This is a genomic window from Burkholderia sp. TSV86, assembly GCF_001522865.1.
In the GTDB taxonomy this organism is placed as follows: Bacteria; Pseudomonadota; Gammaproteobacteria; order Burkholderiales; family Burkholderiaceae; genus Burkholderia.
The window spans coordinates 1-115,343 of sequence record NZ_LOWB01000133.1; the positions used below are offsets into that span (position 1 = coordinate 1).

A 115,343-nucleotide genomic window follows, 5' to 3' on the forward strand; every position below is an offset into this window, starting at 1 on the left:
CGCACCAGGCGCACCGCGCGCTCTCGGACTTCCGGGGAAAACTTGCTTGGCTTCTTGTTCATGGCTCCATTCTCTCAAGAGTTGGAGCCTCCACAAAACTCGGGGCGGTTCACAACCGCCAATTACAGGGCGGCAATGTGCAGCGGTCCGTGACGTTCGCTTGCCTGCGCTCGCGCATCAACGTAGCACGACACTTTGCACACGCCGACAGTAATTCTGCTGACGGCGAACTCGAACAGGCGCCCAGGAAATTCGCTCGTTCCTTCCCGGAGGCAATGCTTTAATCGAGATCAGCCAACCGAATCGCGCGCAACGAATCCGGCACGCACTTGTCTCGCTCTTTTCTCACCGCCAGATAAATCGCGGAAAAACAGTTGACAGAGCACCCAATCACGCTATAATTAATGTCTTTCGCGATGCAACAAGCGAAACGTGCCCAGGTGGCGGAATTGGTAGACGCACTAGGTTCAGGTCCTAGCGGTGGCAACACCGTGGAGGTTCGAGTCCTCTCCTGGGCACCATCAGATGTTCCGGCATAAGCCGCAGTAGTTCGAAGAACCCCGTAAGACCTTGGTCTGACGGGGTTTTTTGTTTGCGCGGACGACCACTCTATTCCACTGGCGTCGACGATTTTTGCGTACCGCACGTGCGGCCCACCGGCCCCCAAACCGATGGACGACTGGCGGATTATGAATCCCGCACTGACGATGTGGCCACCGCTTCAACGTAGGCCGAGGCCCGGTCCGCGGCTCGCCGTCGTCCACAAGACAGCGGCGATCTACGTTGACAGAAACACCGATAGGTCCGGAGCCTCTCGCCTGTATCTTCGAGGACTTGAGGTACTCGGCTGCTGAAGTTCGCCCTCATCAAAGCTCGAACCGAACCGATAGCGTTTTGCCATCGAATCGCAAGCCGCGCGCCCAATGTTTATTTGAGGTTGCACTGCGCCTGCATATAAAGTCAGCATAACGGCACCCAGCATCCGAGGCCCGGCGGCACTGCCGGAAAGCCCCCATCCCGAACGCCTCGCACATGGCAAGCGCATTCCGGCTGGAGTTCCCGTGGCTAATCAACTCAAGAAAATCGACCACATCGTCTATCTGATGCTGGAGAATCGATCGTTCGATCACATACTCGGCTTCCTGTACACCGACCGCGGGAACCAATCGCCCACGGCCAGCCTTTCGACGGCCTGACGGGCAACGAATCGAGTCCCGATGATCTCGGCCATCCAGTCGCGCAATCGCGAAACTGTCGAGCAAGCCCGCCTGCTCGTCTGGTCGACGCGCTGCCCGCCGCCCCGCCGTGGCCGCACGGCTGCGCTGCCTGCCGAGCGTCAGTTCTTTCGCTTTCCTGACGATCGATCCGGCCACGGCCGATCCACTGCGTGAGCCGCCGCACTGCGGCCGCACGAACGCCGCACGCCGGTCAAGCAGACGCGTCGCGCTTGGCCGCCAGCAGTTGCAGGCTCTCGTCGACGCTTAGCTCCGACAGCGCATCCGCGCGCAATACCGTATCCGCCGCGCGCCGCAATACCCGCAGCACGTTCGGCTTCAGGCGCACACACACGAGCCGCCAGCCACGCGCCTCGCATTCGGCGGCAAAAGTCTTCAGCGCCTCGATCGTCGTGCCGTCGACATCAGGCGACTCCTCCAGGCTCAGCATCACGGTCTGCATGCCCGGCTGCGCGCCGCGCGCGAGCTGCCGCACCATGTTCAGCACACGCTCGGCGTTCGCGAAGAAGAGTTGCGCCTCCGGCCGCACGATCAGCACGCCGGGCACCAGTTTCGCATCCGGATGAATCGACGCGTCGACGAAATCGTGGCTGTCGCGCAGCCGTCCGAGCACGCTCACTTTCGGTTCGGACAATTGCTTGAGCGTCAGCAGCAAGCTCACGCCGATCGCGGCAAGCAGCCCGTGCAGCACGCCGAGCACGATCACGGCGCCGAGCGTGGCGATCACGACGAGCCGGTCGCGGCGCCAGATCCAATACGGCCGGAACACGTCCGGATGCAGCGAATGACTGACCGCGAAGATCACGATCGCGGCAAGCACCGGCTCCGGAATTCGCGCGAGCTGCGGCAGCAGCAGCCAGACGATCAGCGCGATCACGGCCGCCGCGATCAGGCTCGCCATTTTCGATTGCGCCCCCGCTGCCTCGTTCGCCGACGTCGCCGAATAGCCTGCACCAACAGGCATCCCGTGCAGTAGCCCCGAGACGAGGTTCGCGCAGCCGAGCGCGACGAGATCGCGGTTCGGCGACACCGCATCGCCATGCTTCAGCGCGAAGTTGCGAATCGCGCCATACGATTCCGCGTACAGAATCAACATCAGCGCGACACCCAGCTCGGCCGTCTGCATCCACGCAGTGCGGCTCAACGGCGGCAGCCCGAATGCGAAGTTCTGCAGATCGATCGTCCCGACCACCGCGATCCCGTAGCGGTGCCAGTCGATCCAGTAGCCGGCCGCGATGCCGAGCACGATCACCACCAGCGTCGCCGGCACGCGCGAGCGCCGCCCGAGCACGAACAGAATCGCGAGCGCCGCCGCGCCGAGCGCCGCGCTATAAGAGTTGCAATGCGGCAGCCCAGAGAGCAAATCGATCGCGACGCGTGGCGTATCGCTATGCGCGACGTGCAACCCGAGAATCTTCGGCAATTGCTTGATGACGATCGTGAGCGCAAGGCCGAACGTAAAGCCGCGCAGCACCGGCCGTGCGATGAAATCCGACATCCCGCCCAGGCGGGCCGTACCCGCGGCGATGAAGATCACGCCCGTAGTCGCAACGAGCGCGGCCGCCATCAGCAGCGGCGTGGCGTGCGGCCCCGCGTCGGAAACCACGGTTGCCGCAAGCACGACGGCCGACGACGACGTCGCCGACACGATCGCGAAGCGACTGCTGCCGACGAGCGCATACACGACGAGCCCGACGAGCAGCGCGATCAGCCCCGCCTGCGGCGGCAGGCTCGCGAGCCCTGCATACGCGACCGCTTCGGGAATCAGCAGGCCCGCGATCGACAGCCCGGCGAGCACGTCACGCGCAGCGCGCTCGCCGCGCGGCGCGGGCGGCGTGTCGAGCGCGGCGAAATGCGCGGCTTGTTGCGGTGCTGCGTCGGGGCCGCTCGAATGGCTATCCATGCTGTTGTCTTGCCTATCGAAAACGCCATGCGTCAACGCGCCGCCGCAACCACGCCGGACCAGCCGGGCAAATAACGCGCTTCCTGCGTGTGCGCGTAGCCGAGCGCCGCTTCGAGCGCCTTTGCGAAATCCCTGCGGATCTGCGCAGCCGGAATCTTCAGGCGCAGAAAGTCGGCCCACAGGAATTCGCTGAACGGCGTCGCGTCCTTCGCGTAACCGCCCGCCGTGCGCAACTCGCCCGCAAGGCTTCGGAAAGGATCGTCCTTCAGGCCGACGAGCGATTTGGGCAGCTTCGAATAGTCATGACGCGCACCGTTCGCGCCGAACGGATGTACCCATTGGTTGTGCTCCATCATCCGCCAGAAGATCGTCTCGTCGAGCCACGACAAATCCTTTAACAGCATCGCCTTGACCTCGGTCACGCCTTCCTCGATGAGCGCGAGGCCGAGGTGATGGTGATCGACGATGAAGTATTCACCGCCCGGCCCGAGCACGGCCGGAAACCAGTGCGAATCGATCGCGGCCTTGCGCACCTTCTTGCCGAGTGACTTCCAATGCTTGCGCTTGGCCTTGACCTCGCGATAGCCGACCGTAAGCTGCGTGGGCCGCAGCGCGTCGAGCTTCACCGGAATCAAAGGGGTGTCCTTGCCGATCGTCATGACGTTCGCTCCCGAAAACGATTTCGGCAACGATACATGGGATCGGCGCGTGCGTTAATACGGCATTGCACGGGATCTGCGAATCTGCGCATCGATCACCGAGCGCGCGCCGAATTCGCCCATGCGTGCGGCCGGCCGGTGTACCGCGGCGGCGTGATCGAACGCGATGCGCGGGCCTTCGGGCCGAGCGGCAAAAGCCACGTTAGCGGCCATCCATGGCGAGATCGGCGCGCTCGAGCCGATGGCGAACATACGACACTTCGCGCGGCGCGCCAGCGCTCGTCGCACCAAGCCCAGGCGCCGCGCGGCCTGCATATGCCGGCTCGCGCACGATGCTCACGCGCCGCATTCCGAGCTTGCGCGCCACACTCAGCGACGCGTGGTTTTCGGCGGCGATGTCCGCGACGATCCTCGGCAGCCGCACCGTCCCGAATGCATGCGCGACGACGCGCCGCGCGGCCTCGCTGGCGATCCCGCGCCCCCAAGCGGCGCGCACGAGCCGCCAGCCGATCTCGACGTCGCGCCCGAGCGCCGCATCATCCGGAATCAGCAGCACCCAGCCGACGAACTGCGCGGGCCGCGCTTTCTCGAAGATCGACCAATAGCCGAGCCCCGGCGGATACGCACGCATGATCCGATGTTCGACGAAGCGGCGATGCTCGACAGGATCGCTCCAAGGCCCGGCGATATAGCGGGTGACGTCCGGATCGCGATCCATCGCGATACATGCATCGAGATCGGCCAGCGCACGCGGGCGCAGCCACAGGCGTCCGGTTTCAAGCGTCGGCAGCAGCAAACGAGGTTCCATGGATAGCAGGGCTGTTTGTCAATGTAAGCACTTGGAAGCATTGCGACGCAAACACGTTAGCACCGCCGCCTTGCGCCGTCACGGGCCTCCAAGGCTGCGTCGATTGCGTTCGCCACGGCTTGCTGCCTAGGGATTAATCCGGATCGGCGTCATGCCAGCAGTCAAGCGCGCGATGAGCGGCGTACACTCCGGTTGACCGTTCGCGCGCGGCGCCAGCCGGGCGGTGCAAACGAGCCAAGGCGCTTCCATCTCGCGAGGAGACTGTCGCCATGAGCTGGACCCGGGAGCAACGCAACGTCACGATCGCCGCCTATCTCGGCTGGACCCTCGACGCATTCGACTTCTTTCTGATGGTCTTCGTGTTGAAGGATATCGCCGCCGAATTCAACACGAAAATTCCCGCCGTCGCATTCGCCGTCACGCTGACGCTGGCCGCGCGCCCGGTCGGCGCGCTGATCTTCGGCCGGCTCGCGGACCGCTTCGGCCGCCGCCCGACGCTGATGATCAACATCGCGTGCTACTCGCTGCTCGAGTTGGCCTCCGGCTTCGCGCCGAGCCTGGCCGCGCTGCTCGTGATGCGCGCGCTGTTCGGCGTCGCGATGGGCGGCGAATGGGGCGTCGGCTCGGCGCTGACGATGGAAACAGTCCCGACGCACGCGCGCGGCTTCGTCTCGGGCCTGCTGCAAGCCGGCTATCCAAGCGGCTATCTGCTCGCGTCGGTCGTCTTCGGCCTTTTCTACCAGTACATCGGCTGGCGCGGGATGTTCATGGTCGGCGTGCTGCCCGCGTTCCTGGTGCTCTACGTTCGCGCGAAAGTGCCCGAATCGCCAGCTTGGCGGCAGATGGAAAAGCGCCCCCGCCCAGGGCTCGTCGCCACGCTCAAGCAGAACTGGAAGCTGTCGATCTACGCGATCGTGCTGATGACCGCGTTCAACTTCTTCTCGCACGGCACTCAGGATCTGTATCCGACGTTCCTGCGCGAGCAGCATCATTTCGATCCGCACACTGTTTCGTGGATTCTGATCGTGCTGAATGTGGGTGCGATCGTCGGCGGGCTGACATTTGGATCGTTATCCGAAAAAATCGGCCGCCGCCGCACGATCTGCATCGCCGCGTTGATCGCGCTGCCGGTGTTGCCGTTATGGGCGTTTTCCAGTGGCCCGCTGCTGCTCGCAGCCGGCGCGTTCCTGATGCAAATCTCGGTGCAGGGCGCGTGGGGCGTGATCCCGGTCCATCTGAACGAGATTTCCCCAGACGAAATTCGCGCGACGTTCCCCGGCTTCGTCTATCAGTTCGGCAATCTGCTCGCATCCGGCAACGCGACAATGCAGGCGCAGTTCGCCGTCGATCACGGCAACAACTACGGCCTCGCGCTCGCTACCGTGGCCGGTACGGTTGCCGTGGTGATCGCCGTGCTGATCCTGTTCAGCCGGGAACGGCGCGGCATCGACATGACGCAGGCCGCCACCGCGGCGCCGGCGGCCAGATAGCCGTTCGTGCGGCGGCGCATCATCGCGCAAACGCCATCCGCGCGGCGCGCCGCGAATGATCCGTGCGGCAGCACACCGGACGCTAGAGGACTTTATCGACAAAGAGTGCTTGCCGCCTCCCCGCCCTGCTTCTTATCTTATCGGCAAACGGCCGTTTCAATTACAGATTTGAATCGCTTGTTCGCGTACCGGGAAACCGGCAAGGGAGGCGGAACATGGCAGTTCGACAAACCAGCCGGCAATCCGGCGGGACGAAGGCGCGCATCCTCGATGCAGCCGAAGATCTTTTCATCAAGCATGGCTACGAAGCGATGTCGATGCGGCAAATCACGTCGCGTGCGGCGGTGAATCTAGCTGCGGTCAACTATCACTTCGGCAGCAAGGAAGCACTGATCCACGCGATGCTGTCGCGGCGGCTGGATCAACTCAACGACGAGCGGCTGCTCATTCTCGATCGCTTCGATGAGCAACTCGGCGCGAATGTCACCTGCGAGCACATACTGGGCGCGATGTTCATTCCGGCGCTGCATGCATCGCGCGATCCGCAACGCGGCGGCCGCGCGCTGTTGAGGCTCATCGGCCGCGCGTACACCGATTCGTCGGCGTTCGTTCGCAATTTTCTGACCGCTCACTACGCGCCCGTCGCCGGCCGCTTCTTCGATGCGTTCCAGCGCACGCTGCCGAATCTGCCACGCGCCGAGCTTGGCTGGCGGCTGCACTACGCGATCGGCGCACTCGCCGGCGCGCTCGCGGGAACGGAAACCGAAAGCCTGATCGACGAATTCACGCAAGGCCGCACGCTGAACGACGTGCAAATGATCGCGCGGCTGGCGTCGTTGATTGTCGCGGTGCTGAAAGCGCCGATGCCGGGCAAAGAAGAGTTCGCGGTTTTCGAATTGGTGCTCTCGAGTCTCTCGTCCGACAGCCGGCTCAGCGCCGCGCAAGCGGCCACCGAGCCGCCGGCTGCAAGCAGCGAGCCGATGATCGCCGCGCCGTTGCCCGAAACGCCGCCGGCATCGCCGGCAATGGCACCGGCATCGGCGCCCGCACATGCATGCGCTGACGAACCGGCTTCGTCCACCGCGTCCACGCCGTTCGCCGACCCGGTTGTCCACGACGCCGACGCGCACGAGATTCAGGCAAGCTGACGCCGCGGCCAATCGCGGCACGCAGGGCGCGGGCGGCGGCGCCGGACACGGCCGCCCCCCGCCCGTGCATCGCCGCCGGTTCCGCGACGATGATTAGAAAACCCCAGGAGACAAGCGATGACCGCCTCTGTTGCGTCCACGTCGACCCATGCGCCCAATACGGACGGCCGCTGGTATGCGTCGTACCTCGCCGGCGTGCCGCATGAAATCGACATCACGCAATACGATTCCCTTGTTCAGTACTTCGACGAATGCACGACGCGCTACGCGCAGCGCATCGCATACATCAGCGCCGGCGCGCGGCTGAGCTATGCCGCGCTCGCGCGCAAGGCCGACGCATTCGCGTCGTATCTGCAGAGCATCGGCGTGAAGCCGGGCGAGCGCGTCGCGATCATGCTGCCGAACTCGTTTCAGTATCCCGTCACGCTGTTCGGCGCGTTGAAGGCGGGCGCGATCGTCGTCAACGTCAACCCGCTTTACACGGCGCGCGAGCTTGCGCATCAGCTCAAGGACAGCGGCGCGCGAACCATCGTCGTCTTCGAGAATTTCGCGAAGACGCTGCAGGAGGCGATGCCGGGAACCCAAATCGAGCGCATCGTGATAACCGCGCTCGGCGATCTGCTCGCCGACGGCCTCAATCCGAAAGGACGGCTGATCAATTTCGTGCTCAAGCACGTCAAAAAGCTGGTGCCTGCCTATCAATTGCCGAATGCCGTGCGCCTGCGCGCGGCGCTTGCGGCGGGCGCGCGCCGTCCGGCCACGCCAGTGGCGATCAAACGCGACGACCTCGCGTTTCTGCAATACACAGGCGGCACGACGGGCGTCGCGAAAGGCGCGATGCTCACGCACTCGAACCTGATCGCGAACCTGCTCCAAGCCAAGGCATGGGTCGAGGGCCAACTGCTGGGCGACGTCGAGACGGTGCTCACGCCGCTGCCGCTTTATCACATCTATTCGCTGACGGTCAACGCGCTGATCTTCCTCGGCCTGGGCGGGCGCAACATCCTGGTCGCCAACCCGCGCGACACGAAGACGATGATGAAGATCCTGCGTCACGAGACATTTACCGGCATCACCGGCATCAACACGCTGTACAACGCGTTTCTCGACGACGAGGAATTCCGCCGGCGCGACTTCTCGAAACTCAAGCTCGCGATGGCGGGCGGAATGGCCATGCAGCGCGCCGTCGCCGAGCGCTTCGAAGCGGTGACCGGCTGCCCGATCGTCGAAGGCTACGGGCTCACCGAGTGCTCGCCGATCGTCACGATGAACCTGTACGACGCCAAACAAAAACGCGCGTTCAGCGGTACGATCGGACTGCCCGCGCCGTCGACGCTCGTGCGCTTTCGGAAAGATGACGGCACGTGGGCAAACGTCGGCGAACCGGGCGAGCTATGCGTGCAAGGGCCGCAGGTCATGCGCGGCTACTGGCAGCGTCCGGACGAAACCGCGAAGGTGCTCGACGCCGACGGCTGGCTCGCCACAGGCGACATCGGCGTGATGGACGAACAGGGCTTCATCCGCCTGATCGATCGCAAGAAAGACATGATTCTCGTATCGGGCTTCAACGTCTATCCGAACGAGATCGAGGAAGTACTCGCCGCGCACCCCGGCATCCGCGAGGCGGCGGCGATCGGCATTCCCGACCCGTCGCGCGGCGAACTCATCAAGGTATTCGTCGTGCCGCGCGACGCGTCGCTGAGCGCCGACGACGTGCTCGCGTATTGCCGCAAAAACCTGACGGGCTACAAGATGCCGAAGCTCGTCGAATTCCGCAACGAACTGCCGCAATCCAACGTCGGTAAAACGTTGCACCGCGTGCTGCGCGACGAGGAACTGGCCAAGCGCGCGTCCAGCGGCCCAGCCGATCGCGGATGAGGCCGCCCGGCAAGCGGAAACGGCGCGCGCCCACTCGAGCTTTGGCTGCGGCGTCCTCGCCCCGCAATGTGCCGTTCGAAGCCCGAAGGCCGGCCCTCGGGCTTGGAGCGGCTTGGCTCAAAAAAGCTAACGGATATCCATGAAGAAACTCAATGATTACCGCATCGGCTGCGCGCCAACGCATCGGCCGCGATCGCCGTGGCCGCGGGTTGCACGAACTGCGCAAATTGCGCGGCTCGGCGCGAGCGTCGCGGCGTTCGGCACGCTGTGGCTGGGCTCGCCGGGCGACGGCCTTCGGCCCGCGCAAGCCCAGCCACACGAAACACGCGAAACGGCCGCGGCACCGGCCGCCGCCGAAGCCGGCGCGGCCGCGGCCCTGCCTCCCGAGTTGGCGAAGTTGGCAACGCTGCCCGCCAGCCAGCAGGCGCGCGGGTTGCGCACCGCCGCACGCCAAGGCAGGCTCGAGAAACTCGACGACGCGACGCTCACCGCGCTGTTCCAGTCGCTCGATCCGCAAGCCGTGCCGGACTACGTCACGGCGGGGCCGATCGGCTATCCGTCATACGAATTTACGATGCTGCGGCAGGAACGCATCAGCGGCAAATGGTCGGACAAGCCCGATCACATGCTTGTCAAGGTGACGCGCGAGCCGTTGCGCGTCTATGCGAAATGGTTGCCGGACGGCGCGCACGGCGGCCAGGAAGTGATCTATGATTCGACCAAGCGCGCCGACGAGATGTATGGGCATCTCGGCGGGCTGCTCGGCAAGCTGCCGATGTGGACGGCGCTCGACGGCTCGCTCGCCCGCGCGCAATCGAATCATCAGGTGCGCGATCTCGGCACCGAATTCATCGCGAATCTTTATCTGAGCGAAGCGCGAAAATATCGTGACGCGGGCGTGCAAAAGCCCACGCGCATCGAGACAAAAACGATCGGCGGCGTGCGCGTCACCACCTTCACCTACGAAACACCGGGCCGCCCGCAGTTTTATGCAAAACGGGCGACGCTCGGCCTCGATCTGCGGCAGCCGTATTTCCGTACCGTCGAATCGTATGACAACGACGGGCAAATATTCGAGCGCGTGATATTCGAGAAAATCACCCCGAAATCACTCGACGATTCCGCATTTGATCCCAAAAATCCGGACTATAAATTTTGAACAGCGCATTGCGTTGCCCACCCTGCCATCGATCAATGATAAAAGCGTGCGTGTGGGGCGCGCTGCAAACGGTGCGGGCCCGAGGTACGCTTTTGCCGGCCGATACCGCGCACCGGCGGCTCAACACGGCATGTCGGCCGGCGGCGAACGCCGTGGCCGGCCCCGCCTGCGGCTCAATCGTCGTCGTGATGATGCCGCTTGCGCCAGTGCTTGTGGTAATGCTCCCAGCGCCCGTGATCGTCGTCGTCATCGCCGCGCCAGTAGCCGCCGTATGCCGGATACGCGACGACAGCGGGCTGCGGCGCGACGTAGACCGGCGCAGCCGGCAGGCCGAGCCCGATCGACAGATCCACGCCACCCGCCGACGCGCCCGCCGACGCACCCAGCGCGACGCTCGCCAGCAGCGTCATGGTCAGCTTTTTTTTCATGTTGTCACCTCGGTTCGCCGGCGTCGGCCGGCTCGATGCCAGTACTCTAGCGAGCCCGGACGTCAACAGGTGCAACGGATGTACGAGCGCTGTAACGCAACGTAACGAAATTGTGTCCGAGGCCGCCGAAACGCGCGTTAGCCGATCGGCTGCGTCGCACAAGCGGGCCGAACCGTCTATAGTGGGTAACGGTTGGACACAAACGCTCGCGCGCGCATCGCCTTCGAACAGGGTAAAATCCCGCCATACACTGTGAAAACTCGCATGCAGCGAAACGCATAACTCTTATTTAACGCCGGCATCTGCCGCTTTTGAATGGCCAATCCTGCAGAATCCCATCCGCAAAACGATTTCATCAATGCCGCGCGCAAGGAACGCAAGCGCGTCGAAATTTATCTTGTCAACGGCATTCGCCTGACGGGGTGCATTGAATCGTTCGATCAGTACTTGGTGATGCTGCGCACGCCCGTCGGCCTGCAAGGCATCTATAAACGCGCGATCTCGACGATCCAGCTCGATACGGGCGGCTCCCGCCCAGGCGGGCCGCGCGGCCCGCGCACGGGCGGCGGCCATGGCGGCGGAGGCGGCCACGGCGGCGGCCGGCCTGGCGGGCGCGAAGGCGGCGGCCATGGCCCTTACGGTTCGCACGGCGGCCATCGCGAGCAGCGCGGCGACAGTTTCTACTCCCGCGAACCACGCGAGCCCCGCGAACCACGCGAACCACGCGATTACGGCATGCCGCGCGAGCCGCAAGAAGGTGTGACGACTCCGTCCACATCGGAGCGCAATACGAGCGGCCCCGTGATCGTCACGCGCCGCCGGCGTTCGCTCGGCCCGACCGACGGGCAATAAGCGCTGATCGAGCCCCGTCGCGCTGAAAAAAAGCAAGCCGGCAACGGCTTGCTTTTTTGTCGCGTCTCGCGTGCCCGCCCCAAGCGCGGCGCATGACCGCCCTCACGTCGACAACCGGCCTTCACGGCTAGCTGCACCGCATTTGCGCCGCCATTCCAGCAATTTCGCGATTGCCGGCGCGCGCTCACACGCCGGCGCGAGCGCCCGGTCATTCACTTTCGCGGGCTTCGGGTTCCTCGTCAAAAATCTGATATTTGCGCATCTTCTCCCACAGCACCTTGCGGCTGATTCCGAGGCGCTGCGCGGTATCCTGCCGGCGCCACCCGTTCGCATCGAGCGCGGCGATCACGCGGCTGCGCTCGGCCATATCCCACTTGCTGCGATCGACGAACACGTCCGCCGCGCTCTCGGCCGGCACCGGCTGCGCCCGTCGCGCATGCGCGACGAGCCGTTGCAGCCGCGCGGTGTCCCAACCGCCCGTCTGCCTGACCGTCACGCCGACGCGCTCCGCGAGGTTGCGCAATTCCCGCACATTGCCGGGAAAATATGAATCGGCGACGGACTCGACAAGCCAGTAAGGCAACTCCGGAAGTTCGGCAAGCCTCGTGTCGCCGACCACCGACGCGACGAACGTCTTGAAGAGCGCGATCTTGTCGACGGCGCCCCGCTCCTCGAGCGACGGAATGTTCAACTCGATCACCGCGAGCCGGTAATAGAGATCCGCGCGAAACAGGCCGTCCTTCACGAGCTGCGGCAGCTTTTTATTGCTCGCCGCGACGAGCCGGAAATCGACCTTGACAGGCGCCGTCGCGCCGATTCTCAGCACCGCGCCGTCCTCGAGCACGCGCAGCAGCTTAACCTGCTGATAAAGCGGCAGGTCCGCGACTTCGTCGAGAAACAGCGTGCCGCCCGCCGCCTGCTCGAAATAGCCCTTGTGCGTGCCGACCGCGCCCGTAAACGACCCTTTCGCATGCCCGAAGAACAGCGACTCGAACAAGCCATCGGGAATCGCGCCACAGTTGACGGGAACGAACTCGCCGTGCGAATAGCGCGAATGCTTTTCGTGCAGAAGCTGCGCGATCCGCTCCTTGCCGACGCCCGTCTCGCCGTGCAGCAGCACGTTCGTGTCGCAATCGGCGAACGTGTCGACTTCCTGCAGCAGCGCCTGCATGCATTCCGAATGCGCGATGAGCGTCGTCGGCGCAAGGGTCTGTGCCGCATGTGCGCGAAGCTGCACCGCGAGCTTCGAAATCATCCCGCGCAACTCCGCGCCCGTGAAATCGAGCGGCAGGATATGCGAATACTCGGGCGGATACAGCGACGCATCGTGATCGCGCGCCGAGCCCACCCAAATCACCGGCATGCCCATGTCCGCCTGCCATGAGCGCAGGAACGCCGAGCCGTTTTCGATCATCGTGACGCTGATGATCGCGAGCGACGGACGCAGCGCCGTGCGCTCAGGCGAAAGCGTCGCATTGTCCGCGCGGATCACCTCGACGTCGAAGCTCGACATGCAGCGCGCGACCCGTTCGACGATGTCGGCCTTGCCCTCCCACACGTAGAGGTCGAGTCCTTCGATTGCGTTCGCGTTTCTCATCGTTATGTGTGAATCAATTCAATAAACCGTTTGCGCGGCGCCGCAGGTCAGTGCCTCGTTATGGACCGTCGCAACGCCGACCTGCACGCCGAGCAGATTCAGCAGCGGGACGACCACCTGGTCGAGCGCGCCGAGGATTGGCGAGAGGACGCCGGTCAGTAGATTTAAGAGCGGATTGAGTATGAATTCGAGAGGAAGCGAGGCATCGAGGATCGATATGCCAAGACCTTTCGGTTGCGACCATGACGAGGCAAGCTGCGACAATGCGTTCGCGAGCTGCGAACCAGCGGCGTTTGAATTGGCGGACTGGTAATCGTCTGTGTCGCCCGTGATGCCATTAAACGTGAGCTTTACCGCATCGGATTGCGGCGTTTCGATGGGCAGTTGAGTACCCTTCGTCGTGAGCTCGATGAGCTTGCGACCATGCAACACGCCCAGCGACAAAATCGTCGTGGGTTGGCTACAGATGGAGTTCAGCGATGCATAAGGATCGCTGGAGGACAACTGCCCAATGCAGAGGTTCGCGAGTCCAGGCTGCACGCCAACAATTGCCGTGCTTGCCGAAGCAGTGGATTCGCAATTCGTCTGCTCCAACCACGCCTTGCCCGTCGAAACCTCCAAGGCTATCGGCAAATGCACTGATATCTGCAGCAAATTACCTATAAGAAGCTGCAGCAAGCTCAAGACCGGGGCCAACAATCCCGCTGGTATTTGATTGTGCTCAGTATCGAGAGCAATATCCAAATAAAGCCGAACCGTCGCATTACTCGTCTGCGTAAGCCAATCGCCCGTCGCCGGATCGATTCCCGCCTCGCCGAGCGCGATCGACGGCGGTGTGTTGATCTGCAGATTCAGCGTTGCGTGAAGTATGCCCAGATTCAAACCAACCGGCACGTTGATCGCCGGCTGCCCCGCCTGCCCAACCTCGGCCGCAACCATCAGCATGTCGAACAGGTTGACCTTCGCGTCGAGCGCCGCCTGCTTGTCGGAGAGGCCGAGCGAAATCACACCGGGCGCGCCCGGCCGGCTGCCGAGGTTGATCAGATTGCCGCCGCCGATGCCCGCCGAAAGCATCGACTGCATCGCGTCGAGACTGAGCTGCCGGCTCACATTGACGACCTGCGTCCTCGTCAGCGCGTCGATCATCAGTTGCACGAACTGAGCGGCCGTGATCTGCGTCTTCAGCAGCGCATCGACGGTCGTGACGTTCGCTGCCACCATCAGATCGCCGATCTTGATCTGCGTGGCCGCGAGCGCCTGATACGATCCCACCGTCAGACTCAGATTCGTATGCAGCAACGCGCCGAGCAAGCTATTGACGAGACCTCCCTGCAGGCTCGCGAGCGTCGTGCCGACCGTGAACTGATCGGTGTTGGTGGCTTTCGCGACCGACGTCGCGGACAGCGTGCGCTTAGGGCCGACGAAGAAGAACGGCACCTCCCGCTCCACCGTCACCTGCACCGCGTTCAATGGTTCGGCCTGCTCGACGAAATAGCCCCGCGCGCCCGTGTGCGGCCGCTGCGGATCCCAGCGGCCGCACACGGGCGCAACCAGCGTGTTGCCAGACGCTGCCGGATCGAAACCGTTGGCCGCCGCATTACTGGCCGCCGCCTTGGCCGGCTCGGTACACGCGCCGTTGACGATGCGTTGCGCGGCTGCAATCGCCGCCATATCCGCGACCTTCTGCAAGTCGCGGCGCACGAAAAACACATGGCCGACGTCGATCACGCCGAGCGTGGCGATCGCAACCAGCAGCCATGCCACTGCGGCGACGGCAAACGAGCCGCGCTGGCGCGCCAGCGTTGCGTGCGCGGACAGACGGACGCGCGGCGAGCGCTCGAACGGACGATGGGCTAACGGCATGCGTTTCCTCGCTGCGTCACGGCATTCCTGTGTCACTGCGACCCCGATGTCGGCGTCAACAGATAATTCGCGCCGCCGCCCCCGCTGCTCCCATGCCCCATCCCGGCGGCCGGGCCATAAAACGGCGGAATCTTCGTCTTGAACGAATCGATGTAACGCCGGTAGGCATACGATGCCGCATCGCCCAGCAGCGGTTGCGACGCGGCGGCCTCGCGGTTGCTGCGCTGAAGCTCGGCCCACGCCTGCGTCGCGTGGCCGACCTCCGATGCATCGGACGCGGCGGCTTGCGGCACTTGCGCGTGCGCGGCTGTCGCGCCGGCCAGGCACGCGAGCGCGCCGGCCAATGCGAACGCGAACGCCGCGCGGACCGGCCGCCCGCTTGACGAACCGGCGGCCGGAATCTGGATGAGGTCATGCGTCGTCATATCGACTCCGTAAAACGTCTGTCATTGCAAGTGCTGGCGCACGAGCGGCACCGCCGGCTCCAGGCCCGCGGCCACCGCCACGGGCGCAGCATTGGCCGCTGCGGCAGATCCGCTCGCGGCCGGCGCGCTCGACGCATTCGCGGATCCCGTCGCACTTGCCGCCTGCGCGCTGCCCGGCCGCGTCAAATTGCGCTGCCGCACTCGCGCGGCGGCAGCGATCTTCGCCGCATCGTTGCGAATTTCGGTGCGCACGGCGCTCGGCAACTTCTGTTGATCCATCAGCCCAAGCGCTTCGCGCGTTTGTCCCGTCGCAAGCAGAAAAAGCGCGAGATTGCTCAGGATCTTCGAATTGTTCTGATCGAGTTCCGCCGCCTTCATCAACGGCACGCGCGCCCCCGTCACGTCGCCGCTGCGCATGCGCGCATAGGCGAGATCGGACAGCGTCGGCGCATCGGTGGGCGCGAGCGCCACCGCCTGCGCAAGCTCTTGCGACGCGCGCTCGAAATCGCCCGACGCGCCGGCGAGCAGCCCCAGCCCGCGATGGCCGCGCGACGCGAGCGGCGTGTCGAGCAACTGCCGGTATGCAACGGCGCTCGCGGCCGGCTGTTCGGTCGCGCGCAACGCATCCGCGCGCAGCAGGATCGTGTCGGCCGATGCGCCATACTGCTTCTCGTAAGCGTCGATATGCGCGAGCGACGCATAATAGAGCCCCTGCGCCTGCATCCGGCCAATCAGGCCGAGATACATGCCGGGCGTATCGGGAGGCGCGCTCTTGTCGGCCGCGGCCTGCATCAGCGCGGCGCGCTCGGCCTGCGCGCCGATCCCGTATCCCGATTCCTTGAACGCGCATGCGCCAAGCAGCAGCGTGCAGGCCGCCAGCGCCGCCGTTGCCGTCGAAAAACCCGTTCGTTCCATGTGATTCCTTCCTTCGTTGCCCGCTAGCGATGCATGCCCGCGAGCGCATGCATCACGGCAAGCATCCCCGGCCCGGCCGTCACGATGAACAGCGCGGGCAGCAGCGTGACGATCATCACGCCCGTCATCTTCACGGTGAGGCGGCCGATGCGCTCGCGCAGCATCGCGCGGCGCACCTCGCGCAGGCGGTCGCCGAATTGCTTGAGCGGCTCCTGCACCGCGCCGCCGTGCTTGTCGACCTGGATCAGCAAACGCACGATCGCACGCAGATCCTCGTTGTCGAAGCCGCTCGCAAGCCGCTGCAGCGACTGCTCGCGCGTGCGGCCCGCGACGAATTGCCGCTGCGCGATCCCAAGCTCCGACGACAGAACGGGCAGCATGCCCTTGAAATCGTGGGTGACGACCTGGATGCTTTGATCGAGCGACAGCCCAACGCCCTGCAGCAGCCTGAGCATGTCGACGAGCAGCGGCATCTCGTCGACAACGGACTGGCGCCGCGCCGCCGCACGGCGCTGCACGTAGAGCTTCGGCAGCATGAAGCCGACGATCGCCGACAGCGCGATCGACGCCACCAGATATTTGTGGACTCGAGCGCCACCGATCAGCATCGCGATGATCGGCACGCCCAACGCGCAGCCGATCCGCGCGCTCAGGAAAATGCCGCGCGTGCGCGCGTCGACGTATCCGCATTGCTCGAGCAGCAATCGATCCTCGTCGGCGACGATCTGCTTGCCGAGCGGCGTGTCGAGCAGACGCATTCCGAACCGGCCGACCCGCTCGAGCAGCGCCGAGACACGCGAATGCCCGCCGTCCGGCACCTGCTGCACATCGGACGCGCGCGGCCCTGCCGCGCCCGGCGCCGCCGTGCGCGCCGCCATCGCATCAAGTGCGGCGGCGCGCTGTTCGAGCGCATCGGCAAGCGTGCGGCTGCTTTTTTGCGCAAGCAGCACGCGCAGCACCGCGAGCACGGCCAGCATCAGCACGCCGAGTGCGCCCAGCGTAAGCGCAATTGCACCAAGGCGGACGGGCTCCATCGTCGTCACCTCAGCCGGGCGAGCCGGTACAGCCAATAGCCGCCGGCGAGTTGCAGAAAAAACGCGAGATAAACCAACTCGCGCCCCGTCGGGTCGAACCACATCGCGCCAAAGTAGCCGGGGTTGGTCGCGATCACGAAGCCGCCCAGCGCAACCGGCAGCAGGCTCAGCACCCACGCGGACAGCCGCGTTTCCGCCGACATCGCGACAAGCTCCCGCTCGGCCTGCTCGAGATCGCGCATGAAGACGGCCATCCGGTCGAGCATCACGTCCGCCCGGCCGCCATACTTCACCGACAGTTTCAGCACCGAGCCGACAAGCTCGAACTCGTCGATCTGGTAAAGCCGCGCGACATGGAACATCGCCCGGTCGATCTCGACGCCCGAACGCAGCAGCCGCGACACGTGGTCCAGACAATCGCGCAGCGGCTGCTCGGTCGTCTGCAGCGTCGCCTGGAACGCGGCCGGCACGCTGTTGCCGAGCGTGACGAGCCGCACGATGCCGTCGAGAAACGACGGAAGCTGGCGCACGACGCGCAACCGCCGCCGGTTGATTCGCGCGACGAGCCAGAACGCGACGCCCGCCGCGCCGGCCATCCAGGCCGCGGCCATCGCGAGCAGGCCGCCCCGCATGCCCGCCCACAATCCCGCGATGGCGATGGCGGCGACGAACGCCGTCAGCGGCTTGCGGATCTCGGGTACACCCGCGCGGCTCGACACGTTGAGCCATTGGTCGGCCACGCGCTCACGCCACCGCGCGAACCCTTCGACAGGCTTCGCCCCCGCCGCCCCCGCCGCGCCCGGCGCCCGCCTCGGTTCAGCCGGCGGCGGCGGCGCGCCGGGCCGCGACGCCGGCTGAAGCCGGCTGTCGACAAAGCGCGCCGCATGCGCGCGCTCCCGATGCGTCTGGTCGCGCCGCCACAGCGCGAGCGCCGCCGCCGCGCACAGCAGCGCGACAGCGAGCGCCCAGAGCGCCGCGCTAGACATTGAAGCCTCCGCCGCGGCCGAACGGCTCGCCGCCGAAGCCGCCGCTCGCGAGCGTCTGCCTGAAGCGCGCGAGCTTAGGCGAGTGCGGATGAATGCCGAGCGATTCCCAGTGATCGCTCTCGTCGCCGTCGGCGTTCACGCGCGGCTCGTACCGGTAAAGCTCCTGCGTCGCGATGATGTTGTCGGACAGCCCGGTGACCTCTGTCACCGATAGAATCCGCCGCCGCCCGTTCGACAGCCGTCCGATCTGCACGATGAAATCGATCGCGTTCGCGATCTGCCGGCGCAGGCTCGATTCGGTGCCCTGAAAGCCCGCGAAGCCGGCGAGCATCTCCAGGCGGTACAGGCACTCGCGCGGTGAACTGGCGTGAACCGTGCCCATCGAGCCGTCGTGGCCGGTGTTCATCGCCTGCATCATCTCGAGCACTTCGCCGCCGCGCACTTCGCCGACGATGATGCGGTCCGGCCGCATGCGCAGCGTGTTGCGCAGCAAATCGCGGATCGTCACCACGCCGCTGCCGTCGAAGCCTCCCGGCCTGCTCTCGAGCCGAACCACATGCGGATGATTGAGCGACAGCTCGGCCGTGTCCTCGATCGTCACGACGCGCTCGGCCCCGGGAATATGGAACGCAAGCGCATTGAGCAGCGAGGTCTTGCCCGAACTCGTGCCGCCCGACACGAGGATGTTGCAGCGCGCATCGACCGCGGCTTCCAGCAGCGCGCCGATTTCCGCGTTGAACGTACCGTTCGCGAGCAGGTCCGCGGGCTTGAGCGGGTCCTTGCGGAACTTGCGGATCGACACGACCGGGCCGTCGATCGACAGCGGCTCGATCACCACGTTCACGCGCCCGCCGTCCGGCAGCCGCGCATCGACCATCGGATTCGATTCGTCCAGACGCCGTCCGATCGGCGCGAGAATCCGCCGCACGATCCGCAGCAAATGCGCGTTGTCGGCGAAGCGCACCGGCAGTTTCGTCAGCATGCCGTGCCGCGACACGTACACGTCGTTGTAGCCGTTGATCAGGATGTCCTCGACATGCGGATCGGCAAGCAGATCCTCGATCGGCCCGAAGCCCGCCAGCTCCTTGGTCAGCGCCTCGGCGATCGTGCGCACCTCGTTTTCGTTGAGCGGTATGCGGCGCAGCCGCACGAAGCTGTCGATTTCGAGATCGACGAACTGGTTGATTGCCTGCCGGGACCAGCGGCCGAATTCCGCGCCCAGCTCCTCGATGCGCGTGAGCAGATGCTCGTGCGCGGCGTTCTTGACGTCATGGAACTGCTGCGTCTGCGAGAACGGCGTCGCACCATCGGCGAATTGAATGTCGTGTCCCATCGGTTACGAACGCTTGGAGGTGGGTTGAATGAGGCGGCGCAGCGCGGCAAAGCCGCCCGCGGAGCGTGGCGCGGCCGCGCCGGCGTGGCCCGCGAGCCGCTCGACGAGCGGCGCGAGCGCGCGCACGTATGGATCGCGTTCGGCGTCGTCAACGATCAGCCGGCCGCGGTTGGCCGCATGGCCGATCGGCACACGCCGCGACGGCAGCGTCGCCGTGAGCGCGATGCCCAGCCGTTCGGCGATCTGCGCCGGCGACAGGCCAAGCGCCGCATCGTACTGATTGACGACGAGATGCAGCGCATCGGTGGACACGCCCGCATCGCGCAGCGTTTCGAGCAGCTCCACCGCCGAGACCACCGACGCGACGCCCTGGTCGCACACGAGCCATGTCTCGTCGGCGGCGCCTGCGGCCTGCGCGACGAAATCGCGGTTCGAGAATCCGCCGAGATCGATAATCTGATGATCGAAAAACGCGCGCAGCCGGTTCAGGAGGCCGACGCACGACGCATACGACACGTCGCGCAGCCCGGCGAGGCTGGGCGGCAGCGTCGTCAGCGCGACACCGCTCGCATGACGCGCGAGCGCGGTGTTGACGAACGTGCGGTCGAAGCGGCGCAGGTTGCGCACCGCCTCGACGAAATCGAACTCGCAGCGCGTATTCAGGAACAGCGCGCCATCGCCCGCCGGCAGCCCGAGATCGACGAGCGCCGTTTGCCGGCCGTGCGCGGCCGTGCGCTTTTGCAGCAGCACCGCCAAATTCGCCGCGAGCGTGCTCGTGCCCATCCCGGCGCGCGCGCCGAGCAGCGCGACGAGCTTGCCGTGACGGCTCGGCTGCTCGCCCACGTGATCGAGCAGCCCGCGCGTGATGCGCAGCGCGTCGTCGGCGCTCGCGGAAATGTCGATGAAATCGCGCACGCCGGCGCGCAGCGCGGCAAGCGCGCTTTCCGGCTCGGCGAGCGAGCCGAGCGCGACGATCGGCAGCATCGGCTGCGCGACGCGCACCGCGGCTGCCGCAGCGCTCGCCGCCTGCGCGTGCCCGCCCGAGAAATCGACGAAGACGATGGCCGGATTCACCCCGGCGATGCGCTGCGCGAGCGCGGCAGGCTCGAGCGATGCTGCCTCGACCGCGCCCGCGGCCACGAGGGTCTGCGCGAGCCACCGCAAGTGCTCCCGGTCGGGCGACGCACAGACGAAATAATCGGTCACGGCAGGTTCAGCCAAGGATTGCGTTCTCGCGTTCATGTTCAAGCTTCCCTGTTGCGCGCCGCATCGCGGCTTGCGCGCGCCCGCTCGGTTGCGCGCTCATTTCGAGAACCCCGGCCCCGCGTCCGGCGACAGCATGCCGCCCAGATACGAGCGCCACACCGGCCCGTCGCGCTGCTCGGACAGCTCGCCCGGCGTAGCAGGCAGCGGCGCGTTCTTCGCGATCGGCGCAACCAGGTGCGGCGTCACGATGATCACCAGTTCCTTGTCGTTCTGCTGATAGCTGAGCTGCTTGAAGAACGTGCCGATCACGGGCAGATCGCCGAGAAACGGCACCTTGTTGACGTTCGACGTCGTCTCGCGATCGATCAGCCCGCCGATCATGAAACTCTCGCCGTCACCCAGCTCGACGGTCGTGTCCGCACGGCGCGTCGTGAGCGCCGGCACCGTCACGCTATTGATCGTGATCGAATGCACGAAATCGAGCTGACTCGATTCCGGCGCGACTTTCAGCGCGATCCGGCGCGGGCTCAGCACGGTCGGCGTGAGCGTGAGGCCGACGCCGTAGGGCTTCCAGTCGATCGACGTGGTGCCGAGCCCCTGCGGCACCGGCACAGGAATCTCGCCGCCCGCGAGAAAGCTCGCGCTCTGCCCGGACAAGGCCACCAGTGTCGGCTGCGCGAGCACGCGCGCGAGATTATTCGCCTCCAGGATCGACAGGTCCGCGAAAATGCCACGCGACATCGAGCCGACCACCAGGTTGAACGCGGACGCGATCGGCGCCACGCTCGACAGCGCCTGCGTGGAGGTGGCCGCCGCCGTGTTCGCCAGCGTCGAGGTCGTGACCGACGAACTCACGCCGGCCGACGTGAGCCCGCTCGGCGAAAACGCGCCGAACGTGAAGCCGTTGTTCTGCTTGAAGATATTGAGGCCCGCTTGCTTAAGCACCGAGCGGCTGAACTCGACGACCCGCACGTCCACTTGCACGACATTCTTGCCGCTGATCGACGAAGTGTCGATCAGCCCGCCGTCCTTGCCCATCATCCCCCTGCCGAGCGCCAGCGCGCGCTCGTGCGCGTCGAGCGTGGCGGCCTCGCCCGACACGACGGTCGTGCCGCTGTATGTCTTCACGCTCGGCGCGCCGCCGCCCAGCACCGCGCGCGCCGCGCCGCTCGTGACGTTGACCGTATAGACGGACGGCTCGTCGCGCCCGCGCTCCCACACCATCAGGCTGGTCGAGCCCGGCGCCTTCGCGACCAGCAGCACGCCGCCGCGGCCGCCCTTGACGACGAGCACGTCGGCCACATTCGGATCGCCGATCGCAACCCGCTGCAAATTGCGCCCGGCCGCGATCTGCCGCTGCCCGCCTGTCGCCAGCTCGATCGTGCCGGGCTGCTGGGCGTGCGCAGCAAACGACAGCCACGCGACGAGCATCGTAATGCCCCATCCAATCAATCTATTTTTCATCGTGTCGGAAACCGGTGCGAGCCGGCCTTCTCCCTGCCGTCACTGTGCGAATGCGCTTATTTCAATAGGCGAGCGTTTCGACCCGCCCGCCTCGTATCACTTCGATGCCGCCGCCCGCATGCTGCTGCGCTGCCGGCGCGCGCGCGACCTCGACCGGGCGGGCGGCAACGGCCGCGCCGTTGCTGCGCGACAGCTCGGCGAGCGACAGCCCGCTCGCCGCGAGATCCGACGGGCCCGCGCCGTTCGCCGTGCGCGCCGCCACCGTCTGCGCAGCCACTTCGCCGTCGCGCGGGCTGCGCAACGCGAGCACGAGGCGGCCGCTCGCCTCGGCGAGCGTCAATGCGTCGACCTGCGCGGTCGGCACTGCGAGCACCGCGGTGCGCGCGCTGACGCCGGCCGGCCCCGGCGCGCCGTCGCGATCCGGCGTCGCATCGCCGAACGCCAGCACGCGCACACGCGACAACAGAAGCCGCGCCTGCGATCTGGCGATTTCCGCGCCGGTCGCGCCGAAGCCGCCGTCGCGCTTCAGGTTGACGAACACGTCGACAAAATTGCCGGGACGCAGGCGGCTGCCGACCGCGTTGGTCTCGTCGACCTTGATCGCGACCGCCCGCTCACCGGGCGCGATCTGATCCGCGAGGCCGGACATCAGCCCGCCTTCGAGCACGGGCGACTGCGCCGCGATATCGGCCGCCGGCACGCGGCCCGCGACCAGCGCCGGATTCGAAAACACGCCCGCGAGCGGCGTTTGCACTTGCTGCACCTTCAACGCGTCGGCCGGAATCGGCTGCCCGGCCGGCAACGTGCGCGCCGCGACGACCACGGGCGCGGTCCGGATCGCGACCGCGCTCGCGGCGCTCGGCGCGACGCTCGCCGGCTGCCGCGCGAGCAGCCACGCGTAAATGCCGAGCAGGATCGCGAGCCCGATCAGCAATCCCGCGATGATCTTGGTCAGATGAGTGGCCATGTTTGTTGTCGCCGAAACGGCAGCGAAAGAACCGGGTTGAAAAAAACCGCGCCAGCGCCGAGGCACGGCCATGTCGGACTTATCTCGCGAAGGTCATAGAAGATTGGCAGGGTTGAGCTGCACCGTCGCCTGGCTCGACAGCGTCGACGGAACGAGCGCCGCGCCGAACAACGGAATCGTCGGAAGCAGCGGATTGGTGGCGTAGGGATACGTGACCGTCACCTGGATGCACTCCATCGACGGCGCATACGCGCAACTCATCGAGACGCATGCCGATTCGCTGCCCTTCGCCGCCAGCCATCCCGTCAGATTTTTCGCGGCCGTGCACGCGGCGTCCGCTCTGGCGGCCAGCGCGGCGGCCGGCGTGCTGGCCGCCTGATAGCCGAGCGCGGCGCGGGCGCCTTCCGTCGCGGCGAGCGTGAGCGTCTGCTGCGCGGCGAAGATCATCCCGTATGTAACGAGTCCGTAAAGAATCATGAAAAACAGCGGGAACAGGATCGCGAATTCGACGGCGGTCGCGCCGCGCTGCCGCCGCGTTGCGAACGTTTGCGCGGCCGGCATGCGCTTGACGCTCACCGCACGCCTCCGATATGGACGAGATACGCGAGCCATGCGGCGGCGGGCGCGACGAGGAACGCGGCATAAGGCGTTGCTCGCCGTGCGCCGAGCGCGAGCGCAGGCGCGCCGCACAGCAGGCGGCTCGACAGAACGACGCCGAGCGCATGCACGCCCGCCGCGATGCTCGCGGCAATCCACAGCCATGGCAGCACCGGCAAGCCGCACCATACGCCGAGCACCGCGAAGATTTTCACGTCCGCGGCACCCATCACGCGCAATATAAAAAACGGGAAAAGAGAAGCAAAACCAGCCAACCCGCCGATCAACGAGCCGGATAATGTCGTACCAAATGGATTATGTCGGCTTATTGTAAAAACGATACCGGCCACTAGCCCAACGAGCACCCATTGGTTAGGGATACGGCGATCACGGCAATCAGCAATCGCAACGCCCGCAGACCAAGCGAAAAAAAATCCGACACTGAATAATTGAATCATTTCAGCCCCAACCGCATGAAAACGTCGTGTGGATTGTCCTCGACAATCCACACGGCTGTAGTAATGCGAAAGGAAACGGAATCAGTTCATTTTGGCGGCGCGTTGGTTTGTACTTGCTTGGCGATACCGGCAAACGCTTCCTTCAGACTGCCGGTCAGCCCAGTATCTCCTCCAACGGCCGCTACGATAGCCACCGCCAGCAGCCCCGCAATCAGCCCGTATTCGATCGCGGTCACCCCTGCCTCGTCCTTCAGGAAGCGCTTGATCAGTGCTTTCATAATCGATCCTCGTGCCTTGAGTTCTCGTTGGCCTTCACTTGACGCTATCGGCCCGCCTTGCCCGCCGGCCGATTTTAGCCGGCCGGACCAGACAGTTTTGTTATAACTCTTTTTTCATGAGTCGTTAACAATTTGATACAAGTTGACGATCCGGCGGCTTAGTCGCTTCGCGCTCCCCGATGTACAAATCTTTCAATCTACGCACGAGCGCAACATCATATATCCGAACCTTTTTTTCTTCCACTTTTTTATTCAACTTTAGCTGGTTATATATATAGCCGTCTGATGTGTATTTTTACGGCCAGCCGGTAGTCCTTACCTATCAGGATTTACGATAGGTTAGATATACATACCTAATCATCAGTAAAACAGACGATTCACTAGTCCACGCCTTTATCGTCTGTTACGCCGTGTGCGTAACGCCGAACGCGCGACGTTACGTTACGAGACGCCGCGAAACGCGAGCACGGCATGCCATCCGACCCCCTATCGGAAACCCTTACCGCCTCGCCCGCCCTCCTCATCCAGTAAGGCTTTCCGGTAAACCCTCGCACCGGTTCGTTGCATCGTCCGACGCAATGGTACGACTGTTGCAAAGATGCGACCGCAGCAGCAACGCCAATCAACAGACAAACCCCATGCGAGGACACGATGAATACCCAAACGATTGCTCATGGCACGCTCCGGACGACTCTGATCGCGGCCACCGTGGCAGCCATGCTCTCCCTCACCGCGTGCGGGGGCTCCGGCTCGATTAGCAAAGGCCTCAGCGACTCGGGCGCCGGCAGCGGCGGCGGCGCGATCTCCACGACGGGCGGCGGCGCGGGCGCGGACGGCGCGGGCAGCGGTTCCGGCGCGAGCGGCAGTTCAGGCTCGACGACCACCGCGGGCGGCGGCTCGACCTCGGGCGGCACCTCGGCTTCGAGCGCCAACGCAATCGGCACGGTGGCCGGCAACGCGGGCGGCGTCATCGGCAATGCGGGCTCGACCGTCTCCGGCGTCGGCTCGGTCATCGGCAGCACGCCGCTGCCTGGCGCGAATCCGCAATCGACGCAATCGCTCGGCGGTGTCGTCCAAAGCGCGGGCGGCGCGCTCAGCGCGCTGGGCAACGGCGTATCGAGCGGCCTCGGCCAGCTCGGTTCGCCGAACGCCAATCCGATCGGCACAACGGTCGCGAGCACCGGTAACGTCGTCAGCCAGCTGGGCGGCGCGCTCACGCAGACCGGCAATCTCGTCACCAGCCTGGGCAATGGTCCGCTGTCGCCGCTTGCGCCGATCGCATCGCCAGTCGGCGGCCTTGTGACGACTGCCGGCAACGCGGTCACCAACGGCGGCGCGACGCTCGGCAACGCACTGTCGACCGGCCCCGTGCAGCAAGTCACGCAAGCGCTCAGCTCGGCGATCACGCCGATCACCACGGCCGTCGCGAGCACCACGCAGACGGTCGGCAACGCGACGGGCCTCGGCGCGCCCGCCAATACGCTGCTTGGCGTGATCGGCGGCGGAGTGAACCAGGCCGGCGCGCTGATCACCCAAACCGGCGGCGGGAATCCGGTCGCGACGGGCCTCGGCTCGACGGTGTCGTCGACGGGCGCCACGATCAGCTCGCTGGGCGGCTTGGTAACGGGCGGCTCCGCGCCGGCGAATCCCCTCGCGCCGGTCGCAACGGCAGTGGGCGGCCTGACCAACACGCTTGGCAACGCGACGGCAGGCACGCCGCTCGCACCGGTCGGCGGCATCGTATCGACTGCCACGGGCGCGCTGACGAATGCCGCCGGCGGCGCGGCAGGCGGCAATCCGCTCGCCCCCGTCACCGGCGCGTTGACCGGTGCGACCGCCGGCAATCCGCTGGCACCTGTCACAGGGATCGTGTCGAGCGTCACCGGCACGCTCGGCGGCGCGGCAGGCGGCTCCGGCGCAAGCAACCCGCTCGCGCCCGTCACCGGCGCGCTGTCCAGCGCAACCGGCGCGGCATCGACGAATCCGGCGGCCGGCCTCACTGCGCCGCTGACCGGCTCAAGCGGCGGCGCGGCGAGCACGGCCGGTGCGGCCGGCAACCCGCTCGCCCCCGTCACGTCGCTCATCGGCGGGCTGCTCGGCGGCGGCCACCGCAATTGAAGAACCAGCCCCCATCCGGCATCGAGGCATCGAAGAAGACAGCGAGGAGCAGCATCATGAATCAGCAACGTTTGGCCCCGTCATTCGCGCTCCGGGCCTGGCGCGCTCCGCTCACCGCGTTGGCCGCCGCGTGCGCGCTCGCGGCGTGCGGCGGCAGCGGCGTGAGCACGCCACCGTCGGCCAGCAACGGCGACACGTCATCGACAACGACATCCGGCTCGGGCTCCGGCTCGACGCAGACCGCAACCGGCACCTCGGGCGCCGTGAGCACGCTTGGCAAGACGACGACGGATCTCGGCAACACGATCGGCTCGACCAGCGTGCCGGGCCTCGGCGGCGGCGTCTCGCAAGGTGTCGGCGCAACGGTCGGCAGCACCGGCGGCATCCTGACGGCCACGGCCGATGCCGTAAGCAACGGCCTGGGGCAGACCGGCTCGATGCCGAATCCGGTCGGCACAACGGTAGCCGGGCTCGGCGGCGTCGTGAGCGCGACGGGCGGTACGCCTGCAAGGCGCGAGCCAGACGGTGCAAGCGCTCGGCACGGGCCCGCTCGCGCCGCTCGCGCCCGTCACGACGCCGATCGCGGGCGCGCTGTCGACGGCAGCCAGCGCTGTGACCGCAGGCGGCACAACCCTCGGCAACGCCCTGTCGACCGGCCCCGTCCAGCAAGCCACACAGCCGCTCAGCGCGGCCATCACGCCGCTGTTGATCACGACCGGCCAGGCCACCCAGACGATCGGCACGACGACGGGCACGGGCCAACCGGTATCGGGCCTGTTGCAGCAAGTCGGCAGCGCGATCAGTTCGGCAGGCCAGCAGGTTTCCGGCTCGTCGTCGCAACCGCTCGCCGGCGACGCCGGCCAGCTCGTATCGGCGCTCGGCAACACCGTGACGAACACAGGCGGCCTCGTCAATCCGGCTGCGCCGAACGGCGCGGCGCCGATCCCCGGTCTCATCACGAGCATCGTCGGCGGCACTACGGCGACGGTCGCGAGCGGCACCGGCTCGAACGCCAGCGCGCCACTCAGTAATCCGCTGAACGGCGCGCTGTCCACGCTCGGCGGCGCGGCGCCCGGCGGCCCGGGCAACCCGCTCGCGCCCGTCACGGGCGCCATTGGCGGCGCAAGCGGCGGCGGCAATCCGCTTGCGCCCGTCACCAGCCTACTCAATACCGTCACGGGCACGCTGACGGGCGCGGCGGCATCGCCAGGCAGTTCGACCGGCCTGCTCGCGCCCGTCACGGGCCAGCTCGGCTCGCTCGGAAGTATCGGCGGCATCGGCAATAAGTAATCCGAAATACCGCGCGCGGATACGAACGCGCGCGCGGTATCGTTCCGGCGCCACCGGGACGACGGCATGCCGCGATACGCGGCGCACGGGGCATGGCGCACCACGTATCGACACTAGAAGATCAGAAGCAGGACGGCCTACGAGGAGTCACCATGAAATCCAGACAAGAATCTTGGATGCTCGCGCTCGCGCTCGCCGCGACGGCCGGCATCGCGCAGGCGCAAACGCGCTCGGGCGGCAATCCGCTTGAAGCCTTGCCGCAGATCAACACCCCGCAGCGGCCCAGCGTCACCGTGCAAGTCACGCCGCAGGAGCAACAGGTACAAACGCTGCTCGCCCGCCATTTGACGCCGACTTCGTTCCAGGTCGAAGGCGTGAAGTCGATTCCGTTCGCCGAAATCTCGCAACGCTTCACACCGCTCGTGGGCCGCGACATCACGATCGGCCAATTGATCGAAACGGCGAACGGCGTGACGAAGCTGTATCAGGACCGCGGCTATGCGCTGTCGTTCGCGTTCATTCCCGCACAGACGTTCGAAGGCGGCGTGGTGCGCGTGACAGTGGTCGAAGGCTACGTGTCGAATGTGAAAATCACCGGCAGGCCGGGCGCAATGGAGCCGAAGATTCGTGCGATCGCCGCGCACATCACCGACGACCGGCCGTTGCACCACGCGACGTTCGAGCGTTACGTCAACACGTTCGGGCTGCTGCCGGGCCTAAACGTGAAGGCGAACGTCGCGCCGCCGCAGAACACCGACGGCGCGACGACACTCGAGTTGAACGTCGATCGCAAGCCGTTCAACGTGAGCGCCGGGCTCAACACGAGCAATCCCGGCCTGCAAGGGCTTTTCACGGTGACCGAGAACGGACTCACATCGCTCGGCGAACAGTTGAGTCTCTCCGCCCTGTTCCCGAAAGGCCCGAACGATCAAACCTACGTGGCATTCAGCGGCGCCGTGCCGATCGGCAGCAACGGGCTCGTTACACGCGTGGACGCGAGCCACTATCATGGCAACCCGTCGGTCGATCAAACGGCGCTGCCGGGCGTGCAGCGCACCGTCATCAACGACAAGCTCGGTCTATCGGCGTCCTATCCGCTGATGCTCAGCAATCAGCGCAGCCTGCTGGGCACGCTGTCGGGCTATGCATCGCACAACGAAGACCGTTACCAGAACCAACAGTCTGGCCGCTACATCGGCACGCGCTCGCAAGTGCGCGTGCTGCAAATGCAGCTCGATTACGCCAACGTGCAGCCCAAGCAGGTCCAACGCATCAGCTTCAATGTCGCCAAGGCGTTCGATATCCTGGGCGCGTCGAAATCGGGCATCACGAACGTGTCGGACATCTCGGCGCTGAATCCGGTCTCGACGACGTTCTGGCGCACCGGCGCGAGCTTCGTGCAAACGAACGAATGGCCGCTCAAGATCGGCACCACCGTGCAGTTGACGGGCCAGTACAGCCCCGATTCGCTGCCGACGAGCGAGCAGATCTCGTTCGGCGCGCAGCGCTTCGCGCTCGGCTACGAGCCGGGCGAAACGTCGGGCGATTCAGGCTGGGGCGCGTCGTTCGAAATCAATCGCGCGTTCTCGCCGGGCTTCGCGTATCTGAAGAACATCACACCGTATGTGTCGTGCGACATCGCGCGCGTGTACCTGCATTCGGGCACGCCGGTGCCGCGCAAGCTGTCGTCGGTCGGGCTCAGCGTGCGGCTGACCGACAGCCACTTCTACAACCTCGATCTGTCTGTCGCGAAGCCCGTCGGCGATGCGCCGATCGAAAGCGCGTCGCGTGGCCCGCGTGTGAACGCATCGTTCTCGTACCAACTTTATTGAGGTGAAAAACGGCGCACGCGCGTGCCGACAAACCACGGCCCGCTTCGATTAGAAGCACTTGTATCAAACGAGCCCCCTGGTTTCACGTATTCTCACCAGGGCTCAAGCGCATCGCCATGCAACACGGCGTGCCTGCCGCAAACCGGCAATCGACGACAACGACATTGTGTAACCCAAGGAGGAAGACATGTTCCAACTGACCCGCTCTCTGCGCTCGATCACGATCGCCGGCGCGCTTGCCCTCTGCGCGGGCGGCGCGCTCGCTCAGGCGAGCAATCCCGTCGGCGTCTGGCAGACGATCGACGATCACAGCGGCAAACCGAAAGCGCTCGTGCAGATCAGCGAGGACGCGAGCGGCGAACTGTCCGGCAAGGTCATCAAGGGACTCGGCGAGAACGATACGCCGGATCGCCGCTGCACTGCCTGCACCGACGAGCGCAAGGATCAGCTGATCAAGGGCATGACGATCATCAAGGCGATGAAGAAGGAAGGCGATCACTGGGACGGCGGCAACATCCTCGACCCGGAAAACGGCAAGGTCTACAAGTGCAAGATGTCGCTCGAAGACGGCGGCCAGAAGCTTGTCGTGCGCGGCTATATCGGCGTGTCGCTGCTCGGCCGCTCGCAGACCTGGATCCGCCAGCAGTAAGCGCGAACCCGCGTGCCGCACGCGGCCAAAAGAAAGCCGGCCTGCGCCGCCGCGAGGCCGGCTTTCCCATCGATGCGGCGAGGCGCTTCGCGCCGCCCAATCAAGCTCGGGCCGCTTCGCGCCGCCGCTGCGAGCCGCCAAGCATGGCGCAGCGCGCCCGGCGCCACGATGCCGAGCGCTTCAACGCCCTTCGCGCTCGGACGCATGCCGCATGCGCAGGGCCATCTGCTCGCACCAGTCCTTGCTGTCGACGCCGAACAGTTCGTTCAGCACGCGCTTGAGCGCGCCGGACTCGTACCACGCCTTGAAGCGGCGATGGCAGGTCTGATAGGCAGGAAAACGGCTCGGCATCGCCGACCAGTTTGCGCCGCTGTAGATTACCCAAAGCACACCGTTGAGCACCGCGCGCGTATCGGCGGGCGGCCGGCCGCGCAATTCGCTGCGCGAGCGTGACTCGGTCAACAAAGCGGCGACGCGCTGCCACTGTTCATCGGAGATGTCGTGATACGGCGCCATGGCTGTCTCCGTTCGGGACGAATATGACGCAACGATATCGAGGTCCAATCGTCGAAAATTTGACGATCCTCAACGCAATGAAGGAAAAAATGACCCTCGGGATGGCGACAGCAGCGTCGCCCCGCAAAACGGCGAGGTCTAAAGGCCGCCAAGATGCCGCTTGAAGACAGGGGCATAAACGCGTCGCGCGTCGCCGTATCGGCATGTCGCGACACGGCATGCTCGCGATTTGGGCCCGCCAGCAGTAAGCTCGGGCTGCGCGTCGCGCCACGCGCGCGGTGGGGAAAAGCCAGAAAAGCCGCTTCGCGCGCCTGCGCGCGAGACGAGCGCTGTTATCTATCCGATTGGACCCCGTCGTCGGCGGCAGCGAAGCCACCTGAACGAAACCGCCGAAATCGAGGCCGGTTTTTATGCAGCCTGTTCGAGCGCAGGTACGGGTTCGTGGCGCGGCACGCTGGGCGACGACGGCGCGGCATTATCCGCATCGGCCGCTTTCGTGCGCAAATGCGTGCGCATACGCTGCGCCATTTGCTCGCACAAATCCTCGCTTTCGGTGCCGAACAGTTCGGCCAGCACGCGTTTAAGCGCCCCCGACTCGTGCCATGCCTTGAAACGGCGGTGGCAAGTCTGATAAGCAGGGAAACGGCGTGGCATCGCGGACCAATTCGCGCCGCTGTAAATTACCCACAGCACACCGTTAAGCACCGCGCGCGTATCGGCGAGCGGCCGTCCACGCAACTCCTTGCGCGGACGCAGCTCGGGCAATAGAGCGGCAACGCGTTGCCACTCCTCATCGGTGATGTCGTGATACGGCGTCATGAGTCTCTCCGTTCTGGAAGAACATGACACAACGATATCGAGTCGAGTTGGCGTTGAATATAAGGCGACCGAAGATTTAAGAATAGTTAATACCGAATTAACCGTAATTAACTGTTTCGCATCCTTGTCCGAACGGCCTCACAGGCACTTATGTTAGCCAGATTACATAAACTCAATTTAATCGGGCTCAATCATTTTATTGTAAATGCCGCATCGCACCATAACTAATCGCACCGCACCAATCAAATCAGGTTAGTGAAGTATTAACCAAACGGCGTGGCGTTTCGAGATATTCCTTCGATTGCATCTCGACTATGCGTGAAATCGTCCGGCTGAATTCGTTGGCCATCGGCCCTTCGACATATAACGCCTGTGGAGGCACCGCCGCCGATATCAGCAGCTTGACTTTGTGGTCGTACAGCACGTCGACGAGCCACGTGAAGCGGCGTGCCTCCGATGCCATCCGCGGCGACATCTGCGGCACGTCGGACAACACGATCGCATGAAAACGGCTCGCCAGCTCCAGATAGTCGTTCTGCGAGCGCGGGCCGCCGCAAAGCGTCGCGAAATCGAACCAGACCACGCCATCGGCACGGCGCAGCGCCTTCAGCTCGCGCTTCTCGATATGCAGGATCGGGCTCTCGTCGGGCACGGCCGCGAGCTTCGCGTATGCATGCCGCAGCGCGCGATCCGCCTCGGCACCGAGCGGGGTGTGATACACCTGCACCTGCGCGAGCGTGCGCCGTCGGTAATCGACGCCCGCATCGACGTTCAACACGTCGAGCTTGTCCTTGAGCAGCGCGATCGCGGGCAGCATCCGGTCGCGATGCAACCCGTCCGGATACAGATCGTCGGGCTGGTAATTGGACGTCATCACGAACTGCACGCCATTGATGAACAGCTTGTCGAGCAGACGATACAGAATCATCGCGTCGGCAATGTCCGATACATGAAACTCGTCGAAGCAAATCAGACGATAGCGCTTCGCGATCCGGCGCGCGAGTTCGTCAAGCGGATCGGCCTGCCCTTTCAGTTCCTCAAGCTCGCGATGCACTTCGCGCATGAACTCGTGGAAATGCAGCCGCGTCTTGCGCTGCACCGGCACGACCGCATAGAAGCTGTCCATCAGAAAACTCTTACCGCGCCCGACGCCGCCCCACATGTACACGCCGCGCGGCAGATCGGGGCGAATGATGAGCTTCTTGAATGCATTCGAGCGCCGCGCCTTATATGCGACCCATTCGTCATAGCATTGTTGCAGCCGTTCGACCGCCGCGCGCTGCGCGGCGTCAGACTGGTAACCGCGCGTTCCCAGCTCGTGCTCGTAGTATTCGGTGACGTTCATCATGCAAACCGGCAAGGCAAAAACAAAGGCGAGCGGGAAAACCCGCCCGCCTTCGTCGAAACAAGGTCGCCGCGCAGGCGCGAGCGCCCACGCGCGGCATCGCGCTTAACTGTTCAGCGAGCGCTTGTCGACGGCGAGCGCCGCCTCGCGCATCACTTCGGACAGCGACGGATGCGGATGGCAGATCCGCGCGATGTCTTCGGAAGCCGCCTTGAATTCCATCGCGACCACCGCCTCGGCAATCAGATCCGACGCATTCGCCGAAATCACGTGCACGCCGAGCAACTCGTCCGTCTTCGCATCGGCAATCATCTTCACGAAGCCGTCCGGCTCGTTCATGCCAAGCGCGCGGCCGTTGATCGAGAACGGGAACTTACCCGTCTTGATCTCGCGGCCTTCGGCCTTCAATTGCTGCTCGGTCTTGCCGACCCACGCGATTTCCGGCTGCGTGTAGATCACCCACGGAATGCAGTTGTAGTCGATATGCGGCTTCTGGCCGTCGATCACCTCCGCCACCAGCACGCCCTCGTCTTCCGCCTTGTGCGCGAGCATCGGGCCGCGCACCACGTCGCCGATCGCGTAGACGTTCGGCACCGCGGTACGGCAGTGATCGTCGACGTCGATGAAGCCGCGCTCGTTCGCCTTCAGGCCGATCGCCTCGAGGCCGAGCCCGTCGGTGTTCGGCACGCGGCCGACCGACACGATCAGGCGGTCCGCATCGAGCGTCTGCGCGTTGCCGTCCTTATCGGTGTACGCGATCGACACGCCGTCCGCGCTCGTCTTCACGTCGCCGATTTTCACGCCGAGATGAATGTCGAGGCCCTGCTTCTTGAAGAGCTTCGCCGCTTCCTTCGCAAGCGCCTCGTCGGCCGCACCGAGAAATGCCGGCAGCGCTTCGAGCACCGTCACCTCGGCCCCCAGACGCCGCCACACCGAGCCGAGTTCGAGTCCGATCACGCCCGCGCCGATCACCGCGAGCTTCTTCGGCACGGATTCGAACGACAGCGCGCCCTCGTTGTCCGAGACGATCCGGTTGTCGACCGGGATGCCCGGCAAATGGCGCGCCTTCGAACCCGTCGCGATGATCACATGCTTCGCAGTGACGGCTTCGGTGTCGCCCTCGCCGCTCACCTCGATCGTGACGCCCGCGTCGGTCTTGCCCGTGAACTTACCGTGGCCCTTGAGCCACGTGATCTTGTTCTTCTTGAACAGGAACTCGATCCCGCCCGTCATCTTCTCGACGATCGCATCCTTGCGCGCGAGCATCTTCGCGACATCGATCTTCACGTCGCCGACGGTAATGCCGTGATCGGCAAGGTGATGCGACGTTTTCTCGAACTCTTCCGACGACGCGAGCAGCGCCTTCGACGGAATGCAGCCGACGTTCAGGCAGGTGCCGCCCAACTTCAGCGCGCCCGCCGGGTTCTTCCATTTTTCGATACAGGCAACCGTTTTGCCCAATTGAGCGGCGCGGATCGCGGCGATATAGCCGCCAGGGCCGGCGCCGATCACGACGACGTCAAATTCCTTCGACATGACAATCCTTTGTTCTGGCCGCGGCGCGCCGAACGGCGCTCCCGTTGTTTGGAGCCCGTGGGCGGCCGCGGCGGTTCGATGCGAAAAAGCGCGTTACAGGTCGAGCAGCAGGCGCGCCGGGTCCTCGAGCGCATCCTTCATCGCGACCAGCGACAGCACCGCTTCGCGGCCGTCGATGATCCGGTGGTCATACGACAGCGCGAGGTAGTTGATCGGACGGATCACGATCTGGCCGTTCTCAACGACCGGACGCTCCTTCGTCGCATGCACGCCGAGGATTGCCGACTGCGGCGGGTTGATGATCGGCGTCGACAGCATCGAACCGAACACGCCGCCGTTCGAGATCGAGAACGTGCCGCCCGTCATTTCCTCGATCGACAGCTTGCCGTCCTTCGCCTTCTGGCCGAACTCGGCGATCTTCTTCTCGATCTCCGCGAGGCTCAGTTGATCCGCGTTGCGCAGGATCGGCACGACGAGGCCGCGCGGCGAGCCGACGGCGATGCCGATGTCGAAGTAGCCGTGATAGACGATATCGTTGCCGTCGATCGACGCGTTCACGAGCGGGAACTTCTTCAGCGCGTGCACGGCCGCCTTCACGAAGAACGACATGAAGCCGAGCTTCACGCCGTGTTCCTTCTCGAACTTGTCCTTGTACTTCGCGCGCAGATCCATCACCGGCTGCATGTTGACTTCGTTGAACGTCGTCAGGATCGCGTTGGTCTGCTGCGATTCGAGCAGACGCTCGGCGATCCGCGCGCGCAGGCGCGACATCGGCACGCGTTGCTCCGGACGGTCGTTGAGCCACGTCGTCGCCGACGCCGGCACCTTCACGTCCGGCAGCGCCGGCTTGCGTGCGGCGGCCGGGGCAGCGGGCGCGGCGGCGGCAGGCGCGGCCTTCGCCGGCGCGGCGCCGGCGGCGAGCGCGTCGCCCTTCGTGACGCGGCCGTCGCGGCCCGAGCCCGCGACCTGGGCCGCGTCGAGCCCCTTCTCCGCGAGCAGTTTCGCAGCGGCGGGCGATGCGGCGCCCGAGCTCGACGCGACGGCAGCCGGCTGCGCGGCCGCGGCGGCCGGCGCCGCGGCGGGCTGAACGTCGGCGGCGCCGGCCGCGGCGGCCGCGATGCCGGCCTTCGCTTCGGTATCGATCGTCGCGATCACCTGGTCGGCGACGACCGTGTCACCGTCGTTCTGCAGCACTTGCGACAACACGCCCGCCGCGGGTGCGGGCACCTCGAGCACGACCTTGTCGGTTTCGAGTTCGATCAGGATTTCGTCTTGCGCGACGGCTTCGCCGGGCTTCTTCTTCCACTGCAGCATGGTGGCTTCCGAAACCGACTCCGAAAGCTGGGGAACTTTGACTTCTACGATAGCCATGTGATTTTCCTGGATGCTTAATCTGGGTAACGACGAGACGCTTGCGAACGCTGCCCGGCGGCGCCGCGCTCGAACGCGTTCGTTTGTTCGAGCGCGCGCGCGGCCGGCCGCGCACGCAGGGTGCGCGACGCGCCCTGCGTGCCGCAACGTCTGTTATTTCACGATCGATGCGCTCTTCAAGCGGCCGAATGCACCCTCGACGAGGGCCTTCTGCTGCTCGTAGTGCTTCGCGTAATAACCGACAGCCGGGGAGGCGGAAGCCGGGCGGCCGCTGTACGCGAGCTTCTGCCCTTCCTTCAAGCCTTCCTTCAGGTGGTGTTCGATGTAGAACCACGGGCCCTGATTTTGCGGCTCGTCCTGCACCCAGACCACTTCCGTCACGTTCTCGTACTTCTTCAGTTCGGCTTCGAACTGCTTGTGCGCGAACGGATAAAGCTGCTCGATCCGCACGATCGCGACGTCGTTCGCCTTCGCTTCGCGACGATGCGCGACGAGGTCGTAATACACGCGGCCCGAGCAGACGATCACGCGCTTGACCTTCTTCGCGTCGATACTGTCGTCGACTTCGCCCAGCACCGGCTGGAACGAACCCTTCGCGAGCTCCGACAGATCCGACACCGCCTCCTTATGACGCAACAGCGACTTCGGCGTGAACACGATGAGCGGCTTGCGGAACAGGCGGATCATCTGGCGGCGCAGCAGGTGGAAGATCTGCGCGGGCGTCGTCGGCTGAACGACTTGCATGTTGTGCTCCGCGCAAAGCTGCAGATAACGCTCGATGCGCGCCGACGAGTGCTCCGGCCCCTGGCCTTCATAGCCGTGCGGCAGCAGCATCGTGAGCCCCGACACGCGGCCCCACTTCACTTCGCCCGACGAGATGAACTGGTCGATCACGACCTGCGCGCCGTTCGCGAAATCGCCGAACTGCGCCTCCCACGCGACGAGCGTATTCGGCTCCGCGGTCGAGTAGCCGTATTCGAAGCCGAGCACGGCCTCCTCGGACAGCACCGAGTCGATCACCGTGAACTTCGCCTGGCCTTCGGCGATGTTCTGCAGCGGCACATATGTCCCGTCGTTCCAGCGTTCGCGGTTTTGGTCGTGCAGCACCGCATGACGGTGCGTGAACGTGCCGCGGCCGGAATCCTGGCCGGTCAGACGCACCGCATAGCCCGATGCGACCAGCGACGCATACGCGAGATGCTCGCCCATGCCCCAGTCGAGCGGCTGCTCGCCGCGCGCCATGTTGCGGCGGTCGTTGATCACGCGCTCGACGAGCGGATGAACCTTGAAATTCTCCGGCACCGTCGTAATGCGCTCGCCCAGGCGCTTGAGTTCAGCGAGCGGCACCGCGGTGTCCGCCGCATCCGTCCACTTGCGGTTCAGGAACGGCATCCAGTCGACCGCGTACTTGCTCTTGTAGTTCGACAGCACCGGGTCGACCGTGTGATGGCCATCGTCCATCGCCTTGCGGTACGCCTTCACATAGCCATCCGCTTCTTCCGCGGTGATCACGCCCTGCTGGACCAGCTTCTCTGCGTACAGCGCGCGCGTGCCCGGATGCTGCGCGATCTTCTTGTACATCAGCGGCTGCGTGACGGCCGGCGTGTCCTGCTCGTTGTGGCCGAGCTTGCGGAAGCAGACGATGTCGATCACGACATCCTTGTGGAACTGCATCCGGTAGTCGATCGCGATCTGCGTCGCGAGCACGACGGCCTCCGGATCGTCGCCGTTCACGTGCAGCACCGGCGCCTCGATCATCTTGACGACGTCGGTGCAATACAGCGTCGAGCGCGCGTCGCGCGGGTCCGACGTCGTGAAGCCGATCTGGTTGTTGATGACGATGTGCAGCGTGCCGTGCGTGCCGTAGCCGCGCGTCTGCGCGAGGTTCAGCGTCTCCATCACGACGCCCTGGCCCGCAAATGCCGCGTCGCCGTGAATCTGCACCGGCAGCACCTGCAGGCCGTCCGCGTCGCCGCGACGGTCCATTCGCGCCTTCGCCGAACCCTCGACGACCGGGTTGACGATTTCCAGGTGCGACGGGTTGAACGCGAGCGACAAGTGAACCGGGCCGCCTTCCGTCGCGATGTCCGACGAGAAGCCCTTGTGATACTTCACGTCGCCTGCCGGCAGATCATCGACATGCTTGCCTTCGAATTCGGCGAACAGATCAGCCGGCATCTTGCCGAGCGTGTTCACGAGCACGTTCAGACGGCCGCGGTGCGCCATCCCGATCACGATCTCCTGCACGCCCTTCGAGCCCGCGTGCTGCACCACCTCGTCCATCGACGCGATGAAGCTCTCGCCGCCTTCGAGCGAGAAGCGCTTCTGGCCAACGTATTTCGTGTGCAAATAGCGCTCGAGACCTTCGGCGGCCGTCAGGCGGTTCAGGATGTGCTTCTTCTTGTCGGCCGAGAAATTCGGCGTCGCGCGGATCGATTCGAGGCGTTCCTGCCACCAGCGCTTCTGCTCCGGATCGCTGAGATACATATACTCAGCGCCGATCGTGCCGCAATACGTGTCGCGCAGGCCCTTCACGATATCGCGCAGCGAAGCCTGCTCGAACCCGAAATACAGGTTGCTCGCGCTGAACGTCTGGTCGAGATCGGCTTCGGAGAAATCGTAGAACGCGGGTTCCAGCTCGGGGATCGCGGGACGCTCGCGGCGCTTCAGGGGATCGAGGTTGGCCCATTGCGAGCCGAGGAAGCGATAGGCGCTGATGAGCGTCTGAACGTGGACTTGCTTGCGGGCGGTAGCCAAATTGCTGCCGCTTTCGCGCGGAATGAAGGCATTGGCCTTCGCGCGCTGTGCGAATGATTCGACGATCGGGTTATGGGCCACGTCGCTCGCGTTGGAACCGTCTGTCGCGGGGACGTTTTGCAGTGCGTCGAAATATTCGCGCCAATTGTCGGGGACCGACGCCGGATTATCCAGATAGGCTTCGTACAGTTCTTCAACATACGAAGCGTTGCCGCCGAACAAATACGAGTTCAGCTGGAACTGCTTCATTACATCTGACATTTGACGCTCACCTTTCTTCGAGCTTCTCGAGAAATAGCGGGTTACTCAACCTTCCGCGACACGGCCTGACCGTTTAGCGGATTGCGCGAATCAAGTCTTGCTTGGAAGGACCTAAAACTTGCGTGCGCGCAGCATATCACAAAACCCTTGTGTCAAGCGGGGAGACAAAGAGGCCGAAAGCCCGTCGTGACGGGCTTTCGCGCGGTTTCGCACAAATTGCGTCGGCTGCGCGCAACAGAGTTTTCCGGGGAACGGACGGATCTTGCCGAGCGCGCAAAAAAGCCGCCCGAGGCGACTGCCTGGGGCGGCTTGGCGGCGGCGCGAGCGGCGATGCGGCGGCGCGGCGCGCCGCGTATGCGCGCGAAGCGCGCGCCGTCACGACGGGCGCGGCTTACTCGACCGCGTTTTCGCGGCTCGCGCGGCGGCGCTCGTGCTCCTTCAAGTGGCGCTTGCGCAGACGGATCGACTGCGGCGTCACCTCGACGAGCTCATCGTCGTCGATGAATTCGACCGCGTATTCGAGCGACATCTGAATCGGCGGCACGAGACGCACCGCCTCGTCGGTGCCCGATGCGCGCACGTTCGTCAGTTGCTTGCCCTTGATCGGATTGACGACGAGGTCGTTGTCGCGGCTATGGATGCCGATGATCATGCCTTCGTACAGCGCGTCACCCGGCTTCACGAACATGCGGCCGCGATCCTGCAGCTTCCACAGCGCATACGCCACCGCCGCGCCGTCGTCCTGCGAAATCAGCACGCCGTTGCGGCGCTCGCCGACCGAGCCTTCCTTGACGGGCGCATACGAATCGAAGATGTGGCTCATCAGGCCCGTACCGCGCGTAAGCGTCAGGAATTCGCTCTGAAAACCGATCAGCCCGCGCGCCGGAATCCGGTACTCAAGGCGCGTGCGGCCTCGTCCGTCCGACACCATGTCGAGCATCTCGCCCTTGCGGCGGCCCAATTCCTCCATCACGCCGCCCTGATGCTCGTCCTCGAGATCAACCGTCAGCAGTTCATACGGCTCGTGCTTGACGCCGTCGATCTCCTGCATCACGACGCGCGGACGCGACACCGCAAGCTCATAGCCCTCGCGACGCATGTTCTCGACCAGGATCGTCAGATGCAACTCGCCGCGGCCCGACACTTCGAACACCGTCTCGTCGCCCGTATCTTTCACGCGCAGCGCGACGTTGTGGTTCAATTCCTTCATCAAGCGATCGCGGATCTGACGGCTCGTGACGAACTTGCCTTCGCGGCCCGCGAGCGGCGACGAGTTGACGAGAAAGTTCATCGTCAGCGTCGGCTCGTCGACCGTGATCATCGGCAACGCTTCGGGCGCGTCCACCGCGCAAATCGTCGCACCGATGCCGACGTCCTCGATGCCGTTGATGAGAACGATATCGCCCGCCTCGGCCGATTCCACCTGCACCCGCTCGAGGCCCTTGAACGACAGCACCTGGTTGATCTTGCGGTTCAGCACCTCGCCTTCCGGCCCGAAGCGCATCGCGACCGGCTGGCCCGGCTTGATGCGCCCGCGCGTGATACGGCCGACGCCGATACGGCCAACGTAAGTCGAATAGTCGAGCGACGTGATCTGCAGTTGCAGCGGCGCATCCGGGTCGGCCGGACGCACCGGCACGTGCTTGAGGATCGCCTCGAACAGCGGGCGCATGTCGCCTTCGCGCGCGGCCGCATCGAGCGACGCGTAGCCGTTCAGGCCCGATGCATAAACAATCGGGAAATCGAGCTGCTCCTCGGTCGCGCCGAGCTTGTCGAACAGGTCGAACGTCTGGTTGATCACCCAGTCGATCCGCGCGCCCGGGCGATCGATCTTATTGATGACGACGATCGGCTTCAGGCCGAGCGCCAGCGCCTTTTTCGTGACGAAGCGCGTCTGCGGCATCGGCCCTTCCACCGCATCGACGAGCAGCAGCACCGAATCGACCATCGACAGCACGCGCTCGACCTCGCCGCCGAAATCCGCGTGCCCCGGCGTGTCGACGATATTGATGTGCGTGCCCTCATATTCGACCGCGCAGTTCTTCGCGAGAATCGTGATTCCGCGCTCTTTTTCGATGTCGTTCGAATCCATCACCCGTTCGGCGATCTGCTGATTCTCGCGGAAGGTGCCGGACTGGCGAAGCAGTTGATCGACGAGCGTCGTCTTGCCGTGGTCGACGTGAGCGATGATGGCGATGTTGCGAAGGGCGCGGGTCATAGAAACCTGGATACGAAGGAAACGCGCAAACGCGCGCGCATCGGGCGATGCGCGCGCGTTTGCATCTTTGGAAAGCCTCAAATTATAGCACGCCGGTATGTCGCCCACTTCACCGGCGCTGCACCGCGGCACGGCGGCGGTGCGCCACCCGATGAACCCACTTGCAGCAGGGCTATTTTTGCACGTCAGCGCATGAATTCGGCTTCGATTAATATTTGCCGCAGCAATTATCCGAGCCTATAATGCTGCCTAGTCAATTATTGTAGTCTCAGGGAACTTATGGCGGACCCTTCTCCTTCGTTCGACCGCGAGCTGTTCGAGTATCAGATGAACGATAGCGTCGGTTACCTGATGTCCCGCGTGAAATCGCTGATGAGCAGCCTGATCACGCAGCGCACGCAAACCGAGCTTGGCATCACCGGCACCCAGGCGAGCATGCTGTTCAGGCTTGCCATTGGTCATTGCTCGACGGCTGCCGAACTCGCGCGCGAATTCGGCATCGATGCGAGCGCGGTCACGCGCCTGCTCGATCGCGTCGAAAAACGCGGCCTGCTGCGGCGCGTGCGCTGCAGCAACGACCGGCGGGTCGTGCGGCTCGAGCTGACCGACGAAGGACAAGCGCTCGCAAGCCGCATGCCGGCCATCTTCCGCAGCGTGCTCGATCAAGTGCTCGAAGGTTTCACGCCTGAGGAAGTCGGCTTTCTGAAGAGCATGTTGCGTCGCATTCTGTCGAATTTCGGCGAGTGCCCGGCCGCTACCAGTACCACTATGCAACCATTGTCATAACAGGCATTTTCGACAAATAAATGTAAGGAAATCCTTGCAGTGTCCATGACCTCTTCAGAATCCGATTCCGAGTCAGGAAAATCCGCGATGAAAACCCTTCCGTTGTCCGCCAGCCGCAGCGCCACTGCCGTCGCGGCTGCCGTGCTCGTATTGTCGGGATGCGCGAACTATTTCGGCATCAAGAGCGATAAGACGATCGCGCCGGCAACCCAATTCGAAAGCGCGCAAAGCCTGCCCGCGCAGGGCGGCCGCTGGCCGACGCTCGACTGGGCGAACCAGTTCGGGGATCCGCAGTTGCCGAAGCTGATCGACGAAGCCCTCGAAGGCAATCCGACGATCGCGCAGGCGCAGGCGCGCATCGCGCAGGCATCGTCGTATATCGAATCGTCGCGCTCGGCGCTGCTGCCGCGCGCGGACCTCAAGTATTCGTGGACCCGCGAGCTGTACTCCGGCAACGGCCTCTTTCCGCCGCCCTACGGAGGCCAGTGGTACAGCGAGAACAACGTGCTCGCGAGCGCGTCCTGGGAGCTTGATCTGTGGGGCAAGAACCGCGCGCGCCTCAATGCAGCCGTGTCGCAGGAAAAGGCCGCGCAAGCCGACATGCAGCAGGCGCGCGTCACCCTCGCGACCTCGGTCGCGCGCACCTACAACCAGCTCGCGCAACTCTACGCGCAGCGCGACATCGCCGCGCGCGAGATCGGCAACCGCCAGTCGGTCGGCAAGATCACTGACGATCGCGTCGGCGCCGGTCTCGATACCAATGTCGAGCGCCAAACCGCGCGCGGCAATGTCGCGACGAGCCAGGCAACGCTGTCCGATCTCGACGGCCAGATCACCGCCACGCGCTATCAGCTCGCCGCGCTGCTCGGCAAGGGCCCCGATCGCGGGCTGCAGATCGCGGTGCCCGTGCTGAGTCCGGGCGACGTGGCCGCGCTGCCGGACAACCTGCCCGCCGATCTCGTGTCACGCCGGCCGGATATCGTCGCCGCGCGCTGGCAGGTCGAAGCGGCGCTGCACGACGTCAAGGAGGCGAAGGCCGAGTTCTACCCGGACATCAACCTCGCCGCGGGCTTCGGTTTCGATGCGTTCGGCTGGGGCAAATTCCTGAATTTCGCGAGCCGCCAGGCGCAAATCGGCCCGGCGATCCATCTGCCGCTGTTCGACGCGGGCGCGTTGCGCGCGCAGTTGAAAGGGCGCTACGCGGACTTCGACCTGAGCGTTGCCAATTACAACCAAGCGATCGTCAACGCGCTGTCCGAAGTCGCGACCCACGTTTCGTCGATCCGCGCGATCGACGCGCAAATGAGCGACGCGCAGCGCGCGCTCGATGCGTCGACGCGCGCATACGAACTCGCGGTGATCCGCTACAAGGCGGGCCTGTCGCCGCAGTTGCAGGTGCTGAACGCGGACAGCAGCCGTCTCGCCGCCGAGCAGACGGTGACGAACCTGAAGATGCGCCACCGCGATCTGCAGATCGGCCTCGTGAAGGCGCTTGGCGGCGGCTTCGACGCGGCCGGCACGCGGCTCGCCGCGCCCGCGCCCGTGTCGCCGTCTGCCACACCCGCGTCGGCCGCGAAACCGGGCGACGCGCAACAGGCATCGAACTAAAGTCCAGCCGACTCCAGATCGACGACTCTCGAAAACCACTCGCTTTAAATCAAGGACGGAGAACTCGCCATGAGCGACCCACAACAAAACGCGGCAGCGAGCGCACAGCCGCAGAACAACGGCAAGCGCAAGCGAATGATGACGCTGCTCATTGCCGTGATCGTGATCGCCGCGATTGCCTATGGGCTCTACTATTTCCTCGTCGCCCGCTTCCACGAAACGACCGACGACGCATACGTGAACGGCAACGTGGTACAGATCACCCCGCAGGTGACGGGCACCGTGATCGCGGTGAAGGCGGACGACACGCAGACGGTCAATGCCGGCACCCCGCTCGTCGTGCTCGATCCAGCCGATTCGCAGGTCGCGCTGCAGCAGGCCGAGGCGAATCTCGCGCAGACCGTGCGTCAGGTGCGCGGCCTGTTCGTCAACGACGATCAGTATCGCGCGCAAGTCGCGCTGCGCCAGTCCGATCTGTCGAAGGCGCAGGACGACCTGCGCCGCCGGCTCGCGATCGCGCAGACGGGCGCCGTGTCACAAGAGGAAATTTCGCATGCGCGCGATGCGGTGAAAGCCGCTCAAGCGTCGCTCGACGCCGCGCAGCAGCAGCTCGCGTCGAACCGCGCGCTGACCGCGAACACGACGATCGCCAATCACCCGAACGTGCTCGCCGCCGCCGCGAAGGTCCGCGACGCGTATTTGAACAACGCGCGCAACACGCTGCCCGCGCCCGTCACAGGCTATGTCGCGAAGCGCTCGGTGCAGGTCGGCCAGCGCGTTTCGCCAGGCACGCCGCTGATGTCGGTGGTGCCGCTCAATGCGGTGTGGGTGGACGCGAACTTCAAGGAAGTGCAGTTGAAGCATATGCGCATCGGCCAGCCGGTCGAACTGACGGCCGACATCTACGGCTCGTCGGTCAAGTACCAAGGCAAGGTGATCGGCTTCTCGGCGGGCACGGGCGCGGCGTTCTCGCTGCTGCCCGCGCAGAACGCGACGGGCAACTGGATCAAGGTCGTGCAACGCCTGCCGGTGCGCATCGAGCTCGATCCCAAGCAGTTGAAGGACCATCCGCTGCGCATCGGCCTGTCGATGCAAGTCGACGTCGACATCAAGGACGAAAGCGGCGGCCAGCTCGGCAACGTGCAGAACACCGTCTACGAGACCGACGTATTCGCGAAGTATGGCGACGAGGCGGATGCCGAGATCGCACGCATCATCGCCGCGAACGCTGGCGGCGCGGCGGCAAACGCCGCCGCGGCCGCGCCGGTCGCGGCGGCGAAAACCGCCGGCAACCGTATGCCGAACCTGATGTAAGCGCATGATCCGCACATTGATCCGATAACCCAGCATGGCACAGCCACAAGCTCCGTATCCCCCGCTCAAAGGCGGGCAACTCGTGCTCGGCACGATCGCGGTGTCGCTCGCCGTGTTCATGAACGTGCTCGACACGTCGATCGCGAACGTCGCGATCCCGACGATCTCGGGCGATCTCGGCGTATCGTCCGACCAAGGCACGTGGGTCATCACGTCGTTCGCGGTCGCGAACGCGATTTCGGTGCCGCTCACCGGCTGGCTCACCGAGCGCATCGGCCAAGTGCGGCTCTTTCTCGCGTCGATCATCCTGTTCGTGATCTCGTCGTGGATGTGCGGGCTCGCGCCGACGCTGCCGTTCCTGCTCGCGTCGCGCGTGCTGCAAGGCGCGGTCGCCGGGCCGATGATTCCGCTGTCGCAATCGCTGCTGCTGTCGAGCTACCCGCGCGCGAAAGCGCCAATGGCGCTCGCGCTGTGGTCGATGACGACGCTCGTCGCGCCGGTGGCCGGGCCGATTCTCGGCGGCTGGATCTCCGACAACTACACGTGGCCGTGGATTTTCTACGTGAACATCCCGGTCGGCATCGCGGCTGCGGGCGTGACGTGGATGATCTACAGCAAGCGGGAGTCGCCGGTGCGCCACGCGCCGATCGACGGCGTCGGGCTCGCGTTGCTCGTTCTCTGGGTCGGCTCGCTGCAAATCATGCTCGACAAAGGCAAGGATCTCGACTGGTTTGCATCGACGACGATCATCGTGCTCGCGCTGACCGCCGTGATCGCGTTCGCGTTCTTCGTGATCTGGGAGTTGACGACCGAGCACCCGGTCGTCGACCTGTCGCTGTTCCGGATACGCAATTTCACGGGCGGCACGATTTCGCTATCGGTCGGCTATGGGCTCTACTTTGGCAATCTGGTGTTGCTGCCGCTGTGGCTGCAAACGCAGATCGGCTACACCGCGACCGACGCCGGCCTCGTGATGGCGCCGGTCGGCTTTTTCGCGATCCTGCTGTCGCCGCTGACGGGCAAGATCCTGCCGCGCACCGATCCGCGCTACATCGCGACGGCGGCGTTCCTGTTCTTCGCGCTCTGCTTCTGGATGCGCTCGCGCTATACGACGGGCGTCGACGAATGGTCACTGATGGTGCCAACCTTCATTCAGGGTATCGCGATGGCGGGCTTCTTCATTCCGCTCGTATCGATCACGCTGTCGGGCCTGCCCGGCCACCGGATTCCGGCCGCATCGGGGCTGTCGAACTTCGTGCGGATCATGTGCGGCGGCATCGGCACGTCGATCTTTCAAACCGCGTGGGATCACCGGAACAATTTCCACCACGCGCAGCTCGTCGAGCAGGCCAATCCGTACAACCCGGCATTCAACCAGGCGGTCGATCAGATGGGGCGGCTCGGCCTCACGCCGTCGCAGGCGCACGGGCTCATCAACAATCTCGCGACGCAGCAGGCCGCGCAGTTGGGCGTCAACGATCTGTTCTACATCTCGGCCGCGATCTTCGTGCTGCTGATCGGACTCATCTGGATCACGAAGCCCGAGCGGGCAGGCGGCGGCGATTCGAGCGCCGCGGCGTCGGCGGCGCACTGAAAAACGGGGCGCGCGCCGCACATTGCATGTGAAAACGCCCGGCCTTCGAGCCGGGCGTTTCGTTTCGCGCACGCATCGCGAATTCAATCGCTGGACGGCCGACAAGCCTCTGCGGTGGGCTATTCGCTCGTCACGACAAGCCGCTGCGGCGCAAGCACTCCGTGAACCGCGCGTGCGACGCCAAGCAGGCGATCGTCGCCGTCGTAAACGCGCACGCGCGCGCCCTCGCCGATGTCCGACCGCGCGGCCAGTTCGGCAAGCGGCAAACGCTGGCCGTGCACAAAGCGCTCGGCGAGCGCCGCATCAAGCTTCACGCGTGGAAAAGTCGACAGCAGCGCGTCGACCGGCCGCAGCCAGGCGTCGCGCTCGTGCTGCGTCGCGTTCGCCAATGCATCGAGCGTCACCGCATGCTCGAGCGACAGCACGCCGACAGCCGTGCGGCGCAGCATCGTCAGATGCGCGCCGCAGCCGAGTGCGCCACCGAGATCCTCGGCCAGCGTGCGCACATAGGTGCCCTTGCTGCACGTCACGCGAAACCTCACGTCGGGCAGCGTGCACGACAGCATGTCGAGCGCGCGGATCGACACTGCGCGCCCTTCCCGCTCGACCGTCTGGCCGGCCCGCGCATATTCGTAAAGCGGTTTGCCGTCGCGCTTGAGCGCCGAATACATCGGCGGAACCTGCACGATATCGCCGACGAAGCGCGCGAGCACCGCTTCGACATCGGCCGGCACGCAACGCACGTCGCGCGTCTCGAGCACGTCACCTTCGGCGTCGCCCGTCGCCGTGCGCACGCCGAGACGCATCGTCGCCTCATAGGTCTTGTCGGCGTCGAGCAAATCCTGCGAGAACTTCGTCGCTTCACCGAAGCACAGCGGCAGCAACCCTGATGCGAGCGGATCGAGCGTACCCGTGTGGCCCGCCTTCTTGGCCAGATAAAGGCGCTTTGCATGCATCAGCGCATCGTTGCTGGACAACCCGACCGGTTTGTCGAGCAGCAGCACGCCGTCGAGCGCGCGGCGCGCCATTCGGGGGCGAGGTGAAACAGTCGTCATGGTCAACGCGTAAGAAATCGTCGCTCAATCGTCCTTCGCGCGCGTCGCGTTCGCCTCGTCGATCAGGCGCGACATCGCGACGGCCTTCTCGATCGTCTGGTCGTAATGGAAATGCAGCGTCGGCACCGTATGAATGTGTAGGCGCTTGAAAAGCAGATTGTGCAGATGGCCCGCCGCGTGATTGAGCGCCTCCTGCGTGCCGGCGGGGTCGCCCGTCAGCGTCGTGAAGAACACTTTCGCATGCGCATAATCGGGCGTGAGTTCGACACTCTGAATCGTCACGATCCCGATCCGCGGATCCTTCACCTCGCGCATGATCAACTCGGACAGATCGCGCTGGATCTGATCGGCGATCTGCACGTTGCGATTGGGAGAAGTACGTTTTTTCGTCATGATGAATCCGTCATTGCGTGGGGCGGCCGGCCATGCGCGGCTCACACCGCCATGAAAATGGGCGGGACAGGCCCGCGCCTGCCCCGCCCATGAGCCTGCACGCCGTCTTACAGCGTACGCGCGACTTCGGTGACTTCGAACACTTCGAACTGATCGCCTTCGACGATATCGTTGAAGTTCTTGACCGACATACCGCACTCGAAGCCTTGCTTCACTTCCTTCACGTCATCCTTGAAGCGCTTGAGCGATTCGAGTTCGCCCGTGAAGATCACGACGTTGTTGCGCAGCACGCGCACCGACGACGAGCGCTTGACGATGCCATCCGTCACCATACAGCCGGCGACCGTGCCGACCTTCGGCACCTTGAACACCTGGCGCACCTCGACCATGCCCGTCACGACCTCGCGCTTCTCCGGCGCGAGCATGCCCGACATCGCCGCCTTCACCTCATCCACGGCGTCGTAGATGATGTTGTAGTAGCGGATATCGATGCCGTTCGCTTCGGCCAGCTTGCGTGCCTGCGCATCGGCGCGCGTATTGAAGCCGATGATGACGGCCTTCGACGCGGTCGCCAGGTTGACGTCGCTTTCGCTGATCCCGCCCACCGCGCTGTGCACGATCTGCACGCGCACCTCGTTGGTCGACAGCTTGAGCAGCGATTGCACCAGCGCTTCCTGCGAGCCTTGCACGTCCGCCTTGATGATGAGCGGCAGATTTTGCACTTCGCCTTCGCCCATCTGCTCGAGCATGCTTTCGAGCTTCGCTGCCTGCTGCTTCGCGAGCTTCACATCGCGGAACTTGCCCTGGCGGAACAGCGCGATTTCGCGCGCCTTGCGCTCGTCCGGCAGCACGATCACTTCCTCGCCCGCGCCCGGCACTTCGGACAGGCCCTGGATCTCGACCGGAATCGACGGGCCGGCTTCCTTCGTCGGCTTGCCGTTCTCGTCGAGCATCGCGCGCACGCGGCCGTAGGCCGTGCCCGCGAGCACGATGTCGCCGCGGTTCAGCGTGCCGGACTGCACAAGCACCGTCGCGACCGGGCCCTTGCCCTTGTCGAGCTTCGCTTCGATCACGAGGCCCTTTGCCGGCGCCTCGACAGGCGCCTTCAATTCGAGCACTTCCGCTTGCAGCAGCACGTTTTCGAGCAGATCGTCGATACCCGAGCCCGTCTTCGCCGACACCGGCACGAACGGTGAATCGCCGCCGTACTCTTCCGGCACGACGCCTTCCGCGACAAGCTCCTGCTTCACGCGGTCCGGATTCGCCTCCGGCTTGTCGATCTTGTTGATCGCAACGACGATCGGCACCCCGCCCGCTTTCGCGTGCGCAATCGCTTCCTTCGTCTGCGGCATCACTCCGTCATCGGCCGCCACCACCAGGACCACGATGTCGGTTGCCTTCGCGCCACGTGCGCGCATCGCCGTGAACGCCTCGTGACCCGGCGTGTCGAGGAACGTGACGACGCCGCGCGGCGTTTCGACGTGATACGCGCCGATGTGCTGCGTGATGCCGCCCGCTTCGCCCGCTGCGACTTTCGCGCGGCGGATGTAGTCGAGCAGCGACGTTTTGCCGTGGTCGACGTGACCCATCACGGTCACCACCGGCGGACGCGTCAGTTGCTCCGCGTCGCTGCCGGCCTCGCCTTCGACGAGAAGCGCTTCCGGATCGTCGAGCTTCGCCGCGACCGCACGATGGCCCAGCTCCTCGACGACGATCATCGCCGTTTCCTGGTCGAGCACCTGATTGATCGTGACCATCTGGCCCATCTTCATCATCACCTTGATGACTTCCGATGCCTTGATGGCCATCTTGTGCGACAGATCGGCCACCGAGATGGTTTCCGGCACGTGCACTTCCCGCACGATCGGCTCGGTCGGCGCCTGGAACGACGACGCATTGTCCTGGTGCTTGCCGCGCCCCTTCGGGCCGCCGCGCCAACCGCGATCGACGCCGCCGCTCGAATCGCCGCGCGTCTTGATCCCGCGGCGTTTGGCGGCGTCATCCTGCCAGCCGCCCTTGCCTCCGCCCGGCTTCTTGTTGCGATCGCCTGCGGGCGCCGACGTGGCGGGCGCGGCCGGCGCGCCGCCGCCCGCCGCCTTCTTCGGCGCGGGACGCGCGGCAGCGGCCGCCTCGCCGGCCGGCTTTGCCGGCTTGTGAAGCGTGCCCTTCGCCTCGGCAGCCTTCGCGGCAGGCGGCGCCGCGGCCGGCTTCGGCTCGGGCGCCTTCACCTGCGCGCGGCGCGGCGTGTTCATCATTTCGCGAATCGCGCGCGCTTCCGCCTCAGCGGCTTCGCGGCGCTTGCGGATTTCCTCCTGCTCGGCGCGCGCCTTATCGGCAGCCTCGCGTGCAGCATCCTCGGCCTTCTTCGCCGCTTCTCGCTGCGCGGCGCGCTCGGCGGCCGCGCGCTCTTCCTCCTGCACGGACTGCTGGGACTGCGCGCGCTGCGCCGCAGCCGCCTCTTCCCGGGCCGCGGCCTGCGCGGCCTCGGCCGCGCGCTTGGCCGCCGCCTCCTCTTCCGCGCGACGTCGCTCGGCCTCTGCCGCTTCCTCGCGGGCGCGGCGTTCGGCCTCCTCGCGCTCGAGGCGCTCCTGGCGCTCGCGCAGTTCCTGCGCCTGCTTTTCGAGCAGCTCGGCCTCGCGGCGCGCCTCTTCCTCGCGACGCTTGAGTTCGGCGTCCGCCTGCTCGTCGGCCTGCGCCTGCTCGGCGCCCGCCTCGTTGACGTCGTCGCGCTTGACGAACGTGCGCTTCTTGCGCACTTCGACCTGAATGGTGCGAGCCTTACCCGTCGCATCGGCCTGCTTGATCTCGGACGTATGTCGGCGAGTCAGCGTGATCTTGCGCTTGTCGCCATCGGTCGCACCGTGCGACTTGCGCAAATGATCGAGCAGACGCGCCTTGTCCGTCTCCGACAGCGCATCGTCCTCGCTCGCTTTCTGGACGCCCGCAGCCTGCAGTTGTTCGAGCAGCACACCAGCAGGCATTTTCAGTTCCGCGGCAAATTGGGCTACGTTGTTACTCGCCATTCATTCCTCTTAGTGCAAGGACCGATTCCTTGCGGTTAGCATCGGGTCAGGCCTTCCGGCCGCCAGCAAATCAGTTCGCCATGATCGTGTCTCACTGGAACCAGTGTTCGCGCGCCTTCATGATCAGCGCCTTCGCCGCCTCCTCGTCGACGCCCGTCATCTCGGTGAGTTCGTCAACCGCCAGCTCCGCGAGATCGTCGCGCGTCTGCACGCCGTGCTCGGCGAGCTTCGCGACCAGCTCGGGCGTCACGCCTTCCAGGCTCTTCAAATCGAGCGCGGCATTCTCGACCTTCTCCTCGTTCGCGATCGCCATCGTCAACAACGCATCGCGTGCGCGGTTGCGCAACTCATGGACGGTGTCCTCGTCAAACGCCTCGATCTCGAGCATTTCGTTCAACGGCACATAGGCGATCTCTTCGAGACTCGTAAAGCCCTCGTCGATCAGGATATCGGCAACTTCCTCGTCGACGTCGAGGCGCGCCATGAAGAGGCCGCGCAGCGTGTCGCGCTCTTCGTTTTGCTTCTGCGCGGATTCGTCCGGCGTCATGATATTGATCTGCCAGCCGGTCAGCTCGCTGGCAAGGCGAACGTTCTGGCCGCTACGGCCGATCGCGACGGCCAGCTCGCTCTCGTCGACGACGACATCCATCGAATGCTTTTCCTCGTCGACGACGATCGATTGGACGGCCGCCGGCGCAAGCGCGCCGATGACGAACTGGGCGGGATCGTCCGACCATAGCACGATGTCGATGTTTTCGCCACCAAGCTCGTTTCTCACCGCCTGCACGCGCGAGCCGCGGATGCCGACGCAAGTGCCGATCGGGTCGATCCGCTTGTCGTATGCGACGACGCCGATCTTCGCGCGCACGCCGGGATCGCGCGCCGCCGCCTTGATCTCGAGCAGACCCTGCTCGATTTCCGGCACTTCCATCTCGAAAAGCTTCATCAGGAATTCCGGCGCGGTGCGCGACAGCTCGATCTGAGGGCCGCGCGCGGTGCGGTCGACCTTCGCGATGTACGCGCGCACACGGTCGCCGACGCGCAGGTTTTCCTTCGGAATGAGCTGATCACGGCGCAGCAGCGCCTCGACACGCCCCGATTCGACGATGAAATTGCCCTTGTCGAGCCGTTTCACCGTGCCGGTCATGATTTTCTCGCCGCGCTCCAGATAGTCGTTCAGGATCTGCTCGCGCTCGGCATCGCGCACCTTCTGCAGAATCACCTGCTTGGCCGCCTGCGCGCCGATGCGGCCGAATTCGATCGACGGCACCGATTCCTCGATGTAGTCGCCCACCTCGACGTCCGGCTTCTGCTCACGCGCCTCGAACAACAGGATCTCGCGATCCGGCTCCTGCAGGCCGGCCTCGTCGGGCACGACCAGCCAGCGCCGGAAGGTTTCGTGTTCGCCGCTTTCGCGATCGATATGGACGCGGATCTCGGCGCCCTCATCGAACAGTTTCTTGGATGCCGATGCAAGCGCGGCTTCGAGCGCGCCCAGCACGACGTCCTTGTCGACGTTCTTTTCGCGCGCCAGCGCATCCACCAACATCAACACTTCGCGACTCATTGTTTGCGGCTCCTAAAGTCAACGTGCGGAATCAGGCGAGCTTTGTCGATATCGGCCAGCGTGAAATCCAGCATCGCGGCCTCGCCTTTCTTCCTCTCAAATTCCAAACCGATCGTCTCGCCGTTCGGCGCATGCAGAATGCCACGGTACGTCTTGCGCCCGTCCAACGGCTTTTTCAAGGTGATGACGGCTTCGCTGCCCGCGAAACGCGTGAAATCAGCCAGCCTCTTCAACGGCCGGTCGAGCCCCGGCGACGAGACCTCGAGCCGTTCGTAATCGATGTTTTCGACCGTCAGTACGTGCTGGAGCTGACGCGTGACCTTCTCGCAATCGTCGATCGTAATGCCGGCGGGCTGATCGATGTAGATGTAGACGCAGACCATGCCGCGCCCGGTGCGCTCGAGATCCACGAGCTCGTAGCCGAGCCCCGTGACCGTGGTTTCTATCAGTTCCGTCAGTTGCACAGTGTCCTCTCAGGTGTCCGCGCCCGCCCCTCGCGATTCACCCGCTGAACGCGCGCCTTAGCCGGCGCAGGAAGCGCTACCCGAGATGCCCAACCGTTTCGGCAAAAAAAAATGGGCGCAACGCCCATCTTGTTACCGGTGGTCGCACCTGAGCTGCACATCGAATCCGTACGCCCAGCGACTTTGCGATTATAGCGAGTTCTGGGCCGGACGCAAAGCGCCACCCCGCCAAATCGGCGCAAAATCGGCGTGAAATGGGAATTTTGCGGGGCATTTGCAACATGCGGGATCATTGCAAAGCGTGGCGCGCCGCGTTTTGCACAGCTTGCCAGCCACGCGGGCGATTTCAATACCCGGCGAAATGAAATGCGCCGTCGCGCCTCTCGTCATTATCGCCGTGGCTGTCGGCAATAACTTGCCGGCCGGTGCGCGCCCGAACCGCGCAAGCAGGGCATCGCGCCAAGCGGCGCCGGCATCAGCCGCCTCAGGGCTCTGCTTGCCGGGCGCCGCCGGCATTGATCCGGCCGGGGAGTTGCTGATCGAGCCGGCGACCGACACGACGCAGTTCCAGCCGGAATCGCCCGCCGCGGCAGCGCCAAGACGGTTATCCGAGGAAAACCACCGCTAAGCGTCGGCTGTCGGCCCCAACCGCTCGACTTCGTTCGCGGCCCGCACCACCGCCGCCTTCGCCCGCCCCGAACAGCGGCGCGCCGCGCCGCCCCTGCTCGGTTCACGCGAAGGCGGCGGTGGGCAGACCGCAAACGATCAGCGTGCGCCCTGCACCTGCTGCGCCAGCAACCAGTACAGCCAACGCAACCGCGGCACCACGATTTCCTTCCACGCGGCGACGCGAGCCTTGCTCGAACTCCACTTTTTGGATTGGAGGTGCTGACTTCGTATTCCTCCGCCTACCGGCGGCAACGAAAGCCAAGCCGCTCGGCCTGCGCGCGGTAGCTATCGTCGTTGTAAATCACCATGCCGCGCCAGCGCCCCCAAAGTTCCCGGCCGAACGCGAAGAACGGATGCATGTCTCCTGACATGCCGTCGTTGACCAAGACGATGTTCATTGAACTCCTGCCCACCTGCGCCCGGGAACGGCAATCAGACCGCATGTCGGCCGCGCGAATCGAACGGGCAGCGCCGGACGCCATATGGCCGACGCATGGGTAATCTCGTTGCTGGCGGTCATAAGCATGCGTTGCGAGCCCTCTTATTGAGCATTGCAAAGCAACCCTCAGCGGCATTCGACACCGCATGGCGCGACGAAACACGTGCGGCAAGCGCGCGCGACGATGTGGGACGCAGCACCGGACGCGCCGGTAAATGGTGCATGAAATTCGATGAGGATCGAGATCCCCCGCCGATCGCCCCCGGCATGTTCGACAGCACGGGAAGGCGCCCCAGCACATGGAGAAATGGGCCGGGCCGGTTGCGCCAAGGGTGGCGGAACCGGCCGGCATGAGCGGAGGAACATCCGGTATGTTCAGGGCCTTGGCCGGCCCCGCGGCGCGCGATCAAGAATGCCGCCGCCACGCAACGAGTTTGCGCCGGCCTTTCGCCAGCTTCGCCGCTTACCGGCCGCGTGAACGATTACACGGCGGCATATGCGGTTGGCCATTATTGCGGCCGCCGCCCGCATTACCGTCTGCCGCCGCCCGATTGCCATTCGCGTTTCGGCCGCCCTTGCCGCCGGCGCCGCGCTTGTTGCCACCGGCTCCGTAGGACGCGCGGTTGCCGTCGATATCGCGGCCGCCTTGGCGCCCGCCTCCGCCATATACCGGCAGGCCCGAGTAACCGCCGAGGCCGGCGCCGAAACCACCGCCGCCCGCCAGGCCGCGCCGACCCCGGCGGGGCTGATCGAGCTGACCGTGCGCCGTCAGCACCGGTTCGCGGCTGATAAAACCCATCGACGTCTGCATCGGATCAGGCTGGCGGCGCTCGGCCGGGCCGCCGCGCTTGCCCTTGTCGTCGGTCGGCACTTTCAGTCCGACCGACGCCATCAGGCGGCGCACCTGCGCATCGTCCAGCTCCTCCCAGCGGCCGCGCTTCAGGCCGCGCGGCAGCGGAATCGGGCCGTGACGCGTGCGGATCAGACGGCTCACCATCAGGCCAACCGCCTCGAACATCCGGCGCACCTCGCGATTGCGCCCTTCCGCAAGCGCGACGTGATACCAATGATTCGTCCCCTCGCCGCCGCCGTCGCGGATGCGCAGGAAATTCGCCGGGCCGTCGTCGAGTTCGACGCCATGCAGCAGCTTTTGGCGCGACGCCTCGGTCAGCTCGCCGACAACCCGCACCGCATATTCACGCTCGACGCTATAGCGCGGATGCATGAAGCGGTTCGCGAGATCACCCGACGTCGTCAACATCAACAGACCTTCAGTATTGAAATCGAGGCGGCCGACCGCGAGCCACTTCGCGGTCTTCATCGGCGGCAGCCGATCGAACACCGACGGCCGCCCCTCCGGATCCGCATGACTCACGATCTCGCCGGTCGGTTTGTGATAGAGCAGCACACGCGGCGGCTTGTTCGGAAGCTTGCGCTTGACCGGCTTGCCGTTGATTCGAACCTGGTCGGTCGGCATGATCCGCTGGCCGATATGCGCTGGCTCGCCATTGACCGACACGCGGCCGGCGATGATCAGCTCCTCCATCTCGCGACGCGAGCCCATACCCGCTTCCGCCAGCACCTTATGCAACTTCGGTGCATCGTCATCCGGCGACAGCACGCGCTTCGGCTGCTGCCCCTGGCGGCCGCGACGCAGCATCGGCGCGCGCACGCCGCCGCCCTGCGAATTGTTATCAGCATCGAACGCAGGCGAAATCACATACGCAAACAAATCGTCCTGGCTCGCCTCGGCGGCCGCCGGCGTGCTCCGCTTGCCCTGCTGCCGCGCGGCACCTTCGCGTTTGCCGGCCGCCGCCGGCTTGCGCGGCGCTTTCGCGACCGCATCCTTGTTGCGCGGCGCGCGCGCCGGCGCCTTCGCCGCGCCGGCATCGCCCGCCGCCATTGCGTCGGATTGCTCCGCGCTATCGGTATTCTTCGATTTTGCAGCCGCGCGACGGCGCGCGATCAAGCTGCGCGGACCGCGCCGCAGACCGCGGCGCGGACGCTCTTCACCGCCCGCATCCTGAGTCTGAGCAGGCTGCTCGGGCGCATCGCTGGCGCGCGCCACCGCGACGGCATGCGCGGCTTCAGACGAATCGATGTCGTGGATATCTGTCAAAACAACCTCAAAATGTCAGGTCTCGCGCCCGTCACGGGCACGGCTAGGGTTGGTCGCCCGTTTTCACGCGCGGTGTTGCGCGGGCGCCTCGACGTCCGGCGCATCATCGATGCGCGGCGCCTCGCCGTCCTGCCGCGCGTGCCCGGGGGCCGCCTCGCTTGAACTGCGCACGGCGTCGGCAAGACTGTCGGACGAATCGTCCAACGCCTGCTGCACGTGCGCCTGGACCGGCCCGGCGTCGCTCCGGACGCCGCCGATCTGGCCTGGGTCTTCTTCCTGCTTCACTCGGCCCACCGCCGGCTCGGCGGTCACCTCGCGATTGGCTGTATCCGCCGCCGCGGCGCCATCCTCATTCGCCGCGGCGCCCCGATGCTCGGGTACATTCGCCGGCACGCCAGCCGATTCGGCGCGCGGAAGCGCATCACCGCCGGCAAATTCGATCGACGACGAGGCGCTGTCATGCGCAATCGTTTCTTCATCTTCGGCATGCGTCGCCGCATCATCGCCGGCAACAGCCTGCGCATTCGCGGCCCCGCCGCCGCGCACAGCCGTTCCAACCGACGCAGCCGGTTCACCGCCGAAAGCGGGACGACCGGCATCTTCGAACCCAGCCGGCCCGGCCGGCATCGCGCCGCTGCCGTCGGCAACGGCGGCGTCCCCGGCTGCGTCGCCGGATACGTCTAAACCGGCATTCACCGCCGGCCCGGCCGAATCGGCGCGGCCCGCCGCACCGCCAACACCAACAATACCGGACTGCGCCTCGTCACCCGGTGCCGCCGCTTCGTCGGCTTCCGCGATCGCGCCGCCCGGTGCGTCGTCGCCCTGTGCGTCGTCATCCGGGAAATCGATTGCCTGCTGCGCGAGCAGGCTCGCCTCCAGATGCGCGGCGGGCTCTTCGAGGGCCGGCAGATCGTCGAGCGCCGCCAAGCCGAGGTCGTCAAGAAACTGCTTCGTCGTTGCGTAGAGCGCCGGACGCCCCGGCACGTCGCGATGACCGATCACCTCGATCCAGCCGCGATCCTCCAACTGCTTGACAACCTGCGTGTTGACCGTGACACCGCGAATTTCCTCGATATCGCCGCGGGTCACCGGCTGCCGGTACGCGATGATTGCCAGCGTCTCCAGCACCGCCCGAGAATATTTCGGCGGTTTCTCCGGGTGCAGCCGGTCGAGATAAGTGCGCATCGCCGGCTTGCTCTGGAAGCGCCAGCCCGACGCCAACCCAACGAGTTCCACGCCGCGGCCGGACCACTCCTGTTTCAGATCTTCGAGCAGTGTTCGGACTGTATCCGCCGACACGCCGTCGGCGAAGAGCTTGCGCAAATCGCCGAGCTTCAGCGGTTCCTGCGCGCAGATCAAAGCAGTCTCGAGGACGATTTTCGCCTCTTGGGTATTCATGCAGCTAAGTCAGACCCTGTGGTCAAACGAACCGGATCAATCGAACAGACGTAAGGAACGGAAGACGCGCTCGCCCGATTCTGATCGGTCATATTGATGGGAGCACGAACCGGGGGTGGCGAAACAGCTTTCAAGCCCAACCCGAACCGGACGGAACAGCGCGGAACCCTACGTCGGAGCCGCGTGACTGAGCGCCATCTTACGCAAAATTGCCCGGTGCGTAAAGATAAAGAGCGGATAAAATGCGTGCGGCAAAAGACACTTTGCGCAAGCGCCTTTCATCCGTGAACATCCGCCGCAGGCGTCAATCGAGGTCCTCGACCCGCGCCGGCATTTCCTTCACGAGCCCCCAGACCGCGTCCGCCGCGGGCGACAGCGAGCGATCGCGCCGCCGCACCAGCTCGACGGTGCGCTCCGCACGCGGCGCAAGCGGCCGCGCGACCAGCGACGAGCCGGCAGGCAGCGGCAACGACAGCCACGGCAGCACGCTTACCCCGACGCCCGCCTCGACGAGCCCGAACACCGTCGCCGAATGGCCGAGTTCCTGCACGACTCCGGCTGAGACCCGATGCGCGGCGAGCGCCGCGTCGATCAGCGGACGGCTGCCCGATGCGTAATCGAGCAACACGAGCCGCTCGCCGGAAAGCGCGGTCCACGGCACGGGATCACGCTCGGCGAGCGGATGATCGGCGCGCGCAATCAAGCAGAACGAATCGGTCATCAGCGGCTCGGCAATCAGATCGCTCGTCGCGAGCGGCCCGATCACGACGCCGAAATCCACTTCGCCCGACTTGACCTTGCGCAGCACGTCGCTCTGAACGTCGTCGCGCAAGCCGAGCGCGACGAACGGAAAGCGCCGCTCGCAAGCGGCAACCACACGCGGCATCAGCCGGCAGGCGACCGTCGGGCTTGCCGCGACGATCACGCGCCCGCGCCGCTGTTCACCGATCTCGCGAATTTCGCGCAATGTGTCGTCGAGATCGCCGAGCAGGCGCGATACGCTCGCGATCAGATTCACGCCGACATCGGTGAGCTGCACGTCACGCGTCGTGCGGTCGATCAGCTTGAGTCCAATCTCGCCCTCCAACTCGCGCACCGAGCGGCTGACGGCCGACTGCGTGAGACCGATCTCGTCGCCTGCCCGACTGAAGCTTTTGAGCCGCGCCACCTCGATGAACACGCGCAACTGCCGCAGCGTGATATTCATAGCATTGCCTCATTAATCGGACGTATCGATGCGCAATTGTATGCGCGCCCCGTCACGCCGGAGTGTGTCGGTGCGGTGCAACACAAGCTGAAACGCACGTCTCACGGGCCACGCTGCACAAGATTGGTGATTGTCCTGATTTGCGCGAGGGTCGTTTTGGCGTCTTATACGCCCCTAGTTGTCGCGGCCATCGGCGCGCCGTCTAGCGGCTTTGCAGCGATTGCCGTTGACATGGCACGCTTCCTGCGTAAGCAGGCGCACAGGGCTGCGGGGGTTCGGCCTTCCCGCGGCGGATCACACCGTATCCGCCGTCGCGTGAAGCCGGCGCCCTCACCCGGCACTCGTTCGACGAGTGCCCGACGTGTGGAGTGCGCAGCGCGGGGCGGCGCACCGGAGATAGCTTCGCTGAGGTGAGGACATGATGCTGTTCGACGATTTGAGAGATAACGAGTGGGCACTGCTCGAGGGGCTGTTCTGCGCCGAGCCAGCGCGCAACGAGCGCCGTGGCCGCCCTCGTGTGGAGGCGCGTTCGGTCGTGAACGCCGTTCTTTGGGTGCTGTCGACGGGCGAAGGCTGGTCGAAACTGCCTGGCCGCTATCCGTCGCCGCCGACTTGCCGTCGACGCTTCGACGAATGGCAGGCCGACGGCACGCTCGCCGAAGTGGTGAAGCGTCTCGGCTCGAACGGCCGCCAGATCTCGCTGCGCGGCCGTATCGGCGCAAGCGCGGTAAAGCCGCCCGCCCCGCCGAGCCGTGACCGCCTGCGCGGCGCATTCTGGACCAATCCGGAATCCTGGCGCGCTCCCGTCAAAATGGCGTGAACCCTGCCTCCGGGCGGTCCGTAGCGCCGCCCGGATAACGCGCCGGGATGCCGGCCCCTCTTTCGCACGCCGTGCCGACGATGCGATCGGGCGACACATCCACTTACCAATATTTACAGCGCACTTTCGCTCTCCCGCATACCTTTACTGGTACACGGAACGAGCCGTCTATCGGTTCGAAGGGAGCCTTCAACGATGAAACGCTTGCCATTTCTCGCGGCATGCGGCGTTGTCGTTTCGCTGGCGCTCGCCGCTGCTGCACAAGCCGGCCCGCCTTTGTCGAAGCCGCACGAACGGCGGGATCAGGTCGCGCTTTCACCGGCAAACGCAGCGGCGCATCGCAACCAGTCCAACGCGCCGCGCGGCGACCTGCGCGGCGATATTGCGAGCAATGCGCGCGAACGTGACGACGCGCAGCGGCCACGCAATCCGAATCGTCAATAAATCGCCGGTACCGGGAAAAATCGGCCGGCCCGGGAACTGCGCGGCACTCACCGAGTCTCAGCATTGCCATGAGCACAGCGTGGCAGCAGCAATGAACCCGGTACCGCCCGTATCCTCGCGATACGGGCTTTTTTTTGGGCCAACCCAATGCAATCTGTGCTACAGACGACTCTCCAGGATCGATACCGCGCTTGCCTCGCTGAGCGCGTAGTCCGCCATCTTGCGATCCTCCCAATCGGCGCGCTTCTCGTCCCGCTCAAGCCGCGCGAATTCAGCACGGCCATTGTCAGTCAGCACTGCGATGTCGACAGGCGCGTGAAAGCCGGGCGCGGGCGCGACAGTCTTCTGCCGAACCGTATCCATCAAACCCAGCGAACGCAGGTATTCGAACACGCCCGGACGCCTCGCCCACGGAACTTGACGGTACTGGACACGCCTGAGCGCGTCGAGCACAGCTTCGTTGGAATACGTGGCCATCTCGATTCTTTCTTAAAGGGCAGCGACATTGCAAAGCGGCCTCGCCGGCCGAGATCTCCGCCCACCGACGCCACCACGCAGCTCATGAGGGACCCCTGATTGTCCCTCCCCACTCTCTTCCGACCCGCGCCCGGCCATTTTGTTCTTACGAAACAGGGGCGGATCATTCTCCATTCCCGAAAAGCTACCTTACCCCAATCAAATTGATTCTGTTCAATTCATTTGTCCTGCTCTTTGCGACTTTCGTGCTCTACCGCAAGCGCCGTGGCGCGCGCGCCATCGCCATTGCGATCGCCACGCTCTTCTGGCTCATCGCATCCGGATGGCTCGCGGCGCCGCTTGTCGCACTCGCTGAATTGGGCGTGCGGCCAGTCGAGCATCCGACGATGACAGGCAACACCACGATCGTGATGCTAGGCGCAGGCATCGAGCAGCGCAACGGCGCTGCCGTCCCGACGCGCGACGCCCTCGCCCGCATCGCGAAAACGGCCGAACTCTATTCGGCATGCATACGAACGGCCTCGCACTGCACCGTGATCGTATCGGGAGGCGACCCGCAGCGGCCCGGCGTCAGCGAAGCCGCTACATACGCGCCCTATCTGCTCGCACGCGGCGTGGCAAACGGCGATCTGGTTCGCGAAGCGCGCAGCCACACCACATACGAAAACGCGCGCTTCACCGCTTCCATATTACGCGCTCAACATTACGACGCGCTGATCCTTGTTACGACGTCATACCAGATGCGGCGCGCGCTTCTGGACTTCGACCATTTCGGCATCGCGCCGCAGCCCGTCTACTCGAACCGGCGCGACGCGCAGCTCGGGTGGCTGCCGCGTTTCGACAATCTTGCCAATGCGGAGCAGGCACTGCACGAAATTCTCGGCATCGCGCAATTTTACGTGTATCGTCAACTTGGCTGGTTTTGATCAGTGCTCGGCTGTCTTTCACACCCCAAATATCCTGCCCCGGCGAACCGCCCCGTCTCCGGCGCCTTTCTGGACAAGCGTATGGCGGCGGCATGGCGGGGCGAACGACTGTTGCGCCCGATCCACGCGGCCGATCGCCGCGATGCAATCGAATGCACTGATCCGTCACTTTTGATAAACTCGGCTCACTCGATTGCAGACGCCAGACAAATCGGCAACACTCGGGTCCATCACCACTTAGCGGAGGTAAGCAATGAAGAAAATGACCATGGCTATCCTGGTTTCGATGTCGGCTCTGGCTGGCGCGGCATACGCTCAAGAAAGCACCGAAATCAAGACGATCACCGATCCGGCAAAAATCGCTGAAATCGAGCAGCGCGCGCAAGCGCTGCAACAACAGCAAGCCGCGCAGCAGTCGGCAGCCGAGGCGCAGCCGGCCCATGAGCACAAGCATCATGGCAAGAAGGGGCACCACAAGGCCGCGAAGAAAGCCCAGTAAGTCCGGCGCATCTCGCTGCACACAAGGCCGAATCCGGGTTGCCGGATTCGGCTTTTTCATTCGTGTGCCCCGATGAGCGCGCCGCGCGTTGTGCTAAAGTCGCGCACCGAACTTTTCCACCCGTGCGCACCCCGGTGCGGAGGACTGAATGAGCAACATCCAACTGGACATCGAATGGACTGACGCCGCAACCCGCAAAATCAAGCAATTGATGCCGCGCGGCTCCGACGAGGCGTTCCTCGCCCTGCCGCCGATCGAATGCCTGCCGATGGAGGGCGACGTGCTTTTCCTTGGCCCGCAAGGCAAGCAGCACCCGTTCATCGTCGCGGAACGGCAATATCACCATGACGGCGACGCCGACTGGACCATCATTCTGATTCTCGACGTCCCGAACGCCTCGCACTGAATGCCGGCGTGTTCCCCCTCCATCGGCCAGCGCAGCAAAAAAAATAGCCCGCGCTTCATACGAAGCGCGGGCAAAACCGTCGCCCTACGAGGATAGGCGACGGGGCCACCGAGATCCGCGCAAACGCGGATCGTCGTTCAGACTGGGCAGCGCGCCAATTGCCGGCAGCCGCCCGATGCGTCGATATCCCATCAGGCAGGGGGTATTCGAGGCTGAACCTCGCTGTATTCGAAACCCTCCCTGATTACTCCCGGAAATAGGGAGCAGTTTTCGTGCCAATCTGGAAATACTTTTTAAATATTTGATTTAAAAAGATTAATTATCCACGGCCTGCTGAAAGTATGATTTCGGCCTATCCGTTACGGGGGTGACGTTACGTAACGCCGCCACTGGCCGACACACGGCCGGAAGCGTCGAATGCGCGACGCCCGCCGCCCGTCGGCGAAAAAAAAGCCCGCCAAAAGGCGGGCTTGGTGGTGCTTGATGCGGCGAATGCCGCGCGATGCAGGCGTCAACGCATCTGACTGACCAGAAGCGACATGATCTGCCGCGCAGGCGCCGACGTATCGACCGCACCCTTGTCGTCGACAATCGCGACACGGGTTTGATCTTCGGCAAGCGCCTTCACGTTCACGAGATATTGCTTCGCCTTCTTTTCCTTCTTGCCATGGAAAAGCTGATTCCAGAAGCCCTGCTCCTCGGCGCTGAAATCCTTCGGATCGACGTAACGAACGTAGTACAGCCCCTTCGCCCGATCGCGGTCGTCGACCGTGAAATTCGCACGATCGAGCGCGATACCGATACGTAGCCACGAGCGGTCATACGACTCGGGAAGCGTCAACTCTGACGGCACATCCGCCGCCGGTTCGCCCGGGCTGCGCGACGCCGACACGCTCGCAACATTCTGCGCAGCAATCGCCGCAGCAGCTGCCTTGCTCTTGTCGCTCGCGGATTTTGAATTGCTCGGTGCTGCATCGTCGACGATCGGCACGCCGCCGGCCTTCACGCGCGCATCGTTTTGCGCAAGTACCGCCATCAGGCGCTTCAGGTATTCGGTTTCGAGGCCGGGATCATTAGGCTTCGGCTCCCATTTGCTCGAATCATTGCCCGGCCCGGTAAGCGCCTCGCGCATCCCCTTCTGGCTGACGAATACATAAGTGCCGCCGTTCGGCGCGACGTCGAGACGCGTGCGGTACTTGTTGCGCTCCGCCGTCACATAGGAATTGCCCATCGCCTTCGAAATCACGCCGCGAATCAGACCGTCGTTGATCTGCGGGTGCGTTTCGTTCCAGTCCGTTTCCATCACGCCCTTGTCGCGCTGCTCGACCACGAGCAGAAAACCCTGCTCTTGCCAGAACCGGCGAACCTGCGGCCAGATTTGGGCCGGCGTCTTGTCGTCGATCACGAGCCAGCTTTCGGTGCCGTCACGTTGAATGTGCATCCCAGGTACGGCAGGCACGACCGTATCGGTCGCGGGCGCGGCCTGCTGGACTTGCTGCAGGCTCGAAAGCGAAGTTGCGCCCCCCTGCGGCGGCAGCGAACGCTGATCAGGCGTCTCGTCCAGCATATTGGGCGGCACCGCGAGCGACACCTCCTTCGATTTCGAGTCGCTCTTATAGTCGATTTTCGTAGGCGACGGCGAACTGCAACCGGCGACGAACGCGCCAGTCGCGAGCAATACCGCAAACCGCGTGGTAAGACGAAGATCAGTCATGTTCAGGGAATCCTTCCGCTAGGTCACTCACGGCGACTTTTCCGTGAGTCAACTTTCCATTTTACCGGTCCGGCGCAAGACCGTGCAAAAAGCAAACATCGGTATCGTCACGAACGGTGTTGAAGCGCCGATATGAGGCTCGCAAGAAACGGGCAGATGAATCCATGCCGCCAGATTGCCGTGAAAAAGCCGAAAATGCGCCCCCCTATCCCCGGCCGGCATTTCGTTGCCGTCGGAGAAACCTGATGAGCTGCGACAAAAAAGACGCCGATACGCTGATGATCGAAGCGTACCTTCGCCAAGCGCGTGAGGCGCTGCGCGCGAACGTCGATCGTCACCTGTCTGCGCGCAAATCTGCATGGCGCTCAGGCCGATATGAGAAAGTTTCCAATATGGTTTTCGTTTTGCTCAAAAATCAAGCATCCAGTAAAAAACCCGCACAGCCTTACGCTGTGCGGGTTTTGTTCTGGTCGGGGCGAGAGGATTTGAACCTCCGACCACCTGCACCCCATGCAGGTACGCTACCAGGCTGCGCTACGCCCCGAAAGCGTTAAAGTATAACAGACACTTTCTCTCAAGAGAACAGTTGAAGCGCAATTGCCGCGACATGAATTACGCAATCGCTCCCGGATACGCAACCTCGACATGCGCGGGCAGTGGAACCGCCCGAGTCGTGCGCCACAAGTCGCCGTCAACCGACCAACCGCACTTCTCGAACAGATCGCGCGACAACAGATTCGCATCGGTATGCTTCGAAACCGCAACGGCGGCGGCATTGTCCCGCAACAAGGCTTCGGTCAGCAAAGAGACCATCGCGATTTCCACGTCCAGGCCGACCACGCGGCAACTCATCACCACTTGCTCGATGCGCTGCGCGGATGCGATGCCGATCACCACGAGACCATATTCGGCATGCCGGTCGGCCACCTCGCCGACGAGCACCAGCCCGCTGTGGCAGATGTCGTCGAGTTCCTGCGCGCTCCAGCGGCGTCCGGTCGTATTGAACTGGTTGGTCTTGTTCAACAACTCGAGCGTTCGCGGAAAACGCGGATCGCTCTGCCCCGCGATTCGGCCGAATGCGGCCTTCAGATTCAGCCTTGCCAGAAATTCCTCGCGCGACAGCGTCTTGCGCTCCGTCTCGCGCTGAATTTGCGATTTGATCATCTCCGTGCGCCGCGCGGATTCGGCGGTAATCGTCACGCCCTGCGTTTCGGCGCTCCACATCAGGATGCGCTTCCAGTAGTAGTGCGACGCATGCACCACGCGAAGATCGGGAATCGCCTCCTCGACGGTTTCGCGCTCGCGCGGATTGTCGTCGACGAAGATCACGTTTCGCGGCAACAAATTCGCTTCTTGCATGGCCTCGTTGATGCTCTGCACCTTGTTGTTCCACGAGACTTTCAGGATCGCGAAATCCTCCAGAAGCAGCCGGCGCTGGAAGACGCGCGGCCAGATCGCCTTGATGCGGTCGAGATCGTTCTTGCTGACGAGCGCGAGAATCACGCCGCGCCTTCGCAGCGACAGCAACGCCTCCGCGATACCAAGCGGCCATCCTTCGACTGCGCTTTGATAATCGGGATTGTCGGCCTCTGCCAACACACCGCGCCAGAGGGTATCGTCGAGGTCGACACAGACCATCTTGACGCTGTCGATCGACCGGAGACTGCGATACATCGCCTCCGCCTCGAACCACAGCCCACAAATGAATTCGCCCACCTGGTGTGAATAGTGGGCCGAAGGCGCAGGCACCCTGACGATGCGGTCCTGATCCAGCGTGAAATCATGGTCGCCGATGAAGCCGCCGTGCGCGTAATGCCAGAGGCTGTCGTCCTGAATGAAACGGCGCCCGTAAATGGACGCGAGATGATTCATATCCATCAAGTACAGATTCGGATGCTCGAACACCCGGCGCTCGATATGGCGGTTGATCTGTTCCATCAGATAAAGATTGCTCGTCGCATCCGAGCGGTGGAAGTGCCGGCCGTTCACGTTGTACTGCGGCGTCATGTAATTGACGACGAACGTCGGAATTTCGCGCGCCCAGCGCAGAATGCGCTCGATCCAGAAATCGATGATCTCGTAGGCCTCGTTGAGCAGCCTGTCGGTTGCCTGCTCGTCTGCATAGGGCGCGCGCAGCCATTCCGCGTAGCTTCCCTCCAACAGGACGCCGCGCAGCGGAATCTGCGCGATATGGAACGAGTAGGCGTCGAACGGATGAGGCAGCGTGTCCGGCATGTCGGAGGAGAACAACACGAGGTCGATCGGCGTCTCGATGCCATGCTTGCGCAGCGCCGGTATCCACGCCTCCATCAGACACGAACCCTGCAGCAGAACGCGGCCGAGCTTGGAATCGGTGCGGCGCAAATCCTGCGGTATCGTGTAGAAACGGTTGTTATGCCGCCTGTAGTCGGAAACGGCGGTGACAGGCATCGGCGTAAAGCTCATCGCGAATTCCGCTGAGTTCACGAGATGCTCGAGCAGCCGTTCCAACGGAAAGCGGCTGCCCGTCCAATAATCGATCACTTCCCTGCTTTCGGGATCGCGCTTCAGAATAGCGCGGTAAGCGCTGAGCACTTCGGATTCGGTAATGCGGGCCATGCTGCATCCTCGCTCTTGTTACGTTTCAATGAAACTGCTACGAGAGGTGCCGCCACTCACCGGGGAGAGATTATAAGGTTTCCGCGATACGTACAACACGGCCGGCAGCGGCGTATCCCACTCTCCCGCTCGCATCCTGACTCGCCGGCATCCAACCACGGCCCCGTCCCGCGTCATACGCTACCGATATCGCATTCGACGTGGGATTTCAAAAATCCATTTATCAATTACAAGAAAAATGAAAGAGAAGCAAAACGCGATCATTAAGAAAAAGCGGCGTCTACTCTTTAGATGGTAGAGAAAATGAATCGGCATCGAGTGCCGGGGCGGATAGTCATGATGTTAAAGCGTGCGTGCGGGAGAGGCATGCTTGCAAAACGACGTGTGAAGCACCGGACGATGGCGCGCGCCGAGCCGCATGCCCAAGTCATACGCGCGAGTCGAGCTGCGATAGCCCCGCCCGCTAAACGCACGACGATGCGCACCGCATCGACCGCGTGTTTAAGCTGCTTAGACAGAGTTCCGGCATGCTCCGCCGCGGTGCGTCCTTTGCGTAATGCAATACGACGCCCCCCCAACGTTTGGTGCTGCTCCTCTACCCCATCATTTCACACTTGCCGCACCGGACGGCCGATGCGCGCACCCGCGCGACGGCCGCCACGATAAATACAGGGAGACAGCAACCATGCGCGCATCGGTCCAGCGCGTCGAGCGCACGCACGTCTTTCGCACCGCGCATCCGCCGCGCATGCTGCGCAACGCCGTTTCGGTTTCGCACGGATTCTACGTTCTTGCGCGGCAGCAGCGGCCGCACTCGCATTGTTTTAGCGCCGGATGCCGCCATCCGCGACGAGCGCCGGCAACGGCGCCCAAACCGCCACCACGCTCGAGCGCGCGAAAGCCGATCGCCTGGCGCGCGAGCAGCAAATCGCCCGCACCGTGCCGCCGCTCGCGTCCATCAAGCTCACCCAGCCGCGCCCGCTGACGTTACGCGACTCCGCCAAAGCGAAGCGCTGACGTTCGTGCGCGACATCGATTTGCGTATCGTCGGCGACATCGGCTTCTATGTGCATCGATTGTCGGCAACGCTCGTACCGACGCAGACCAGCGCGCCGGTCAGGCTCGACGATCCGACCAGCTTCGAGATTGACATGCATCGCGGCGCCGTCACGCTCGATGGCACCAAACTCACCGCGCGGTTCAGCGGCTGCATCTTCGGCTACCGCGACACGCCGCTGCGTAAGCTGCACGTGTCGGCAGGCGACGGCGTCATCCATCTGCAGAGCGAAATGCAGCGCAACGGCTGGGTGCCGTTCTCGTTGACGAGCCGCCTCGACAACCCGCCCGCCCCGCTGCCGGCAAGCTATATGTAGTTCGAAAACGGCGATATGAAAATGCTCAACGTGCTCGAACTGAATGCGCACGCGCTGATCCGAAACTCGACGCAAGCGCGCGTGAGCTTTGATCTTTACGGCTATCGCGATCAAGTTCCACCGGGTTCGGTGCAGATGGCGGCAGACGGCGCGCTGCTCGTCGACCTGGGCAGGAAAGTCCCGATCGCGCCGTAACCCTGGCGGCCGGTCAATCGTGCCAGGGACGGATCGGGTCGATTGAATCAGCCGCCGCGCTTCAGACTTTCGATCACGTCGAGCAGCGCATTGCGCAACTGCGCGACATCAACCGTTTCACCCGCCGCCGGCGCATGGCGCACCGGCGACTCCGGCTGCGCCCCCGCCGCAGCCGAATCGCTCGCGCCACGCCCGCTGCCGACGGTGTCGAGGCGGTTGCGCGCCCCGTTGATCGTGAACCCTTGTTCGTACAGCAGTTCGCGAATCCGCCGAATCAGCAATACCTCGTGATGCTGATAATAGCGGCGATTTCCGCGCCGCTTCACCGGACGCAACTGCGTAAACTCCTGCTCCCAATACCGAAGCACATGCGGCTTGACGCCGCACAATTCGCTCACTTCCCCGATCGTGAAATAGCGCTTCGCGGGAATCGGTGGCAACACGACTTTCTCAACCGTCGACGTCATCGTCAGTTAACCGTCGGTAAGGGCGCGCGGGCGCGTCGCGCGTGGGCGAAGCGCCGGTTTCAGCGCACGAGATTCGACTCGGCGCCGTTTTCGACGAGCGCCTTCAGCTTCTGGCTCGCATGAAAGGTCACGACGCGGCGTGCGGCGATCGGAATCGCTTCGCCCGTCTTCGGATTGCGTCCCGGCCGCTGCGGCTTGTCGCGGAGCTGAAAATTACCGAAGCCCGACAACTTCACGCTTTCGCCGTTTTCAAGCGCATCGCGGATCACCTCGAAAAACGCCTCGACCATGTCCTTCGCTTCGCGCTTGTTGAGGCCGACGCTGTCGAACAGCAGTTCGGCCAGCTCGGCCTTCGTCAGCGTGGGCGTATCGCCCGGCGCCGACGACGCAGGCACGTCGCGGGTCATGGCGCTGCGTTGCGCCGTCAGAAGGGCTTCGAATTCACTCGAGTTCATGTCGTTCATATTCTGCAAAACCAGCGCGTCAAACTGGGATAAAACATAGGCGGGAAGCGGCCACACGCCACTTCCTGCGCACTATCCGCGCAAACGCGCGCCATAAGCTCGAGCCATGCGGTCCACGAGGGTCTGGATCGCCTGATCAACCGTCTCGTCCTGCAAGGTTCCGGCCGCGTCCTGGAGCGTCACGCGAAACGCAAGGCTTTTCTCGTGGGCGGACAACCCACCAGAAGTATTTGATTTTGCACGAAATTCGTCGAAGAGCGCAACCTTCTGGACAAACTTGCACGCATCATCCGCAAGCGCTTTGCCGATCTCGTCGAAAAGCGCTTGCACCTCGACCTGTTGGTCGACGACAACCGCGATATCGCGCCGCACCGGCGGAAATTTCGAGACTTCGGACAGCGCCGGCAGCGCCCGCGGCACGAGCGCATCGGCGTCGATCTCGAACATCACCGGCGGATGCGGCAGCTCGTACTTCTGCATCAAGCGCGGATGCAGCTCGCCGATCCAACCGACCGCCCGGCCATCAAGTTCGATCCGCGCACTGCGCCCCGGATGCAGCGCCGGATGCTCGGCCTTCACGAAGCGCGCGATGGCCGGTGCGAGCAGCGCCTCGAGATCGCCCTTCACGTCGAAGAAATCCACCTGACGCGTTGCCGCGCCCCATTGCTCGTCGAGCACCGGGCCGTAAGCGAGCGCGCCGATGCGCTTGGGCTGCGCATAACCGGCGAGCGCCAGCTCGCCCGCCTGCGCGGCCGGCTCCACGGCGAACACGCGCCCCGCCTCGAATACACGCACGCGATCCGCGCGGCGGTTCAGGTTATGGCGCAGCACGCCGACGAGGCTGCCGAACAGTGTCGAGCGCATCACCGAAAGCTGGCTCGCGATCGGATTCAGCAGCCGCACGGGATTAGCGTTGCCGGCGAAATCGCGCTCCCATTCGTCATCGACGAAGCTGAAATTGACGGTTTCCGCGTAATCGCGCGCGGCAAGCGCGTGGCGAAGCGCGTGAATCGAGCGGCGCGTCTCGTCGGTCGCACGCATCTCGTTTTTCGCGATGGGCGGCCGCGCGGGAATATTCTCGAAACCATGAATGCGCGCGACCTCCTCGATCAGATCCTCCTCGATCTCAATGTCGAAGCGGTGCGGCGGCGGGCTCACGCGAAACACGTCGCCGTCGCGCTCGAACGCGAGCCCAAGACGCGTGAAAATCTGCGCGACTTCATCGGCACCGATCTCGACGCCGATGATCTTGTTCGCGCGCGACACGCGCATCGACACCGGCGCGCGCTGCGGCACGTTGACAACCTGGTCGTCGACCGGGCCCGCCTCGCCGCCGCAAATGTCGAGAATCAACTGCGTGATCCGCTCGAGATGCTCGGCGGTCGTCGAGTAATCGACGCCGCGCTCGAAGCGGTGCGCGGCGTCGGTCGAGAAGTTGTACTTGCGCGCGCGGCCCCGGATGCTGTCCGGCCACCAGAACGCGGCTTCGACATAGATGTTGGTCGTGTCGAGCGTGACGGCCGTGCTGTCGCCGCCCATGATGCCCGCGAGGCTCTCGACCTGCCGCTCGTCGGCAATCACACCGACCGCCTCGTCGAGTTCGACCGTATTGCCGTTCAAGAGCTTCAGCGACTCGCCGCGCTTGCCCCAGCGCACGTCGATGCTGCCGTGAATCTTGTCGAGATCGAACACATGCGACGGGCGGCCAAGCTCGAACATCACGTAGTTCGAAATGTCGACGAGCGCGGACACGCTGCGCTGCCCCGAGCGCTCAAGACGCTCGACCATCCATTGCGGCGTTTTCGCGCGCGCGTTCACGCCGCGGATCACGCGGCCGGAGAAGCGGCCGCACAGATCGGAGGCGGAAATCGTGACGGGCAGCGTCTCGGCAAGCGCCACCGGAGCCGGACGAATCTCGAGCGCCGTGAGCGGCGCGCCGGTGATCGCGGCCGTCTCGCGCGCGATGCCGAACACCGACAGGCAATCCGCCTTGTTCGGCGTCAGCTTGATTTCGAAGATCGTGTCGTCGAGATTCAGCGCATCGCGGATGTCCTGGCCGATCGGCGTGTCTTCCGGCAGGATCATGAGGCCGCCGTGATCCTCGGAGAGCTTGAGTTCGCGCGCCGAGCACAGCATCCCCTGGCTTTCGACGCCGCGCAGCTTCGACAGCTTGATCGCGAACGGCGCGCCGCCGTCTTCAGCGGGCGGCAGCTTCGCGCCGACCAGCGCGACCGGCACCTTGATGCCGGGCGCGACATTCGGCGCGCCGCAGACGATCTGCAGCGTCGCGCCGGTGCCCGCATCGACCTGACAGACGTTGAGCTTGTCGGCATCCGGGTGCTTGACCACCTCGAGCACGCGGCCGACGACGATTTTCTCGGTCGGCGGCGCCGCGCGGCGCTGCGATTCGACCTCAAGCCCCGCCATCGTCAGCGCATGCGACAGTTCGTCCGTCGTCAGTTGCGGATCGACAAAGGTTCTCAGCCAGGATTCAGGGAGTTGCATGAAAGTCCACGTTCGAAACAGGTTGGATCGAGGCCCGGCGCGGCATCTGGCGCGGCATTCGGCGTGGCCTGCCGGGCACGGAGCGAGGCGGTCGCGCCGGTCAGGCGAACTGCCGCAGGAAACGCAGATCGTTCTCGAAGAATAGACGCAGATCCTGCACACCGTAGCGCAGCATCGTCAGCCGCTCGAGGCCGCTGCCGAACGCAAAACCGATATAGCGCTCGGGATCGAAGCCCATGTTGCGGATCACGGTCGGATGCACCTGCCCCGAACCGGAGATCTCAAGCCATTTGCCCGCATTCTTGCCGTGCTCGAACATCATGTCGATCTCGGCCGACGGCTCGGTAAATGGGAAGTACGACGGGCGAAAGCGCACGAGAATATCGTCGCGCTCGAAGAATTTCTTCAGAAAATCGGTGTAGACGCCTTTTAGATCCGCGAAGCTGACGTTCTCGTCGATCCACAGCCCTTCGACTTGGTTGAACATCGGCGAGTGCGTCGCGTCGCTGTCGACGCGATATGTGCGGCCCGGCGCGATCACCTTGATCGGCGGCCGGTTCATCCGCGCGTAGCGGACCTGCATTGGGCTCGTATGGGTACGCAACAGCAGCGGACGGCCGTCGTCATCCTTGCCGTCGATATAAAACGTATCCTGCATCGAACGCGCCGGGTGGTTCTCCGGGCTGTTCAGCGCAGTAAAGTTATACCAATCGGTTTCGATCTCGGGGCCGTCGGCCACGTCGAAGCCGATCGAGCGAAAAATCTGCTCGACGCGCTCCCAGGTGCGCATCACCGGATGCAGGCTGCCCGTGCCCGCGCCGCGGCCGGGCAGCGTGACGTCGATCGCCTCGGTGGCAAGACGCTGATTCAACAGCGCGTCGGCGAGCGCTTGGCGGCGCGCGTTGAGCGCAGCCTCAACCTGCTGCTTCGCGACATTGATTCGCGCGCCTTCCGTCTTGCGCGTGTCGGGATCGAGCTTGCCGAGGTTCTTCAGCCGCTCGGTCAACACGCCCGACTTACCGAGGAAGCGCGCCTTTTCGTTCTCGAGCGTGGTGATATCGGCAGCCCCTTCGAACGACTGCTTCGCATCGGCGACAATCTGATCCAGATCCATTGGTCCCTTCACTTCCCACGTCAAGGGTTCAGCGCGCATTCGCGACGACACGAAAGCGCCCGACCCAACAAAAAAGGGGCTCGGAAGAGCCCCGTTTTCGCTGCAGCGGCCGAGATTACCGGAGCATCGCTGCAACTGACCACGCAGTACTAATCTCGCAATTAGGCTGCAACGGCGGCTTTCACCTGCTTGACGATCGCGGCAAAAGCAGCCTTGTCGAACACCGCCATGTCGGCCAGCACCTTGCGGTCGAGTTCGATCGACGCCTTCTTCAGGCCATTGATGAACACGCTGTAGGTCATGTCGTGCTGACGCACGGCCGCATTGATACGCGTGATCCACAGTGCGCGGAACACACGCTTCTTGTTGCGGCGATCACGGTACGCATATTGACCCGCACGCATCACCGCCTGCTTGGCGATGCGGTAGACATTGTTGCGGCGGCCGCGATAACCCTTGGCCAGGTTGATGATCTTCTTGTGGCGGGCCCGTGCGGTTACCCCACGTTTGACTCGAGGCATGTTTCTCTCCTGTGAGTATCGGTTGAGGGGTTACGCGAACGGAAGCATCGCGCGGACGGAGTTCAGATCGGAATCATGAACGGCCGTGGCGCCGCGCAGATGGCGCTTGTTCTTCGTGGTTTTCTTGGTCAGGATGTGGCGCTTGAAGGCTTGACCGCGCTTGACGGTGCCGCCCGGACGCACCACGAAGCGCTTTGCAGCGCTCTTCTTGGTCTTCATCTTAGGCATGACGAACAACTCCAGTTTATTTGATGGAGATGGGTGTGCGGTTGGCTTTTCGCCCCTGACCCGCCCTTCGAAACCCAGTCCACTTGTGTACGGCGCGCCGCAAGCAGCCGCCGCCGTTTCGGGCGCGCCGCCCTGACCGGGCGACACGCCGAACCACTGCAAAGCCGCGCGCATGTCGCGCGCAGGCCGGTTACTTCTTCTTCTTCGGCGAGAGCACCATGATCATCTGACGCCCTTCCATCTTCGGCATCTGCTCGACCTGGCCCACTTCCTCGAGATCGGTACGCAAACGCTCGAGCATGCGCATGCCGATTTCCTGGTGAGCCATTTCGCGGCCGCGGAAACGCAACGTGATCTTCGTCTTGTCGCCTTCCTCGAGGAAGCGCACGAGGTTGCGAAGCTTGACGTTGTAATCACCGTCATCGGTACCCGGGCGGAACTTGACTTCCTTGACCTGGATGACCTTCTGCTTCAGCTTCGCCTCATGCTGCTTCTTGGCTTCCTGGTACTTGAACTTGCCGTAATCCATCAAGCGGCAAACCGGCGGAACCGCCTGCGGCGCGATTTCCACCAGGTCAACATCCAGTTCTTCCGATTTACGGAAAGCATCGGCGAGCTTTACGATACCGAGCGGTTCGTTCTCGATTCCGACCAGACGCACTTCCGGCGCAGTAATTTCACCGTTGATGCGATGCGACGACTTATCAGTAGCGATGTTACGTTTCCTCTAAAAATTAAAAAAACGAGCCGCGCTGCCAGGGCGGTTACTTGAACGCCTGGATTTCTCCACGCAGGCGCTCAACAAAGGCCTCGACCGGGAGAACCCCCAGATCGACGCCGCCACGGGCACGCACGGCTACCGTTTGCGCTTCACGCTCCTTATCGCCTACGACGAGCAGGTAGGGAACTTTTTCGAGCGTGTGCTCGCGTATTTTATAGCTAATTTTCTCGTTGCGCAAATCAACCGACGCTCTAACCCCTTGTTTTTGCAATGTTTGAGCAACAGATTGCGCATATTCGGCCTGACTTTCAGCGATATTCAGCACAACCGCCTGCACCGGGGCAAGCCAAATCGGCATTGCACCAGCATGGTGCTCAATCAAAATACCGAGAAAACGCTCCATCGATCCGACAATCGCCCGATGCAGCATCACCGGCCGGCGGCGGCTATTGTCCTCGGCGACGTACTCCGCGCCGAGCCGCTCCGGCAGCAGCATGTCGAGTTGCAGCGTGCCGCATTGCCACGAACGGCCAAGCGCGTCCTTGATGTGGTACTCGATCTTCGGGCCGTAGAACGCCCCCTCGCCCGGCAGTTCCTCCCATTCGAGGCCGCAGGCCTTCAGCGCGTTGCGCAGGCCCTCTTCCGCGTGATCCCAAGTCTCGTCCGAGCCCATTCGCTGCTCCGGACGCAGCGACAGCTTGATGTCGATGCGCTCGAAGCCGAAATCATCGTAGACGCTCATCGCGAGCTTGTTGAACGCGATCGCCTCGGCGTTGATCTGGTCTTCCGTGCAAAAGATGTGCGCATCGTCCTGCACGAAGCCGCGCACGCGCATCAGCCCGTGCAACGCGCCCGACGCCTCGTTGCGATGGCACGAGCCGAACTCCGCGTAACGCAACGGCAGGTCGCGGTACGAGCGCAACCCGTGCTTGAACACCTGCACGTGCCCCGGACAGTTCATCGGCTTGATCGCGTAATCGCGCTTCTCCGACTCCGTCGTAAACATGTTGTCGCGATAGTTCTGCCAATGGCCCGACGCCTCCCACAGCGAGCGGTCCATGATCATCGGCGTCTTGATCTCGAGATAGCCCGCGTCATTCAGCCGGCGGCGCATATACTGTTCGACCTGCTGCCACAGCGTCCATCCCTTCGGATGCCAGAACACCATGCCAGGCGACTCTTCCTGAATATGGAACAGATCGAGCTGCTTGCCGAGCTTGCGGTGATCGCGCTTTTCCGCCTCTTCGAGCATGTGCAGGTACGCATCCTGGTCTTCCTTCTTCGTCCACGCGGTGCCGTAGATCCGCTGCAACTGCTCGTTCCTCGAATCGCCGCGCCAGTACGCGCCCGCCACCTTCATCAGCTTGAAGACCTTCAACTTGCCGGTCGACGGCACGTGAGGGCCGCGGCACAGATCGGTGAAGCCGCCGTGCGAATACAGCTTGATCTCGTCGCTCGACGGAATCGATTCGATGATCTCGGCCTTGTACTTCTCACCGATGCCCCGGAAGTACGCAGCGGCCTCGTCGCGCGACACGACGCGGCGCGTGACCGGCTCGTCCTTCTTCGCGAGTTCCTGCATCCGCTTTTCGATCTTCTCGAGATCCTCCGGCGTGAAAGGCCGGCTGTACGAGAAGTCATAATAGAAACCGTTGTCGATCACGGGGCCGATCGTTACCTGGGCTTCCGGATACAGTTCCTTGACCGCATAGGCGAGCAGGTGCGCCGTCGAGTGACGGATGATGTCGAGACCGTCCGCATCCTTATCCGTGACGATCGCAAGCGATGCGTCGCGATCGATCAGCGCGGACATATCGACGAGTTCGCCGTCCAGCTTGCCGCCGAGCGCAGCCTTCGCGAGGCCGGGACCGATCGACGCCGCGACTTCGGCGACCGTCACCGGATGCTCGTACTGGCGAATCGAGCCGTCGGGCAGGCGTATCGAAACCATATTGGCAATCTCCGTGATGCCGACAGTGAGCGGCGGATTGAGCCGCGCACGAGGAAACGCCCCGAACGCGCGGCAAAAAAAATGCGGCCCCGCTTTCGAGGGGCCGCATTCCGATACTTCAAAACCACAAGGCGAAAACGTTCCTCGACTAGCGTCGCTCCGAATGGGTTTCGGTCAACGTTCGCGGTGTCATAACCGTATTCGCCTTTTGCGATGTGTCATTGGTAGGCTCGATTGGATTCGAACCAACGACCCCCACCATGTCAAGGTGGTGCTCTAACCAACTGAGCTACGAGCCTGAAGAAGCTGAAATTATATGGAGTTTTTTTAGCCTTGGCAAGAGCTTTCGTCCATTCCACTTAGAAAAATTCGCACCCCATTGCCATCGCCATCCGTCCGCCAGCCGCCCCCGGCGCTCATGCCTTGCGCACCGCCCGCACGACGCCCGCCACCTCACCGAGCAACGTGCACGCGCGCTGCACCTGCGACGCACTCGACACCTCGACCGTAAATTGCATGAACGCGGTGTTCCGGCGGCTCTGCGTCTTCACGCCGGTCACGTTCATCTTCTCGCGCGCAAACACTTCGGAGATGTCGCGCAACAATCCCTGCCGGTCGGTTGCCTCGATCATCAGGTCGACCGGATAGACCGACACGCCGCGCCCGCCCAGCACGTCGGCGGACCAAGTCGTCTGCAGCACGCGCTCGGGCGCGCGTTCGGCCATCCGCCGGAACATCGCGCAATCGCTGCGGTGAATCGACATTCCCTTGCCGCGCGTGACGAAACCGCTGATCGCGTCCGGCGGTGCGGGGCGGCAGCAGCGCGCAAGCTGCGTGAGAAGCGCGTCGACGCCGACGACGAGCACGCCCGCCGACGCGCCTTGCGTGACGCTCGCGCCGCTACTGCGCTTCTCGAAATTCTCGGGCGCTTCGGGCTCGGGCTCCGGTTGCGGCGCATCGGAAAGCGCCTGCTCGACGTTGCGCAGGCTGAACTCTTCCTTGCCGACTGCCGAGAACAGTTCGTCGGACGACTTGAAACCAAGCTTCGCCGCAAGCTGCTCGAGATTCACCGACGTCTTGCCTTCACGCTGCAGCGTCTTCTCGACAAGCGCGCGGCCGCGCGCAACATTCTCTTGCTGGTCGATCAGGTTGAACCACGCGCGCACCTTCTGGCGCGCCCGCGCGCTGTGCAGATAACCAAGCTGCGGATTGAGCCAGTCACGCGACGGGCCGCCCTCTTTCACCGTGACGATCTCGACCGTCTGGCCGTTCGCAAGCGGCGTGTTGAGCGGCACCATCGCCCCGTCGACGTGCGCGCCGCGGCAGCGGTGGCCAAGCTCGCTGTGCAGGTGATACGCGAAGTCGACCGGCGTCGCGCCCTGCGGCAGCGCAATCACGCGCGCCTGCGGCGTCAGCACGTAGATGTGATCGTCGGCAAGCGACGCCTCGCGCAGCTGCGCCCACGCGTCGCGGCCGCTCGCGTCACCGCCGCTTTCCGCGACGTCGTCCTTCCACGCGAGCAGTTGGCGCAGCCATGCGATCTTCTCGTCGTATTTGTCACTCGCCTCGAACTGACCGCCGTAACCGCGCGCGCCCGCTTCCTTATAGCGCCAGTGCGCGGCGACGCCGTATTCGGCGAAGTTATGCATCTCCTGCGTGCGGATCTGCACTTCGAATGCGCGGCCGTCGTCGCCGATGACGACCGTGTGCAGCGATTTATAACCGTTCGGCTTGGGCCGCGAGATGTAATCGTCGAACTCCTTCGGCACCGGCTGCCACAGGTGATGGACGATGCCGAGCACCGTGTAGCAATCCTTGATGTCCGGCACGATCACGCGAAACGCTCGCACGTCGTAAAGCTCGGAGAAATCGAGTTCCTTGCCGCGCATCTTGCGCCAGATGCTGTAGATATGCTTGGGCCGGCCGCTCACGTCGGCCTGGATCTGCGCGGCGGCCAATTCGCGCTCGAGACGCCCGATTGCTTCTGCGACGTATGCCTCGCGCTCGACGCGCTTCTCGTCGAGCAGCTTCGCGATGCGTTTATAGGTAACGGGGTCCTCGAAGCGAAACGCGAGATCCTCCAGCTCCCACTTGAGCTGCCAGATACCGAGCCGGTTCGCGAGCGGCGCATAGATTTCGAGCGTCTCGCGCGCCAAATCAGGCGGCGGCGCGATCTTCGCGGCGGCGTAGTAGCGCATCGACTGCAACCGCGACGCGAGCCGGATCAGCACGACGCGAATGTCCTGCGCGAACGCGAGCAGCATCTTGCGCAGCGCCTCGATCTGCGCGCGCCGCTGCGCCTGCGCGTCGCGGCCGGCATCGGCCGCCGCGTTCTGCGCGGCGCGCAGACTCACGGTACCCAGACGCAGCAGCTTGCGCACGTCGTTGACGAGTTGCACGACCTCGTCGCCGAAATGCGCGGCGATCTGCGTATCGGGATCGCTCAAATGCGGCGTCAGCGCGAAGAGCGCGGCCGCGCTCACCGCGGGCGGATCGACGTTCAACCGCTGCATGATCGACGCCGTGCCCGCCGCATGCTCGACGAGCAGCTCGCCCGACGACAGCCGCGCATCGCCCGCGTGCTCGCGCACGAATGCGAGCGCGTCGTCGAACGACGGCGCCGCAACGGCGGCAGAAGCCGATTCGGCTGTCATTGTCGTGCCCTGCTTCATCGGTACGTCGTGTTGCACAACCACGCGGCTTACGCTTTAGCTCCGTTGCGCGGCGACGATCACGACCTCGACGAGGCAGGCCGGATCGGCAAGCTTCGCCTCGACAGTTGCGCGCGGCGGCGTCGCGCCCGGCACAACCCATGCGTCCCACACTTCATTCATGCCTGGAAAATTCGCCATGTCGGAGATGAAAATCTGCACCGACAGCAGATGCGACTTGTCGCTGCCCGCCTCTGCGAGCAGGCGATCGATGTGGCCGAGCACTTCGCGCGTCTGGCCCTTGATGTCCTGGGCGGTGTCCTCGGCGATCTGGCCCGCGAGATAGACCGTGCCGTTATGGATAGCAATTTCGGAAAGGCGGGGGCCGACGTGGTGACGAATGACTGCCATGAGAAATCCCGGTTGGAAAGTTGATCGAAACACGGCGCGACCCACATCCGGATGAGCCGCGCACGCTTGCGGCCGCATCGCGCCGAACCGCATATTATGACGCGTGCTGCGCTTATGCGATAAAGAATCGACGCGCAATCGCAATTTGATCGGCGCTCACGAACGCCGGCGCATGGCCCGCTTGCGCGACCTCGACGCTCGACACCTCGCGCCCGCGCGCCTTCATCGCAGCCACCGTCTCGCTCGACAGCAAATCCGACTGCGCACCGCGCACGACCAACAGCGGGCCGCCGAACACTTCGAGTGCACGCCACAGCAGCGTTTCGCCGAGCGCATTCGCCTCGGGCGTCGCGGCGGCGAACGGCTCGACGATCCGCGGATCGTAGCGTGTGCGCCATCCGCCGTCCGCGTCCTGCTTGAGCAGCGGCCGGTTGATCTCGCGCCATTCGTCAGGCGTGAGCGGGCCGAACGGCAGCGACAGCGAGGTCAAATAATCGACCCCTTCTTGCTCGGTCGCAAAGCGCTTGTCGAGCCCGAGATATTCGCCGATCCGCGCCAGTGCCGGGGGCTCGATATGCGGGCCGATATCGTTGACGAGCATCTTGCCGATCGGCGTGCCCGGCAACCCGCCGAGCGCGAATCCGATCAAGCCGCCCATCGACGTGCCGAACCAGTCGACCCGTTCGACGTCGAGCCGCGCGATCAACGTCACCATGTCGGCGACGTATTGCGGTATGCCGTAGAGCTTCGGGTCGGCAAGCCAGTCGGAGCGGCCGCGCCCGACGATGTCGGGACACACGACGCGATAGACATCGGCGAGCGCCGCGGCAAGCCGGTCGAAATCGCGCCCCGAGCGGGTCAGGCCGTGCACGCAGACGAGCACGCGGGGATTGTCCGGCTCGCCCCACTCGGTATAGGCGACATGGTGCAGGCCAACGGGGCTCGCGCATTGAACGCGGCGCTCGCGAGGCTGCCGCAAAGAGGAAGGGGCAAGGTTCGATGACATCTGCGCATCCTGACGAACAATTGGCATGAAGAACGCCCGTCGCGCCGAAGGAGACGGGCCACCGGGCACACGGATCGATTGTAATCCGCGTTGCGCCGGCGTGATCCGCAGATCAGCCGTCCGGCCGATGCGACACGTTGCGCATACGGCCGTCGAAGCCCCTCATGCCAAGCCTGACGCCATTCAGCCAGCACCAGCCGCCCCCTTTGCCGACCACAGCGGCAACGCCAGCCGCAAGCGAGCGCGCCGCCGTCATGGACCAGCACGGCTGCACCATAGCAAAACGCCCCGCGTTTTACCCAACGCGGGGCGTTTTGCAGCGCGGGCCGGCGGCCGGGTTTCAGCGCATGCCCGCCAGGCAACGGCTACTCGGCAACACAAACAAGACTGCCGCCGCGCCCGCTACGCGAACGCGCTCACGTCCAGCGGCGCGCCCGTCTTCGCCTGGATCTCGTCGACGCTCACGCCGTCAGCCAGTTCGACGAGCTTCAGCCCGCCGTCCGTCACATCGATCACGCCAAGATCGGTGATGATCCGGTCGACGACGCCAACGCCCGTCAACGGCAGCGAACATGTATCGAGAATCTTGTGCTGGTCGCCCTTCGCAACATGTTCCATCAATACGATCACGCGCTTGACGCCCGCGACGAGATCCATCGCGCCGCCCATCCCCTTGATCATCTTGCCGGGGATCATCCAGTTCGCGAGATCGCCGTTCTTGCTGACCTGCATCGCGCCGAGAATCGCGAGGTTGATGTGGCCGCCGCGAATCATCGCGAACGAATCGGCCGACGAAAAAATCGACGAACCCGGCAACGTTGTCACGGTCTGCTTGCCGGCGTTGATGAGATCGGCGTCGACTTCGGCCTCGGTCGGTGACGGCCCGATGCCGAGCAGACCGTTCTCCGATTGCAGCCAGACTTCGATGCCCGCCGGCACGTGGTTCGCGACGAGTGTCGGCAACCCGATACCGAGATTCACATAAAAACCGTCCTGCAGTTCTTGCGCCGCGCGCGCAGCCATCTGGTCACGATTCCAAGCCATCTCAGTCTCCTTTCGCGCGCACGACGCGTTGTTCGATGCGTTTTTCCGGCGTCGCATTGAGTACGAGCCGCTGCACGAAGATGCCTGGCGTATGGATCTGATCCGGATCGAATTCGCCGTTCTCGACGATCTCCTCGACCTCGGCAACCGTAACGCGCCCCGCCATCGCGCACATCGGGTTGAAGTTGCGAGCGGTGCGGCGATAAATCAGATTGCCCGACTTGTCGGCCTTCCACGCCTTCACGAGCGCGACATCGGCGGTCAGCGACGGCTCCAGCACATACTGCTTGCCGCCGAACTCGCGCGTCTCCTTACCTTCGGCGATCACGGTGCCATAGCCGGTCTGCGTGAAGAACGCCGGGATGCCCGCGCCGCCTGCGCGCAGCTTTTCGGCAAGCGTGCCTTGCGGCGTGAATTCAAGCTCGAGTTCGCCGGCCAAATACTGACGCTCGAATTCCTTGTTCTCGCCGACGTATGACGAAACCATTTTCTTGATCTGCCGGGTTTCGAGCAGCAGGCCAAGGCCGAAGCCGTCGACACCCGCATTGTTGCTGATACAGGTGATGCCCTTCACGCCGGAATCGCGCAGCGCGGTGATCAACGCCTCAGGAATCCCGCACAAGCCGAAGCCGCCCACCGCAAAAGTCTGTCCGTCGCTCACGATGCCCTCGAGCGCGGCAGCCGCACTGGGGTAGATTTTGTTCATCTGTGTCCCTTCCTCTATGGAAAACGGTTCGACGGCTCATGCGGCCTGCTCGTCCGCCTGCTCCGCCACACCACATTCTAGGCACGCGCGGCCCATGCTGCCGCGGCGCACAATTATTCTCACCGCCTCCGCAGCATGAGAGCCGCGACCTGCCCGAAAGGGTACGATGCGCTCGACATGGGGCACAATACGCAAAAATGCATAAGTGTTCGCCGTAGCCCGCGCGGCGTCCCGCCACCGCCCACCCGCTTCCATGTCTGCCATCGACTATCAGACCGCATTCCACCTCGCGCCGATCGGCCTCGTCCTGTCTCGCGACCGAGTGATCGAGGACTGTAACGATGCGCTGGCCGCAATCTTCCGCTGCGCGGCGCGCACCGACCTGATCGGGCAATCGTTCGAAGCGCTCTATCCGTCGTCCGACGAATTCGAGCGGATCGCCGAGCGGATCGCGCCGGCGATGATCGCGCACGGCAGCTACGCCGACGACCGAATCATGAAACGTGCAAGCGGCGAACTGTTCTGGTGCCACGTGACGGGCCGCGCGCTCGAGCGCACCGCGCCGCTTGCCGCCGGCGTATGGACATTCGAGGATTTGAGCGCGACGCGGCGAGTCGCGATCGAGCTGACGCCGCGCGAGCGCGAAATCGCCGCGCAGCTCGTGACGGGCAAAACGAGCAAGCAAATCGGCCGGCTGCTCGACATCAGCTCCCGCACGGTCGATATCTACCGTGCACGGCTGATGCGTAAATACGGAACGGGCAATACGGCCGAGTTGGTGCAACGCCTGCTCGGGCGGTAAGCAGCCTGCCAAATCGGCCGCCGCGGCAGAAAAAGAAAACGCCAAATAACCGGCCCGCCATTAGCGGCAGTTGAAACTCAAAAATCAACGGAGCCGAGCTATCCCATTATTCATCTCAAATTAATTCACACCCAAAATTCAATAATCCTATCTCTGAAAACCGATTCAGTCAAAATTCGAGTCTACACTTTTCTGTAAAATTTATTTACCCTTATGCCCGGTAACCAGATCTAGAACAAGCGCACAGTAATATCAGACGAAAAGCAATGCATCTGCATTGTCCGGGTAATAATATTTAATAGATAGTTGAACGAGGATGCCAACCTTTCAGCCGGACGCTTCGATAGCGTCCATCCTTCGATCGGACCGACTCGCGGTCCGGTGGCGCCGCTTCGCGGCTGACGCCGGACTCAGCCATGCCATGCCTGCGGCGGGACCGCCGGCATGCCGTGCGGATATCGCGCAACGCTGAGCGACCAAGCAACCGAATAGTCGAGCAATCACGTGACAAAAGCGGCCGTGCATCAGCGCGGGGCTGCGGCATGTTTTCTCGCATAAATCAAACAACAACGATTTTTCAACCAACTACAACCAAACCCTAAGACCAGGTACTTTCATGATTATCGCGAGAATAAGACCCTTCCTCTTTATTTTGATATTGGGTTTGATTGGCTGCCGCTCTTCTTTCGCTCAAACCAATACGCCGGTAACCGGAACCGATGTCGGCGGCGAAATCCTCGATATTATTAATCAAAACTCCAAGAATCCGGCACAAGCCATCAATAATTATATGGCCAGCCTTGCGGCAATGAACGTGCGCTGGGTCCGCATTCATATCAATTGGGCGAACATCCAGTTGGCGAAGACCTGGATCATTCCCGGCGACCTCAATCCCGGCCCGACCAGCGGCCTATACTGGGGCGTCACGGATGCCGTCGTCCGAGCCGCTCGAAACAACGGCTTGCGAATTCTCGGCGTGATCACGTCCACGCCGAAATGGGCAGTCGGCGCGCAATGTCCAAGCAGCTATCGCAGCGGCATGTACACGCTGTGCGCGCCCGACCCCACGTCTTATACCAATTTCGCGAAGGCGGCCGCCAGACACTATGGCAACGACAGCTACGGCGGGAGAATCGACGCATGGGAAATCTGGAATGAACCGAATTGCGGCCCTGACTTCATCCCGCACGATCCCGTGATATACACGCAAATTCTGAAAAGCGTTTATCCGGCGATCAAGCAGGTCAATCCATCCGCTTATGTCTACGCGGGCGGCAGCTCGAGCTGCATCACCGCACCGAACAACGGCACCGGCGCCCTTCCGGCGAACGGCGTGGCGGGCTTGGTCAATTCCACGAATCCGCAATATCCGGCTCCGGTGCAATGGGAGCCCCGCGATTGGCTGGCCGTTATGTATGCGAACGGCGCGCACGGGTACTTCGACGCGCTCGCCCATCATCCGCACTGCCACAGCGATGACTGGCAAGCACCAGGCAATCAGTGCCCGAGCACCACGCTCAACTCGCAGTACCCGGATTACTCGAACGCGTTCAACATCATGTGGCACACGTTCTCGTCGCCGTCCTATGCATGGCCGTCGCCTACCGGCAAGACTTTCGCGAGCTACACCGGAACCAGTCTGCGCGACTTGATGAGCGCGAACGGCGATGCAGGAAAGTCCATCGCGATCACCGAGTTCGGCGCGCCGACCACGGCGTCGGACGGCGCGACCAATTTCACCGGCCAACTGGGCGGCAATCCGCAGCAATATACGAACGCCAATTTTCAAACGATGGCGCCGCCGTACCTGACGCAAGCGAATCAGGCGCGCGAGTACCGGGAGTTGATGGCGTGGATCAGCAATCAGCCGTATGGCCAGTACGGGCCCGTGTATGCGTATTCGCATTCGGACATGGCCCTGTCGTCGCCGTACAGCGGGGATATCTATGAGCCGTATTTCGGCCTGATGACGATCACGTCGTCGACGGGCTCGACCGGCACGGTGGGTGCGCCCAAGATCGCCGGGACGTATCAGGCCGCGTCGAGCCCTTACTATCCGGCATGGCCAAACTTCGGCGCCGCCGCGAAGGCAGCCGCCAGCCAGACGCCGGGTTATGCGCCGGTTGGTCCAGGCTGGTAAAAATCTCGAAAGATCGATGGGAAGGCGAGCGGCCGCAAGCGCGGCGCTCGTTGCCTTGCATGCGGAAGCTGGCGGTGTTCGCGCGAAACCCGCCACGCTTGCGGGGCTTAATCGATGCAAATACCGCCCCCGCAGGCCGGAATCACGCTGCATGCGGGTTCAGCGGGCGCCCGCTGAACCGGGCCGAATACACATCGCCCGAACAGTCCACGGAGCGGCAGATACGCCCGCAAACCACCGAAAATTCAGCGCCCCTCTACTCCCGCTGTTTTCGCCAACGCGCTTTCAATCACCTGACGCAACGCATCTGGCAACGGCACCGATTTACCCAGCGCATAATCGACCCACACACAACGCGCATTGCCGCGCGCGTACAGATGCTCGGGATCGTCCGCGCGGGTCAGCTCGAAACCGGTATCGAAGCTGCTGCGGCCGGGCTTGGCCGCCGACATGCGCGCCACCACGTCGCCCGGATAGTGCAGCTGCTTCAAAAACTCCATCGACGCATTGACGATCACGGGCCCTTGCCCCTCGCCGTTGCCGCCCGCGATGCCGAGGGTTTCGAACCACGAGATCCGCGCCTGCTCCATGTAGCGGAAATAGACCGTGTTGTTCACATGGCCGAATGCATCCATGTCGCCCCAACGAATCGGCATCGACATCTCGAAAACGGGGGTGTAATCGCTCATTGCACGCTTCTTTTCTACAAAATGACTATCCGGCGGCGCCCGCTCATGCGAGGCCGTGACCGTCGTCGGCCGAGATGATCGAGCCGTTGATGAATTGCGATTCGTCGGCCGCGAGCAGCAACAGCAGGCCGTCGAGATCCTGCGGCTTGCCGACCCGCCGGCGCGGCAGCGCCGACTGCAGCTTCTGGCCCTGTTCGGTTTCCCACAGGTAATGATTGATCTCGGTATCGATATAGCCCGGGCAGATCGCGTTCACGTTGATCCCGTAGCGCCCCCATTCGAGCGCCATCGCGCGCGTCATGTGGACGACGGCCGCCTTGCTCATCGCATAAAGGCCGATTTGCGCAAACGGCCGCAAACCCGCCACCGACGCGATGTTGATGATCCGAAACGCCGGCTTCCCGTTGCCGCTGCCCGCGCGCATGATCATTCGTTTGGCGACTTCCTGCGCGACGAAGAACGCGCCGCGCGTGTTCGTATCGAATACATATTCAAAATCGGCGGGCGTCACGTCGACGAGCTTTTGCATCGTCGATACGCCCGAATTGTTGACAAGGATATCGATCGTGCCAGCCTCGGTTTCCGCATGCGCGACGGCCGCCTTGATGCTTGGATAGTCGGTGACGTCGAGCGACACCACGTGCGCGGCGCCGCCCGCCGCCTCGATCTCCGCGCGCAGCTCCTTGAGCCGCTCGACGCGGCGGCTCGCGAGCACCACTTTCGCGCCCGCCTGCGACAACACCTGCGCAAAACGCTGGCCGAGGCCGCTCGATGCGCCCGTGACGAGCGCAACTTTTCCTTCCAGATTGATCGACCGGCCCATGCCGACTCCCATTGTTTTCAATGATGCAATGCCGCAACAGTATCACGCGTTCCGGCGCGCATCCCAACTTCAAAAATAGAACGATCGTGCTAATCTACAGGTTCGCTGTTGCGGCAAGCGTTTTATTTAGCCGACAATACGGTCCCGAATAAAAGCATTCTAATGGTTAGAGGAGCGTTCATGACCCCCGCAAGCCTCATCGAGCAATACGGCCCTCGCGAATCGATGGAATACGACGTCGTGATCGTCGGCGGAGGCCCGGCGGGCCTGTCGGCGGCCATCCGGCTCAAGCAGTTGGCCGCGGAAAAAGGCACGGAAATTGGCGTCTGCGTGCTCGAAAAAGGCTCGGAAATCGGTGCGCACATTCTGTCGGGCGCGGTGATGGACCCGCGCGCGCTCAACGAGCTGATCCCCGACTGGAAGGCGCAAGGCGCGCCGCTCGACGTCGAGGTGACGGAAGACCGCTTCCTGTTCCTGACCGAGAAAAGCGCGTTCCAGGTGCCGAACTGGGCACTGCCGGACAACTTCAAGAACCACGGCAACTACGTGATCAGTCTCGGCAACGTCACGCGCTGGCTGGGCCAGCAGGCCGAGGCGCTCGGCGTCGAGATCTTCCCGGGCTTTCCAGCCGCCGAGATCCTTTACAACGACGACGGCTCGGTCAAGGGCGTCGCGACGGGCAACATGGGCATCGGCAAAAACGGCGAGCCGACCGAGAACTTCCAGTTGGGCATGGAGTTGCATGCGAAGTACACGCTGTTCGCGGAAGGTTGCCGCGGAAACCTCGGGCGCCAGTTGATCGACAAGTTCAAGCTGAACGCGCAGAGCGACCCGCAAACCTACGGGATCGGCATCAAGGAGCTGTGGGAAATCGACCCCGTCAAGCACAAGCCGGGCCTCGTGATCCATACGGCGGGCTGGCCGCTGTCGTCCGATACCTATGGCGGCTCGTTCCTCTATCACCTGGACAACAACCAGGTCGTGGTCGGCTTCGTCGTCGGACTGGCTTACTCGAACCCATATTTGTCGCCGTTCGAGGAGTTCCAGCGCTACAAGACCCATCCGTCGATCCGGCCGTTCCTCGAGGGCGGCAAGCGTGTGTCGTACGGCGCGCGGGCGATCACGGCGGGCGGACTGCTGTCGCTGCCGAAAACCGTGTTCCCCGGTGGCGCGCTCGTCGGCGACGACGCGGGCTTCCTGAACGCATCGCGGATCAAGGGCAGCCACGCGGCAATCAAGACCGGGATGCTCGCCGCCGAAGCCGCGTTCGACGCGTTGCAGGCTGGCCGCCAGAACGACGAATTGAACGCGTATCCGGACGCGTTCAAGACCTCGTGGCTGCACACCGAGCTGTACCGCGCGCGAAACTTCAAGCAGTGGATGAGCAAGGGGCTGTACCTCGGCACGTTGATGGTCGGCGTCGAGCAGAAGCTGATGAACGGCAACGTGCCGTGGACGCTGCGCCATCAGCACGCGGACCACGAGATGCTGAAACCTGCGTCGCAATGTCAGCCGATCGATTATCCGAAGCCGGACGGCAAGCTGACTTTCGACCGCCTGTCGTCGGTGTTCATTTCGAACACGAATCACGAGGAGAATCAGCCTGCGCACTTGACGCTCAAGGACGCAAGCGTGCCGGTGAACGTCAACCTGCACAAGTACGCGGGTCCGGAAAGCCGGTTTTGCCCGGCGGCGGTGTACGAATTCGTGAAGGACGAAAATGGCGAGCGGCTGGTGATCAATGCGCAGAACTGCGTGCACTGCAAGACCTGCGACATCAAGGATCCGACGCAAAACATCGTCTGGGTTACGCCCGAAGGCGGCGGCGGGCCGAATTATCCCAACATGTAACGCGTGTGCGCACGGACGCGCCGTGTGCCGGGCCCGCCCCCCCGGACCTGGGTGCACGGCCCCGGCACTCAAACGAAACGGGCGCCAGAGCGCCCGTTTTTTCAATGTGCCGCAACTCTGGCCAGCGGCACTCGAACCGCCCGGCGTGCTGCCGCCGTTTCGCGCTCGGCTTATTTCGCGTCAGGCGCGCGCGCCGCAACCCTCGGCGTCGCGGTCGAAACGTCGCCGCACTGCGCGCGGTGGCGCAACGCGTGATCGATCAGCACGAGCGCGAGCATTGCTTCGGCGATCGGCGTTGCGCGGATCCCGACACATGGATCGTGACGCCCGAACGTCTCCACGACGGCGGCCTCGCCTGTCTTCGTGATCGAACGGCGCGGCGTGCGGATGCTCGACGTCGGTTTGATCGCGATCGATACCGTGATGTCCTGCCCGGTCGATATCCCGCCGAGCACACCGCCCGCGTGATTGCCGACGAAGCCTTCGGGCGTCAGCTCGTCGCCGTGGACCGAGCCGTGCTGCGCGACGCTGGCGAAACCCGCGCCGATCTCCACGCCCTTCACCGCATTGATCCCCATCATCGCGTGCGCGATGTCGGCATCGAGCCGGTCGAAAAGCGGCTCGCCCCAGCCGGCCGGCACACCTGACGCAACGACGTCGATTCGCGCACCGATCGAATCGCCGTCTTTACGCAGCTCGTCCATATACGCCTCGAGTTGCGGGACGATGTTCGCATTCGGCGCGAAAAACGGATTCCCGCGCACGTGCGCCCAATCGACGAACGGAATCTCGATCCCGCCCAGCGCGCTCATGTAGCCACGAACCTCGACGCCGAAACGCTCGCGCAGCCATTTCTTCGCAATCGCACCGGCGCCGACGACAGGCGCGGTCAACCGCGCGGACGACCGGCCGCCGCCCCGGTAATCGCGCACGCCATACTTCTGCCAGTACGTGTAGTCAGCGTGGCCTGGGCGGAAAGTCTCCGCGATATTGCCGTAGTCCTTGCTGCGCTGATCGGTATTGCGAATCAATAGCGCGATCGGCGCGCCTGTTGTCACGCCGTCGAACACGCCCGACAGAATTTCGACCTCGTCGGGCTCCTGGCGCTGCGTGACGTGTCGCGACGTGCCGGGCTTGCGGCGGTCGAGTTCGATCTGCACATCGGATTGCGAGAGCGCGAGGCCCGGCGGGCAACCGTCGACCACGCAGCCGATCGCGGGGCCATGCGACTCGCCGAAGGTCGTGACAGTGAAAAGCGTACCGAGGGTATTGCCGGACATAATGCCGTCCAAAAGAAAGGAATTCGCGGAAACCATCATTATGCCAGCGGCCCGCGCGCTTGCGCCGCGCATCGCCGCAACGAACGGCTGACTGCGCGCACGGCTGCGGGCCGCCGTGCGCGCCTTGCGTCGTCAAAATGAAGAAAACCGCGCTTGTTTGCGCGCCTACTTGCGCGCACCACGCAGCGCGGCCACGGCCGCCTGCAAAGCCTGCGGCGTCGCCGCCGCGGCCGGAATCGGCTCGCCGACCGCAAGCGTCAACCGGCTCATGACCCCGCGCTTGACGGGACGCGGCCAGTACGCATCCTCATGCCGAGAAAACACGCTGCCCCACAACCCGCGCAACGCCATCGGTAGAACGGGCACGCTCACGCGCTGCAGGATCTCGGTGAGCCCGTGATGAAATGGGTTGATCTCGCCCGTTCGTGTGAGCTTGCCTTCCGGAAAAATGCAGACGAGTTCGCCTTCGCGCAGCGCGGCCTCGCATGCGTCGTAAGCACGCTCGAGCAATGCCGGATCCTCGTGGCGCGGCGCGATCGGTATCGCCTTCGCATGACGAAACGCCCAGTTCGCGACGCGTGTCTGGAAAATCCGGTGATCCATCACGAAACGGATCGGCCGCGGGCTTGCCGCCGCGAGCACAAGCGCGTCGACATAGCTCACATGATTGCACACGAGAAGCGCCGCGCCTTGTTCCGGCAGCCGCTCCGGATGCACGAGACGAATCCGGTAAAACGTGTGCACCAGCACCCATGCGACGAAGCGCAACAGAAATTCCGGCACGAGCGAATAGATGTAGCCCGCGACGATGACGTTCAGCAGCCCGGTCAGCAGAAAAATGCCCGGAATGCTGACGCCCGCCTTGGTCAGCAACATCGCCATCAATGCCGACACGATCATGAACAGCGCGTTGAGGATATTGTTGGCGGCAATGATCCGCGCGCGGTGCGTCGGCGCGCTGCGGCTCTGAATCAGAGCGTAGAGCGGCACGCTATAGAAGCCGCCGAACATCGCGAGCAGAAACAGATCGGCGAGGATGCGCCAATGCGCGCCAGCGCCGAGAAACTCGCCGACCGTCAGCAGATGCGCTTGCGCCGGCAATGCGTGGCTCGCGAAATACAGCTCGATCGCGAACGCGCTGATGCCAAGCGAGCCGAGCGGCACGAGCCCGATTTCCACGCGCCGCCGCGACAGTCGCTCGCACAATAGCGAGCCCAAGCCGATACCGATCGAGAAGGTGGCGAGCAGCACGGTGACGACGTCCGGATTCGCCGACAGTACATCCTTCGCAAAGCCGAAAAACGACGTGAGAAATGTCGCGCCGACAAACCACAGCCACGAGATGCCGAGCAGGCTGAGGAACACCGTGCGGTCCTCGCGCGCGAGCCGCAGGTTGCGCGCCGTCTCCGAGAACGGATTCCAGTTGATCGTCAGATCGGGCTGCGGCGCGGGCGTGATCGGCACGCAAGCCGCCGCGCCGCGCCCCGCGACCGCGATGGCCACGCAGCAGACGGCGAGCAGCCATTCGCCACGCGCCGCGATGCCCGCCGCCGCCCCGCCGATGATCGTGCCGATCAGGATTGCGACGAACGTCCCCATCTCGACCAACCCGTTGCCGCCGACGAGTTCGTGATCGCTCAAATGCTGCGGCAGATAGGAGTATTTGACGGGCCCGAACAGCGTCGAATGCATGCCCATCATGAACGTGCACAGATAGAGAAGCGGCGCGCTATGCATGACGAAGCCCGCCGCGCCGATTGCCATCAGCACGATCTCGAACGATTTCACGAAACGTGTGAGCCGCGCCTTATCGTATTTATCGGCGATCTGGCCCGCCGTTGCCGAAAACAGCACGAACGGCAAAATGAAGACCGCCGAGATCAGGAACGCGGCGGTTTTCGGGTCGACGCCGCTGAATTTCGCCGTCTGATACGTGACGAGCGACGTGAAACCGATTTTGAAAACATTGTCGTTCAGCGCGCCGAGAAACTGCGTCGCGAAAAACGGCGCGAAACGGCGCTCGCGCAACAGATCGAACTGCGACGCGTGCGTGCGGCGCGGCTCACGACGCGCGGCGGACACCACCGAGGGATCACTCATACATAAAAACGCCCGCTCGACGCATCGATACGATCGCGTAAGCGGGCGAATGAAAATAAACGGATGCCGGGCCGGCTGTGCGGCGCACCCGGCCGCGGCCGGCACGCGCGACGCACGAAACTCAGCTCGCCAGCGGCTTGTGCTCTTCGCCGTCGGGCTCCGGCCAGTCGCGGATGTATGCCTTGAGCATCCGGTTCTCGAAGCTCTGCGCCTCGACCACCGTTTTCGCGACGTCGTAGAACGAAATCACGCCCATCAGCACCCGCTTGTCGAGCACCGGCATGTAACGCGCATGGCGCTCGAGCATCATCCGGCGCACTTCGTCGAGATCGGTCTCCGGCGTACAGGTGAGCGGCTCGTCGTCCATCACCTTGCGCACGAGCGCGTCGCCCAGGTTGCCGCCGTTCGCCTTCAAGCGCAGGATGATTTCGCGAAACGTCAAAATCCCGACGAGATCGCCGTACTCCATGACGACGAGCGAGCCGATATCGTGCTCGGCCATCGTATCGACCGCACTGCGCAGCGGCGTATCGGGCGTCACGGTGAAAAGCGTGTTGCCCTTGACTTTCAGAATATCGCTGACGCGCATCGTTGTCCCCTATTGCAACTTGCTTCGTGCAAGACTGGCTTCCGATCCTAACGGAAAGCCTGTCAAAAGGAAAGCGCGTGCGCCGCGCGACGGGTCGCAGTTGCAGCCTGGCGCGGCTCGCCGCAAAATGAACGGCGCATACGCGCCGCGCCAGGCCGGTGCCGGCACGTCGGGCGTGCGCATGGGCCGCAGCGGAGGATCAGGCGTCAGTTCGGAGAAGGTGTTGCACCGGCTCCGGGCAAACGCTCAGGCGCGGATTCCGGCCGGCATGGGCACGGCAACGTCAATTGCCCGCGGCCGCGGCATGGGACCGGAGTAAGTGCCGAAGCACGTACTCCGATCGACACAGGAGATCACCATGGCACACTCCGATTCCTCCCCTACCGGGCATTTCGCGAATTTCTCCGAGTTCTACCCGTTCTATCTCGGCGAACATCGCAATCTCGTTTCACGGCGGCTTCATTTCATCGGCTCGCTCGGCGTGATCGGCTGCGTCGCGATGGCGCTCGCCACCGGCCGGTGGGCGTGGCTGCCCGCCGCCATCGTCTGCGGCTATGCTTTCGCGTGGGTCGGCCATTTTTTCTTCGAAAAAAACCGTCCCGCGACGTTCCGGCACCCGCTCTACAGCCTGATGGGTGACTGGGTCATGTTCAAGGACATCTGCACCGGCAAGCTGCCGATCTGACCGGCCGCCCGACGCGGTGCGCCGGCCGCCTCAGGCGGTGCGCGGCGGCAGCGCGGGTGTGGGTTGCGCCGCGGGGTGAGCGCCGCGCGCCGCGCCGGCCTTGCGGCGCGCGATCAATTCCGCAAGCGAGACGCTCAGCTTGTCGGTGGCGAGCGCATCGACGAGTGTCGCGCAATCGATCTGGGTCTTGCCGCGCTGCGCCTGGTAAATCAACTCCGAACGATCGATCACGAGCACGTCGAACAAATCCGCGACGCTCAGCCGTTCGGGATTCACGAGCAGCACGTAACGCGGCATCACATCGTTGCCGTTTTGCAGCCGCGCGATCCAGCAGCGCTCCTCGAGCGTCGACAGCAAGCGCTGCGCGGTTTCCATGTCGCAGCGCGTCAACAGCGCGAGCCGCGCCGCCGTATAGCCGCGCTTGCCGGCATTTTGCGCATCGGCCAGCCGCGCGAGCAATTCGAGCGAATCGAGCAGATCGCTGCCCGGATAGTGGATCCGGTGGAACTGGCCGACCCGGATCGCCGGCAGCGACGATGCAATCATCGCGCCCGCGAGCGCGATGAACCAGCTCAGATACATCCACAGCAGGAACATCGGCAGCGCGGCGAACGCGCCATACACCGCGGTATAGGTCGGGATGCGCCGCACGTAGTAGCCGAAGCCGCGCTTTGCCAGCTCGAACGCGACCGCTGCGCAAATCCCGCCCACCACCGCGTCGCGCCACGCCACCGTGCAGTTCGGCAAATAAACGTAAAGCAGCGTGAATGCAAGCACCGCGAGCGGCAGTGACGCCGCGGTCAGCAGCCATTCGAACACGGTTGTCACGCCCGTCGAGCCCGTGAACGCAAGCGACTGCGTGAACAGATATGACGAAATCGACAAGCTCACGCCGAACAGCAACGGCCCGAGCGTGATCAACGCCCAATACGCGAGCACGCGCTGTGCGAGCGGCCGCGGCTTGCGCACCCGCCAGATCACGTTGAATGCCGATTCGACCGTCATCATCGTCATCACCGCGGTGAAAACCAGCACGATCAGGCCGGCGGTTGTCAGCCCTTTCGCCTTCGACGCGAACTGGTTCAGGTACTTGAAAATCTGGCTGTTGAACTGCGCGGGCATCAGGTGATCGGCGAGAAATCCCTGCAGCGAGTTCTGGAACGACGCGAACATCGGAAACGCGGTGAACAGCGCGAACGCAACCGTCACGAGCGGCACGAGCGCGAGCATGGTCGTGAACGTTAGGCTGCCCGCGACTTGCGGGATGCGGTCTTCCGCGCTGCGCTTCGCGGCAAAGCGCGCGAGACGCTTGACGGTATCGAGATCGACGCTCAACTTCTTCAACAACGGCGGACTCTCCTATTGCGACTTGGGAACGGCCTATGCCGCGCGGCGGGGCAAACCCCCACGCGGCGCGGCAGCTTCAGCCCCTATAATAGCCGCTCATTCAAGAGGCCTATGAAAGACATCCTCGTGCTCTATTACAGCCGTCACGGCGCGACGCGCGAACTCGCGCGCGCGATCGCGACGGGCATCGACGGCGTGCCCGGCATGCAGGCGCGCATCCGCACCGTGCCGCCGGTGTCGACTCTCTGCGAAGCCACCCAGCCCGACATTCCCGACGACGGCCCCCCGTATGCGGAGCCGCGCGATCTCGACGAGTGCATGGGCCTCGCGCTCGGCTCGCCAACCCGTTTCGGCAATATGGCCGCGCCGCTCAAGTACTTTCTCGACGGCACGACGCCGCAGTGGCTCTCGGGCGCGCTCGCGGGCAAGCCGGCATGCGTGTTCACGTCCACGGGCAGCCTGCACGGCGGCCAGGAATCGACGCTGTTGTCGATGATGCTGCCGCTGCTCCATCACGGGATGCTGATCGTCGGCATCCCGTACACCGAAAGCACGCTGACTGTCACGCAGACGGGCGGCACGCCGTATGGCGCGTCGCACTTCGCGCGCGCCGCCGACGCCGTGCACGCGTCTATCTCCGCCGACGAAAAAACGCTCGCGATCGCGCTCGGCGCACGGCTCGCGCGCATCGCGGCGCGGCTCGACGCGGCATCGGCATGAGCGCGCGCGCGGCGGCCAACCCGCGCGCGGCGCGCGCTGCCGCGCTATGCGCGGCGTTGCTGATCGCGCTGTGCGTCGCATGGGAGACCTGGCTCGCACCGCTGCGCCCCGGCGGCTCCGCGCTGATGCTCAAGGCCGTGCCGCTCGCGCTCGCGCTGCCCGGCGTATGGCGGCGCAATGTCTATACGCTGCAGTGGGCGTCGATGCTGATTTTGATCTATCTTGCGGAAGGCATCGTGCGCGGGATGACGGACGGCGGGCTGTCCGCCTGGCTCGGCTGGGCCGAGGCCGCGCTCGCGCTCGGTTTTTTCGGCGCGGCGCTCGTGTACGTCGCGCCGTTCAAGCGCGTCGCGAAGCAAGCGGCAAAACAGGCCGCCGATCCGAGCGGGCAACCCGCCGCACCCCAGCCGCCCGCGCCACGCCGCCCGCGCTCCTGATTTCCTCGACCGCGTCCCTCTTTCGAGTTCGAACCATCGCCATGACCGCCTCCTCCGCTTTCATCGACGCCTGCCGCGACGCAATCGGCGCGGACCATGTATTGACCGATGCGCACGATACCGCCGCATTCCTCACCGACTGGCGCCGCCGCTATCAAGGCGCGGCGTGCGCGGTACTGCGCCCGGCGAACACCGCCGAGGTCGCGGCGATCGTCAAGCTCGCGCTCGCGCATCGCGTCGCGCTGGTGCCGCAAGGCGGCAACACCGGGCTCGCCGGCGGCGCGACGCCCGACACGAGCGGCCAGCAAGCGGTGCTGAGCCTGGCGCGCCTGAACCGCGTGCGCGCGCTCGATCCGTACAACAATACGATCACCGTCGAAGCCGGCGTGATCCTCGCCGACGTGCAGGCGTGCGCGCAGCAGGCCGACCGCCTGTTCGCGCTGAGCCTCGCCGCCGAGGGAAGCTGCACGATCGGCGGCAATCTCGCGACGAATGCGGGCGGCACCGCGGTGCTGCGCTACGGCAACACGCGCGAGCTGTGCCTCGGGCTCGAGGTCGTGACGCCGCAAGGCGAAATTTGGGACGGCCTGCGCGGGCTGCGCAAGGACAACACCGGCTACGATCTGCGCGATCTCTTCATCGGCGCGGAAGGCACGCTCGGCATCATTACGGCAGCCGTGATGAAGCTGCATCCGCGCCCCGCCGCGCAGGTCACCGCGCTTGCCGCGCTCGACTCGCCGCACGCGGCGATCGACTTCCTCGCGCTCGCGCAGCGCGTAGCCGGCCCGCTGCTGACGGGTTTCGAGCTGATGTCGGATTTCTGCATGCGCCTCGTCGGCCAGCACTATCCGCAGTTGCGCTACCCGTTCGACGCACCGCACCCGCAGACCGTGCTGCTCGAACTGTCCGACAACGAGAGCGAAGCGCACGCGCGGGCGTTGTTCGAGAAGATGATGGAAGACGCGTTCGAGGCCGGGCTCGTCGTCGACGCGGTGGTCGCCGAAAATCTCGCGCAGTCGCGCGCGTTCTGGGATCTGCGCGAGCACATCCCGCTCGCGCAGGCCGACGAAGGGCTCAACATCAAGCATGACATCGCGCTGCCGATCTCGGCGATCGCGCGCTTTATCGACGAAACCGACGCGGCGATCCAGGCCGCCGCGCCCGGCTCGCGAATGGTCACGTTCGGCCATCTGGGCGACGGCAACCTGCACTACAACGTGCAGGCGCCCGCAGGCGGCGATCCGAAGAACTTTCTCGCCGAGTATCAAGCGCCGATCAACCGGATCGTCTACGACAACGTCCATCAGTACCATGGCACGATCAGCGCCGAGCACGGTATCGGCCAGCTCAAGATCGACGACGCGCAGCGCTACAAGCCGGCGGTCGAAATTGACATGATGCGCGCGCTGAAAGCCGCGCTCGATCCGCTGAACCTGATGAACCCCGGCAAGGTGCTGCACTGACGCGACGCGTCGGCGCCGCGCCGCGAAGGAGCCGCCCGTGAAGATCCGCGTGCTGTCCGATCTGCATCTCGAACACCATGAGCCCGACGCGATCCCATTCGCGCACGCGGATCTCGTCGTCCTCGCGGGCGATATTCATAATCATGCGCAAGGCTTGCGTTGGGCGGCCCGGACGTTTGCCCCCGACGTGCCAATCGTCTACGTGCCCGGCAATCACGAGTACTACGACGGCGAATTCGGCGCGCTCGAAACCGCGATGCGCGATACCGCATCGGCGCTCGATCACGTGCACTATCTGAACAACGATACGTATATCGACCCCGCCGGGCGCTTCCGGGTGCTCGGCACAACACTCTGGACCGATTTCGGGCTGTTCGGCACCGACGCCGATACGCTCGCGCAGGCGATCGCCGCTTGCGAGCGCGCGATGCTCGATTTCAGGGGCTTGATTCAGGTGGACTGGCCGGACGGCGCGGACGGCACGCCGCCCGGCGCCGAACGCATGGCCGGCGCGAAGCTTGCCGCTCGGCAGCCGCCGGGCACGGATACGGCCGCCGCGCCGGCAATCGCCCGCGTTCCCGGCACGCTCCATCCGAGCGCATCCGTCGCGACCGCTTCCGGCGCCACGCCGCCGCCCGCCGCCGCCGCGCCGCATCCCCGCGGTTTCACGCCGCGCGACGCGCTGGCGCTGCACCGCACGGCGCACGCCTGGCTCGAGCACGAACTCGCGAAGCCGTGGGCAGGCGCAACGATCGTCGTCACGCATCATGCGCCCCACCGCGCGAGCCTTGCCGCCCGCTACGCCGGCGATCTCGTGTCGTCCGGCTTCGTCAATGATCTCCCCGCGCTCGTGCGGCCGCCCGTCTCTCTATGGATTCACGGCCACACGCACACATCCTTCGACTACACGACGGCAAACGGCACGCGCGTCGTCTGCAACCCGCACGGCTACGTGAGCCGGCGTACCGGCGAGCACGAAAACCCGGCGTTCGAATGGAACAAAGTCGTCACGCTCGGATAACCCGCACATTCAGCGCACGGCGGTGAATGCGTCGGTAAGCGCGACGCACGCCTCGGCGGGAACCGCGCTCGCAGCGGCGAAAGCCGCGTTCGCCGCAACGCGAAGCGATGCCGCTCACAGCACGGTCCGCCGGCCGTCGCGGTGCACGCGGCGCGCACGCACCGGCACCGGCACCGGCGCACGGCGCATTTGCGCATCGAGCGCGCGCAGCAACCCGCGCGATGCGGCAACGCCCACCACGCCGAGCAGTGCGAGCGCGCCCAGGCCCATCAGCAGTTGCGTATTCATCGATTTCTCCCCGATTCGTCGAATGTGTTGAACGAGTGCCTAAAAAAGACAGTAGCAAACCCATTGCCGAACGACCGTTAAAAAATGTTGCGCCAGCGTCAAACACGGTCAATTCCGCCGATCGGCAGCATGAATTGCCCTTTTGCCTTTTTTTACTTGTTTCGCGCGCGCATTCGGCATTCAGGTTTGAATGGTGAATCGTTCGAGTTCGGCCTCGTCGGCTTCGAGAACCGACGGCAGTTCGTCACGCAGAAAATCGACCCACGTGCGGATTTTCGCGTCGAGATATTGGCGCGAAGCATATAGCGCATAGATGTTCATCACGTGCGACCGGTATTCGGGCATCACGCGGACGAAGTCGCCGTTGCGCAGCCCGGCGATCGCCGAATAAAGCGGCAGCACGCCGATTCCCATTCCTTCGCGCACGCCGGCCGCAAGCGCCTCGGCGACATTGACGCGAAACGGCGGCGACGCCAGCGTGACGGCTTCGTCGCCATTCGGCCCCGTCAGCTTCCATTCGTCCCAGTACAAACCCGGCGCGACCATGGCAAGGCACACGTGGCTCGCGAGATCCTGCGGGCGTTGCGGCGCGCCGTGCTTGTCGAGATACGCGCGCGACGCGCATACGACGCTGAACGTCACGCCGAGCCGCTGCGACACGAGCCCCGAATCCGGCAGATCGCGGCCGACCACGAGCGACACGTCGAAGCCCTCCTCGAGCAGATCGGGAAAGCGCTGCGCGAGCGTCAAATCGACGTGGACGTCGGGATAGCGCCGCTGGTAGCGCGACACGGCAGGCACCGTGTAATGCTGACCGAGGCTCGTCATGCAATGGACTTTCAGCTTGCCGGACGGGCGCGCGTGCGCGTCGCTTGCCTCCGCCTCGGCCTGCTCGACATACGCGAGGATCTGCTCGCAGCGTTGCAGATAGCGCTCGCCCGCCTCGGTAAGCGCGATGCGGCGAGTCGTCCGGTTCAGCAGGCGCGTGCGCAGATGCGCTTCCAGATCGGAGACCGCCCGCGACGCGTAGGCCGTCGTCGTATTGAGCTGCTGCGCTGCTGCCGTGAAGCTGCCCGCATCAACCACACGGACGAACACACGCATGTTTTGGAGCGTATCCATGGTGTTTCCCTATCGAATCCGGCCAGATTGTTGCACATACGCCCAACAATATTATCTCGGATTCCGTAAGAATGCGTTGCACTCTTGTTGGCTTATTCTAGAATTCGCAAAAAAATATAATCTCGCACGACTCATCTTTATTCAAAAGGGAGAAAATCGTGCGGTCTCCGGCGACAAATGGGGCGCTTGCACTGTCGGTTCTTGCAATGTCATTAATAATGACCGGTTGTGCGAGCATGGGAGACGCGGCCCCTCAGGCAAAACGGCTCGATCCGGCGCTGCTTGACGCGGGCACCGCGATCGCCGCGGCCGAGCGCGACGCGGGCTGGCCCGCGGCCGATTGGTGGCATGCGTATGGCGACCCTCAGCTCGATACATGGATCGCCGCGGCGCTCGCCGGCAACCCGTCGCTCGCGGCCGCCCAGGCGCGCGTGCGCGAGGCACAGGCGCTGGTGCGCGAAGCGCACGCGGGCGAACTGCCGCAACTCAACGGCTCGCTGTCGCTGATGCGCCAGCACTGGCCGGACAACGTCTATTACGGTCCCGGCCCGCTTGCCGATTCGAACACCTGGAACAATACGGGCGGACTCAACCTGTCGTATCACGTCGACTTGTGGGGCGAGGACAAGAACAACACGCAGCGCGCGCTCGACGCGGCGCACGCGAGAGCAGCCGACGCGCGCGCCGCGCAACTCGCGATCGAGGCGCACGTGGCGCTCGCCTATATCGATTTCGCGAAGAATTACGCGCTGCTCGACATCGCGCACGCGGCCTACGAACGCCAGCACGAACTCGCCACGCTCGCGCGCCAGCGTCTACAAGCGGGCATCGGCACGCAGCTCGAAGTCAGCCAGGCCGAAGCGCCGCTGCCCGACTACGCGCGGCAGATCGACAGCTACGAGGAGGCGATCCAGCTTGGCCGCCATCAGCTCGCCGCGCTCGCGGGCAAGGGCCCGGGCGCGGGTGACGCGCTCACGCGGCCCACGCTCGCGCTGAATGCGCGCGCGGGGCTGCCGTCCGCGTTGCCGGCCGAATTGATCGGCCGGCGGCCGGACGTCGTCGCCGCGCGCTGGACGGTCGATGCGCAGGCGCGCGGCATCGACATCGCGAAGGCCGCGTTCTACCCGAACGTCAACCTGATCGCATCGCTCGGCGGCCTGGCCGTCGGCGGCGCGTTCACCACCTTTCTGCGCGCGATGAACGGCGGCTGGTCCGCCGGCCCGGCGCTGACGCTGCCGATCTTCGAGGGCGGCCGGTTGCGCGCGCAGCTCGGCGCGGCGGCCGCGGGCTACGACATGGCGGTCGAGCAGTACAACCAGACGCTCGTCGGCGCGCTGAAGGATATCGCCGACAGCATCGTGCGGCTGCGCTCGCTCGACACCCAGCGCAAGGATGCGGCACGCGCGGTTGCGCTCACGCGGCGCACCTACGATCTGTCACATACCGGCTTCAGCCGCGGCCTGACCGATTACGTGAACGTGCTGCTCGCGCAAAGCCAGTTGCTGAGCGCACAGGAGAACCAGACGCGCATCGACGCGCAGCGGCTCGCCGCGCATGCGTCGCTGATGGTCGCGCTCGGCGGCGGAATCGAGCCGCAGGGCGACGCGGCGCGCGACGGCGACGGCGACGGCGACGGCAGCGCGCCTGCGGCGAATGCGGTCGCGGATCCGGCGGCTGCGGCGTCAGCCGCGATGCCGCAAGCGCCGGCAGCCACGCCGACGACGGCGGCCCCGGCGTCCGCGATGCCGGCGGCAACGTCATCGGCTGTATCCGCCAGGTCCGCCATGCTCGCCGCCCGTATACCCACGGCCACGCCCGCGTCCGCTGCCGCAATGCGCGCGCCGCTCACGCCGCCCGCCGCAACCGCGGCGCCCTGATCACGGAGCCAGCCGATCATGTCCGCCGCCCCAGCCGCCTCCACCGCATCGTCCGCCGCCTCGCTCGCCAACGCGATGAGCGACTGGGCGCGCACCGACGGCGCCGCATGGCTCTATCTCGCGAAAGCGCTCGCTGCCGCGTTCCTCGCGCTCGGCGTGTCGATGGTGCTCGACCTGCCCGCGCCGAAAACCGCGATGACGACCGTGTTCATCGTGATGCAGCCGCAAAGCGGCGCGGTGTTCGCCAAAAGCTTCTACCGGCTGATCGGCACATTCGTCGGCTTGAGCGCGACGCTCACGCTCGTCGGCTTGTTTCCGCAGCAGCCGCTGCTGTTCGTGCTCGCGGTCGCGCTGTGGGTCGCGCTCTGCACGGCGGGCGCCGCGCGCAACCGCAATTTCCGCAGCTACGGCTTTCTGCTCGCCGGCTACACCGCCGCGCTGATCGGCCTGCCCGCGTCGCAGGCGCCCGGCGGCGCGTTCATGACCGCGATGACGCGCGTGTCCGAAATCTCGATCGGCATTCTGTCGGCCGGCATCGTCAGCGCGCTGGTGTTTCCGCGCTACGCCGGCGAGCAGATGCGCACCACCGTGCGCCAGCGCTTCGGCGCGTTCGTCGACTACGTCGCGTCGACGCTCGCGGGCACGCTCGATCGTTCGAAGATCGAGAGCGTCCACACGCGCTTCGTCGCGGACGTGGTCGGCTTCGAGGCGGCGCGCAGCATCGCCGTGTTCGAAAACCCGGACACCCGGATGAGGAGCGGCCGGCTGTCGCGGCTGAACAGCGAATTCATGACGGCGGCAAGCCGCTTTCACGCGCTGCATCAATTGATGAACCGGCTGCACGCGGCCAACGCGCCGGCCGTCGACGCGCTCGAGCCGTATTTCCGCGAGATCGCGCCGCTGCTGTCACGCAACGGCGAACACGTGCGCACGGCGGCCGACGCCGTGTTCGCAGCCGAACAACTGCTCGCGTACCGCGACGCGCTGCCGCGCCGGATTCGCGCGACGCGCGCCACGCTCGAGACGCAACCGGACGCCGCGTTGCTCGATTTCGATACCGCGGCCGAGCTGTTGTACCGCTTCATCACGGATCTGCACGCGTATGCGGCCACCTACGGCTCGCTCGCCGCGAGCACGCACGAGCGCGAGCGTTGGATCGAGCGCTACGAGCCGCGCACGAACGCGACGGCCGCGCTGATCGCGGGCATCCGCACCGCCGCCGTGATGCTGCTGCTCAGCGTGTTCTGGATCTACAGCGCGTGGCCGAGCGGCGTGACGCTCGTGCTGAATTCGGCGGCCGTGTGCGCGCTCGCGTCGTCGTCGCCGCAGCCGACGAAGATGGCCGCGCAAATGGCGATCGGCACGGCATTCGCGGTGATCACGGGCTTCGCCCTGATGTTCGGCGTCTATCCGCACATCGACGGCTTCGTGCTGCTGTGCGTGTCGCTCGCGCCGTTCCTGCTGCCCGGCGTGTTCATGTCGATCTCGCCGAAATACGCGGGCGTCGGCGCCGGCTATCTGATTTTCTTCTGCACGCTCGCCGGCCCGGAAAACCTCACGCATTACGATCCGGTCGGCTTCATGAACGATGCAATCGCGCTCGTGCTGTCGATGATCGTATCGGCAATCGCATTTGCGGTGCTGTTTCCGCCGAGCGCGCCGTGGCTCAAGAAGCGCTTGTTCGCGGACCTGCGCCACCAGGTGGTGGCCGCCTGCCATGCGCGCCTTGCCGGCCTGCGCTCGCGCTTCGAGAGCGGCGCGCGCGACCTGATGTTCCAGGCGCACGCGCTGTCGGCCGATCAGCCGGGCGCGCAGCGCGAAGCGTTGCGCTGGATGTTCGCGGTGCTCGAAACCGGCAATGCGGTGATCGACCTGCGCGAGACGCTCGCGGCGCTGCCGGACGATCCGCGCTATGCGCCGACAATGCCGTGGCGGCGCGCGATCGACGCCGCGCGCGACGCGCTCGCCGCGCTGTTCTCGCGGCCCGCGCCGGCGCGCCTGGACGCGGCGCTCGCCGCGACGGTCGACGCGATCGCCGCGGCCCAGCAGGCGCTCGCCACGTTCGCGCCGCCGCGCGAGACGCGCCATCAATTGCAGCGCATCCTGTCCTACCTGCATTTCGTGCGCACCGCGCTGCTCGACCCCGAATCGCCGCTCGCCGCGCTTGGCGGCGCGCCCGTTCCACCCGCCGAAGGAGCTTCATCATGATGCCGCGCGACCTCGCGATATTTGACGCGTACCTCCCGACTGTCGTGCTGATGTTCGTCATCGGCGGCTTCGCGACCTGGTTGCTCGACCGCCTGCTCGCGTACACCGGGCTCTACCGCGTCGTCTGGCACCCGTCGCTGTTCCGGGCCAGCCTGCTCGTCTGCATTTGCGGGGCGCTCAGTCTCGCCGTCTATCGTTGATATGAATCGAACCATGCTTTTGCGAAAACTTTTCGGCTTTGTCGCGACAGCCGCCATCCTGATCGTCGCGATCCTGATCGGGCGCGCGCTGTGGGTCCATTACATGGACGAGCCGTGGACCCGCGACGGGCGCGTGCGCGCCGAGATCGTCAACGTCGCGCCGGACGTGTCGGGCGCGGTGGTCGAGCTGCCGGTGCGTGACAACCAGTTCGTGAGGAAAGGCGAGCTGATCATGCAGATCGACCCGTCGCACTACCAGATCGCGGTCGAGCAGGCGCAGGCCGCCGTCGCCGCCCGCCACGCCGAGTTGCAGATGCGCCGCGACGACGCGGCGCGCCGCGCGGATCTCGACGCGCTCGTCGTATCGAAGGAAAGCCGCGAGAACGCCGCGCACACCGCATCGAGCGCCGAGGCGCAGTACCAGCAGGCGCTCGCCGCGCTCGACGCCGCGAAGCTCAATCTGGAGCGCACGCGCGTGATCGCGCCGGTGGACGGCTACGTGACGAATCTACAGGTGTTCAAGGGCGATTACGCGAACGCCGGCCAAGCGAAGCTCGCGATCGTCGACAGCCATTCGTTCTGGGTCTACGGCTACTTCGAGGAAACCAAGCTGCCGCACGTGAAGATCGGCGCGAAGGCGCAGATGCGGCTGATGAGCGGGGAAGTGCTGAAAGGCCACGTCGAAAGCATTTCGCGCGGGATTTACGACCGCGACAACCCGCAAAGCCGCGATCTCGTCGCCGACGTGAATCCGACGTTCAATTGGGTGCGGCTCGCGCAGCGCGTGCCGGTGCGCATCCATATCGACGAGGTGCCGAAGGATCTCGTGCTGTCGGCCGGCACGACCTGCACGGTGATCGTCGAGCCCGACGGCGGCCGGCAGAAGAAATCCTGAGAAGCCGGCCGGGACCCATTGCGCACGCGCGCCGCTGCCGCGGCGCCGCGCGGAACCGGGCCGGCCGGATCGCCTCGGCCCGACATCGGGGGCGCCCGCTCGATGCCCGATCACCGCGCGTCGCGCCGGTTCGGCATGAGCGCCTGCAAAACGCTCGCAAACGCATCGCTTATTCGGACGAATCGTTCCGCAGCAGCCGTCGCCCGAATTGCGTCAACGTACCATCCTCGTTTCCGATGGTTTTGGCGAAATGCGTGGAAATACCGTGTTTCATTGCGAAAGCCTCCCGGCTTATCCGCCCTCGCCCCTGACCGACCGAAATCATGAAATCGGCCATCAATTCGGGTTGGGGCAACGGCGCCCCCGCTTGCCGCCGCGCGTCTTGATGTAGCTGATCCACCTGCCGCTTGAACGCTTCCAGATTGCGTTGCGCCATCTGCTCGCCGGATGGCCCAGGGCGCGGCCCGGGCGCCTGCGCAAACGCAGCCGTAGGGGACGAAGCCCGCCCAGGGCCGGATATGCGCACCGCCTGGCCAGCCTGAGGCGGCACGCCTGCCGCATTCTGCTGACTCCCCGCCCCGCGCGCGGGGGCGGAGCCTGCCCCCCCGGCGTTATGCCCGGAGGTGCCGTCGGCAGAGCTTGCCATGAAATCGGCGGCCAATTCGGGCTGCGACAACAGTTGCCCCGCCTGCCGCCGCACGTCTTGATGTAGCTGATCCACCCGCCGCTTGAACGCTTCCAGATTGCGTTGCGTCACCTGCTCGCCAGATGGCCCAGGGCGCGGCCCGCGCAGCCCCGCCAGCGCGGCGGCATCCGTGGGAGACGAAGCCCGCCCAGGGCCGGATATGCGCGCCGCCTGAGCAGCCTGAGGCGGCACACCTGCCGCATTCTGCTGGCTCCCCGCCCCGCGCGCGGGGGCTGAGCCTGAACCCCCGGCGTTGTGCCCGGAAGTGCCGTCGGCAGGGCTTAAGGCGGCAGGCGTCGATTGGCCAGCGGAAAAATTAAGGGAACTGCGCATGATGACGTCACCGTGAAAATTAAAAAGACAGGGGGCATGATGCAATGGTCTGACTTTTCGATTTGCGCCATACACGCAACAGCCCGCGCATCGGCGAAAAGCCCGCGTGGCGCAAGCGCCGCCCGTCCGATGACGGCTTGGCGGAATCAAGGCCCGAGCGTGATCATCAGGCGCAATGATTTCGGGCGCGGAATGGAAAATAGGGAAGCGAGCCTGGCCGGCGCCGCCTGCACGACCGGCCAGGCAGGAAGAAGCGGCGGCGCTTATTCGGCGATGAATCGTTCGGCGGTGTCGAGCGGCCGGTAATTCTGCGTCGGATCGAGCCCCCCAAGTACGACAAGGCTGCCGCCTTTCGTCGAGCAGTACCCAGGGAAATACCGCAGCTCACTCATCGAGGCCGCCGGCTGCGACTCGCCCTTCACCGGATCGTATATTTCAGCGGCTTTGTCGTTCCCGCCAGCCGCGATCAGTACTTTTCCGCCGTCCACGATTGCCATCGCGGGATAGTAAAGCCTGCCGTACTTCAACGGGACGGGCGCTTCCCAACGGTCGCCGTCCGGGTCATATACTTCCAGCGTGCCGCTCGCCGGGACGCCGCCCGCCACCACGACCTTGCCGTCAGCCAGAACGATCGCGCTGGCACCCTGGCGCGGGTGCGTCATCGGCGCGACAGTCGTCCATTTTGGCGAGACCGGATCGGCATCGTACCGCTCCACCGATTGCAGGGTATCGCCGCTTTGCGTCATCCCGCCGGCAACCAAAACGGCTGCGCCGTGCCGCAGGCAAGCTGCCGTGGCGCTCGCCCTGGCAACCGCCATCGGCACCGTGGCGTGCCATTGCATCGAAACCGGGTCGTAGAGTTCGGCTGACGCGAGGTAATGCGTATGCACGCCGCCCGCCACGAGCGCTTTACCATCGTGCAACAAGGCCAGGGCGAAATCCCTGCGTGCTTCGGTCAGATAGCCGGTGAACTGCCACGCGCTATCGGAGGGACTCGCGGGATCGTAAACAATGCCCCGGAACTGCATCGCCGTGCGGTCGAAGCCGATTGCCAGCGCCGTGCCGTCCCGCAATGAAGTCAGGCCACCGGTCAAGAATGCGCCCTGCGGAAAGTTGCCGGCCGGAACCCACTGCGCCTGGTCGGGGTCGCCTTGATACGCGTTGCCGGCAACCGCCAGTATCTTGCCGTTTTTCAGATATACCGCCTGATAGTTGCCATAGGCGCCCGGCTCTCCCAGCGTGCCGGCGCATACCCAGCGGCCCGGCGCTGGGGGCTCTACGCGGTTTGCGCCGGCATTGACCGTTGCGCCCGCGTGGGCGGCGAATGTCTCGAGTCTGCGTCGCAGATGAGCTTGCAGCGCCTGAGGCGTTTCTTGGGGATTCATCGCGTTTCTCCTGAGTGAGGGCGGGGTCCGGTAATCGCTCGGTGCCACACCAGGGCACCACGCACCTTCATTGGCGGACGCCGAACGCCGCCCTCCGAGCGTAAAGGGGAACCCCGGCTGCACCTGCCCCCTCAGCGTCGGAGCGCGGAACCGTTCCTTTTACCCATTTCTGGCCTCCTTTGCGTGCCGCGCTTTCCATTCCGCGCCGTGCCGCCGCGCGCTCTGATCGGGCGTCTTTAGCGGATCAACTCATGCGCCCAGCGCGGCCACGCCGCCGTCCCCCGATACCTTCTCACCGCTGCGCCGCCCGCGAGCGATGATTGGCCGTTCGGCCCGAACGGCCGCTGCCCGACCCGCGCCCCCGGACCTATCCCTGGCTTACCCAGATTTGTCCGGTTTGCGACAAAAGTTGGCCTGACATTCGCCATAAGCCACATTACACTCCGACGACACATTCAACGAATCGCACGCGGCAGCGATGCACGCGGCGCCCCTTCAGAGACCGCCGAATCACCATGCAAACCAGCCTCGACCATCGTCCCACCGCCCCGGTGCGCGCTGCCGCCGCGCGCACCGTCTATCCGGTGCTCGGTGCCATCAGCTTCGCGCATCTGCTCAACGACATGATCCAGTCGTTGATCCTCGCGATCTATCCGATGCTCAAAGCGACGTTCTCGCTGTCGTTCACGCAAATCGGCCTGATCACGCTGACCTATCAGATCACCGCGTCGCTGCTGCAGCCGATCATCGGCAGCTATACCGACAAGCGGCCTCAACCGTACTCGCTGCCGATCGGCATGGGCTTCACGCTGTCCGGCCTGCTGTTGATGTCGGTCGCACCGAATTTTCCGCTGCTGCTCGCCGCCGCCGCGCTCGTCGGCTGCGGCTCGTCGGTGTTTCATCCGGAATCGTCGCGGGTCGCGCGCATGGCCTCGGGCGGTCAACACGGGCTTGCGCAATCGCTGTTCCAGGTGGGCGGCAACGCCGGTTCGTCGCTCGGACCGCTGCTCGCCGCGCTGATCGTGATCCCGCACGGCCAGCGCAGCATCGCGTGGTTCTCCGCCGCGGCGCTCGTCGCGATCGTCGTGCTCACGCAGATCGGCCGCTGGTACAAGCGCCATCCGGCATCGAAGAGAAAAGCCGCGCAAGCATCGCCCGCAACGCTGCCGCCGCGCCGGGTCGCGCTTGCGCTCGGCGTGCTCGTGATGCTGGTGTTCTCGAAATATCTGTATCTCGCGAGCCTGAACAGCTACTTCACGTTCTATCTGATCGACAAGTTTCATCTGAGCGTGCAGGCCGCGCAAATCCACCTGTTCGTGTTCCTCGCCGCCGTCGCGGCAGGCACGCTGATCGGCGGGCCGGTCGGCGACCGGATCGGCCGCAAGTACGTGATCTGGGTATCGATTCTCGGCGTCGCGCCGTTCACGTTGCTGCTGCCATACGCGAACCTGTTCTGGACCACGGTGCTGACGATCGTGATCGGCGTGGTGCTCGCATCGGCGTTCGCGGCGATCATCGTCTACGGACAAGAGCTGATTCCCGGCAAGGTCGGCACGGTCGCCGGCCTGTTCTTCGGGTTGTCGTTCGGCCTGGGCGGCGTCGGCGCAGCGGTGCTCGGCCAGCTTGCCGACGTGACGAGCATCGCGTTCGTCTACAAGGTCTGCTCGTTCCTGCCGCTGATCGGCGTGTTGACGGTGTTTCTGCCGGATCTCGAAAGCAGCATGCGGCGCAGCCGGCGCGGCACGTAAGCGGCGGCGCGAAGCGCGCGGGTGGCGGCAGCCGCGCCCAATGTGAGGTGGCCAGGGGCGGCCTTGGTGGCGCCTGCCGCGTTCGCGATGCGCCGCCTCCCCCTTGCATGATTCAATGCCGCCGCTCGGCGCCCCGGTTGCGATGCCCGGTTTTCGCCGATGCGCAACACCGCAACCGACATGCGTCGCCCGCCGATCACGCTTGGCGGCTCATGCGCCGCGCCCCAATGCTGGCACGCGCCGACGCGCATGCCAGCGCATCACATTCCGTTCGCGTGCGCGATCAGGAATTGCCGCAAAATCCCCGATGAATACATGCTGGCGATATCGGCGAGAAACGTCACAAATGAAGCACTCGCGTGATCGTCGGCGACATCGGAGATCGTGCGCACGATCGCACACGGCACGCCGTATTCATAGCAGACCTGCGCGAGCGCCGCGCCCTCCATCTCGACGGCCAACGCGTCCGGCAGCGCATCGCGCAGCACGCTCACCTCGCGGTCGCTCGACACGAAACGGTCGCCGCTCGCGATCAGCCCTTCGTGCACGCGCGCGCCGCGCAGCCCGAAGCGCGCGTTCAGCGCGGCGCCGTGATCGGCCACGAAGCGCTCACAAGCCGCCTTCAATTCACCGGCAAGCGCGGCGTCGGCCGCAAAACGCGTCACGCCGAGCAGCGGCACCTCGAAACGCGCAAAGAGCGGCGACGCGTCGAGATCATGTTGCAGCAGCGCATCGGCCACCACGATGTCGCCGACCGACACGTCACGCGAGACGCCGCCCGCCACGCCCGTAAACACGATCCCGCGCACGCCGAAGCGATGGATCAGCGCGCTCGCGGTTGCGGCCGCCGCGACCTTGCCGACGCGCGCGAGCGTGACGACACACGGCACGCCGTATGCAAGCCCGACGTGATAATCGCGCTGGCCAAGCCGCACCGCGTCGACAGGCCCGGCCGCGCGCATCGCGGCGACGAGGTCGCCCAGTTCCTCCGGCAGCGCGGCAAGAATGCCGAGCGGCCGGTCCGCGTTCATAAACTGCTTCATTCGATCTCCTGACATGCGAGGCACATGACCGGCGCGACGGCGTTCGGGCGAGTGGCGGGCGAGTGGCGGCTAATCGGCGGCCGTGCCGGCTACGCCGGGCACGCCGGAACGCCAAATCGCCGGCGGCCATTCGAAACGCCAGCCTGCTCACTCGACCGCCTGCAGCTTCGCTACCGCGAGCGCGAGCCACTTCTCGCCGTGCCGCTTGAATTTGACTTGCGCCTTCGCATCCGCGCCGCTGCCTTCGAGCGCCGTCACCGTCCCCTCTCCGAACTTCGTGTGGAACACCTGCTGGCCGATCCTGAAGCCGTTCTCCGCCGCGCGCTGTTGATTCGCGAACGCGGGCAGCGGCGCGGACACCGCCGCGTCGACCACGCTGTCGCGTGCCGCGCCCGGCCGCGCGAACCAGTCGCGCCCCCAGCCGGCGTTGTCCGAGCGGCCGCCCCAGCGCGCGCCTGCCTCGGCCTTCGGCGTGAGCCATTTGAGCACGTGCTGCGGCAGTTCGTCGAAAAAGCGCGAGCGAATGTTGTAGCGCGTCTGGCCATGCAACATCCGGCTCTGCGCGAACGACAGATAAAGCCGCTCCTTCGCGCGCGTGATCGCCACATACATCAGCCGGCGCTCCTCCTCGAGGCCATCGGACTCGAGCGCGCTGTTCTCGTGCGGAAACAGCCCCTCTTCGAGGCCGGTGATGAACACCGCCGTGAATTCCAGCCCCTTCGCCGCGTGCACCGTCATCAGTTGCACCGCGTCCTGACCCGCCTGCGCCTGGTTGTCTCCCGCCTCGAGCGACGCATGCGACAAAAAACCCGCGAGCGGCGTCATCGCATCGGGGTTCTGCGCCGGATCGGCCAGGCTTGCGGGTTCGAGCACCGCATCGCCCGCATCCGGCGGCGCCAGCTCCGGCGCCGCGCTCGCGCGCGCGTTGAGCGGGATCGAACGGGCGGGCGTGTCGAGCCCGTACCCCTCCTCGGCGACGAACGCGGTGGCCGCGTTCACCAGTTCCTGCAAGTTTTCGAGGCGGTCCTGGCCTTCGCGCTCGCCTTGATAAAAATCGGCGAGGCCGCTCGCCCGCACTACATATTCGACCGTCTCCGGCAAGCTCATCTGCGCGGTCTCGGCGCGCATTTTCGCGATCAGGTTCGCGAACGCGCCCAGGCTCGTGCCCGCCTTGCCCGTCACGTAGGGAATCGCGGCGGCCATCGAGCAATCGTACAGACGTGCGGCGTCGGCGAGTTGCTCGATCGAGCGCGCACCGATGCCGCGCGTCGGAAAATTGACGACGCGCGCGAACGCGGTATCGTCGTTCGGATTGTCGATGAGGCGCAGATACGCGAGCGCGTGCTTCACCTCCTGCCGCTCGAAGAAGCGCAGGCCGCCGTACACGCGGTACGCAATGCCCGCCGTCATCAGCGTATGCTCGATCGAGCGCGACTGCGCGTTGCTCCGGTACAGCACCGCGATTTCGCTGCGCGCCAGCCCCGTGTTCACGAGCGAGCGGATCTCCTCGATGATCCACGCCGCCTCCTGCGCATCGGTGGCGGCTTCGTAGACGCGCACCGGCTCGCCGTGGCCGGCGTCGGTGCGCAGATTCTTGCCGAGCCGGTGCGCGTTGTGCGAGATCAGATGGTTCGCCGCATCGAGGATATTGCCGTGCGAGCGGTAATTCTGCTCGAGCTTGATCAGGTTGCGCACGCGGAATTCGTCCTCGAAGTCGCGCATGTTGCCGACGTTCGCGCCGCGGAACGCGTAGATCGACTGATCGTCGTCGCCGACCGCGAAGATCGCGTTCTGACCGCCCGCGAGCAGCTTGAGCCACGCATACTGCAGCTTGTTCGTATCCTGGAATTCGTCGACGAGGATCTGCTTGAAGCGCGCCTGATAATGCGCGCGCAGCGGCGGATTGTGCGCGAGCAGTTCGTAGCAGCGCAGCAGCAGCTCGGCGAAATCGACGACGCCCTCGCGCTGGCACTGCTGCTCGTATGCGTGGTAAAGCTCGACGAACTTGCGGTTGAAGTTGTCGGCCGCATCGACCTTGTCCGGGCGCAGTCCTTGCTCCTTCGCGTTGTTGATGAAGTATTGAACGTTCTTCGGCGGATATTTCTCGTCGTCGATGTTCGCGGCCTTCATCAACCGCTTGATCGCGGAAAGCTGGTCGGCGGTGTCGAGAATCTGAAACGTCTGCGGCAGGCCCGCGTCGCGGTAGTGCGCGCGCAGCATCCGGTTGCAGAGGCCGTGAAACGTGCCGATCCACATCCCGCGCGTGTCGATCGGCATCATCGCCGACAAGCGCGCCATCATTTCGCGCGCGGCCTTGTTCGTGAACGTGACGGCAAGCACGGTCGGCGGCGACGCATAGCCGTGCTGGATCAGCCAGGCAATCCGCGTGATCAGCACCCGGGTCTTGCCGCTGCCCGCCCCGGCGAGGATCAGCGCCGGCTCGTTCGGCAAGGTGACGGCGGCGAGTTGTTCGGGGTTCAGGTTCGCGAGCAGATCGGGCATAGAGGACGAAGCGAAAAAAACGGCATGAGCGCGGGCCGGACATTATAAATCGCAGTCGGCGGGACGCCGCTTGGCGCGATACGCATCCATTTATAATGATGGGTTTCCGCATCAATCTTCCCTATCTTTCGGCGAATTTCCACCATGAGCGACAGCACGCTTGCGAAAAGTTTCGAGCCCCAGACAATCGAATCCCATTGGGGGCCGGAATGGGAAAAGCGCGGTTACGCGACGCCCGCGCTCGACCCCAACCGCCCGGACTTCTCGATCCAGTTGCCGCCCCCGAACGTGACGGGCACGCTGCACATGGGCCACGCGTTCAACCAGACGATCATGGACGGGCTGGTGCGCTATCACCGGATGCTTGGCCACAACACGTTGTGGGTGCCCGGCACCGATCACGCGGGCATCGCGACGCAGATCGTCGTCGAGCGCCAGCTCGATGCACAACGCGTGTCGCGCCACGATCTCGGCCGCGACGCGTTCGTCGAGCGCGTGTGGCAATGGAAGGAGCAGTCCGGCTCGACGATCACGCGCCAGGTGCGCCGCCTCGGCGCGTCGACCGACTGGTCGCGCGAGTACTTCACGATGAACGACACGATGTCCGAAGTCGTGCGCGAGGTGTTCGTGCGCCTGTACGAGCAGGGCCTCATCTATCGCGGCAAGCGGCTCGTCAACTGGGACCCGGTGCTGATGACCGCGGTGTCCGATCTCGAAGTCGCGAGCGAAGAGGAAAACGGCCATTTGTGGCACATCCGCTATCCGCTCGCCGACGGCTCGGGCCACCTGTGCGTCGCGACGACGCGCCCCGAGACGATGCTCGGCGACGTCGCGCTGATGGTGCATCCGCAAGACGAGCGCTATGCGCATCTCGTCGGCCTGCGCGTGAAGCTGCCGCTGACTGGCCGCGAGATCCCGGTGATCGCCGACGACTACGTCGACCGCGAGTTCGGCACGGGCGTCGTCAAAGTCACGCCCGCGCACGACTTCAACGACTACCAGGTCGGCGTGCGCCACCACCTGCCGATGATCGACGTGCTGACGCTCGATGCGAAGATCAACGACAACGCGCCCGAGCCGTACCGCGGCCTCGATCGCTTCGACGCGCGCCGCGCGATCGTCGCCGATCTCGACGCAGCCGGCCTGCTCGAAGCCGTGCAGCCGCACAAGCTGATGGTGCCGCGCGGCGACCGCACGGGCGTCGTGCTGGAGCCGATGCTCACCGACCAGTGGTTCGTCGCGATGACGAAGCCTGCGCCGCAACACACATTCCATCCGGGCAAGTCGATCACCGAAGTGTCGCTCGACGCCGTGCGCAGCGGGCAGATCAAGTTCGTGCCGGAAAACTGGACGGCCACTTACTACCAATGGCTCGAGAACATCCAGGACTGGTGCATCTCGCGGCAGCTCTGGTGGGGCCATCAGATTCCCGCCTGGTACGGCGAGAACGGCGAGGTGTTCGTCGCCAGGAGCGAGCAGGCCGCGCGCGAGCAGGCCGCCGCGAAGGGCTACACGGGGCCGCTCAAGCGCGACGAAGACGTGCTCGACACGTGGTTCTCGTCGGCGCTCGTGCCGTTCTCGTCGCTCGGCTGGCCGAACGACACGCCGGAACTCAAGCATTTCCTGCCGTCGTCGGTGCTCGTCACCGGTTTCGACATCATCTTCTTCTGGGTCGCGCGGATGGTGATGATGACGACGCACTTCACTGGCAAGGTGCCGTTCGAGACGGTCTACGTGCATGGCCTCGTGCGCGACGCCGAAGGCCAGAAAATGTCCAAGAGCAAGGGCAACACGCTCGATCCGATCGACATCGTCGACGGCATCGGCCTCGATGCGCTCGTCGCGAAGCGCACGACGGGCCTGATGAATCCGAAGCAGGCCGCCACCATCGAGAAGAAAACACGCAAGGAATTCCCCGACGGCATTCCCGCGTTCGGCACCGATGCGCTGCGCTTCACGATGGCGTCGATGGCCACGCTCGGGCGCAACGTGAATTTCGATCTCGCGCGCTGCGAAGGCTACCGCAATTTCTGCAACAAGCTGTGGAACGCGACGCGTTTCGTGCTAATGAACTGCGAGGGCCACGACTGCGGCTTCGACAAACCGCAAGCGTGCGGCGCGGGCGAATGCGGTCCCGGCGGCTACCTGGATTTCTCCGCGGCTGACCGCTGGATCGTGTCGTTGCTGCAGCGGGTCGAGGCGGACATCGCGAAGGGCTTCGCCGACTACCGATTCGACAATATCGCAAACGCAATCTATAAATTTGTTTGGGACGAGTACTGCGACTGGTATCTCGAACTCGCGAAAGTGCAGATCCAGAACGGCACGCCCGAGCGGCAGCGCGCGACGCGCCGCACGCTGCTGCGCGTGCTGGAGACGGTGCTGCGCCTTGCGCATCCGGTGATCCCGTTCATCACCGAGGCGCTCTGGCAGAAGGTCGCGCCGCTCGCGGGCCGCTACCCCGCCGGCTGCGCCGAGGGTGACGCATCGCTGATGGTTCAGCCGTATCCGATCGCCGAGCCCGCAAAGATCGATGAGGCTTCCGAACAGTGGGCGGCCGAACTGAAGGCAGTGGTCGATGCATGTCGTAATCTGCGTGGTGAGATGAATCTTTCTCCTGCGACCAAAGTGCCGCTGCTCGCGGCGGGCAACGTCGCTCGGCTCACGGCGTTCGCGCCTTACGTACAGGCGCTCGCGCGGCTCTCCGAGGTGCGCGTGCTCGCCGATGAAGCGGCGCTCGACAGCGAAGCGCACGGCGCGCCGATTGCTATCGTCGGCGAGAACAAGCTGGTGCTGAAGGTCGAGATCGACGTCGCGGCCGAACGCGAACGTTTGTCG

92 protein-coding genes, 3 tRNA genes and 5 pseudogenes (1 of these 100 running past the window's edge) are annotated in these 115,343 nt (G+C 64.6%); 37 read left to right on the plus strand and 63 right to left on the minus strand.

Annotated elements, in window-relative coordinates:
• The 3 genes and pseudogenes from WS68_RS29200 to WS68_RS27070 all read left to right on the plus strand — a co-directional run.
• Nucleotides 1-284, plus strand: a 284-nt coding sequence (locus WS68_RS29200; RefSeq protein WP_231753118.1) for a hypothetical protein, incomplete at its 5' end; no start/stop codon positions are given.
• A 150-nt stretch (nucleotides 285-434) separates the two neighbouring features.
• Nucleotides 435-521: transfer RNA gene (locus WS68_RS24715), tRNA-Leu, on the plus strand.
• A 540-nt stretch (nucleotides 522-1,061) separates the two neighbouring features.
• A pseudogene (locus WS68_RS27070) lies at nucleotides 1,062-1,306 on the plus strand (alkaline phosphatase family protein); the annotation flags it as partial.
• A gap of 122 nt (nucleotides 1,307-1,428) precedes the next feature.
• On the opposite strand, the gene WS68_RS24720 reads toward WS68_RS27070, so the two are convergent.
• The 3 genes from WS68_RS24720 to WS68_RS24730 form a co-directional block, all read right to left on the minus strand.
• Nucleotides 1,429-3,138, minus strand: a complete 1,710-nt coding sequence (locus tag WS68_RS24720) for a SulP family inorganic anion transporter (RefSeq protein ID WP_059573353.1) — start codon at nucleotides 3,136-3,138, stop codon at nucleotides 1,429-1,431.
• A 32-nt stretch (nucleotides 3,139-3,170) separates the two neighbouring features.
• Nucleotides 3,171-3,797, minus strand: coding sequence for a ParB-like protein (locus WS68_RS24725; RefSeq protein WP_059573430.1), 627 nt, complete (start codon nucleotides 3,795-3,797; stop codon nucleotides 3,171-3,173).
• 202 nt (nucleotides 3,798-3,999) lie between these two features.
• On the minus strand, nucleotides 4,000-4,605 hold the full coding sequence (locus WS68_RS24730) for a GNAT family N-acetyltransferase (RefSeq protein WP_082710293.1): 606 nt from the start codon (nucleotides 4,603-4,605) through the stop codon (nucleotides 4,000-4,002).
• 269 nt (nucleotides 4,606-4,874) lie between these two features.
• Here WS68_RS24730 and WS68_RS24735 point away from each other — a divergent pair, with 269 nt between their 5' ends.
• The 4 genes from WS68_RS24735 (at nucleotide 4,875) to WS68_RS24750 (ending at nucleotide 10,280) form a co-directional block, all read left to right on the plus strand.
• Nucleotides 4,875-6,095 (plus strand): MFS transporter, encoded by a 1,221-nt coding sequence (locus WS68_RS24735; protein WP_059573354.1) that lies wholly within the window; start codon nucleotides 4,875-4,877, stop codon nucleotides 6,093-6,095.
• 215 nt (nucleotides 6,096-6,310) lie between these two features.
• Complete coding sequence (locus tag WS68_RS24740) at nucleotides 6,311-7,243, plus strand: TetR/AcrR family transcriptional regulator (RefSeq protein ID WP_059573355.1); 933 nt, start codon at nucleotides 6,311-6,313, stop codon at nucleotides 7,241-7,243.
• A gap of 117 nt (nucleotides 7,244-7,360) precedes the next feature.
• On the plus strand, nucleotides 7,361-9,121 hold the full coding sequence (locus WS68_RS24745; protein ID WP_059573356.1) for an AMP-binding protein: 1,761 nt from the start codon (nucleotides 7,361-7,363) through the stop codon (nucleotides 9,119-9,121).
• A 139-nt stretch (nucleotides 9,122-9,260) separates the two neighbouring features.
• On the plus strand, nucleotides 9,261-10,280 hold the full coding sequence (locus WS68_RS24750; RefSeq protein WP_197419678.1) for a DUF1571 domain-containing protein: 1,020 nt from the start codon (nucleotides 9,261-9,263) through the stop codon (nucleotides 10,278-10,280).
• A gap of 173 nt (nucleotides 10,281-10,453) precedes the next feature.
• Here the strand turns inward: WS68_RS24750 and WS68_RS24755 are convergent, their stop codons facing one another.
• Complete coding sequence (locus tag WS68_RS24755) at nucleotides 10,454-10,708, minus strand: hypothetical protein (RefSeq protein ID WP_059573357.1); 255 nt, start codon at nucleotides 10,706-10,708, stop codon at nucleotides 10,454-10,456.
• Nucleotides 10,709-11,023: 315 nt separating this feature from the next.
• On the opposite strand from WS68_RS24755, the gene hfq reads away from it, so the two are divergent.
• Nucleotides 11,024-11,560, plus strand: a complete 537-nt coding sequence (gene hfq, locus WS68_RS24760) for an RNA chaperone Hfq (protein ID WP_059573358.1) — start codon at nucleotides 11,024-11,026, stop codon at nucleotides 11,558-11,560.
• A gap of 208 nt (nucleotides 11,561-11,768) precedes the next feature.
• Here hfq and WS68_RS24765 read toward each other — a convergent pair whose 3' ends face one another.
• The 13 genes from WS68_RS24765 to WS68_RS24825 all read right to left on the minus strand — a co-directional run bounded on the left by WS68_RS24765 (nucleotide 11,769) and on the right by WS68_RS24825 (nucleotide 24,683).
• On the minus strand, nucleotides 11,769-13,157 hold the full coding sequence (locus WS68_RS24765; protein WP_059573359.1) for a sigma 54-interacting transcriptional regulator: 1,389 nt from the start codon (nucleotides 13,155-13,157) through the stop codon (nucleotides 11,769-11,771).
• Between the two features lie 18 nt (nucleotides 13,158-13,175).
• The gene (locus tag WS68_RS24770; RefSeq protein WP_059573360.1) at nucleotides 13,176-15,020 is read right to left on the minus strand and encodes a TadG family pilus assembly protein; all 1,845 of its coding nucleotides are present in this window, start codon (nucleotides 15,018-15,020) and stop codon (nucleotides 13,176-13,178) included.
• A 32-nt stretch (nucleotides 15,021-15,052) separates the two neighbouring features.
• Nucleotides 15,053-15,445: a DUF3613 domain-containing protein gene (locus WS68_RS24775; protein WP_059573361.1), complete on the minus strand. Its 393-nt coding sequence runs from the start codon at nucleotides 15,443-15,445 to the stop codon at nucleotides 15,053-15,055.
• 21 nt (nucleotides 15,446-15,466) lie between these two features.
• Nucleotides 15,467-16,360: a tetratricopeptide repeat protein gene (locus WS68_RS24780; RefSeq protein WP_059573362.1), complete on the minus strand. Its 894-nt coding sequence runs from the start codon at nucleotides 16,358-16,360 to the stop codon at nucleotides 15,467-15,469.
• A gap of 23 nt (nucleotides 16,361-16,383) precedes the next feature.
• On the minus strand, nucleotides 16,384-17,394 hold the full coding sequence (locus WS68_RS24785; protein ID WP_059573363.1) for a type II secretion system F family protein: 1,011 nt from the start codon (nucleotides 17,392-17,394) through the stop codon (nucleotides 16,384-16,386).
• Nucleotides 17,395-17,399: 5 nt separating this feature from the next.
• Nucleotides 17,400-18,380 (minus strand): type II secretion system F family protein, encoded by a 981-nt coding sequence (locus WS68_RS24790; protein WP_059573364.1) that lies wholly within the window; start codon nucleotides 18,378-18,380, stop codon nucleotides 17,400-17,402.
• The gene (locus WS68_RS24795) at nucleotides 18,373-19,713 is read right to left on the minus strand and encodes a CpaF family protein (protein WP_059573365.1); all 1,341 of its coding nucleotides are present in this window, start codon (nucleotides 19,711-19,713) and stop codon (nucleotides 18,373-18,375) included. Before WS68_RS24795 ends, WS68_RS24790 begins: the two co-directional genes overlap by 8 nt.
• 3 nt (nucleotides 19,714-19,716) lie before the next feature.
• Nucleotides 19,717-20,955 (minus strand): fimbrial protein, encoded by a 1,239-nt coding sequence (locus WS68_RS24800; protein ID WP_059573366.1) that lies wholly within the window; start codon nucleotides 20,953-20,955, stop codon nucleotides 19,717-19,719.
• A gap of 60 nt (nucleotides 20,956-21,015) precedes the next feature.
• Complete coding sequence (locus tag WS68_RS24805) at nucleotides 21,016-22,383, minus strand: type II and III secretion system protein family protein (protein ID WP_059573367.1); 1,368 nt, start codon at nucleotides 22,381-22,383, stop codon at nucleotides 21,016-21,018.
• A gap of 61 nt (nucleotides 22,384-22,444) precedes the next feature.
• Nucleotides 22,445-23,350 carry a Flp pilus assembly protein CpaB gene (gene cpaB / locus WS68_RS24810; protein ID WP_059573368.1) on the minus strand — a complete coding sequence of 302 codons (906 nt, stop codon included), beginning with the start codon at nucleotides 23,348-23,350 and terminating at the stop codon, nucleotides 22,445-22,447.
• Nucleotides 23,351-23,443: 93 nt separating this feature from the next.
• Nucleotides 23,444-23,911: a TadE/TadG family type IV pilus assembly protein gene (locus WS68_RS24815; protein WP_059573432.1), complete on the minus strand. Its 468-nt coding sequence runs from the start codon at nucleotides 23,909-23,911 to the stop codon at nucleotides 23,444-23,446.
• Between the two features lie 11 nt (nucleotides 23,912-23,922).
• Complete coding sequence (locus WS68_RS24820) at nucleotides 23,923-24,405, minus strand: A24 family peptidase (RefSeq protein ID WP_059573369.1); 483 nt, start codon at nucleotides 24,403-24,405, stop codon at nucleotides 23,923-23,925.
• Nucleotides 24,406-24,491: 86 nt separating this feature from the next.
• A complete protein-coding gene (locus WS68_RS24825; protein ID WP_059573370.1) occupies nucleotides 24,492-24,683 on the minus strand; it encodes a Flp family type IVb pilin in 192 nt (63 codons plus the stop codon).
• Between the two features lie 651 nt (nucleotides 24,684-25,334).
• On the opposite strand from WS68_RS24825, the gene WS68_RS24830 reads away from it, so the two are divergent.
• The 4 genes and pseudogenes from WS68_RS24830 to WS68_RS24845 all read left to right on the plus strand — a co-directional run bounded on the left by WS68_RS24830 (nucleotide 25,335) and on the right by WS68_RS24845 (nucleotide 30,572).
• A complete protein-coding gene (locus tag WS68_RS24830; protein WP_059573371.1) occupies nucleotides 25,335-26,801 on the plus strand; it encodes a collagen-like triple helix repeat-containing protein in 1,467 nt (488 codons plus the stop codon).
• 56 nt (nucleotides 26,802-26,857) lie between these two features.
• A pseudogene (locus tag WS68_RS24835) lies at nucleotides 26,858-28,091 on the plus strand (collagen-like triple helix repeat-containing protein).
• A 176-nt stretch (nucleotides 28,092-28,267) separates the two neighbouring features.
• Nucleotides 28,268-29,923 carry a ShlB/FhaC/HecB family hemolysin secretion/activation protein gene (locus WS68_RS24840; protein WP_197419680.1) on the plus strand — a complete coding sequence of 552 codons (1,656 nt, stop codon included), beginning with the start codon at nucleotides 28,268-28,270 and terminating at the stop codon, nucleotides 29,921-29,923.
• Nucleotides 29,924-30,110: 187 nt separating this feature from the next.
• The gene (locus WS68_RS24845; RefSeq protein WP_059573373.1) at nucleotides 30,111-30,572 is read left to right on the plus strand and encodes a DUF2147 domain-containing protein; all 462 of its coding nucleotides are present in this window, start codon (nucleotides 30,111-30,113) and stop codon (nucleotides 30,570-30,572) included.
• Nucleotides 30,573-30,752: 180 nt separating this feature from the next.
• Here the strand turns inward: WS68_RS24845 and WS68_RS24850 are convergent, their stop codons facing one another.
• From WS68_RS24850 to typA, 7 genes are all read right to left on the minus strand, one after another.
• Entirely contained in the window at nucleotides 30,753-31,088 is a 336-nt protein-coding gene (locus WS68_RS24850; protein WP_156429668.1) for a transposase, read from the minus strand.
• Between the two features lie 408 nt (nucleotides 31,089-31,496).
• On the minus strand, nucleotides 31,497-31,907 hold the full coding sequence (locus WS68_RS24855; protein ID WP_059573374.1) for a transposase: 411 nt from the start codon (nucleotides 31,905-31,907) through the stop codon (nucleotides 31,497-31,499).
• Nucleotides 31,908-32,154: 247 nt separating this feature from the next.
• Nucleotides 32,155-33,252: a cell division protein ZapE gene (gene zapE, locus WS68_RS24860; RefSeq protein WP_059573433.1), complete on the minus strand. Its 1,098-nt coding sequence runs from the start codon at nucleotides 33,250-33,252 to the stop codon at nucleotides 32,155-32,157.
• Nucleotides 33,253-33,357: 105 nt separating this feature from the next.
• Nucleotides 33,358-34,788, minus strand: a complete 1,431-nt coding sequence (gene lpdA / locus WS68_RS24865) for a dihydrolipoyl dehydrogenase (protein WP_059573375.1) — start codon at nucleotides 34,786-34,788, stop codon at nucleotides 33,358-33,360.
• A gap of 93 nt (nucleotides 34,789-34,881) precedes the next feature.
• Nucleotides 34,882-36,159, minus strand: a complete 1,278-nt coding sequence (gene odhB / locus WS68_RS24870; protein ID WP_059573376.1) for a 2-oxoglutarate dehydrogenase complex dihydrolipoyllysine-residue succinyltransferase — start codon at nucleotides 36,157-36,159, stop codon at nucleotides 34,882-34,884.
• A gap of 153 nt (nucleotides 36,160-36,312) precedes the next feature.
• Complete coding sequence (locus tag WS68_RS24875) at nucleotides 36,313-39,177, minus strand: 2-oxoglutarate dehydrogenase E1 component (protein WP_059518504.1); 2,865 nt, start codon at nucleotides 39,175-39,177, stop codon at nucleotides 36,313-36,315.
• Between the two features lie 391 nt (nucleotides 39,178-39,568).
• Nucleotides 39,569-41,395: a translational GTPase TypA gene (gene typA / locus WS68_RS24880; protein WP_059573377.1), complete on the minus strand. Its 1,827-nt coding sequence runs from the start codon at nucleotides 41,393-41,395 to the stop codon at nucleotides 39,569-39,571.
• A gap of 279 nt (nucleotides 41,396-41,674) precedes the next feature.
• Here typA and WS68_RS24885 point away from each other — a divergent pair, with 279 nt between their 5' ends.
• The 4 genes from WS68_RS24885 to WS68_RS24900 all read left to right on the plus strand — a co-directional run bounded on the left by WS68_RS24885 (nucleotide 41,675) and on the right by WS68_RS24900 (nucleotide 46,697).
• Nucleotides 41,675-42,181: a MarR family winged helix-turn-helix transcriptional regulator gene (locus WS68_RS24885; RefSeq protein WP_059573378.1), complete on the plus strand. Its 507-nt coding sequence runs from the start codon at nucleotides 41,675-41,677 to the stop codon at nucleotides 42,179-42,181.
• 87 nt (nucleotides 42,182-42,268) lie between these two features.
• Complete coding sequence (locus tag WS68_RS24890) at nucleotides 42,269-43,789, plus strand: efflux transporter outer membrane subunit (protein ID WP_059573379.1); 1,521 nt, start codon at nucleotides 42,269-42,271, stop codon at nucleotides 43,787-43,789.
• 69 nt (nucleotides 43,790-43,858) lie between these two features.
• On the plus strand, nucleotides 43,859-45,103 hold the full coding sequence (locus tag WS68_RS24895; protein ID WP_059573380.1) for an HlyD family secretion protein: 1,245 nt from the start codon (nucleotides 43,859-43,861) through the stop codon (nucleotides 45,101-45,103).
• Between the two features lie 34 nt (nucleotides 45,104-45,137).
• Complete coding sequence (locus WS68_RS24900) at nucleotides 45,138-46,697, plus strand: DHA2 family efflux MFS transporter permease subunit (RefSeq protein ID WP_059573381.1); 1,560 nt, start codon at nucleotides 45,138-45,140, stop codon at nucleotides 46,695-46,697.
• 119 nt (nucleotides 46,698-46,816) lie between these two features.
• Here WS68_RS24900 and truB read toward each other — a convergent pair whose 3' ends face one another.
• The 9 genes from truB to WS68_RS24945 all read right to left on the minus strand — a co-directional run bounded on the left by truB (nucleotide 46,817) and on the right by WS68_RS24945 (nucleotide 59,031).
• Nucleotides 46,817-47,725, minus strand: a complete 909-nt coding sequence (gene truB / locus WS68_RS24905) for a tRNA pseudouridine(55) synthase TruB (protein ID WP_231753120.1) — start codon at nucleotides 47,723-47,725, stop codon at nucleotides 46,817-46,819.
• Between the two features lie 51 nt (nucleotides 47,726-47,776).
• Nucleotides 47,777-48,145, minus strand: a complete 369-nt coding sequence (gene rbfA / locus WS68_RS24910; protein WP_059518519.1) for a 30S ribosome-binding factor RbfA — start codon at nucleotides 48,143-48,145, stop codon at nucleotides 47,777-47,779.
• A gap of 107 nt (nucleotides 48,146-48,252) precedes the next feature.
• Nucleotides 48,253-51,168, minus strand: a complete 2,916-nt coding sequence (gene infB, locus WS68_RS24915) for a translation initiation factor IF-2 (protein ID WP_059573383.1) — start codon at nucleotides 51,166-51,168, stop codon at nucleotides 48,253-48,255.
• A gap of 91 nt (nucleotides 51,169-51,259) precedes the next feature.
• The gene (gene nusA, locus WS68_RS24920) at nucleotides 51,260-52,735 is read right to left on the minus strand and encodes a transcription termination factor NusA (RefSeq protein WP_059518523.1); all 1,476 of its coding nucleotides are present in this window, start codon (nucleotides 52,733-52,735) and stop codon (nucleotides 51,260-51,262) included.
• Nucleotides 52,732-53,199: a ribosome maturation factor RimP gene (gene rimP, locus WS68_RS24925; RefSeq protein WP_059573384.1), complete on the minus strand. Its 468-nt coding sequence runs from the start codon at nucleotides 53,197-53,199 to the stop codon at nucleotides 52,732-52,734. Before rimP ends, nusA begins: the two co-directional genes overlap by 4 nt.
• Before the next feature lie 908 nt (nucleotides 53,200-54,107).
• Nucleotides 54,108-54,266, minus strand: a complete 159-nt coding sequence (locus WS68_RS28145) for a hypothetical protein (protein WP_156429669.1) — start codon at nucleotides 54,264-54,266, stop codon at nucleotides 54,108-54,110.
• Nucleotides 54,267-54,770: 504 nt separating this feature from the next.
• Entirely contained in the window at nucleotides 54,771-56,426 is a 1,656-nt protein-coding gene (rluB, locus tag WS68_RS24935; RefSeq protein ID WP_059573386.1) for a 23S rRNA pseudouridine(2605) synthase RluB, read from the minus strand.
• 63 nt (nucleotides 56,427-56,489) lie between these two features.
• Nucleotides 56,490-57,824, minus strand: a complete 1,335-nt coding sequence (gene scpB, locus WS68_RS24940; protein WP_059573387.1) for an SMC-Scp complex subunit ScpB — start codon at nucleotides 57,822-57,824, stop codon at nucleotides 56,490-56,492.
• A 304-nt stretch (nucleotides 57,825-58,128) separates the two neighbouring features.
• Nucleotides 58,129-59,031, minus strand: a complete 903-nt coding sequence (locus tag WS68_RS24945) for a LysR family transcriptional regulator (protein WP_059573388.1) — start codon at nucleotides 59,029-59,031, stop codon at nucleotides 58,129-58,131.
• Between the two features lie 421 nt (nucleotides 59,032-59,452).
• Between WS68_RS24945 and WS68_RS24950 the strand changes: the two are divergent.
• Together WS68_RS24950 and WS68_RS24955 are read left to right on the plus strand one after the other, a co-directional pair.
• A pseudogene (locus WS68_RS24950) lies at nucleotides 59,453-59,848 on the plus strand (transposase); the annotation flags it as partial.
• A 198-nt stretch (nucleotides 59,849-60,046) separates the two neighbouring features.
• Complete coding sequence (locus tag WS68_RS24955; protein ID WP_059573389.1) at nucleotides 60,047-60,295, plus strand: hypothetical protein; 249 nt, start codon at nucleotides 60,047-60,049, stop codon at nucleotides 60,293-60,295.
• 159 nt (nucleotides 60,296-60,454) lie between these two features.
• On the opposite strand, the gene WS68_RS24960 is transcribed toward WS68_RS24955, so the two are convergent.
• Nucleotides 60,455-60,772 carry a hypothetical protein gene (locus tag WS68_RS24960; RefSeq protein WP_059518535.1) on the minus strand — a complete coding sequence of 106 codons (318 nt, stop codon included), beginning with the start codon at nucleotides 60,770-60,772 and terminating at the stop codon, nucleotides 60,455-60,457.
• Nucleotides 60,773-60,975: 203 nt separating this feature from the next.
• On the opposite strand from WS68_RS24960, the gene WS68_RS24965 reads away from it, so the two are divergent.
• The 3 genes from WS68_RS24965 (at nucleotide 60,976) to WS68_RS24975 (ending at nucleotide 62,603) form a co-directional block, all read left to right on the plus strand.
• Nucleotides 60,976-61,698, plus strand: a complete 723-nt coding sequence (locus tag WS68_RS24965; RefSeq protein ID WP_059573390.1) for a YdcF family protein — start codon at nucleotides 60,976-60,978, stop codon at nucleotides 61,696-61,698.
• A 253-nt stretch (nucleotides 61,699-61,951) separates the two neighbouring features.
• Nucleotides 61,952-62,197: a hypothetical protein gene (locus tag WS68_RS24970; protein ID WP_059573391.1), complete on the plus strand. Its 246-nt coding sequence runs from the start codon at nucleotides 61,952-61,954 to the stop codon at nucleotides 62,195-62,197.
• 148 nt (nucleotides 62,198-62,345) lie between these two features.
• On the plus strand, nucleotides 62,346-62,603 hold the full coding sequence (locus WS68_RS24975; protein ID WP_059573392.1) for a hypothetical protein: 258 nt from the start codon (nucleotides 62,346-62,348) through the stop codon (nucleotides 62,601-62,603).
• 511 nt (nucleotides 62,604-63,114) lie between these two features.
• On the opposite strand, the gene bamC is transcribed toward WS68_RS24975, so the two are convergent.
• From bamC to WS68_RS24995, 3 genes are all read right to left on the minus strand, one after another.
• Nucleotides 63,115-64,317, minus strand: coding sequence for an outer membrane protein assembly factor BamC (gene bamC / locus WS68_RS24980; RefSeq protein ID WP_059573393.1), 1,203 nt, complete (start codon nucleotides 64,315-64,317; stop codon nucleotides 63,115-63,117).
• A 467-nt stretch (nucleotides 64,318-64,784) separates the two neighbouring features.
• A tRNA-Pro gene (locus WS68_RS24990) sits at nucleotides 64,785-64,861 on the minus strand.
• A 68-nt stretch (nucleotides 64,862-64,929) separates the two neighbouring features.
• Complete coding sequence (locus WS68_RS24995) at nucleotides 64,930-66,915, minus strand: HAD-IIIC family phosphatase (RefSeq protein WP_059573395.1); 1,986 nt, start codon at nucleotides 66,913-66,915, stop codon at nucleotides 64,930-64,932.
• Nucleotides 66,916-67,734: 819 nt separating this feature from the next.
• Here WS68_RS24995 and WS68_RS29675 point away from each other — a divergent pair.
• Nucleotides 67,735-68,249, plus strand: a pseudogene (locus WS68_RS29675) (hypothetical protein); the annotation flags it as partial.
• A 54-nt stretch (nucleotides 68,250-68,303) separates the two neighbouring features.
• On the plus strand, nucleotides 68,304-68,483 hold the full coding sequence (locus tag WS68_RS29455) for a hypothetical protein (RefSeq protein WP_059573399.1): 180 nt from the start codon (nucleotides 68,304-68,306) through the stop codon (nucleotides 68,481-68,483).
• Between the two features lie 47 nt (nucleotides 68,484-68,530).
• On the opposite strand, the gene WS68_RS25020 is transcribed toward WS68_RS29455, so the two are convergent.
• From WS68_RS25020 to WS68_RS25085, 14 genes and pseudogenes are all read right to left on the minus strand, one after another.
• Nucleotides 68,531-68,950: a MerR family transcriptional regulator gene (locus WS68_RS25020; protein WP_059573400.1), complete on the minus strand. Its 420-nt coding sequence runs from the start codon at nucleotides 68,948-68,950 to the stop codon at nucleotides 68,531-68,533.
• Nucleotides 68,951-69,009: 59 nt separating this feature from the next.
• Nucleotides 69,010-69,414, minus strand: coding sequence for an integration host factor subunit alpha (locus tag WS68_RS25025; RefSeq protein WP_059518563.1), 405 nt, complete (start codon nucleotides 69,412-69,414; stop codon nucleotides 69,010-69,012).
• 72 nt (nucleotides 69,415-69,486) lie between these two features.
• A complete protein-coding gene (pheT, locus tag WS68_RS25030) occupies nucleotides 69,487-71,919 on the minus strand; it encodes a phenylalanine--tRNA ligase subunit beta (RefSeq protein ID WP_059573401.1) in 2,433 nt (810 codons plus the stop codon).
• 100 nt (nucleotides 71,920-72,019) lie between these two features.
• Complete coding sequence (gene pheS / locus WS68_RS25035; protein ID WP_059573402.1) at nucleotides 72,020-73,033, minus strand: phenylalanine--tRNA ligase subunit alpha; 1,014 nt, start codon at nucleotides 73,031-73,033, stop codon at nucleotides 72,020-72,022.
• A gap of 161 nt (nucleotides 73,034-73,194) precedes the next feature.
• Nucleotides 73,195-73,554, minus strand: a complete 360-nt coding sequence (rplT, locus tag WS68_RS25040; protein WP_004192938.1) for a 50S ribosomal protein L20 — start codon at nucleotides 73,552-73,554, stop codon at nucleotides 73,195-73,197.
• Nucleotides 73,555-73,584: 30 nt separating this feature from the next.
• Nucleotides 73,585-73,782, minus strand: coding sequence for a 50S ribosomal protein L35 (gene rpmI, locus WS68_RS25045; RefSeq protein WP_004191477.1), 198 nt, complete (start codon nucleotides 73,780-73,782; stop codon nucleotides 73,585-73,587).
• A gap of 190 nt (nucleotides 73,783-73,972) precedes the next feature.
• A complete protein-coding gene (gene infC / locus WS68_RS25050) occupies nucleotides 73,973-74,497 on the minus strand; it encodes a translation initiation factor IF-3 (protein WP_082710295.1) in 525 nt (174 codons plus the stop codon).
• A 49-nt stretch (nucleotides 74,498-74,546) separates the two neighbouring features.
• Nucleotides 74,547-76,454, minus strand: coding sequence for a threonine--tRNA ligase (gene thrS, locus WS68_RS25055; protein ID WP_059573403.1), 1,908 nt, complete (start codon nucleotides 76,452-76,454; stop codon nucleotides 74,547-74,549).
• Between the two features lie 222 nt (nucleotides 76,455-76,676).
• Nucleotides 76,677-76,753: transfer RNA gene (locus tag WS68_RS25060), tRNA-Val, on the minus strand.
• A gap of 117 nt (nucleotides 76,754-76,870) precedes the next feature.
• Nucleotides 76,871-79,108 (minus strand): RelA/SpoT family protein, encoded by a 2,238-nt coding sequence (locus WS68_RS25065; protein ID WP_059573434.1) that lies wholly within the window; start codon nucleotides 79,106-79,108, stop codon nucleotides 76,871-76,873.
• A gap of 54 nt (nucleotides 79,109-79,162) precedes the next feature.
• Complete coding sequence (locus WS68_RS25070; RefSeq protein ID WP_059573404.1) at nucleotides 79,163-79,516, minus strand: RidA family protein; 354 nt, start codon at nucleotides 79,514-79,516, stop codon at nucleotides 79,163-79,165.
• A gap of 112 nt (nucleotides 79,517-79,628) precedes the next feature.
• Nucleotides 79,629-80,638 (minus strand): annotated as a pseudogene (locus WS68_RS25075) (alpha/beta fold hydrolase).
• A gap of 286 nt (nucleotides 80,639-80,924) precedes the next feature.
• Nucleotides 80,925-81,566, minus strand: coding sequence for a CoA transferase subunit B (locus WS68_RS25080; protein ID WP_059573406.1), 642 nt, complete (start codon nucleotides 81,564-81,566; stop codon nucleotides 80,925-80,927).
• A gap of 1 nt (nucleotide 81,567) precedes the next feature.
• Entirely contained in the window at nucleotides 81,568-82,272 is a 705-nt protein-coding gene (locus WS68_RS25085; protein WP_059573407.1) for a CoA transferase subunit A, read from the minus strand.
• 253 nt (nucleotides 82,273-82,525) lie between these two features.
• Here WS68_RS25085 and WS68_RS25090 point away from each other — a divergent pair, with 253 nt between their 5' ends.
• Together WS68_RS25090 and WS68_RS25095 are read left to right on the plus strand one after the other, a co-directional pair.
• Entirely contained in the window at nucleotides 82,526-83,074 is a 549-nt protein-coding gene (locus WS68_RS25090; protein ID WP_059573408.1) for a LuxR C-terminal-related transcriptional regulator, read from the plus strand.
• 616 nt (nucleotides 83,075-83,690) lie between these two features.
• Entirely contained in the window at nucleotides 83,691-85,214 is a 1,524-nt protein-coding gene (locus WS68_RS25095) for a hypothetical protein (RefSeq protein ID WP_059573409.1), read from the plus strand.
• A 245-nt stretch (nucleotides 85,215-85,459) separates the two neighbouring features.
• On the opposite strand, the gene WS68_RS25100 is transcribed toward WS68_RS25095, so the two are convergent.
• Nucleotides 85,460-85,903 carry an acyl-CoA thioesterase gene (locus WS68_RS25100; protein ID WP_059573410.1) on the minus strand — a complete coding sequence of 148 codons (444 nt, stop codon included), beginning with the start codon at nucleotides 85,901-85,903 and terminating at the stop codon, nucleotides 85,460-85,462.
• Nucleotides 85,904-85,946: 43 nt separating this feature from the next.
• Nucleotides 85,947-86,726 carry an SDR family oxidoreductase gene (locus WS68_RS25105; RefSeq protein ID WP_059518588.1) on the minus strand — a complete coding sequence of 260 codons (780 nt, stop codon included), beginning with the start codon at nucleotides 86,724-86,726 and terminating at the stop codon, nucleotides 85,947-85,949.
• Between the two features lie 180 nt (nucleotides 86,727-86,906).
• On the opposite strand from WS68_RS25105, the gene WS68_RS25110 reads away from it, so the two are divergent.
• The gene (locus WS68_RS25110) at nucleotides 86,907-88,577 is read left to right on the plus strand and encodes an electron transfer flavoprotein-ubiquinone oxidoreductase (RefSeq protein ID WP_059573411.1); all 1,671 of its coding nucleotides are present in this window, start codon (nucleotides 86,907-86,909) and stop codon (nucleotides 88,575-88,577) included.
• Between the two features lie 170 nt (nucleotides 88,578-88,747).
• Here the strand turns inward: WS68_RS25110 and aroC are convergent, their stop codons facing one another.
• The 3 genes from aroC to WS68_RS25125 all read right to left on the minus strand — a co-directional run bounded on the left by aroC (nucleotide 88,748) and on the right by WS68_RS25125 (nucleotide 92,546).
• Nucleotides 88,748-89,857 (minus strand): chorismate synthase, encoded by a 1,110-nt coding sequence (gene aroC / locus WS68_RS25115; RefSeq protein WP_059573412.1) that lies wholly within the window; start codon nucleotides 89,855-89,857, stop codon nucleotides 88,748-88,750.
• 165 nt (nucleotides 89,858-90,022) lie between these two features.
• Nucleotides 90,023-91,957 carry an MFS transporter gene (locus WS68_RS25120; protein WP_059573413.1) on the minus strand — a complete coding sequence of 645 codons (1,935 nt, stop codon included), beginning with the start codon at nucleotides 91,955-91,957 and terminating at the stop codon, nucleotides 90,023-90,025.
• A 121-nt stretch (nucleotides 91,958-92,078) separates the two neighbouring features.
• Nucleotides 92,079-92,546 carry a CBS domain-containing protein gene (locus tag WS68_RS25125; RefSeq protein ID WP_059518595.1) on the minus strand — a complete coding sequence of 156 codons (468 nt, stop codon included), beginning with the start codon at nucleotides 92,544-92,546 and terminating at the stop codon, nucleotides 92,079-92,081.
• A gap of 358 nt (nucleotides 92,547-92,904) precedes the next feature.
• Between WS68_RS25125 and WS68_RS25135 the strand changes: the two genes are divergently transcribed.
• Entirely contained in the window at nucleotides 92,905-93,231 is a 327-nt protein-coding gene (locus WS68_RS25135) for a DUF962 domain-containing protein (protein WP_059573415.1), read from the plus strand.
• 30 nt (nucleotides 93,232-93,261) lie between these two features.
• Here the strand turns inward: WS68_RS25135 and WS68_RS25140 are convergent, their stop codons facing one another.
• Nucleotides 93,262-94,575 carry a YihY family inner membrane protein gene (locus tag WS68_RS25140; RefSeq protein ID WP_059573435.1) on the minus strand — a complete coding sequence of 438 codons (1,314 nt, stop codon included), beginning with the start codon at nucleotides 94,573-94,575 and terminating at the stop codon, nucleotides 93,262-93,264.
• Between the two features lie 114 nt (nucleotides 94,576-94,689).
• Between WS68_RS25140 and wrbA the strand changes: the two genes are divergently transcribed.
• Genes wrbA through WS68_RS25160 form a run of 4 tightly spaced genes read left to right on the plus strand, consistent with a single transcriptional unit; the run spans nucleotide 94,690 to nucleotide 98,219 of the window.
• Nucleotides 94,690-95,298 carry an NAD(P)H:quinone oxidoreductase gene (gene wrbA / locus WS68_RS25145; RefSeq protein ID WP_059573416.1) on the plus strand — a complete coding sequence of 203 codons (609 nt, stop codon included), beginning with the start codon at nucleotides 94,690-94,692 and terminating at the stop codon, nucleotides 95,296-95,298.
• Nucleotides 95,295-95,735 (plus strand): DUF2069 domain-containing protein, encoded by a 441-nt coding sequence (locus WS68_RS25150; protein WP_059573417.1) that lies wholly within the window; start codon nucleotides 95,295-95,297, stop codon nucleotides 95,733-95,735. The genes wrbA and WS68_RS25150 overlap by 4 nt, the downstream gene beginning before the upstream one ends.
• A gap of 41 nt (nucleotides 95,736-95,776) precedes the next feature.
• Entirely contained in the window at nucleotides 95,777-97,198 is a 1,422-nt protein-coding gene (locus WS68_RS25155; protein ID WP_059573418.1) for an FAD-binding oxidoreductase, read from the plus strand.
• A gap of 37 nt (nucleotides 97,199-97,235) precedes the next feature.
• Nucleotides 97,236-98,219, plus strand: coding sequence for a metallophosphoesterase (locus WS68_RS25160; RefSeq protein ID WP_059573419.1), 984 nt, complete (start codon nucleotides 97,236-97,238; stop codon nucleotides 98,217-98,219).
• Nucleotides 98,220-98,333: 114 nt separating this feature from the next.
• On the opposite strand, the gene WS68_RS28580 is transcribed toward WS68_RS25160, so the two are convergent.
• The gene (locus tag WS68_RS28580; RefSeq protein ID WP_197419679.1) at nucleotides 98,334-98,507 is read right to left on the minus strand and encodes a hypothetical protein; all 174 of its coding nucleotides are present in this window, start codon (nucleotides 98,505-98,507) and stop codon (nucleotides 98,334-98,336) included.
• A gap of 180 nt (nucleotides 98,508-98,687) precedes the next feature.
• Entirely contained in the window at nucleotides 98,688-99,629 is a 942-nt protein-coding gene (locus tag WS68_RS25165) for a LysR family transcriptional regulator (protein WP_059573420.1), read from the minus strand.
• Nucleotides 99,630-99,835: 206 nt separating this feature from the next.
• Here WS68_RS25165 and WS68_RS25170 point away from each other — a divergent pair, with 206 nt between their 5' ends.
• From WS68_RS25170 to WS68_RS25185, 4 genes are read left to right on the plus strand one after another with little or no spacing between them, the layout of a single operon-like run.
• Nucleotides 99,836-101,506, plus strand: coding sequence for an efflux transporter outer membrane subunit (locus WS68_RS25170; protein WP_059573421.1), 1,671 nt, complete (start codon nucleotides 99,836-99,838; stop codon nucleotides 101,504-101,506).
• An 18-nt stretch (nucleotides 101,507-101,524) separates the two neighbouring features.
• A complete protein-coding gene (locus WS68_RS25175; protein WP_059573422.1) occupies nucleotides 101,525-103,714 on the plus strand; it encodes an FUSC family protein in 2,190 nt (729 codons plus the stop codon).
• Nucleotides 103,711-103,914 (plus strand): DUF1656 domain-containing protein, encoded by a 204-nt coding sequence (locus WS68_RS25180; protein WP_059573423.1) that lies wholly within the window; start codon nucleotides 103,711-103,713, stop codon nucleotides 103,912-103,914. The genes WS68_RS25175 and WS68_RS25180 overlap by 4 nt, the downstream gene beginning before the upstream one ends.
• A gap of 13 nt (nucleotides 103,915-103,927) precedes the next feature.
• Nucleotides 103,928-104,809, plus strand: coding sequence for an efflux RND transporter periplasmic adaptor subunit (locus tag WS68_RS25185; protein ID WP_059573436.1), 882 nt, complete (start codon nucleotides 103,928-103,930; stop codon nucleotides 104,807-104,809).
• 169 nt (nucleotides 104,810-104,978) lie between these two features.
• On the opposite strand, the gene WS68_RS25190 is transcribed toward WS68_RS25185, so the two are convergent.
• A complete protein-coding gene (locus tag WS68_RS25190) occupies nucleotides 104,979-105,566 on the minus strand; it encodes a hypothetical protein (RefSeq protein WP_156429672.1) in 588 nt (195 codons plus the stop codon).
• Nucleotides 105,567-106,090: 524 nt separating this feature from the next.
• Nucleotides 106,091-107,212, minus strand: coding sequence for a Kelch repeat-containing protein (locus WS68_RS25195; RefSeq protein WP_059573425.1), 1,122 nt, complete (start codon nucleotides 107,210-107,212; stop codon nucleotides 106,091-106,093).
• Nucleotides 107,213-107,727: 515 nt separating this feature from the next.
• Between WS68_RS25195 and WS68_RS25200 the strand changes: the two genes are divergently transcribed.
• The gene (locus WS68_RS25200) at nucleotides 107,728-108,960 is read left to right on the plus strand and encodes an MFS transporter (RefSeq protein WP_059573426.1); all 1,233 of its coding nucleotides are present in this window, start codon (nucleotides 107,728-107,730) and stop codon (nucleotides 108,958-108,960) included.
• A 260-nt stretch (nucleotides 108,961-109,220) separates the two neighbouring features.
• Here WS68_RS25200 and WS68_RS25205 read toward each other — a convergent pair whose 3' ends face one another.
• Both WS68_RS25205 and WS68_RS25210 read right to left on the minus strand, forming a co-directional pair.
• A complete protein-coding gene (locus WS68_RS25205; RefSeq protein WP_059573427.1) occupies nucleotides 109,221-110,003 on the minus strand; it encodes a 5'-methylthioadenosine/adenosylhomocysteine nucleosidase in 783 nt (260 codons plus the stop codon).
• Nucleotides 110,004-110,150: 147 nt separating this feature from the next.
• Nucleotides 110,151-112,505, minus strand: a complete 2,355-nt coding sequence (locus WS68_RS25210) for a UvrD-helicase domain-containing protein (protein ID WP_059573428.1) — start codon at nucleotides 112,503-112,505, stop codon at nucleotides 110,151-110,153.
• Nucleotides 112,506-112,649: 144 nt separating this feature from the next.
• On the opposite strand from WS68_RS25210, the gene WS68_RS25215 reads away from it, so the two are divergent.
• Nucleotides 112,650-115,343: the 5' portion of a valine--tRNA ligase gene (locus WS68_RS25215; RefSeq protein WP_059573429.1), read on the plus strand. 174 nt of this gene lie beyond the right edge of the window; only the first 2,694 of its 2,868 coding nucleotides appear in the window; its start codon is at nucleotides 112,650-112,652; its stop codon lies off the right edge, out of view.

Coding starts and splice junctions, on each gene's coding strand:
- truB (WP_231753120.1), bottom strand. CDS start 47,725: ATGGCGCGCCGCGCGCTCGACGGCGTGCTGCTGCTCGACAAACCGGTC.
- WS68_RS25070 (WP_059573404.1), bottom strand. CDS start 79,516: ATGGCAGTCATTCGTCACCACGTCGGCCCCCGCCTTTCCGAAATTGCT.
- WS68_RS25085 (WP_059573407.1), bottom strand. CDS start 82,272: ATGAACAAAATCTACCCCAGTGCGGCTGCCGCGCTCGAGGGCATCGTG.
- WS68_RS24750 (WP_197419678.1), top strand. CDS start 9,261: ATGAAGAAACTCAATGATTACCGCATCGGCTGCGCGCCAACGCATCGG.
- WS68_RS25095 (WP_059573409.1), top strand. CDS start 83,691: ATGATTATCGCGAGAATAAGACCCTTCCTCTTTATTTTGATATTGGGT.
- WS68_RS25180 (WP_059573423.1), top strand. CDS start 103,711: ATGATGCCGCGCGACCTCGCGATATTTGACGCGTACCTCCCGACTGTC.
- WS68_RS25120 (WP_059573413.1), bottom strand. CDS start 91,957: ATGAGTGATCCCTCGGTGGTGTCCGCCGCGCGTCGTGAGCCGCGCCGC.
- WS68_RS24890 (WP_059573379.1), top strand. CDS start 42,269: ATGAAAACCCTTCCGTTGTCCGCCAGCCGCAGCGCCACTGCCGTCGCG.
- rplT (WP_004192938.1), bottom strand. CDS start 73,554: ATGCCTCGAGTCAAACGTGGGGTAACCGCACGGGCCCGCCACAAGAAG.
- WS68_RS25155 (WP_059573418.1), top strand. CDS start 95,777: ATGACCGCCTCCTCCGCTTTCATCGACGCCTGCCGCGACGCAATCGGC.
- WS68_RS24945 (WP_059573388.1), bottom strand. CDS start 59,031: ATGAATATCACGCTGCGGCAGTTGCGCGTGTTCATCGAGGTGGCGCGG.
- WS68_RS24855 (WP_059573374.1), bottom strand. CDS start 31,907: ATGACGCCGTATCACGACATCACCGATGAGGAGTGGCAACGCGTTGCC.
- WS68_RS24820 (WP_059573369.1), bottom strand. CDS start 24,405: ATGATTCAATTATTCAGTGTCGGATTTTTTTTCGCTTGGTCTGCGGGC.
- WS68_RS24960 (WP_059518535.1), bottom strand. CDS start 60,772: ATGGCCACGTATTCCAACGAAGCTGTGCTCGACGCGCTCAGGCGTGTC.
- pheS (WP_059573402.1), bottom strand. CDS start 73,033: ATGGATCTGGATCAGATTGTCGCCGATGCGAAGCAGTCGTTCGAAGGG.
- WS68_RS25185 (WP_059573436.1), top strand. CDS start 103,928: ATGCTTTTGCGAAAACTTTTCGGCTTTGTCGCGACAGCCGCCATCCTG.
- hfq (WP_059573358.1), top strand. CDS start 11,024: ATGGCCAATCCTGCAGAATCCCATCCGCAAAACGATTTCATCAATGCC.
- WS68_RS24740 (WP_059573355.1), top strand. CDS start 6,311: ATGGCAGTTCGACAAACCAGCCGGCAATCCGGCGGGACGAAGGCGCGC.
- WS68_RS24805 (WP_059573367.1), bottom strand. CDS start 22,383: ATGAAAAATAGATTGATTGGATGGGGCATTACGATGCTCGTCGCGTGG.
- nusA (WP_059518523.1), bottom strand. CDS start 52,735: ATGAGTCGCGAAGTGTTGATGTTGGTGGATGCGCTGGCGCGCGAAAAG.
- WS68_RS24765 (WP_059573359.1), bottom strand. CDS start 13,157: ATGAGAAACGCGAACGCAATCGAAGGACTCGACCTCTACGTGTGGGAG.
- WS68_RS24900 (WP_059573381.1), top strand. CDS start 45,138: ATGGCACAGCCACAAGCTCCGTATCCCCCGCTCAAAGGCGGGCAACTC.
- WS68_RS25110 (WP_059573411.1), top strand. CDS start 86,907: ATGACCCCCGCAAGCCTCATCGAGCAATACGGCCCTCGCGAATCGATG.
- WS68_RS24885 (WP_059573378.1), top strand. CDS start 41,675: ATGGCGGACCCTTCTCCTTCGTTCGACCGCGAGCTGTTCGAGTATCAG.
- WS68_RS25105 (WP_059518588.1), bottom strand. CDS start 86,726: ATGGGCCGGTCGATCAATCTGGAAGGAAAAGTTGCGCTCGTCACGGGC.
- infB (WP_059573383.1), bottom strand. CDS start 51,168: ATGGCGAGTAACAACGTAGCCCAATTTGCCGCGGAACTGAAAATGCCT.
- WS68_RS24825 (WP_059573370.1), bottom strand. CDS start 24,683: ATGAAAGCACTGATCAAGCGCTTCCTGAAGGACGAGGCAGGGGTGACC.
- WS68_RS25150 (WP_059573417.1), top strand. CDS start 95,295: ATGAGCGCGCGCGCGGCGGCCAACCCGCGCGCGGCGCGCGCTGCCGCG.
- WS68_RS24850 (WP_156429668.1), bottom strand. CDS start 31,088: ATGGCGCCGTATCACGACATCTCCGATGAACAGTGGCAGCGCGTCGCC.
- WS68_RS25025 (WP_059518563.1), bottom strand. CDS start 69,414: ATGAACGACATGAACTCGAGTGAATTCGAAGCCCTTCTGACGGCGCAA.
- WS68_RS24875 (WP_059518504.1), bottom strand. CDS start 39,177: ATGTCAGATGTAATGAAGCAGTTCCAGCTGAACTCGTATTTGTTCGGC.
- WS68_RS24800 (WP_059573366.1), bottom strand. CDS start 20,955: ATGAACGCGAGAACGCAATCCTTGGCTGAACCTGCCGTGACCGATTAT.
- WS68_RS24955 (WP_059573389.1), top strand. CDS start 60,047: ATGAAACGCTTGCCATTTCTCGCGGCATGCGGCGTTGTCGTTTCGCTG.
- WS68_RS25100 (WP_059573410.1), bottom strand. CDS start 85,903: ATGAGCGATTACACCCCCGTTTTCGAGATGTCGATGCCGATTCGTTGG.
- cpaB (WP_059573368.1), bottom strand. CDS start 23,350: ATGGCCACTCATCTGACCAAGATCATCGCGGGATTGCTGATCGGGCTC.
- WS68_RS28580 (WP_197419679.1), bottom strand. CDS start 98,507: ATGAATACGCAACTGCTGATGGGCCTGGGCGCGCTCGCACTGCTCGGC.
- WS68_RS25205 (WP_059573427.1), bottom strand. CDS start 110,003: ATGAAGCAGTTTATGAACGCGGACCGGCCGCTCGGCATTCTTGCCGCG.
- WS68_RS24840 (WP_197419680.1), top strand. CDS start 28,268: ATGCTCGCGCTCGCGCTCGCCGCGACGGCCGGCATCGCGCAGGCGCAA.
- WS68_RS24775 (WP_059573361.1), bottom strand. CDS start 15,445: ATGACGACGCATGACCTCATCCAGATTCCGGCCGCCGGTTCGTCAAGC.
- typA (WP_059573377.1), bottom strand. CDS start 41,395: ATGACCCGCGCCCTTCGCAACATCGCCATCATCGCTCACGTCGACCAC.
- WS68_RS25020 (WP_059573400.1), bottom strand. CDS start 68,950: ATGACGTCGACGGTTGAGAAAGTCGTGTTGCCACCGATTCCCGCGAAG.
- WS68_RS25080 (WP_059573406.1), bottom strand. CDS start 81,566: ATGGCTTGGAATCGTGACCAGATGGCTGCGCGCGCGGCGCAAGAACTG.
- WS68_RS29455 (WP_059573399.1), top strand. CDS start 68,304: ATGAAAATGCTCAACGTGCTCGAACTGAATGCGCACGCGCTGATCCGA.
- WS68_RS25195 (WP_059573425.1), bottom strand. CDS start 107,212: ATGAATCCCCAAGAAACGCCTCAGGCGCTGCAAGCTCATCTGCGACGC.
- WS68_RS25165 (WP_059573420.1), bottom strand. CDS start 99,629: ATGGATACGCTCCAAAACATGCGTGTGTTCGTCCGTGTGGTTGATGCG.
- WS68_RS24770 (WP_059573360.1), bottom strand. CDS start 15,020: ATGCCGTTAGCCCATCGTCCGTTCGAGCGCTCGCCGCGCGTCCGTCTG.
- thrS (WP_059573403.1), bottom strand. CDS start 76,454: ATGGTTTCGATACGCCTGCCCGACGGCTCGATTCGCCAGTACGAGCAT.
- WS68_RS24815 (WP_059573432.1), bottom strand. CDS start 23,911: ATGCCGGCCGCGCAAACGTTCGCAACGCGGCGGCAGCGCGGCGCGACC.
- WS68_RS25170 (WP_059573421.1), top strand. CDS start 99,836: ATGTCATTAATAATGACCGGTTGTGCGAGCATGGGAGACGCGGCCCCT.
- WS68_RS24730 (WP_082710293.1), bottom strand. CDS start 4,605: ATGGAACCTCGTTTGCTGCTGCCGACGCTTGAAACCGGACGCCTGTGG.
- WS68_RS24795 (WP_059573365.1), bottom strand. CDS start 19,713: ATGGGACACGACATTCAATTCGCCGATGGTGCGACGCCGTTCTCGCAG.
- WS68_RS25175 (WP_059573422.1), top strand. CDS start 101,525: ATGTCCGCCGCCCCAGCCGCCTCCACCGCATCGTCCGCCGCCTCGCTC.
- rpmI (WP_004191477.1), bottom strand. CDS start 73,782: ATGCCTAAGATGAAGACCAAGAAGAGCGCTGCAAAGCGCTTCGTGGTG.
- WS68_RS25065 (WP_059573434.1), bottom strand. CDS start 79,108: ATGACAGCCGAATCGGCTTCTGCCGCCGTTGCGGCGCCGTCGTTCGAC.
- WS68_RS24745 (WP_059573356.1), top strand. CDS start 7,361: ATGACCGCCTCTGTTGCGTCCACGTCGACCCATGCGCCCAATACGGAC.
- rbfA (WP_059518519.1), bottom strand. CDS start 48,145: ATGACGAAAAAACGTACTTCTCCCAATCGCAACGTGCAGATCGCCGAT.
- zapE (WP_059573433.1), bottom strand. CDS start 33,252: ATGAACGTCACCGAATACTACGAGCACGAGCTGGGAACGCGCGGTTAC.
- WS68_RS25125 (WP_059518595.1), bottom strand. CDS start 92,546: ATGCGCGTCAGCGATATTCTGAAAGTCAAGGGCAACACGCTTTTCACC.
- WS68_RS24830 (WP_059573371.1), top strand. CDS start 25,335: ATGAATACCCAAACGATTGCTCATGGCACGCTCCGGACGACTCTGATC.
- scpB (WP_059573387.1), bottom strand. CDS start 57,824: ATGAATACCCAAGAGGCGAAAATCGTCCTCGAGACTGCTTTGATCTGC.
- WS68_RS24845 (WP_059573373.1), top strand. CDS start 30,111: ATGTTCCAACTGACCCGCTCTCTGCGCTCGATCACGATCGCCGGCGCG.
- WS68_RS24970 (WP_059573391.1), top strand. CDS start 61,952: ATGAAGAAAATGACCATGGCTATCCTGGTTTCGATGTCGGCTCTGGCT.
- wrbA (WP_059573416.1), top strand. CDS start 94,690: ATGAAAGACATCCTCGTGCTCTATTACAGCCGTCACGGCGCGACGCGC.
- WS68_RS24995 (WP_059573395.1), bottom strand. CDS start 66,915: ATGGCCCGCATTACCGAATCCGAAGTGCTCAGCGCTTACCGCGCTATT.
- WS68_RS25090 (WP_059573408.1), top strand. CDS start 82,526: ATGTCTGCCATCGACTATCAGACCGCATTCCACCTCGCGCCGATCGGC.
- WS68_RS24785 (WP_059573363.1), bottom strand. CDS start 17,394: ATGGAGCCCGTCCGCCTTGGTGCAATTGCGCTTACGCTGGGCGCACTC.
- pheT (WP_059573401.1), bottom strand. CDS start 71,919: ATGCAACTCCCTGAATCCTGGCTGAGAACCTTTGTCGATCCGCAACTG.
- WS68_RS24720 (WP_059573353.1), bottom strand. CDS start 3,138: ATGGATAGCCATTCGAGCGGCCCCGACGCAGCACCGCAACAAGCCGCG.
- lpdA (WP_059573375.1), bottom strand. CDS start 34,788: ATGTCGAAGGAATTTGACGTCGTCGTGATCGGCGCCGGCCCTGGCGGC.
- WS68_RS25210 (WP_059573428.1), bottom strand. CDS start 112,505: ATGCCCGATCTGCTCGCGAACCTGAACCCCGAACAACTCGCCGCCGTC.
- WS68_RS25200 (WP_059573426.1), top strand. CDS start 107,728: ATGCAAACCAGCCTCGACCATCGTCCCACCGCCCCGGTGCGCGCTGCC.
- WS68_RS24735 (WP_059573354.1), top strand. CDS start 4,875: ATGAGCTGGACCCGGGAGCAACGCAACGTCACGATCGCCGCCTATCTC.
- aroC (WP_059573412.1), bottom strand. CDS start 89,857: ATGTCCGGCAATACCCTCGGTACGCTTTTCACTGTCACGACCTTCGGC.
- WS68_RS25135 (WP_059573415.1), top strand. CDS start 92,905: ATGGCACACTCCGATTCCTCCCCTACCGGGCATTTCGCGAATTTCTCC.
- WS68_RS24790 (WP_059573364.1), bottom strand. CDS start 18,380: ATGTCTAGCGCGGCGCTCTGGGCGCTCGCTGTCGCGCTGCTGTGCGCG.
- odhB (WP_059573376.1), bottom strand. CDS start 36,159: ATGGCTATCGTAGAAGTCAAAGTTCCCCAGCTTTCGGAGTCGGTTTCG.
- WS68_RS24755 (WP_059573357.1), bottom strand. CDS start 10,708: ATGAAAAAAAAGCTGACCATGACGCTGCTGGCGAGCGTCGCGCTGGGT.
- WS68_RS24895 (WP_059573380.1), top strand. CDS start 43,859: ATGAGCGACCCACAACAAAACGCGGCAGCGAGCGCACAGCCGCAGAAC.
- WS68_RS28145 (WP_156429669.1), bottom strand. CDS start 54,266: ATGAACATCGTCTTGGTCAACGACGGCATGTCAGGAGACATGCATCCG.
- WS68_RS24780 (WP_059573362.1), bottom strand. CDS start 16,360: ATGGAACGAACGGGTTTTTCGACGGCAACGGCGGCGCTGGCGGCCTGC.
- WS68_RS24725 (WP_059573430.1), bottom strand. CDS start 3,797: ATGACGATCGGCAAGGACACCCCTTTGATTCCGGTGAAGCTCGACGCG.
- bamC (WP_059573393.1), bottom strand. CDS start 64,317: ATGACTGATCTTCGTCTTACCACGCGGTTTGCGGTATTGCTCGCGACT.
- WS68_RS24975 (WP_059573392.1), top strand. CDS start 62,346: ATGAGCAACATCCAACTGGACATCGAATGGACTGACGCCGCAACCCGC.